Below are 99012 nucleotides of genomic sequence, written 5' to 3'. Positions count from 1 at the left end.
TGCCTGGCGGCCATAGCGCCGTGGAACCACCTGATCCCATGCCGAACTCAGAAGTGAAACGCGGTAGCGCCGATGGTAGTGTGGCATTCGCCATGCGAGAGTAGGACACTGCCAGGCACCCAATTAAACAGCGACGTGCACATCACGACGTTGGCCGAGAGGATGACACCTCAGTAAGCGGCAGAAGATTTAGCGAAAGCTAACCGAATGCGGAGCGGTAGTTCAGTCGGTTAGAATACCGGCCTGTCACGCCGGGGGTCGCGGGTTCGAGTCCCGTCCGCTCCGCCACTAATTTGAAAGGCCTTCCCTCACGGGAAGGCCTTTCTGCTTTTGCTCATTCGCGAAAGGACGAGAAAACAAGGGGCCACAGACAGGGCTGCGACTTGTCACTGGCAGCCCGGCCCCTGCTTGTTGTCCCTTGAGCTGGACTAGGTCCTCCCATCCGCTTCGACATTGCTTGAAAGCCCTGACCATCTGGTCGGGGCTCTCTCTTTGCGTGGGTTCGCAGGGACAATGAACGGCACCGCTGATGTGAAAGGCCTTTCCCGACGGGAAGGCCTCTTTGTTTTTTGGCATTAGCGAAACGCTCTGCCCCATGTCATTCCAGGCTTGCACCTGGCGGCTGGGGAGCATGAAATGGGGACTGGGGCCGTCCGGTCTGTTAATCACTGCAATGAGGAGGTTCGCCATGGCTACCCTGACCGAGTTTGAAAAATACGTGATCGAGCAGAAGGGGACCGAGCGTCCTTTCAGTGGCGAGTATTACCGCCATGATGCCCCCGGCCGCTACCTGTGCAAGAAGTGCGGTACTCCCCTCTATGCCTCTGAGCACAAGTTCAATGCCCACTGCGGCTGGCCGGCCTTTGATGACGAGCTGCCGGGGGCTGTGAAGCGCGTCCCCGATGCCGATGGCCGCAGGGTCGAGATTGTCTGCGCCCGTTGTGAGGGGCACCTTGGTCATGTGTTCGAGGGGGAGTACCTGACCGAGAAGAATCTGCGCCATTGCGTCAACTCTGTCTCCCTCATCTTCGAGGCGAGAGAGGAGGGCTTGCAGCCACAATCTCAGATGGCTCTGGCCACCCTGGGGGGCGGTTGCTTCTGGTGTGTCGAGGCAATATTCAGCTGCCTGAAAGGGGTGATCCGGGTCAGTCCGGGTTATGCGGGCGGGAGCGCCGCCGATGCCGACTACCGGCGAGTCTGCTCCGGTCAGACCGGCCATGCCGAGGTGGTGCAGATTGAATACGATCCCGTCATCATCGACTTCGCGACCCTGCTGGAGGCCTTCTTCGCCAGCCATGATCCCACCAGTCTCCATCGGCAGGGGCATGACGTGGGTCCCCAGTACCGCTCCGTGATCTTCGCCCATGATGATGAACAGGTGAGGGTGGCGAGCGCCATGATCCGGGCGCTGGATGAGGCCAAGGTATTCTCCGCGCCCCTAGTGACCGAGCTGACCGGATATGACGGTTTCTATCCTGCCGAAGCCCATCATCGGGATTATTTCGCCCAGCATGGGGAGCAGTCCTACTGCCAGGTGGTGATCCGCCCCAAGCTGGAGAAATTCAAGACGCTGTTTGCCGACTATCTCAAGGGCTGAGTCACCGCTCTGCCCAGGAGCTGTCGCACGCTGGCCCCGATGGGGGACGAGTCGGCTCGATGCCGGATGGCTCGTGATATAGTCGAGCCATCTATGCAGGAGAGTGAGTGAGCCATGAAGAAGATCCTCTATGCCATGCTGGGGTTGGCGGCAGCCTTGTTGATCGCGATAACGAGCCTGGTGACCCTGGTTGATCCCGAACAGTTCAAGCCCCTGCTGATGGAGCAGGTGAAGAAGAACATGGGGCGGGAGCTCGTCATCGACGGCCCCATCAGCTGGACCTTCTGGCCCAGTCTGGGACTCTCCCTCGAGCAGGCGGCGCTGCGCAATCCAGCCGGATTTGCCGAGCCGGATCTGGTGCGCTTCGAGCGCGGCCAGGCTTCGGTCGCCGTGCTGCCCCTGCTCTCCCGTCGTTTGCAGGTTGGCGAGGTGGCCCTGGCAGGCGCCCATCTCTTCATCCAGACCCGGGCCGATGGCAGCTCCAACCTGACGGGTCTGGCCCGCACCGGACAAGATGGCGGGGCCAGCACCAAGACGCCGGACCAGGGGGATGGCGGGCAAGCATCAGCTCCCGAGCCTTGGCAACTGGCCGTCGAGGGCCTCTCCCTGACCCAGGCCAGTGCCCTGGTGATCGACGATCGCGACGGCTCCCACCTCCAACTGACCCACCTCGATCTCTCCCTGGGTGAGCTCAAGCCCGATAGCTGGGTGCCCATGACCTTCTCTCTGAGCGGCGAGCATCAGGGGCTGACCCTGGCGGCCAAGGGGCAGACCCGGTTCAGGCTGGGTCGGGATCTGGCGAGCAGCGAACTGGAGGGGCTCGAGGTGGCAGGCGAATTGGTGCAAGGGGATACCCGGCTCGATCGCTTCACGCTGGGGGCGGATCGCCTCAAGTTGGGGCAGTGGAGCCAGCTTGGCCTGAGTGCCCAGGGCCGGCAGGGGGCACTTTCCTTCGATCTGACCACCAGCCTCAAGGGGCGGCTCAACGAGGCGCAGAGCCTGCTCGATCTGACGGATGTTACCCTGGATGGGGTGCTGAAGGGGCCGGCGCTGCCCAGACCCGAGATCAAGGTTTCGCTCGGTGCCGAGGGGCAATGGGCCATGGTGAGCAAGACGCTGTCCCTGTCCAAGGTGGCCCTGGGTGCCGATGAGCTGCGGTTGGCGGGCAGTGCCAGCATGATCATGAAGGCGATCCCCGGGATCCGCTTCGATCTGGCGGCCGAGCGGCTGGATCTGGACGCCTGGCGTCCCGCCGCCGCCAAGGCGACGCCGGTTGCCAAAGGGGCGGGCAGCGAGCCCGTGGCTGACGAGACGGCAGGCAAGGACGCTGGCAGCACAGGCGCGGCACCGGCCAGGGCGGCCGAGCCGGATCTCGGCTGGCTCAAGGGGTTGGATCTGGCGGGACGGCTCAAGGCGGACACCCTGATAGCCGATGGCGTCAAGGCCGAGCAGGTGGATCTGGCACTGGCGGCAGACGCCGGCCTGGTCACCATCAAGGGCTTCAGCGCCAGGCTGTTTGGCGGCTCTGCCCAGGGGGAGGGGGTGATAGATGCGCGCCAGCAGCCGGCGACGTTCAAGGTGCACAAGCAGATAGTCGGTGTCGATCTGCAACCCCTGCTGCAGACCCTGGCCCAGACCGATCTGCTGGCCGGGCGGGGCAGTGCCGACATCCGGCTCAGCGGGCGTGGCCTCTCCTCCCATGCACTGCGCAGCCAGCTGGCAGGCACCCTGGATCTCAAGGTGGAAGATGGCGCCCTCCATGGCATCAACTTGCCGCAGATGTTGCGGGAGGCCAGGGCGACCCTCAAGGGCGAGAAGGCGAGCGAGGCCAAGGAGGCGCGCAAGACCGACTTCAGCGCCCTGACCGCCCATTTTCGGATCGGGCAGGGTAAGGCAAGCAGTGATGACATCCGGCTGCTGGCGCCGGCGCTGCGGGTCGAAGGCAAGGGCAGCACGGCGCTGGTGCCCGAGACCCTGGATTTTCTGATGGCCACGACCGTGGTCGAGACCAGCAAGGGGCAGGGGGGCAAGGGGCTCGAGGATCTCAAGGGCATCACCATCCCGGTGATCATCGGCGGCCATTGGCGTCAGCCCAGCTATCGTCTCGACGTCAAGGGACTGCTGGCCGATAACCAGCTGCTGGAAGAGAAGGCCCGCAAGGAGGCCGAGCGGGGGCTCAAGAAGCTGCTCGGGGACAAGGCGGACGACGAGCAGATCAAGGGGGTGGCGGACCAGCTGCTCAAGGGATTGTTCAAGTAAGAGACGAGCAGCCAAACAGCCCCGCCGGGAGATCGGCGGGGCTGTTTCGTGTCCGCGAGTCAAGCGGCCAGACGGTCATGATTCAGAGGGGTGAGCATCACGCCAGCCGGTAGCCGCCGAGCAACCCGTCCGCCAGCCAACGTTGCCAATCCATCCAGAAGACCGCAGCGCGTCGCTTTTTCATTCAAATATTATTTTTTGGATTGCGCAGCCAGAGGCGGGCTCGCCATGGCCGGTCATCTCGTCCTGATCCCGTCTGGCACTCAGGGTCAACCCGGGAGGCTCGCCTTGGGGTCGTCTGGCTGTCATCATGGGGGTCACTGACAAGGAGGCATCAGATGATACGAGTGGTCTTTCACCTGTCCGAGCGGGAGCGCAGCCGGATGGCATTCAATAATATCAACAACTTGCTAGAGGATATGGCGGGAGAGCCGGGGGAGCTGGTGCTGCTGGTCAATGGCAATGGGGTGACCAGCCTGCTGACGGCCGGGGAGAGCGAGCCGCAGTGGCCCGCCCTGCTGGCACGGGGGGTCAGGCTGCTGGCCTGTGCCAACTCCCTGCGGGGCCAGCGGCTGGTTCCCGACCAGCTGCTCCCCGGGGTCGAGGTGGTCTCCACCGGCGTGCTGGCCCTGATCGAGCTGCAACAACAGGGATTTGCCTATATCAAGTCCTGAGCAGGCAGCTCCCCGTCATCATGGTCGGGCCATGGTGGTGGGGCCCTCTACTCCCCGAGCAGCTGTTGCCAGACCGCCAGCACATGACCCCGCTCGGTCAGCAACTGATCGTCCCCCACCTTGCGGGAGATCTCCGAGAGGTTGAGGCGATGGCCCTGGTTGCGGATCTCCAGATAGGCGTGTTTCAGCCCCTCCGCCTGCTCCAGGGTCAATACCCCCGCCATCACGCACTCGTCGAAGATGCGCACGTTGTCCGACCAGCGGGTCAGGGCCTCAGGCTCGCCACAGGCGTGGGCCAGCACCAGGTACTGGGCGATGAACTCTATGTCCACCATGCCGCCCGGGGACTGCTTGAGATCGAACTCCCCCTCGCCCGCCTTGAGCAGGTGATCCCGCATCTTGTGGCGCATCTCGCGCACCTCCTTGGCCAGGGTCGGCAGGTCGCGCTCCTTGGCCAGCACGGCGCGGCGGATGCGGGCAAAGTCGGCGATGACACCCTCGTCCCCATAGATGGGGCGGGCCCGCACCAGGGCCTGATGCTCCCAGGTCCAGGCTTCGCTCTGCTGGTACTGCTCATAGGCGGCGAGAGAGGAGACCAGCAGGCCGGCGTCGCCGGAGGGGCGCAGCCGCATGTCGATCTCGTAGAGGATCCCGGACGGGGTGCGGGTGCTGAACAGGTGCAGGATCCGCTGGGCCAGGCGCAGGTAGAACTGGCGGCTGTCGATGGGCTTGCGCCCGTCGGTGTAGCCGTTGGGGTCACCGCCGTGCAGGAACACCAGATCGAGATCCGAACCGTAACCGAGCTCGATGCCCCCGAGCTTGCCGTAGGCCACCACGGCGAAGCCGCGTCGGCCGCTCGCCGCCACCTCGGGCGGCACCCCGTAGCGTTCGCTCATCTGGGCCCAGGCCTGATTGACCACCTCCTCGATGATCGCCTCCGCCAGCCAGGTGAGGTGGTCACTCACCTTCATCAGCGGCAGGGCGCCGGCGATGTCGGCGGCGACGATGCGCAGCAGCTGCACCTGCTTGAACTGGCGCAGCGCCTCCATCTGCTGCTCCACGTCCTCTTCGGGGATGCGCAGCAGGAACTGGCGCAGCTGGGGCTTGTACTGATCGAGCGGGGTGGGGTGGTAGAGGTGCTGGGGATCGAGCAGCTCGTCCAGCAGTATGGGGTAGCGGGCCAGTTGCTCGCTCACCAGATGGCTGGCGTCGCACAGGCGCACCAGCTGGCGCAGGGCGGCGGGGTTCTCCGCCAGCAGTTGCAGGTAGGCGCTGCGGGTGAAGATGCGGGTCAGCAGGGTGCAGACCCGCTCGAACAGGCGGGCGGGCTCACGGCTCGCCACCACCAGTCGCAGCAGCTCAGGCATCAGCCAGTCCAGGGCGATGCGCCCCTGGGGCCCGACCTGGCGGCGCTTGTACTCCTCCTTGAAGCGCAGCAGGGCGGCGCAAAGCGGAGCCGGATCGCTAACTCCCTGTGTAGTGAGCAGTTTCTCCAGCTCGGCGGCATCGAGCTCGGTGCGCCAGAGATCGAGCCAGAGTTGCTCCAGGTGAGCGGGGGCTTCCTTCTCTTCCCCCACCACGGCGACGAACTCCTGATGGACTATGGCCATCTCCTGGTCGAGGTGCGTCATGAAGGCGTCCCAGTCGGCGAAGCCGGTGGCGGCGATCAGTCGCTGGCGATCCCGCTCCTCGGTGGGCAGGGTCTGGGTCTGCTGATCCCCTATCTCCTGCAATATGTTTTCGACCCGGCGCAGGACGCGATAAGCCTGGAGCAAGCGCGCGCAGCGCTCCTCATCGAGGGCGCCGCTTTGGGCTATGGCCGCCAGGGCTTCGGGCAGGTGGCGTACCCGCAGGGCGGGCTCGCGGCCGCCGCGAATGAGCTGCAGTGCCTGGGCGATGAACTCCACCTCGCGGATGCCGCCGGCCCCCAGCTTGATGTTGCCCTCCAGCCCCTTGCGGCGCACCTCGGCGGCGATCATCGCCTTCATCTGGCGCAGGCCGTCGATGACGCCAAAGTCGATGTAGCGGCGAAACACGAAGGGGCGCAGCAGCTCGGTGAGGGCCTGGGCGTGCTCGCACTGAGGGCCCAGCACCCGCGCCTTGACCATGGCGTAGCGCTCCCAGTTGCGGCCATGGTGCTGGTAGTAGTCCTCCATGGCGGCGAAGGAGATGGCGAGCGGTCCCGCCTCGCCGAAGGGGCGCAGCCGCATGTCGACCCGAAACACCTGGCCATCCTGGGTGGGCTGGTGCAGGGCGTTGATGAGGCGCTGGCCCAGCTTGATGAAGAACTGCTGGTTGGCGAGTTCGCGCCGCCCGCCGACGGTGTAGCCGTTGTCGGGGAAGGTGAAGATGAGGTCGATGTCCGAGGAAAAGTTCAGCTCGCCGCCGCCGAGCTTGCCCATGCCGAGGATGAGCAGGGGCTGGGGGTTGCCATCGCCATCCATAGGGGTGCCGAGCTCGCCGCACTGTTTGGCGTAGAGCCAGTCCCGGGCGCCGCAGATCAGCGCGTCGGCGAGCTTGGTGAGATGGACAAAGCTCTCCTCGACCTCGGCGCCCCTGAGCAGCTCGCGCCAGGCTATCACCAGCATGCGGCTGCGACGAAAACGGCGCAGGGTGCGCTTGAGCGCCTCCTCGTCCGTCAGCTCGGCCAGTTGGGCGGCGAGGTCGGGCCCATAGTCCTGCCAGCGGTTATCCGAGCGCAGCGCCTGGGAGCCGAGCAGCTCGGCCAGCAGGCTCGGCTCCTGGATCAGGGCCTCGGCGGCGAAGTCGGAGAGGGCAAACAGGGTCAGCAGTTCGTCTCTGTGGGCCTTGGCGAGTTCCCCGTAGTGGGGGGCCTGGTGCAGCAGGCGCTGCCAGTGGCGATCGGCCAGGGTCATGAGGGGGGCGGGGAGCGGCAAGGTTCTCTTCCTTACGTTGATGGCATGAGGGTCAATCTAACATCGCGCCCCCCCGCCTCCTAGCCGGGGGAGGGGGGCTCGCTCAGAAGCGTGAGCCGGATCCGGCCCGGGCGCGCCTGGCTGGCGGGGGCACCCAGGCACTTGCTCTGCCATCGCCATCTGGTCGATGCAGGCTGACGGGGCGTCGAGTTCAGCGGGTCAGCTGGTAGATATCCGGCTGATAGCGCTCCATCAGGCTGTCCGGATACGCCGGAGCCTGGAAGCCGAAGCCGGTATAGAGCCCCTGGGCATCCGAGGTGGCGAGGGAGAGGCGGCGCAGTCCCTGCAAGGCGGGATGGGCCAGGATGGCGGCCATCAGGGCCTTGCTGTGGCCGCGGCCGCGATGGGCGGGCAGCACGAACACATCGGAGAGATAGCCGAAGGTGGCTCTGTCTGTGATGACCCGGGCGAAGGCGACCTGCTGGCCGTCGACATAGCCGCCGAAGCACAGCGAATGGTTGATGGCCCGCTGCACGGTGGCGAGGGGTATGCCGAGGCACCAATAGGCCTCTTCGGATAGGAAACGGTGGATCAGCGGCACGTCGAGCCGTCCCTTGTCGTCACTGATCTCCAACTTGCTCGCCTGTTCGTTCTGGTACTGCATCCTGGCTCCTTGCCCTGGGTGATGGAAACGAGAGAGGAGCCCGGCGGCTCCTCTCTTGCTAAGGTGGCGACAAGGCCCGGGTTCGTCAAGCCTCGATGAGCGCCTTTTCGTCCCGGGCGTGCAGGATCTAGTCCAGCTTGAATGCCTGAATATGGCGGCTGAGGGTCTGGCTGTGGCCCTCCACCAGCACGGAGGCATCCTGCAGCTCGCGCAGCACCACCACGGAGCCTTCGACGATCTGCTTGACCTGTTCCAGGTTGCCGCTCATCTCCTGGGCGACCGCGCTCTGCTGCTCGGAGGCGGTGGCTATCTGGCGATTCATGTCCGCCACCGCCTGCACCCGGGCCACTATGGTGTCCAGCTGCTCACCGGCCTGGGTCACCTGCTGCACCCCGAGATCGGCCTGGGTCACGCTCTGCTCCATCAGGCCGGCGGCGGCGCGGGCACTGCCCTGCAACTGCTCTATCATCCGCTGGATCTCCACGGTGGCGGACTGGGCCCGATTGGCCAGACCGCGCACCTCGTCGGCGACCACGGCGAAGCCGCGTCCCGCCTCACCGGCACGGGCGGCCTCGATGGCGGCGTTGAGGGCCAGCAGGTTGGTCTGCTCCGAGATGCTGCGAATGGTATCCACCACAGAGCCTATCCGCTCGACCCCCTGCTCCACGTCATGGACCACGCCGGAGGATTGCTGGATGTTGCCGGAGAGGGTGTGGATGGTGCTGACGGTATCGGCGACGCAGCGGCTACCCTCCTGGGCCAGCTGGCTCGTCTCGCTGGTGGAGTGGGAGGCCTGCTCGGCGTGATGGGCCACCTCGCTGATGGCCCCCACCATCTGGGTCATGGCGCTGGCGAGCTGCTCTATCTGGTTGAACTCCTCACGGATGGCTTCGTTGGCCTCCTCCATGCACAGGGTCACCTGGGAGGCGATGTCGTTGAGCTCCTTGCAGGCGACCCGCTGCTCGCCGAACACCTGCTTGAGCTCCTCCTGGGAGTGGGCGACCGCCTTGGCGATGTCGCCGAACTCATCCTTTGAGGCCAGCTCGACCCTGTGGCTGAGATCCTTCTGGGAGAAACGATCCAGCAGGCTGACCAGGTAGCGCACCTGCTTGACCATGAGGCGGGATCCCCCCATCAGCAGCACCACGAACACCATCCCCATCAGGGCCGTCTCGACCAGGCCGGTCCAGATGAGGCGGGAGGCGATCTCGTTGGCCTTGACGGCGTCTATGCCCTCGCCGAGCAGGGTGCTCTCCAGGTTGCTGGCGTCAAACCAGAGCTTGGCCAGCAGCAACAGTGTGCTGAATACCATCAGCAGGATCACCTTGGGAACCAGGCGGATATCACTCAGCCGCTGCTCCAGCGGGTTGAACTGCATAGCATCTCTCCTTTCCTATGGGGGAATTTTGCCTTTCGCATCAGGGCTATCGGCATTATCTTCCGTTTTATGAGTTGGTTTCCCGCTTAAAGTTGGAATTTGCATGCGACATCACTTTACGCACCTGCGCACCCTGGATCTGCTGATGGCGATCCTCTCCCTGGTCTCGGTGGCGCTGGTCAGTGCCCGCTGGCTCGAGCTGGCGAGTCCCCAGACCCTCCAGCTGTTCTATGACATCGACAGCCTGATCTGCTACTTCTTCCTGACCCACTTCGCCTATGGCTGGTGGCGGGCGCCGGATCGCTGGGTCTTCCTCAAGGGGAACTGGTTCTATCTGCCGGGCAGCCTGCCCATGGTGGAGTCGCTGCGCTGGGCGCGGCTCATCCAGCTGTGGCGGGTCTATCAGCTGCTGCGAAACAGGCCGGATCTGCTGGCCATGTTTCGCCGCGAGCGCAACGAGACCCGGCTCTCCGGGATCCTGTTTCTGTTCTTCCTGCTGCTGGGGGTCGGGTCCGGCGCCATGTTCTGGGTCGAGTCCGGTCAGCCGGGCAGCCAGATAGAGACGCCCTATGACGCCTTCTGGTGGACCCTCGTGACCCTGTCTACCGTGGGTTACGGGGATCTGGTGCCCAAGACGGAGCAGGGGCGTTTTCTGGCCAGCCTGCTGATCCTGTTCGGCGTCGGCCTCTACGCCGCCGTCAGCGGTTTCATGGCCAGTTTGTTTCTGCAACCGGGGACCGGCCAGAAGGAGGAGGCGCTGCGCTACCAGCAGCTGAGGGAGCAGCAAGTCCAGATGCTGGCGCAATTGCAGCAATTGCGTGACGAAATCCGTCAGCTGAAGCGAGACCCCTGACAGGCGGTGGCCAGGGATGGCAAGCCGCGCCAGGGTGGGGCGGCACGGGGCCTGAGTCCGGTAACCTCCCCCCCCAGCCTTGAGGGGGAGGCCGTTTCTTTGCTTGTCCTTTGGCCGTCACGGGGCTTACCATTCCTGCCACTCCCTAACCCAATGAATGAGAGAATCGACAGACCATGCGCGCCCTTCTCGGGATACTGATCTGCCTGTGTGCCCAGTCAGCCCTGGCCGAAACCCGTTATGTTTCCGACAACATCTATATCTTCATGCACGGGGGACCGGGCACCCAGTACCGGATCCTGGGCAGCGTCAAGGCGGGCGAAGCCCTCGATGTGAAGGGGGGCCAGGCCGGCTTCACCCAGGTGGTGGATGAACGCGGTCGGGAGGGCTGGGTCAAGAACGACGAGCTGCAGCGCGAGCCCAGCCTCAAGGTGCGGGTGCCCCAGCTGGAGCAGGAGCTGCAAACCCTCAAGGATCGCCTGCAAAACCTCAATGGCGACAACGAGCAACGCTTCGCCGAGAAGGATGGCAAGATAGCCGAGCAGGAGGCGCAGCTCGCGACCCTCAAGGAGCAGCTCGACAGCCAGGGGGAGGAGCTCGCCAGCGTCAAGGCCGAGAATGCTGCCCTGACCAGCAGCATCGACAACCGCGAGCACGACATGCAGATGGACTGGTTCATCCGCGGTGGTGCCATGGTGGGTGGCGGCATCCTGCTCGGTATTCTGCTCCCCATGCTGCCGCGCCGTCGCAAGCAGAGCGAACGCTGGATGAATTGATCGCCCGGGCGGTCGAAAGAGAGGGTCGCCATGGCGGCCCTCTCTCGTTTGGGGCAATGTTCCTCGATGGCTGACACCCTGTCGGGGGTCGCCATCAGTCGTCCCCGGCCGTAAGATGAGCCGAACGATCCCGTGCCCGGCGCACCCTTCATCAACAAGAGTCTTCCGCTTATGTCATCAACCGAACAGGCCTTCTGGTTCGTGCTGGGGGGCGATCACCTCGTCCTGCTGGATGAACGGGGGCAGATCCCCCAGGGCCCCAAGGCCTGCCTGCCCGCCCACCTTCATCATGCCCATTTCGAGTCTTTCGACGAGTGGGACGGCCTGCCCTGCCAGCTGCTGGATCTGGGGGCAGAAGCCGATACCCAGGCCATGGCCCCGCTTCGTCAACTCATGGTGGCGGGGGAGGAGGAGGGCTTTCGCCTCGCCGGTCGCGCCTGGCAGCTCGCCACTTTTCGCCGCACCCACAGATTCTGCGGCGAGTGCGGCGCCCCCATGGCCCCCAAGGCAGGGGAGTGGGCCCAGGGCTGCCGCCATGGCCACCTGGTCTATCCGCGTATCTCCCCCTGCATCATAGTGGCGGTGCGCAAGGGATCGGCGCTGCTGCTGGCGGCCCATCGCCGCCACCATCAAGTGGACGATCCCATGTTCACCGTGCTGGCGGGCTTCGTGGAGGCGGGGGAGAACCTGGAGCAGTGCGTGGCGCGGGAGGTGTTCGAGGAGAGCGGCATCCGGGTGCGCAACGTGCGCTACGTGTCGAGCCAGCCCTGGCCCTTCCCCCACAGCCTGATGATGGGGTTCGTCGCCGAGTACGAGAGCGGCGAGATCCGGCTGCAGGAAGAGGAGCTGGTGGCCGCCGACTTCTTCGAGGCGGACAGGCTGCCGAGGCTCCCTCCCCACGGCACCATAGCGCGCCGGCTGATCGAGCTCTGCCTGGCAGACGACATCTGAGCAGCCGGCCCGGGAGAAATGAGAGCCCCTTGTTTGCGCCCCCTCACATCTTTGGGGTTGAGGGGGCGGGCGAGGCGCTCTCGCCGTCCCCTGGCGCAGACAAAGTGGTATCATATCCGCCATTTTATGCGTGACACGACTCAGGAACTGGGATGAAAGAGCTGAAAAACGATCGATACCTGCGCGCCCTGCTGCGCCAGGACGTGGACATGACCCCGGTATGGATGATGCGCCAGGCTGGCCGCTATCTACCGGAATACAAGGCGACCCGCGCCGTCGCGGGGGATTTCATGTCCCTGTGCCGCAACGCCGAGCTGGCCTGTGAGGTCACCCTGCAGCCCCTGCGCCGCTACCCCCTCGATGCCGCCATCCTCTTCTCCGACATCCTGACCGTGCCCGATGCCATGGGGCTGGGCCTCTACTTCGAGCACGGGGAAGGCCCCCGCTTCGAGCGCCCCATCCAGTCCATGGCCGACGTGCAGGCGCTGCCCATCCCAGATCCGGAAGATGAGCTGGGCTACGTGATGAATGCGGTGCGCACCATCCGCCGCGAGCTCAAGGGCGAGGTGCCGCTGATCGGTTTCTCCGGCAGCCCCTGGACCCTGGCCACCTACATGGTGGAGGGGGGCAGCTCCAAGGCCTTCACCAAGATCAAGCAGATGATGTGCGCAGAGCCCAAGACCCTGCACCTGCTGCTGGACAAGCTGGCGGACAGCGTGATTGCCTACCTCAATGCCCAGATCAAGGCAGGTGCCCAGTCCGTCATGGTGTTTGACACCTGGGGCGGCGTGCTGACCCCGCGGGATTACCGCGACTTCTCCCTGCAGTACATGCACAAGATCGTCGATGGCCTGATCCGTGAAAATGAGGGGCGCCGCGTGCCGGTCACCCTGTTCACCAAGAACGGCGGCCAGTGGCTGGAGCAGATCGCCGCCACCGGCTGCGATGCCATGGGGCTGGACTGGACCATCGACATCGCGGACGCCAAGCGCCGGGTCGGCGACAAGGTGGCGCTGCAGGGCAACATGGATCCCTCCATGCTCTACGCCGCGCCTGAGCGTATTCGCGAAGAGGTCGCCACCATTTTGGCGGGCTTTGGCAGCGGCAACGGCCACGTCTTCAACCTGGGCCACGGCATCCATCAGGATGTGGATCCCGAGCACGCCGGCGTGTTCGTCAACGCGGTGCACGAGCTGTCGGCGCGGTACCACGGCCGCTGAGCGCGGCAGACAGCACAATGAGAACGGGGCCTGCGGGCCCCGTTTTGCTACCCGGCCTCGCGGGGGCTGCATCCTGGTCACCGCTCGGGTTACACTGCACCACCATTGAACAGGGTCGCGGACAGGATGGGTGCGTGCGCCTCCCGACGACCGGAGGGTGGCGTTGAACATGGCAGGAGGCAGGATGGGCAAGGGTGAATGGGATTGGGGCATCGACCTTGGCGGGACCAAGTGCGAATGTGTGGTGCTCGACGGCGACGAGGTGCTGCTGCGCCATCGCATTCCCACCGAACGCCGTGGCGGTTACGAACACATTCTCGATCAGCTTGCCAAGCTGGTGAACGAGTGCGCCGAGCGGCTCGGCCAGCGCCCTGCGCTCATCGGCATGGGCACGCCGGGGGCGCGGGATCCCCAGACCGGGCTGATGAAGAACTGCAACACCACAGAGCTCAACGGCAAGCCGCTCAAGGAAGATCTGGCGCGCAGGCTGGGCGTACCCGTGCTCATCGCCAACGACGCCAACTGCTTCGCCCTGGCGGAGACTCACCTGGGGGCTGTGCGTCAGCACCATCCCGATGCGAAAGTGGTGTTCGGCATCATCATGGGCACCGGGGTTGGGGCTGGCATCGTCATCAACGGCCAGATCCTCAACGGCCATCACGGTATCGCCGGGGAGTGGGGCCACAACATGCTCTCCCCCGACGGTCCCGAGTGCTACTGCGGCAAACGGGGCTGCGTCGAAACCCTCATCAGCGGTCCGGCGCTGGAGGCCTGGTATGAAGCCAAGGCCAGGCGCCATCTGTCTCTGGCCCAGATAGCGGCGGCCAGCGCCCACGATCATGTGGCCAGGCTCACCCTGGACAGGTTGCACCTGCTGTTTGGCCAGGCCCTCGCCAACGTGGTCAACATTCTGGATCCGGACGTCATCGTCATCGGCGGCGGCGTGGGCAACGTGCAGAGCCTCTATCGCGCCGGGCGGGAGACCCTATTGCCCTTCCTGTTCAACCCCCGTTTCGCCACCCCCATGATAGCGCCGGCCCTGGGGGACAGCGCCGGGGTATTCGGCGCCGCGCTGCTGGCCCGTGGCACCTTCCGGGAGGCGCAGCTCTCATGATGCCTCCCCATCTTCTCTTCGTCGCAGGTAAGGACACTCAATTTCCATGATCAAGATTGCCATCAACGGCTATGGCCGCATCGGTCGAAACGTGCTGCGCGCCCTCTACGAGAGCGGCCGTGACAAGAGCATCAAGATAGTCGCCATCAACGAGCTGGCGGCCCCCGAGGCCATGGTGCACCTCACCCGCTTCGACACCAGCCATGGCCGCTTCGCCCATCCGGTACAGCTGGCGGGCAGCAGCATGCAGGTGGGGCAAGACCTGATCGCCCTGTTCGCCGAGCGGGATCCGGCCAATCTGCCCTGGCGGGCGCTGGGGGTGGACGTGGTGCTGGACTGCACCGGGGTATTCGGCTCCCGGGCCGATGCCGAGCGCCATCTGAATGCGGGGGCGGGCAAGGTGCTCTTCTCCCATCCGGCGGATGCGGATGTGGATGCCACCATCGTCTACGGGGTCAACCACCAGACCCTGACGGGACGGGAGCGGATCGTCTCCAATGCCTCCTGCACCACCAACTGCGTGGTCCCCGTCATCGAAACATTGCATCGAGAATTCGAGATAAATTGTGGTACTATTACGACAATTCATTCGGCCATGCACGACCAGCAAGTCATCGATGCCTACCACAGCGACTTGCGGCGAACCCGGGCCGCCAGCCAGTCCATCATCCCGGTGGATACCAAGCTGGCAAAGGGGCTGGAGCGGATCCTGCCCCACTTCGCCGGCAAGTTCGAGGCGATCGCGGTGCGGGTGCCGACCATCAACGTCACCGCCATGGATCTGAGCATTACTGTTCGTAAAAAAGTGACGGTTAGTGACGTAAATCAAGCCCTGCAACGGGCATCCAGAGGTACATTACAGGGTATCCTGGACTACACGGAAGAGCCGCTGGTCTCCGTAGACTTCAATCATGATGCACACTCCTGCATCATCGATGGTACCCAGACCCGGGTGAGCGATGCCAACCTCGTCAAGATGTTGATGTGGTGTGATAACGAATGGGGCTTCGCCAACCGCATGCTGGATACCACCCGGGCCATGATGGCCGCAGGCTGAGGGCCTGCACCGGGCGCAAGGTTACTGTTTTTTTAACATTACCTGAAAATATATAGAGGACTGAATATGTCTGTTATCAAGATGACCGACCTGGATCTGGCGGGTAAACGCGTTCTGATCCGTGCTGACCTGAACGTGCCGGTAAAAGATGGCAAGGTCACTTCCGACGCACGTATTGTGGCGACCCTGCCGACCATCAAGCTGGCTCTGGAAAAGGGCGCCAAGCTGATGATCACCTCCCACCTGGGTCGTCCGACCGAGGGTGAATACAACGAAGAATTCTCCCTGGCTCCGGTTGTCAACTATCTGAAAGACGCACTGTCCTGCCCGGTCCGCCTGGCCAAGGATTACCTGGATGGCGTAGAGGTTGCCGCCGGTGAGCTGGTCGTGCTGGAAAACTGCCGCTTCAACAAGGGCGAGAAGAAGAACACCGAAGAGCTGGCCAAGAAATACGCCGCCCTGTGTGACGTCTTTGTAATGGATGCATTCGGTACTGCTCACCGCGCCGAAGGCTCCACCTACGGTGTGGCCCAGTTCGCCCCTGTTGCCTGTGCAGGTCCTCTGCTGGCCGGTGAACTGGACGCCCTGGGCAAGGCCATGCTCAAGCCCGAGCGCCCCATGGTTGCCATCGTCGGCGGCTCCAAGGTCTCCACCAAGCTGACCGTGCTGGAGTCTCTGTCCAAGATTGCTGACCAGCTGGTGGTTGGTGGCGGCATCGCCAACACCTTCATCGCCGCTGCCGGCCACAACGTCGGCAAGTCCCTGTGCGAACACGATCTGATCGACACCGCCAAGAAGCTGGCTGCCGAGACCAACATTCCGGTGACCACAGACGTGGTCGTGGGTAGCGAGTTCTCCGAATCCACTCCGGCCACCATCAAGTCCGTGTCCGACGTGACCGACGGCGACATGATCTTCGACATCGGCCCTGACTCCGCCAAGGCCCTGGCCGACATCATCATGAACGCCAAGACCATACTGTGGAACGGCCCGGTCGGCGTGTTCGAGTTCGACCAGTTCGCTGAAGGCACCAAGGTGATCGCCGAAGCCATCGCCGCTTCTCCGGCCTTCTCCATCGCTGGCGGTGGTGACACCCTGGCCGCCATCGACAAGTTCGGCATCGCCGACAAGGTCTCCTACATCTCCACCGGCGGCGGCGCCTTCCTGGAGTTCGTAGAAGGCAAGGTACTGCCGGCCGTCGCCATGCTGGAACAGCGCGCCAAGGCCTAATTGACCCGGAACGGGGGGCAAAAGCCTCCCGTTTCGTTTATCATGTGGCCGCTGTGCCGGTTCATGATGAACCCCCCATTTTTTATTAACGGCATACGAGAACAGGACGATTAACATGTCTAAGAAAATTTTCGACTTCGTAAAACCCGGCGTGATCACTGGTGATGACGTTCAGAAAGTCTTCGCCATCGCCAAAGAGAACGGCTTCGCACTGCCGGCAGTCAACTGCGTCGGTACCGACTCCGTCAACGCCGTGCTGGAAGCAGCTGCCAAGGTGAAGGCTCCGGTCATCGTTCAGTTCTCCAACGGCGGTGCCGTGTTCACCGCCGGCAAGGGCCTGAAGCTGGAAGGCCAGCAAGCCGCCATCCTGGGTGCCATCTCCGGTGCCAAGCACGTGCACGCCGTGGCCGAAGCCTACGGTGTTCCGGTGATCCTGCACACCGACCACGCCGCCAAGAAGCTGCTGCCGTGGATCGACGGTCTGCTGGACGCGGGCGAGAAGCACTTCGCCGAAACCGGCAAGCCGCTGTTCTCCTCCCACATGCTGGACTTGTCCGAAGAGTCTCTGGAAGAGAACATCGACATCTGCTGTGAATACCTGACCCGCATGGCCAAGCTGAACATGACCCTGGAGCTGGAACTGGGTTGCACCGGCGGCGAAGAAGACGGCGTGGACAACAGCCACCTGGATCAATCTTCCCTGTACACCCAGCCGGAAGACGTGGCCTATGCTTACGAGCGTCTGTCCAAGATCAGCCCGCGCTTCACCATCGCTGCCTCCTTCGGCAACGTGCACGGTGTGTACAAGCCGGGTAACGTCAAGCTGACCCCGTCCATCCTGGACGCTTCCCAGAAGTACGTCTCCGAGAAGTTCGATCTGCCCGCCAAGTCCCTGGACTTCGTGTTCCACGGTGGCTCAGGTTCCACCCTGGAAGAGATCCGCGAATCCATCTCCTACGGCGTGGTGAAGATGAACATCGACACCGACACCCAGTGGGCGACCTGGGAAGGCGTGTTGGGCTTCTACAAGGCCAACGAAGCCTACCTGCAGGGTCAGCTGGGCAACCCGGAAGGTGCCGACAAGCCGAACAAGAAGTTCTACGATCCGCGTGTCTGGGTACGTGCCGGTCAGACTTCCATGATTGCTCGTCTGGAGAAAGCCTTCTCCGACCTGAACGCCATCGACGTACTGTAATTCACCGCAGCTCGATCGCATGAAAAGGCGCCCTTCGGGGCGCCTTTTGCGTTTCTGTGATCCACTCGGGTTGGCCTGCGGGGGGCTATCTGGGTATTATCGAAGCAAGTTTGCTTATTTTATTAAACGATTTGCAACCAAGGCAGGACGCTGAGCATGCAGGCAGGAAAGCAGAACGGACATCAGGAGCACGTGGCCTCCTATTACGCGGCCACCCGCAACGACACGCAGCAGTGGCCCGAGCTCAGCGGTGAGCTGGATGCCGACGTCTGCGTCATCGGTGGCGGTTTCACCGGTCTCAACACCGCCATCGACCTGGCCGAGGCCGGTTACAAGGTGGTGCTGCTGGAGGCCAACCGCATCGGCTGGGGGGCGTCCGGGCGCAACGGCGGCCAGCTTATTCGCGGCATCGGCCACGATACCAGCCAGTTCGCCCGTTACATCGGCGAGGAGGGGGTGAGGGAGCTGGACCGGATGGGGATCGAGGCGGTGCAGTTGGTGCGCGAGCGGGTCGAGCGCTTCGACATCGACTGCGATCTCACCTGGGGCTACTGCGATCTCGCCACCAAGGCGCGCCACCTGAAAGGGTTCGAGGAGGATGCACAGCACCTGGCGAGCCTGGGTTACCGGCACGAGCTGAAGCTGGTGGCGCGGGAGGATATCCATAGCGTGGTGGGGTCGGATCGCTACATCGGCGGGATGATCGACATGGGCTCCGGCCACCTTCACCCCCTCAACCTGGCCCTGGGGGAGGCGCGCGCGGCGGCCAGCCTCGGCGTCTCCCTGTTCGAGCACTCCAGAGTGAGCCGCATCGATCATGGCAGCAGGGTGAGCGTCACCACGGCCCATGGCCGGGTCAGTGCCGATTATCTGGTGATTGGCTGCAATGCCTACCTGGGCGACCTCCAACCCGATCTCGGGGGAAAAGTGCTGCCGGCCGGCTCCTACATCCTCGCCACCGAAGTGCTGGAGAAGCGGCTGCGTCAGCGCTTGCTGCCGCAGAACATGGCGGTGTGCGATCAGAACGTGGCGCTCGACTACTACCGGTTGTCGGCGGACGGTCGCCTGCTGTTTGGCGGCGCCTGCAACTATTCCGGCCGTGACCCTCACGATATAAAGGCCTTCATGTTGCCCAAGCTGCTGCGGGTCTTCCCCGAGCTTGCGGATACCGCCATCGAGTTCCAGTGGGGGGGCATGATAGGCATTGGCGCCAACCGGCTGCCCCAGATAGGCCGTCTGCCGGATCACGCCAATGTGTTCTATGCCCAGGCTTACTCGGGACACGGCCTCAATGCCACCCACATGGCGGGCAAGCTGGTGGCGGAGGCGATCAGGGGGGAGAGTCGGGGTTTCGATCTATTCAGCCGCGTGCCCCACATGAGCTTCCCCGGCGGCCCGGCGCTGCGCTCCCCGCTGCTGGCGCTGGGGATGCTGTGGCACAGGATGAAGGATCTGCTCTAGATCAGGGGATCAGGCGGCTGGACGCTGGCTGTCCTGGACGGGTTCGGCCAGGCGCCAGCCCTGCTCCGTCTTGACCATCCACACCTGGGCCTGCCGGGCCAGCACCTGACCGGCCTCGAACTCGCCATACTTGCGCTCCAGTTCCATCAGCCCCAGCTCCTGCTGGAAGGGGCCGGCTCTGTCATAGACCAGATCCTCGTCCTGCAGCACCCGGAGCTCTGCCAGTCCCTGCTTGAAATGGATCCGGTAGCTGACGCTGACGAGATAGACGCCTTCCTCTCGCTGCGCCTGGTCCAGCACCTGAAAATCACTGATATCAAACAGCTGGGCATCGGTGCTCCCGTGGAGCCTGGCCCTGATCTGGCCTTCGATCTCATCGACGGCGGGTCCTGCGCTACAGGCGACCAGCCAGAGGGTCAGCAGGGGGATGAACCACTTTTTCATCAAGACTCCGGACGATGCGGGACGGGAAAGGGCGAATTTTGCCACGCTGCCGGTCATATACAAGGGATTGTCAGAAAAATCAGTGGCTAGCCGCGAGTATGGCCCGGAGCAGTTAACTCCGGGCCAATGGCCTTCAGCGCAACTTGTCGAGCCGACCCAAAAACTTGGTGGGCCCCATAAAGCCGGTCACCCGCTGGCCACTCACCTCGTTGCCCTCGCGATCGAAAAAGATGAGGGTCGGTAGCCCCAGTACGTTGAGGCCGTTGAGCAGATCCACATCGGCATCGTCGTTGGCGGTGACGTCCGCCTGGAGCAGCATCATCTCGTCGAAGCGCGCCCGCACCTCGGGGTCGCTGAAGGTCTTGTGCTCGAACTCCTTGCAGGCCACGCACCAGTCGGCGTAGAGATCCAGCAGCACCGGCTTGCCGCGGGCGGCGGCCAGTTGCACCTTGAGATCGTCCAGGGTCTTGATGGGGATAAACCGGGGGGCCTGGATCTCGGCGCTAGCACCGGTCGGGGTCGGCAGCAGCAGCTCCTTGCCCGCGACCACGGCGCCCATCATGGCCAGCAGCAGCGCGAAGCCGCGAAGGCTCTTGCCAAGGCCATGTTCGGTCCCCTGATTGTGATGATAGAGGTAGCCACACAGCGCCAATCCCAAGCCGAGCCAGGCCAGGGTGGTGACCTGATCGCTCCACAGCCTGGAGAGCAGCAGGATGGGCACCGCCAGCAGGGCAAAACCAAACAGCTGCTTGACCACATCCATCCAGGCGCCCGCCCTGGGCAGCAGCTTGCCCCCTGAGGTGCCGAGCAGCAACAGGGGCAGCCCCATGCCCAGCGACAGGGCGTAGAGGGCCGCCGCGCCGAGCCAGAGATCGCCGCTCTGGGCCACGTAGATGAGGGCGCCGGAGAGGGGCGCCGTGGTGCAGGGGGAGCAAACCAGTCCCGAGATAGCACCCATGATGGCGACACCGGCCACGGAGCCGCCCTGCTGGCGGTTGGAGAAGCCCGAGAGACGGGTTTGCAGGCTGCTCGGCAGCTGCAGGTTGTAGAGGCCGAACATGGAGAGGGCGAGCAGCACGAACATGACGGAGAGGCCGATCAGCACATAGGGGTGCTGCAGCGCCGCCTGGAATTGCAGGCCAGCCGAGGCCACCACCAGTCCGAGCAGGGTGTAGGTGAGCGCCATCCCCTGCACATAGACGAAGGAGAGCAGGAAGGCGCGGCGGGTGGAGAGACGGCCGGCACCGGCGATGATGCCGGTCAGGATGGGATACATGGGGAAGACGCAGGGGGTGAAGGCGAGTCCCAGCCCCAGGGCGAAGAAGGCGGCGACGCTTAGCCAGAAGCCCTGGCTGCCGAGGGCGGCGGCCAGCCTGTCCTGCTGGCTGGCGGGGGCATCCTGCGTGGCGGCGCCGACTTGGGGATCGGGCTGGCGCGTCGGCTCGTTTGGGGCGGCGAGGGGGCTCAGGTCGATCACCTGGTCGGTGGGGGGATAGCAGAGCCCCTCGGTACAGCCCTGATAGCTGATGTGCAGCCGGCCCAGCTCATCGACCCGGGTGAGTTGCAGCGGGATCGCCACCTGCTGGTAGTAGACCTGGGTCTTGCCGAAGAAGTCATCCTCATGGTCCGTGCCCGGGGGCAGCGCCGGGGGGGCAAAGTCGGCGTTCTCCCCCTTGAAGGCGAAGCGGTGACGATAGAGGTAGTAACCCTCGGCAATCTGCAGGCGCACCGTCAGTTGGGCCCCCTCTTGCACGGCATCGAGCACGAAAGCCTGATCGACCTTGAGAAAGCGGGGGGCCTGCTGGCCCAGGCCGAGCAAGGCGAGGGGATCCACATTGGCCTTGGCGAGGGTGGGGGCCAGGGCGGTCAGCAGGGCGGTGAGCAGCAGGAGCGGGGAGAGGAGGCGGATCATGAGGTTTCCTGTGTCAGCCAGTCAAGATAGGGCCCATGGCCGCCCGTGACGGGCAGCGTGATCAGCTCTGGGGTGTCATAGGGATGCAGGGCCAGGATCGCCTGCTCGATGGCGGCAAACAGCGGCATGCGGGACTTGATGATGAGCTGGATCTCGCTGGCGCGCTCAATCTTCCCCTGCCAGCGGTAGAGGGAGCGAACCCCGGGCAGCTGGTTGATGCAGGCCGCGAGGCGGCGTTCGAGCAGCTGCTCGCTGATGAGGTCGGCGCTCGCCTGATCCGGGCAGGTACAGAGCAGCAAGATGGCATCCGTCATGGGGAAAGGGTCTCCGTGGGTCGTTCGACAGGACGTGCGGGCTCCTTTCACTATACCGAGATGCGCCCCAAAAAGCACAACAGGGCACACGCTGTCCGAGGGCAAATAAGAGTGCCGGGCGGGGATGGACGCTCTTGAGCGGACAGGGCAGAATGAGCGGGCCTGTTCCCCTAGACGTAAGGATATGTATGACCCAACAGAACGAGCAGCAGAAGACTCGCATGCTGAGCCTGCTACGCGATGGCGAGCGCCGGATGTTGACCCAGTTGTCGGGCCTGCTGCGCAGCTGTGCGGACGAGATCAATGCCGAACTGGGCAAGGAAGAGCTGCTGGAAACCCTGGAGCAGCCCATCACGGTCGAATACCTGAGCGGCGTGGTCCAGCATCATCTGTTCGAGCGCTTGCACAAGGGGGACATGGTGGCGGCCCAGCGCCTGCTGAGTCAGTACCAGCAGGAGATCGCCGCCGTTTCGGGCAAGGAAGCGAGTGCGCAGCAAGAAGAGGCTCCCCTCGCCACTGCCCAGGCCTGATCCCTCTCCCCGAGCCAGAGGCAGTCGCTGCCTCTGGCCGTACTTCCCCTCATCGGCGTTTGCCGAGCCCCTTCACCTTTGGCGCGCGTTTTCCTCTGCCCTCTTTTGCACAGCACCTGCCGAGCCCCTTCACCTTTGGCGCGCGTTTTCCTCTGCCCTCTTGTGCACAGCACCTGCCGAGCCCCTTCACCTTGGGCGCGTGTTTGACTCTGCCATCTTGTGCATGGCACCTGACTAATCCCCTTCACTTTTGGTGCGTGTTTGACTCAGCCATGTCTGGCGCGGCACTTATCCGGGGCTTGACGTCCATGGCGGCCATATCCCCTGCCTGGCTTTCTGCTTCGGGACCTTTATCTTGCCAGGTTGCTAGCAGGAGGCGTTATGGCAGCATATTGCACTGTCATACAGCCTGCCTGTTGGGCGTCCGGGATCCCGCCCCTGTCGGCGACACTTAATACCGTAATGCAGAACAAATTCAGCATATGCACCATGCTTTATTGGTGTTAAATCTTGTGTTGTATCTAATATTTCATCTTTTAAACAAATTTATAGGTTGGTGCGTTCATGGCTTTGTTTGAGTCAAAACTCTGTTTTTATGCCAGAAGTGGCGGTAAATGCTGAACATTTGATCCATGTCACAGGCTTTAATAGTGATATATACCATTTGTAGCAAAAATGTTTCTTGGGTGTAGAGTCTGCTTTCGTCGGATCACGGCAGTGATATTGACTACAAAAACAATACAAGACAGACAATCACACACAGGAGCAGTCCCATGGATAAGTCTCTCTCGTCCCGCATCTTCGTCGGCCTGTTTGCCGGCCTGGTGCTGGGCAGTGCCATCCAGTATCTCTTCCCCGGCCAGCCGTTGCTGGATACCTGGGTCGTCGGCAGCGCCAGCGGTATAGGGGGCATGTTCGTCTCCCTGATCAAGCTGATGGTCATCCCCCTGGTCTACATCTCCATCGTCTGCGGGGTGTGCGAGCTGAAGGACGTGGCGAGTTTCGGTCGCCTCGGCACCAAGACACTGCTGCTCTACATCGGCAACACTGTGCTGGCCATCACGGCCGCCCTGACGGTGGGCCTGCTGCTGCAACCCGGTCTGGGAGCCCATCTGCCCCTGGCCGCAGAGGCGGTGGACATAGGCAACACCAGCACTCCTGACATCGGCAAGATGATCATGAACATAGTGCCGAGCAACCCGATCCAGGCGTTCGCCTCCGGCGACATGCTGCAGATCATCTTCATGGCGATCCTGACCGGGCTGGCCATTCAGGCCCTGGACAAGCGCGGTGGCCCGGCGGTCAACGCGTTTCGCATCGCCAACGAGGTGATGATGAAGCTGGTGGGTCTGGTGATGAAGCTGGCACCGTACGGCGTGTTCGCCCTCATGGTGCAGCTGGGCGCCACCATGGCGGCCGATACCCTGATGTCGGTGGCCAGTTATGTGTTGCTGGTGGTGGCCATGCTGGTGGGCTGGATCTTCCTGATCTATCCGCTGCTGGTCTGGTTGCTGACCGGGATCAAGCCCTCCGAGTTTCGTCGCAAGACCCGCGAGCAGGTGCTCTTCTCCCTGTCCACCGCCAGCTCCAACGCCACCATTCCGGTGACCATGCGCACCCTGACCGAGAAGTTTGGGGTGAGCAAGTCCATCGCGGGCTTCGGCGTACCGCTCGGTGCCACCATGAACATGTCCGGTGTCTCCATCTACATCACCCTGGCGACCCTGTTCGTGGCCAACGCCACCGGGGTCAGCATCAACAGCGCGGATCTGCTCTCCATCGGCTTCACCGTGCTGATCCTCTCCATCGGCGCGGGGGGCGTGCCAGGCGGTGGCGTGGTCATGATAGGGGTGATGCTGATGCAGCTCGGCCTGCCCATGGAGGCGCTCGCCATCATCATGGCGGTGGATCGCATCAATGACATGTTCTGCACCTCCTCCAACGTGGTGGGGGATACCGCAGTCTGCGTGGTGGTGGCCAAGTCCGAGAATGGCATAGGGGTGGAAGAGGCTCAGCCCGGGCAGGCGGTCGCCTGATAGCGCGCCACTGGCCCTGCTGAACGGCTGGGCAAGGCCATCGAAAGGTCCACCTCGGGGTGGACCTTTTTGCATGGCGGCTATGGGGTCAGATGCCCTGCGCCGTCTGAACCGGGATGGGGAAGACCCTGTCGTAGAGCAGGTTGTAGACGAAGGCATAGATCAGATAGAAGAGTACGAACCCCAGATCCAGCACCAGGGCCTCCAGCAGGCTGATCTCCAGCCACCAGGCCATGGCGGGCAGGGCCACGGTCAGCAGGCCCCCTTCGAACCCGATGGCGTGCCAGACCCGCTGCCACAGGCTCTTGCTCGTGTGACCCTGGCGTTGTTGCAGCAAGCGGTCAAATCCGAGGTTGTAGACATAGTTCCAGAGGGTGGCCAGCACGGAGAAGAAGAGGGCCAGTGGCCCCATGTGGCTCAGTGCCACCCCGGTCAACCAGCTGGCGAGGGGGGCGGCGATCAGCAGGCCAATCAATTCAAAGCCGATGGCGTGGCGCAGGCGATCACGGACGGTACGCATCTCTATCTCTCTTTTCAGGTGTTGATATGGGCAGAAATCTATCGCTAAACTGCGATAGTTTCACGTTGTTATCCATCTGTTTTGTAGATACATCATGGCCTGATGCTGGGCCATCACTGGCAAGGAATCTCCCCATGAATCTCTCTTTGGAACAGCTCAAGGCCCTGCTGGCGGCGGCCGAGACGGGCTCTTTCTCCGCCGCGGCCCGCCGTCTCGGCAAGGCGCAATCCGTGGTGAGCAGCGCCATCGCCAATCTGGAGATAGATCTGGGGGTCGAACTGTTCGATCGCCGTGGCCGCTATCCGGTGCTGACGGCGGCCGGTGAGCGGCTGCTGGTGGAGGCCAGGGCCGTGCTCGCCAGCAGCGAGCAGTTGCAGGCGGTGGCCCACGAGCTCCATGGCGGGGTCGAGGCCAGGCTGACCCTGGCCATCGACGACGACTCCCAGCTGCCCTGGGTCGCCGAGGTGCTGGATCGCTTCGCCCAGACCTTCCCCGCCATCGAGCTGGAGCTGCTGTTCCCCATGCTCGAGGATCTGACCCATCTGCTGCGGGAGGGACGGGCCCAGCTCGGCATCAGTTACGAGCGGCTGCAAGCGAGCCGAGATCTGGAGTTTCATGCCCTGGGGCGCCTGCGCCTGCCTATCGTGGTGGCGCCGGATCACCCCCTGGCCCGGTTGGCGCGGGTCGGGCTCGGCGATCTCAAGGGGGAGCGTCAGCTGATGGTCACCGGCCAGCGGGGCGGCGGGGAGCGGGAGCGTTTTCGCTTCGCCCCGAGCGTCTGGTGGGTGGAGGGAGACTGGGGCGTGCTCGAGCTCATCAAGCGCGGCCTGGGCTGGGGTTCCGTGCCCGAATACCTGCTGCAAGGGCCCCTGGCCAGGGGGGAGGTGGTGCTGCTGCCGGTGGACTTTCTCGAGCAGCAGTGGAGCATGGGACTGGAGCTGCTGTGGCGGCGGGATCAGCCGCTGGGGCCGGCGGGCCGCTGGCTCAGGGAGGCGCTGGTGACCCATGCCCGCCAGGTGTTCAGGGGGTAAACGGCGTCGGTTTCAGCGCCGGGTGGGGCAGCAAAAAGGCCCTCGCGGGCCTTGGTTCGGGTGGGGCTGCTCAGTCGTCCAGCGCGTAGGGCAGGGGTTGCAGGTGCAGCCGTGACCCCTCCTCCTGCTTGAGGCGAAACAGGGCGTCGGCCTCGGTATCCTTGGGCAGCACGGCGGTGAGCCAGACTCGGCCATCCTGCTGCCAGGCATTGAGCACCAGGCCGCTGCGGCGCCAGTTCTCGCCGAGTTGCCGCTCCAGGGTATCGCCGCTGGCGACTGCGGTGCTCACCTCGCCGGCCAGCACGAACAGGGCGCGGTTGCTGGCGCCGCGATACTTGGCGCGGGCCACCGTCTCCTGGCCCATGTAGCAGCCCTTGGTGAAGCTGATGCCGCCGAGGGCCTGCAGGTTGATCATCTGGGGAATGTACTCCCCCTGATGGACCGCCTCCAGGTGGGGGATGCCGGCGGCTATGTCCAGAGCCCACCAGAGATCCTGGGGGGCACTCGGCAGGGCCAGGGCGGGATCCTGCTCGCTCACCAGCAACCAGCGGTCGGGGGCGACACGCACCGCCATGCCCTGAGTAATGAGGCCACTGTCGCTGAGGCCGAACTCGGCGGCGACCCAGGCATCTGTGCCCGTGCCCGCGATGGCCAGGCTGGTCCAGTCGCACGGCTGGATATCGACCCTGGCGAACACGGCAAATTTTTTGAGCTCCGGCAACTGGCGCGCCAGCAGGGAGGCCTTGGTCTGCAACAGCAGGCTCTCTTGCAGGCAGTAGAGGCGAAAATCACCCCACAGCTTGCCCTTGGCATCGCAATGGCCGCCCAGGGTGCTCTGGCCGGGGAGGAGGGCATTGACGTCGCAGGTGACCTGACCTTGCAGGTATTTGGCTCTCTCTTCGCCGGTGAGGCGGACCAGGGCCAGATCGGTCAGGGGGAATTGGGTAGGCTCGGCAGGGAAAACAGGGGCTTGCAGGCTCACGATCGCATTCCTGAGACAAAAGTATGTGACCTGCATGGTAAAGACGTAAGGAATGTTTGTCAGCCGGAAAATCCTGCTGTTACCATCCTCGGGTCTTTGTAAGGAGAGAGCCATGTTGAGCCCCATCGAGAAATCCCGCCTGAAGTGGGCCTGCCGCCGTGGCATGCTCGAGCTGGATGTGATCTTTATGCCCTTTTTCGAACACGAGTTCGACTCCCTGAGCGACGCCGAGCAGCAGACCTTCATCCGTCTGCTGGCGTGCGAAGATCCCGAGCTGTTTCGCTGGAGCATGGGCCACGGGGTGCCGGACGATCCCGATTTCGCCGCCATGATCCCCCTGATCCTGGCGCGCAATCAGGCCCGCCACGACGCCAAGTTGTAAGGTCGCCATGCAGATCCCCGTCATCGTCTCCCGGCGCCAGCAGCTCTGTCTGCTGGCGCTGTTCTTGGGGATGCTCTGGCCGGTGTCAGCCCTGATCCAGGGCGGCTTGTGGGGACTGTTTCTGCCGATCTGGGCCCTGGGCTTGGCCCTGGCCCTGCGCCAGTCGCGCCGGGTGAGCGCGCCACTGCTCTGGGAGCGGGAGTGGCTGAGCTGGCAGGGCGGGCGCTACCGGATCGGGCCGCGCAGCTGCATCCTGCCCGGCGCGCTCTGGCTCCAGTTGCTGGGGGAGCAGGGCGGACAAGCCAGGCTCTGGTTGTTCGCCGACACCCTGGCCCCTGAACACTATCGCGCCCTGGCCCGGGCCGTGCACCTCAATCCGGCCCGCACGGGGAACCGCTGACTGGCCAGAATGACAGACCCCGCACTCGGCGGGGTCTGTGGTGATGGCGCTGCGGGTCAATCCCTGTCCGGGGTCAACACGGTCGGCTTGGGGTTGGCCTGCATGTCCGGGAAGTCCAGGTTGTAGTGCAGGCCGCGAGACTCCTTGCGCTGCAGGGCGCAGTTGACGATGAGCTCGGCCACCTGCAACAGGTTGCGCAGCTCCAGCAGGTTGTTGGAGACCCGGAAGTTGGCGTAGTACTCCTGCACCTCCTGCTTGAGCAGATCGATGCGGCGCTTGGCCCGTTCGAGCCGCTTGTTGGTACGCACTATCCCCACATAGTCCCACATCATCAGCCGCAGCTCGTGCCAGTTGTGCTGGATAACGACCTGCTCGTCCGAATCGTCCACCAGGCTCTCGTCCCAGGCGGGCAGGGCGGGGGGCTCCACGCTCATGGGCAGCTTGGCCAGGATGTCGGCCCCCGCCTGGTGGGCATAGACCACGCATTCGAGCAGGGAGTTGGAGGCCATGCGGTTGGCGCCGTGCAGACCGGTATAGGTCACTTCGCCGATGGCATAGAGCCCGGGAATGACGGTCTGGCCGTTGTTGTCTATCATCACGCCGCCACAGGTGTAGTGGGCCGCCGGGACGATGGGCATCGCCTCCTTGGTGATGTCGATGCCGACCGCCATGCAGCGCTCATAAATGGTCGGGAAGTGCTTGATGATGAAATCGCTCGGCTTGTGGCTGATGTCCAGATACATGCAGTCGGCGCCCAGGCGTTTCATCTCGTGGTCGATGGCGCGGGCCACTATGTCCCGCGGCGCCAGCTCGGCCCGCTCGTCAAAATCTTCCATGAAACGGCTGCCATCCGGGCGGCGCAGATAGGCGCCCTCGCCACGCAGCGCCTCGGTCAGCAGGAAGTTGGGGTCGTCGGGGTGGAACAGGCTGGTGGGATGGAACTGGTTGAACTCCAGGTTCGCCACCCGGCAGCCGGCACGCCACGCCATGGCGATGCCATCCCCCGAGCTCACGTCCGGGTTGGAGGTGTACTGGTACACCTTGGAGGCGCCGCCGGTGGCCAGGGCCACGAAGCGGGCGCGGATCACCTCGACCTGTTCGGCGTTGCGGTTCCAGACATAGGCGCCCAGCACCCGGTTACCGGGCAGACCCAGCTTGCGGGTGGTGATGAGGTCGACCGCGTTGAAGCGTTCCATCAGCTGGATATTGGGGTGAGCGCGCACCTGATCGACCAGGGTGGTCTGCACCGCCTTGCCGGTGGCGTCCGCCGCGTGGAAGATGCGGCGATGGCTGTGGCCCCCTTCCCGGGTCAGGTGGTAGTGGGGCTCGCCGTGGTCGTCCTCCTCCTGATCGAAGGGGACCCCCTGCTGGATCAGCCACTGGATGGAGTCGCGGGCATGGCGGGCGGTGAACTCGACGACACCCGGGTCGCACAGGCCGGCGCCTGCGTTGAGGGTGTCACTGACGTGGGATTCGATGCTGTCGGTTTCGTCAAACACGGCAGCGATGCCTCCTTGCGCATAGAGAGTGGCCCCCTCACTGATGGGCCCCTTGCTCAGAACCAGGACTTTGGCCTGATCTGCCAATCGCAAGGCGAGGGACAGACCGGCGGCACCGCTGCCAATGATGAGCACGTCGCAAAGGTATTCAACACTTGCTTTCATAAGTATCATTGGCCTGGATAAAGAACTGGCACCATGGTAGCCCAAGCGAGGGTAACGATGCAGCCCACATCACCTTTTTTTAAACTAAAGCGAACTTTCTCTGATTTTCCCTGTCTGAACTTGTGCGCTTAGGAAAGGCCGGAAAAGAAGAACGATAACCTTAATGGGGGTCTTACGGCCTGATGAGCGACCAGAATTTACTGGACGAACAGCTGGTTGAGCGAGTCCAACGTGGCGATAAAAACGCGTTCAACCTGTTGGTAACGAAATACCAGCACAAGGTGGTCAACCTGGTGGCCAGGTATGTCAACAATCCCGGTGATGTGCCGGACGTGGCGCAAGAGGCCTTTATCAAAGCCTATCGGGCGCTGCCGACATTCCGTGGTGAGAGTGCTTTTTACACCTGGTTGTACCGAATTGCCGTCAATACGGCCAAGAATTACATCACCTCCCAGGGGCGCAGGCCGCCCAGCAGTGACGTGGAGGCTGACGAGGCAGAATACTACGGCGGTGGAGAGGCCCTGCAAGAGGTTGCCACCCCGGAGAATCTGGCACTGACCGACGAGATCAAGCGGACAGTGTTTGCCGCCATAGAGGCGCTGCCTGAGGACTTGAGGACAGCCATCACCCTTCGTGAACTGGAAGGGCTGAGTTATGAAGAGATTGCCGAAATCATGGATTGCCCTGTGGGTACGGTCAGATCCCGCATCTTCAGGGCGAGGGACGCAATCGACAAAAAGCTGAAACCTCTGACTGAGAATTAACTGGGGAAGACAGGTTAACTTATGGCGAACAAACAGCAAATCTCGGCCCTGATGGATGGTGACCTGAGTGATGTACAGGAACTCGATGCCCTGGCGATGGATGCCGAGGGGCGGGATACCTGGAGCCGTTACCATCTGATCGGTGATGCCATGCGGGGAGATCTGCCGCTCAATCTGCAGCTGGATCTCAGCGACAAGATAGCCATGGCCCTCGACGAGGAACCGACCATACTGGCTCCCGTGGCGGCGCCTGCCCCTCAGGCCGTGCCAGCGCGGCAGACGGCCCGTGTCCTTCCCTTTTTGCGCCGGGCGGGTCAACAGTTTGGCCAGTATGCCATCGCCGCCTCGGTCGCCGCCGCCGTCATCCTCGGAGTGCAGCAGTATCAGGGTCAGGACCCGGCACTGCAGAGCAACCCTGTGCTCAATACCATACCCATAGGGGGCAGCGCCTCGCCGGTGAGCGTGCATTACCCTCAGGATGCTGAGCGCAATGCCCGCCAGCAGGCCCTGAGCGAGCAACAGGTGAATGAGCAAAGAGCCAGGATCAATGCGTTCCTGCGCGATCACCAGTTGCAGCAGCGCCTGTTGCAAGACAAGCAGGTCCAGGAATAAGGGCCTGTCAGCCATCACTCTCTCAGGAATGTTATCGTGCGCCAGTTCAGTCGTATCCTGCTGGCCTCTGCCCTGTTGATTTGTGCCAAGGCCTCGGCCGACGAAGTGTCGGCCGAGGCCTTGTTGCAGCAGATGCAGAGAGCCGCCACCCAACAGAATTTCGAACTCGCCATGGTCAAGGCCAGACAGGGTCGGCTCGAGCCGATCCGGATCAGCCATGCCATCATCGACGGCAAGGAAGTTGCCCACCTCAGTTATCTGGATGGCAAGGCGGTGGAATATCTGCAGCGCCAGGATGAGTTCACCTTCTTCGAGAACACCCATGAGCCTTACACCCTCAAGGGGGGGCGCTTCCCCGGCATCTGGTCCACCCTGGTCAACATGCCGCTGGCGCGGGTGCTGGCCAGTTATGATCTGGTGGTGGCCGGCCGCAGCCGGGTGGCGGGTCGGGTCTCCCAGGTGATCCGCATGGTGCCCAAGGAGGCGGACAAGTACGGTTTCGTGCTCTGGCTCGATGAAGAGAGCCATTTGCTGCTCAGGACCGACATGATCGACAAGGAGGGCAATCTGGTGGAGCAGGTGCTTGGGGTGGATCTCGATCTGATGTCGGCGCCGTCCCCCTGGCTGGTCACCCTGGCCAACAGCAAGCTGCCCCATGCCCTGACGCTGGAAGATGCCTACCCCGCCCCCCAGCAGGTGCTCAACTGGCAGGTGACTTGGTTGCCGGAAGGCTTCAAGCTGCTCTCGCAAGACAAGCACCAGCTGGTGACCACCAGCACCCCGGTGGACTATATGATGCTCTCCGATGGCCTGGTGGATCTCTCCGTCTATGTGGCCAGGGTCGACCCAGAGCAGGCGGTGCGCCAGCAGTTGATCCGCCAGGGGGCCACCTCCCTGGTCAGCTTCGTCAACGATGTCGGGGTCGAAATCACCGTGGTGGGGGAGATCCCGGCCGACACCGCCAAGCGCATCGCCGAGTCGGTACGGCCGCTCTCTCGCAATGAGACGGTGCAGTAAGGACGCCCATGACGTATGGTGGGCGGGATCCTATGGCGCAGGAGTGACACCTTGGATGAAATGAGCGAAGAGCTGGCGACCGTGGTCGCCATCGACGATCGGCACGTCTGGGTCGAGTGTGAGCGGCGCTCCGCCTGCAGTGGCTGCCAGCAGCAATCCCATTGCGGCACCGGCACTGTGGCCAAGGCATTTCCCCATCATCATCAGCGGATCCGGGTTGCCCGCACCATGACGCTGGCGGTGGGCCAGCAGGTGCGCCTTGGCATTCCCCGGCAGAGTCTGCTGCGGGGGGCTGCCCTGGTCTATGTGCTGCCGCTGTTCTGCCTGCTGGGGGGTGCTCTGTTCGGCCAGCTCTGGCTGGCTCCTCTGCTCGGAGCGGGGGAGGGGGTCACCATCCTCAGTTGTCTGGGGGGCGGTGCCCTGGGATTCTTGCTGGTGCGTTTTTATTCGAACCGTCTCGATCGGGGGGCTTATGGCCCCCGTATTCTGGGAGCCGTGCTCACCACTCGCTCCCTTGTTTAACCATGTTGGCCCCCCTTGATTGACCCGCCGACTAAAGATTGGCCGTTTAGCGGGTTATCCAGTAAAATCCTGCCTCCATATCCGGCCCTAACCTAATTTGAGTGATCCCTGCTCGATGAAATACATTCGTAACTTTTCGATTATTGCGCACATTGACCACGGTAAATCGACCCTGTCGGACCGTCTGATCCAGACTTGTGGCGGCCTGTCCGACCGCGAGATGCAGGCTCAGGTGCTTGACTCCATGGATCTGGAGCGCGAGCGCGGCATTACCATCAAAGCGCAGAGTGTGACCCTGAACTACCAGGCCAAAGACGGTAACACCTACCAGCTGAACTTTATCGACACCCCGGGTCACGTGGACTTCTCCTATGAGGTATCCCGCTCGCTGGCTGCCTGTGAAGGGGCGCTGCTGGTGGTCGATGCCGGTCAGGGGGTTGAGGCACAGACTCTGGCCAACTGCTACACCGCCATGGAAATGGAGCTGGAAGTGGTGCCAGTGCTCAACAAGATCGACCTGCCTGCCGCCGAGCCCGAGCGGGTTGCCGAGGAGATCGAGGACATCGTCGGCATCGATGCGGTCGATGCGGTGCGTTGCTCCGCCAAGACCGGCCTGGGCGTTGACCTGGTGCTGGAAGAGATCGTCGCCAAGATCCCGGCCCCGGAAGGGGATCCCGATGCCCCGCTGCAGGCGCTGATCATCGACTCCTGGTTCGACTCCTACCTGGGGGTCGTCTCCCTGGTGCGGATCAAGAACGGTTCTCTCAAGAAGAACGACAAGATCAAGGTGATGAGTACCGGCCAGGTATGGGGAGTCGATCGCATCGGTATCTTCACCCCCAAGCAGGTGGATACCCAGGGGCTGGGCTGTGGCGAGGTAGGTTGGGTGGTCTGCGGCATCAAGGACATCCACGGCGCCCCAGTGGGCGATACCCTGACCCAGGCCAAGCACGGCGCCGACAAGGCCCTGGCCGGTTTCAAGAAGGTGAAGCCTCAGGTCTATGCGGGTCTGTTCCCCATCTCCAGCGATGACTACGAGTCCTTCCGTGACGCCCTGGACAAGCTCTCCCTCAACGATGCCTCCCTGTTCTTCGAGCCGGAGAGTTCCACCGCCCTGGGCTTTGGCTTCCGTTGCGGCTTCCTCGGCATGCTGCACATGGAGATCATCCAGGAGCGTCTGGAGCGGGAATACGATCTGGATCTCATCACCACGGCCCCGACCGTCGTGTATGAAATCGAACTCAACGACGGTTCGACCATCCACATCGACAGCCCGGCCGCCATGCCGCCTGTGAACAACATCAAGGAGATGCGCGAGCCCATCGCCGAGTGCAACATCCTGCTGCCGCAGGAGTACATGGGCAACGTCATCACCCTGTGCATCGAGAAGCGTGGCGTGCAGACCAACATGGTCTACCACGGCAAGCAGGTGGCTCTGACCTACGAGATCCCCATGGCGGAAGTGGTGCTCGACTTCTTCGATCGCCTCAAGTCCACCAGTCGCGGTTACGCCTCGCTGGATTACGGCTTCAAGCACTTCCAGACCTCCGACATGGTGCGTCTCGACATCATGATCAACGGCGAGCGGGTCGATGCCCTGGCCATCATCACCCACAAGGAGAACGCCCAGTTCCGCGGTCGCCAGGTGGTGGAGAAGATGCGCGAGCTGATCCCGCGCCAGATGTTCGACATCGCCATTCAGGCTTCTATCGGCAACCAGATCATCGCCCGCAGCACGGTCAAGGCCCTGCGCAAGGACGTGACCGCCAAGTGCTACGGCGGCGACGTGAGCCGCAAGAAGAAGCTGTTGAACAAGCAGAAAGAAGGCAAGAAGCGGATGAAGTCCCTGGGCCGTGTCGACGTGCCGCAGGAGGCCTTCCTCGCCATTCTCCATGTAGGAAAGGATTGATCTGATGGCAAGCACGTTTTCCCTGATCCTGGTCATCGTCTGTCTGGTGACCGGCGTCATCTGGTGTGTCGACAAACTGGTGTGGTCCAAGCAGCGGGCCGCCAAGATCGCCGTGGCCCGTGCCCATGGCGGTGCTGGCCTAGACGAGAAGACCCTGGCCAAGGTGGCGCCGGTTCCGGTATGGATAGAGCAGACGGCGGGGATCTTCCCCGTCATCACCCTGGTGCTGATCCTGCGCTCCTTCCTGTTCGAGCCGTTCCAGATCCCGTCGGGTTCCATGATGCCCACCCTGCTGGTGGGGGACTTCATCCTGGTGGAGAAGTTTGCCTATGGCCTCAAGGATCCCGTGACCAACACCAAGTTCCTCGAGACGGGTGAACCGTCACGGGGCGACGTGGTGGTGTTCAAGTATCCGCTGGATACCCGGGTCGACTACATCAAACGGGTGGTCGGCATGCCGGGGGACAGAGTCATCTATCGCAACAAGCAGATCATGATCCGGCCCAAGTGCGAGGAACAGGAAGGGAAAACCTGCCCGGGCTTCCAGAAGCTCGACGTCACCTTCGACCAGCGGGGTGAATTCAGCCAGATGGGGATCCCCCTGGATCGCTTCACCGAGCAGTTGGGTGCGGTGAGCCACGATACCCTGCGCAATCCCATGATGCCGGACCTGGTGGATCGCTACTATCGCCAGCCCGGTACCTACCCGGACGAGTGGGTGGTGCCGGAGGGGCACTACTTCGTGATGGGCGACAACCGCGACAACAGCACCGACAGCCGTTTCTGGGGCTTCGTGCCCGAACAGAACCTGGTGGGCAAGGCGGTCGCCATCTGGATCAGTTTCGAATTTGAGCGCGACGAGAGCTCCTGGCTGCCTGGCTGGGTGCCGACCGGCGTGCGCTTCAACCGCATTGGCGGAATCGAGTGATGATGAATATCAAGATGAACAGACTGCAGTCCCGTCTCGGGCATGTCTTTTCGGACAAGGATATGTTGACCCGGGCCCTGACGCATCGCAGCGCCGGGTCCCGCCACAACGAGCGACTGGAGTTCCTCGGGGACTCCATCCTCAGCCTGGTGATTGCCGATGACCTCTTCCACCGCTTCCCGCAGGCGGCGGAAGGGGATCTCAGCCGGATGCGCGCCACCCTGGTGCGTGAGAAGACGCTGGCGGAACTGGGCCGCGAATTCGAGCTCGGGGATCATCTGATCCTGGGCCCGGGGGAGCTCAAGAGCGGCGGCTATCGCCGCGAATCCATCCTGGCGGACACGGTCGAGGCGATGATCGGCGCCATCTATCTGGATACCGACCTTGAGACGGTGCGTGGATTGCTGCTCGGCTGGTACGCCAGCCGCCTGGAGGAGATCAAGCCGGGCATAGAGCAGAAGGATCCCAAGACCCGTCTACAAGAAATATTGCAGGGAAGCCGCAAATCCCTGCCGACCTATACCGTGACCAAGGTCAAGGGTGAGGCACACAACCAGGAGTTCACCGTCCAGTGCGACGTCGAAGGCCTGGCTGAGCCCCTCATAGGGGTCGGCACCAGCCGCCGCAAGGCCGAACAGGCCGCTGCGCAGCAAGCATTGGAAAGACTGTCATGACTGCTATTGATGCAAGAGGCCGCGGTCTTTCAACACAACAGGCATTGGAAAAACTGTCATGACAGATACGACGTATTGCGGCTTTGTCGCCATCGTGGGCCGCCCCAACGTGGGCAAGTCCACCCTGCTCAACAAGCTGCTCGGCCAGAAGGTCAGCATCACCTCGAAGAAGCCCCAGACCACCCGTCACCGAATTTTGGGCATCGACACCGAGGACAACCATCAGACCATCTATGTGGATACCCCGGGTCTGCACATCGAAGAGAAGCGGGCCATCAACCGCCTGATGAACCGCGCCGCCACCAGCTCCCTGGGGGACGTGGCCATGGTGGTGTTCGTGGTCGACGGTACCCACTGGACCAAGGATGACGAGATGGTGCTGGGCAAGCTGCGCCACCTCAAGTGCCCCGTGGTGCTGGCGGTCAACAAGATCGACAACGTCAAGGAGAAAGAAGATCTGCTGCCCCACCTGGAGTGGCTGGGCCAGCAGATGAACTTCGCCCACATCCTGCCCATCAGCGCCGAGAAGGGCACCAACGTCGCCAAGATCCGCGAATGGGCCAAGGATCTGCTGCCTGAGAATGTCCACTTCTTCCCGGAAGATTACGTGACCGACCGCTCCTCCCGCTTCATGGCTTCGGAGATCATTCGCGAGAAGCTGATGCGGTTCACCGGCGAGGAGCTGCCCTACTCGGTGACGGTGGAGATAGAGCGCTTCAAGGTGGAAGAGAGCGGCATCTATCACATCAATGCCCTGATCCTGGTGGAGCGGGATGGCCAGAAGAAGATGGTCATCGGCAACAAGGGAGAGCGGATCAAGACCATAGGCACAGAGGCGCGCCTGGACATGGAACGCCTGTTCCAGAACAAGGTGTTCCTCGAGCTCTGGGTCAAGGTCAAGGCGGGCTGGGCCGACGATGAGCGGGCCCTGCGCAGCCTGGGTTATGGTGACGACTGATTGCTGAGCCCAGCCTTCGTCATCCACAGTCGGCCCTATCGGGAGACCAGCCAGCTGGTCGAGGTGTTTACCCAGGATAGTGGCCGATTCACCCTGGTGGCTCGCGGTTCCCGCGGGCCACGCTCCCCGCTCAAGGGGCTGCTGCAACCCTTCTCCCTGCTCACCCTCAGCTGGCGCGGCAAGGGGGATCTCAAGAATCTCGTCCAGGTCGAATGCCCGGATCACTCCCTGCGCCTCGGCGGCGATCTGCTGTTCTACGGCCTCTATCTGAACGAGCTGGTCTACTACCTGCTCGAGGCCAATACCCCCTTCCCCGAGGTGTTCGACGCCTATGCCCATGCGCTGATGGCACTCACCGACGGTGAAACCCCGGAGCAGCCCCTGCGCCGCTTCGAGTTTCTGCTGCTGCAGGCCTTGGGCTATGCGGTGGACTTCGAATACGCCGCCGACGACGACACCCCGATCCAGCCCGCCCTGCTCTATGGCTTCGAGCGGGAGCTCGGCTTCGTCGCTTGCGAGCGGGCGCCGGATCCCCGTACCCTGTTTCTCGGTGCCCACCTGCTGGCCTTCGCCGAGGGGCGGTTCGATACCCCACCCTTGTTGCAGGCGGCCAAGCGTTTCAGCCGGCTGGCGCTGCAACCTTATCTGGGTAAACGCCAGTTGAAGAGTAGGGAGCTGTTTTTGAAACGGAAAGGCTAATGCCGATTGGCGCTGCAACCCCTCATATTTCAGTAAACGCCAGTTGAAGAGCAGGGAGCTGTTTTTGAAGCGAAAAGGCTAACGCCGATTGGCGCTGCAACTTCTCATATTGCAGCAAGCGTCAGTGGAAGAGCAGGGCGCTGTTTTTGACGCACCCCGCAATGAGACAGGCAGGCCCCTGGCGCCGAGTCGCCGGCCGCTAGACCTGCAACGGATTTCAACACGGACTTTCAAGGAGTTATCAATGAGCGAAATCTATCTGGGTGTGAACATCGATCACATCGCCACCCTGCGCAATGCCCGTGGCACCCAGTACCCGGATCCGGTACAGGCCGCCTTCGTGGCCGAGCAGGCCGGAGCCGATGGCATTACCGTCCACCTGCGGGAAGATCGTCGCCACATCACCGACCGCGACGTCGAGATCCTGCGTCAGACCATCCAGACCAGGATGAACCTGGAGATGGCGGTGACCGAGGAGATGATCGCCATCGCCTGTCGTATCAAGCCTCACTTCGTCTGCCTGGTGCCGGAGAAGCGCACCGAGGTGACCACAGAGGGGGGCCTGGACGTGGCCGGTCAGCTGGACAAGGTGAGCGATGCCGTGCGCCGCCTGAGCGAGGTGGGCGCCAAGGTGTCGCTCTTCATCGATGCCGACCCCATCCAGATCGATGCGGCAGTCGAGAGCGGTGCCCCCTTCATCGAGATCCACACCGGCCGCTATGCTGATGCCACCACGGATGCCGAGCGCAACGCCGAGTTCAAGCGGATCGCCGCCGGCGCCTCCTATGCCGCCGACAAGGGGCTCAAGGTCAATGCCGGCCACGGCCTGCACTACCACAACGTGCAGGCGATCGCCGCCATCCCCGAGATCTATGAGCTCAATATCGGTCACGCCATCATAGGTCGCGCCGCCTTCGACGGCCTGGCCAAGGCGGTCAGCGACATGCGCGCCCTGATGCAGGAAGCCCGCAGCAACCTCTGATCCCGTCAGGGCGAGGAGGTCCAGCAAGAAGCCGCCGGCAGGGAGACTGCCGGCGGCTTCTCTTTTGGAGTCTGGCAAGGGTGGGGGCTGATGGCGTGCAGGGCGTGAAACAGGGCTCAGGGCGCCGGAGAGTACTTTTCCAGCAGGGCGGTGAGGATGGCCTGACTCTCGAGGTCGGGCTCGCTGTCGACCCTCTCCTGGCGAAAGTGGAGCTGGAAGGCGCGCAGGGCATCCCGGCTCGGCGCATCCCATTGGCCCGTGGCGGGCAGATCATAGCCGTAGCGGGCGAGGGCCTGCTGCCAGCGGCCGGCATCCCAGCGGGCGGACGGGGAGCGCGCCAGCTCGGCGCGCAGGGCGGCAACCCGGGACTCATCGGGCCAGGCGCCGACGCCGTATTCGAAGTGGAGCCGTCGCCAGGGGAAGCGGGGACCCGGATCCAGCTTGCGGGTCGGCGCCACGTCGCTGTGGGCCAGCACCTGGGTCGGTGCTATCCGGTAGCGGGCGGCTAGGTCTCGCACCAGCTCGCCCACGGCGGCGATCTGGGGCTCGGTGAATGGCTGCCAGTGACGGCGATCGATGGCCAGGTGCGTTTCCCTGGCATCGTAGCCCAGGTTGACTATCTCTATGCCCAGGGAGCTGGCATTGAGCCCGGCCTGGTGATGCCAGCGGCTGCGCCCCGCATGCCAGGCGCGCTGGCTGTCCGGCACCAGCTGATAGACGGGCAGGGGAGTGCGGGCCGGCTCACGGGGCACCAGATAGTGGGCGCTCACCTTGTGGCGGGCGCGGGTCAGCAGGCGCAGGGAGTTGGCGTCATCCTCGTCCGTGTAATGGAGGATGATGAAGGCGATGCGATCATCCTGGCTGGCACTGTGATGGCGGTGATCGAGGCGGTAACTGGCGGGCTGGCAGCCTTGGAGGGCGAGGCTGGCCAGCAGGAGCAGGGCCCAGCCAAGGGAGGGGCGCCGCGCCGCGCTCCCCTCTCGGCCGGGGGGCCGATGCAGGGGGAGGTGCGACGGCGCGGCCATGGCTCAGCCGCGCAGTTGTGCGGTCAGGCCGAGCAGGAAGTTGCGCAGGATCTGATCCCCGCAATCCTGGTAGTGCTTGTGATCCTTGGCGCGAAACAGGGCGCTCAGCTCGGACTTGGAGAGCTTGAAGTCGGCGGCTTTGAGGGTGGCCAGCATATCCTCTTCCTTGAAGTTCAAGGCGATGCGCAGCTTTCTCAAGATGAGATTGTTGTTGATCCGGTTGGGGATCTGCTGGGGCGGCGCGTCTTCCTTCACGCCGCGGCGCACGGCGATCATGCCGTCGAGAAACTGGCTGAGGGCCGAGTCCGGGCAGGCGGCAAAGCCCGCTTCCTGCGCTTCTCCTTCTTCGGCTTCTTTCATCAGCCAGCTGTGCAGCTGGGCGTGGCTGACCGGCAGATTGCCTTTGGCAAACATCTCGACCATCTGGTCGTTGCTGATGTTGAGGGCGTAGCGCAGGCGACGCAGTATATCGTTGTTGGTCATGGTGACTCCTGTAAAAGCGGGCAACTGTATCACTTGGCGGGGGTGGCGTCAGAAAAAGCGCCGCCCGGCAGCATCTTGGCTAAAGGTAGCGGGGCGCCTCGGCCCGCACCTGTTCGATGGCGTCCTGCAGCTCCAGCAGTTCGGGCTCGAGCTCGGCGACGGCGACGCCATCGCGCAGCTGCTGCTCCAGCTGGGAGAGCAGCCGCTGCAGGCCGGGCACCCCTGAGTAGGCGCAGCCGCCGTTGAGGCGGTGCAGCTGATCCAGTACCTCCTGGGAGGGGGCCTCGCCCCGGATGGCGGCCTCGAGCAGGGGGTCCACCTCGTCGAAGCTGATGAGCAGCATGGTCAGCATCTCCTGGGCCAGCTCCGGCTTGCTGGCGGCCTGGCGCACCGCCAGGGTCCAGTCTATCTGCTGGGGGCCGCTGCTCTGGTGGCGGCGATGGGCGAAGTCCTTGATGAGCTGGGCCAGCATGGCCTCGTCGATGGGCTTGGCCAGGTAGTCGTCCATGCCCTGGCGGATCAGCCGCTCCCGCTCGCCCGGGATGGCATGGGCGGTAACCGCGACTATGGGGGTCTCGGTATTGAGAGACTGGCTGCGAATGGCCTGGGTGGCGCTGATGCCATCCATGATGGGCATCTGTATGTCCATGAAGATGATGTCAAAGCCCTGACTCTGGGCCTGATGGACCGCCTCCTTGCCGTTCTTGCACACCACCACCTGGCTCACCATCTCCTTGAGCATGGCGGCGATGAGCTTGAGGTTGGCGGCATTGTCGTCCACCGCCAGCACCCGTATGTCTTCGATATGGCGCGGCTGGGGGGCGGGCAGCAGCTCGTTCTTGGTCGCCTCGGGGGAGAGCAGGGCGTGCAGCAGTTTGCGGTGATTGATGGGCTTGGAGAGACAATGCAGGGCCCCATGTTGGTGCATCTCCTCATACAGGGCCGGCTCGTGACTGCTGAGCAGCACGATGCGGTTCTGCCGTCCCTTGAGGCCATCGAGCCGAGCCAGCACGGATTCGGGGCCGTGGCGCTGGCTGCTGCCGATCAGCACCATGTCCTGGTCGGCGATGGCGGGCCAGGGGGCATCGGGCTCGACCAGGCTGACATCCAGCCGCCACTCCTCCAGCAGGGCGCAGAGGGCGGCCCGGGTGAAGGGATCGGGCTCCAGCAGCCAGACCCGGCGGCCCCGGATGCGATCCAGCGGCAGCTGATCCGCCTGGGGCAGCAGGGAGACCTCGAGATCCAGGCTGAAGGTGAACACGGATCCCTGGCCGAGTTCGGACTCGAAGCGGATGAGGCCGCCCATCTGCTGCACCAGCTTCTGGGTGATGACCAGGCCGAGCCCTGTGCCGCCGTAGCGGCGGGAGATGGAGGAGTCCGCCTGGTTGAAGGCCTGGAACAGCTGGCGCTGCTGATCTGGCGAGATGCCGATGCCGGTGTCGCGGATCTGCACATTGAGGCGGCACTTGCCCTGGTGCAGGGGGCCGCTCTGGCTGATGTGGACGTCCACGTTGCCCTGTTCGGTGAACTTGATGGCGTTGCCGGCCAGATTGGTGATCACCTGCTGCAGGCGCATGGGATCGCCGGTGAGGTGGTCCGGCACCTCGGCATCGACCCGCAATGAGAGCTCCAGCTGCTTGTCGTGGGCGCTCGGTCCCAGCAGGTGCATGGTCTCGTTGAGGGTGTCGCGCAGGCTGAAGGGGATGTGCTCCAGTTGCAGCTTGCCCGCCTCCAGCTTGGAGAAGTCGAGGATGTCGTTGATGATGCTGAGCAGGTTGCGGGCCGACTTCTCTATGGTCTGCATGTAGTCGGTCTGGCTCGGGGTCAGCGCCGTCTTGAGTAGCTGACGGGTGAAACCGATGACACCGTTGAGGGGGGTGCGCAGCTCGTGGGACATGTTGGCCAGGAACTCCGATTTGACCCGCGCCGCCTCCTGGGCCCGCTTCTTGGCCATGTCGAGCTCGACGTTCTGGATCTCTATTTGTTCGAGGGTCTCCCTCAGATCCGAGGTGGCCTGATCGATGTTCTGCTGCATCTCCTCGTGGTATTCGGAGAGCGCCTTGGCCATGGCGTTGATGCCGTTTTTCAGCATGTCCAGCTCGCCGGTGAGCTGGCCGCTGACCCGGGTATCGAGGCGCCCTTCCCTGATCTTGTGCACCGCCTTCACCATGTCGGTGATGGGCTGGGTCACGCTCTTGACCAGGCGAAAGCCGAACAGGGCGCTGACGGCGATGCCGATCAGCACCATGATCACCGCGAAGAAGGTGTCGCGGTACTGCAGTATCATGGCCCTGTCCATGGTCATCTGCATCGAGATGTAGCCGATGACGGGGGGATCGAGATCGCTGGGCAGGGGGAAGCCGTCCAGGCTGGTTTCGGCCTGGATCGGGGTACGCAATATGATGTCGTCGCCATAGCGGCTGACGCTGGTCAGCTCTGGGATGGGGCGGCCATCCGGCAGCCGCAGCCGGGTGAAGTCGCGATGGTAGTTGGACGTCACGAACAGCTGGTTGTCCTGGGTGAAGACTGCGATGGACTTGATGAGCGGCGAGTTCTTGCGGTGGGTCAGGCCGATCAGCCGCTTGAGCGACTCGCGGCTGTGCTGGGTCATGCCGTATTCGCTGGCGATCGCCAGGGGCTCTATGATGTTGATCCCCTGATCGATGAGGTTGTTTTCCAGCTGCTGATAACGGTGGAAGGTGAAATAACCGGCCATCAGGCCGCCGATGATCAGGGTGGGCAATATGGTGAAGGCGAGCACCCGTGCCCGCAGGCCGTATTTGGTCATTGGAGAGCCCCCCCGATGAACAGGGTTGGCAAGGGGGTCAACGGACGGGCGCGTGCCTGCAGGTGGTATCGGGTCATGCGAAAGATCCCACGATGAACAGGGCTGGCAAGGGGGTCAACGAACGAGCGCGTGCCCGCAGGTGGTATCGGGTCATGGGAGAGCCCCCACGATGAACAGGGCTGGCAAGGGGGTCAACGGACGGGCGCATGCCTGCAGGCTGCCTTGGGTCATGGGAGAGATCCCCCGGTGAGCAGGGTGGACAATAGGGTAAATGAGCGGGGGCGGGCTCTCAGGCCGTATTTGGTCATACTATTATTCTTGTGGGACAATAGCCTGCTGCAGATTCCACAATCATGACATAGCCACCTATAGGCACCAAGTTTTATGGCCCAGTTTTTCAAGCCCCAAAAGAAATCCACCCAGCCCCAACGCATTGAATTTACGGTAGACAGTCTGGACCATCACTGCGTCGGTATCGGCCGCCATCAGGGCAAGGCCATCTTCGTCGAAGGGGCGCTGCCCGGCGAGCGGGTCAAGGCTCGCCTCGTCGATGACAAGAAGCACTATGGCCACGGCGCCCTGCAGCAGGTGGTGCTGCCGGCCGACAACCGCATCCCTCCGTTCTGCGCCCATTACCGCGAATGTGGTGGCTGCAATGCCCAGCACATGTCCCAGGCCGATCAGCAAGCGGCCAAGCAGGCTGGACTGGTCAGCCTGTTCGAGCGCCTGGGCAACATCCAGGCGCCGGCCCTCGCCCCCGTGCTGACCGGGGGATCCCGCGCCTATCGCCGGGTCTGCCGGCTGGCCATCAAGTTTGACAAGAACGGCCGCTGCACTCGGGTCGGCTTTCGCCGTCGCCAATCCAGCGACCTGGTGGAGATAGGGGCTTGCCCCGTGCTGGTCGATCCGCTCTCGGCCCTGATCACGCCGCTGCGCGAGTGTCTCAACCGCCTCAAGAGCCAGCGTGAGCTGGGTCATGTGGAGCTCATCCAGGCCGAGCAGGGGATCCTGATGCTGCTGCGCCATACCGGTCGCCCCAACGAGGCGGATCGCGCCCTGCTGGTGGCGTTTGCGCAGGCTCAGGGGATAGACCTCTATCTGCAGGCGGCCGATGAGCGTATCGAGCCCCTGAGCCAGCAGTTTGAGCCCGCTTACTCGTTGGATGGCCTGACTCTTGCATTTGCTCCCGCTGATTTCATCCAGATCAATGGCGGCATCAACCAGGCCATGGTGGCCCAGGCCATCGACTGGCTTGGGGTCGGCGTCGGGGACAAGGTGCTGGATCTGTTCTGCGGCATCGGCAACTTCACCCTGCCCCTGGCGCGCAAGGCCAGGGAGGTGGTCGGGGTGGAAGGGGATCTGGCCATGGTGGCCCGGGCCAGCCAGAACGCAAAGCGCAATGGCATCGACAATGCCCGCTTCTACAAGGCGGATTTGAGCGGCGACATCGCCGGCATGTCCTGGGCCCGGGAAGGGTTCGATCTGGTGCTGCTGGACCCCGCGCGCCCCGGTGCGCTGGAGGTGATGAGCCATGTGGTGAAACTTTCCCCCAGGCGGGTGGTCTACGTCTCCTGCAATCCGGTCACCCTGGCCCGGGACAGCAAGGTGCTGGTGGAGGGGGGCTACAAGCTGACTCGTCTGGGCATGCTGGACATGTTCCCCCATACCGGTCATCTCGAATCCATGGCGTTGTTCGAGCTGGGGTGATTGCAGTAATCTGATGCCTCGCCGGGGAGAACAACCGAGATCGGCCGCTACGCCGGCTTGAAATTGGATTGTTGCGTCCCCATTTGAGGCGAGTCTCATCAAAGTGCGGGGTCGGGTTCGCCCGGGTCCCAACAATTAAGGATTGATACCATGGTTGCGGTTCGCGATATTCACTTGAAAGACAACTTCACCCTGGATGAGTGGGTCAGTTCCCTCTCCCTCGGTGAGGCTGAAAAGGATCAGCTGCGAACCGCATACCAATATTGCGTGAGCCAGGGGGAGGAGGCGCTCACCTCCCGCCTGCTGGTGCGCGGTGTGGAGATGGTGGGCATCCTGATGATGCTCAACATGGATGTCGCCACCCTCAAGGCGGCCATCCTCTACCCCTTCGTCGAGGCGGGCCTGATCCCGGCCGCCCGCATGGAGGAGGACTTTGGCTCCAAGATCGCCAAGCTGGTGGAAGGGGTGCTGGAGATGGAGGCCATCCGCTCCCTGCAGACCCTGCATCGCAGCGAGACCTCCCCGGAGCAGGTGGACAATGTGCGGCGCATGCTGCTCGCCATGGTGGAAGATGTGCGCGCCGTGGTGATCAAGCTGGCGGAGCGGATCGCCTGCCTGCGCGAGGCCAAGCTGGCGGATGAGGAGACCCGGGTGTTGATGGCCCAGGAGATCACCAACATCTATGCGCCCCTGGCCAACCGGCTCGGCATAGGTCAGCTCAAGTGGGAGCTCGAGGATCTCGCCTTTCGCTACCTGCACCCGGAGACCTACAAGCAGATCGCCAAACAGCTCGACGAGAAGCGACTCGATCGGGAGCGCTATATCCGCGAGTTCGTGCAGTCCCTGCGCGATGCCCTGGCCGAGGCCGGGGTCGAGGCTGAAGTCTACGGCCGCCCGAAACACATCTACAGCATCTGGCGCAAGATGCAGAAGAAGCACCTGGAATTCAACGAACTGTTCGACGTGCGCGCGGTGCGGGTCATCACCAAGCGGCTGCAGGACTGCTATGCGGCGCTCGGCATAGTTCACACCCATTTCCACCACATTCCCCGCGAGTTTGACGACTATGTCGCCAACCCCAAGCCCAATGGTTATCAATCCATCCATACCGTGGTGGTGGGCAACGAGGGCAAGGCGGTGGAGATCCAGATCCGTACCGACCAGATGCACCAGGATGCCGAGCTCGGTGTCGCCGCGCACTGGCGCTACAAGGAAGGGGCCCAGGCCAGCAAGACCACCAACTTCGAAGACAAGATAGAGTGGCTGCGCAAGCTGCTCGCCTGGCAGGAAGATCTCTCCGAGAGCGGCTCCCTGCTCGAGGATCTGCGCAGTCAGGTGTTCGAGGAGCGGGTCTATGTCTTCACGCCGAAAGGCGACGTCATCGACCTGCCGGCGGGGGCCACCCCGCTCGATTTTGCCTATCACGTCCACAGCATGATCGGCCACCGCTGCATCGGCACCAAGATAGATGGTCGCATCGTGCCCTTCACCTACACGCTGCAGACCGGCGATCAGGTGGAGGTGATCACTCAGAAGGAGCCGAACCCGAGCCGCGACTGGATGAACCCGAACGCCGGCTTCCTGCGCTCCAGCCGGGCCCGGGCCAAGGTCGCCACCTGGTTTCGCAAGCTGGATCGGGACAAGAATGTCGCCGCCGGCAAGGAGCTGCTCGACAAGGAGCTGGACAGACACAATCTGACCCTCTCCAAGGTGGACAAGGTGGTGCTGGAGCGATTCAATGCCGAGGAGCTCGACGATCTGCTGGCGGGGATCGGCAGCGGCGACATCCGCATCAACCAGCTGCTCAACTACCTTGACACCCGCTACAACAAGCCGACGGCGGAGGAGGAAGATCGCCGCCTGCTGGCGAAGCTGGAGCAGAAGGCCAATACGCCGTTCCGTCCCAAACCCAAGGATCACATAGTGGTGGAGGGGGTGGGCAATCTGATGACCCACATCGCCCGCTGCTGCCAGCCGATCCCGGGGGATGCCATCCAGGGCTTCATCACCATGGGGCGCGGCGTCTCCATCCACAGGGACGACTGCGAACAGCTCAAAGAGCTGTCGCGCCGCAATCCGGAGCGCCTGATCGATGCGGTCTGGGGGGAGAACTACTCCGGCGGCTATGGCCTGACCATCCGCATCCTCTCCAATGACAGATCCGGCCTGCTGCGAGACATCACCACTGTGCTCGCCAACGAGAAGATCAACGTCATGGGGGTGCGCTCGCGCTCCAACGTCAAGGATCAGACCGCCGAGATCGACATGGAGCTGGAGATCTACAACATCAACGCCTTCAACCGAGCCTTGGCCAAGCTCAGCCAGCTCGACGACGTGATCAGCGCCAAGCGCCTCTGATCGCCGATTAAAAGTGACCGGCCCCTGTGGCCGGTTGTTCTTCATGACCCTTCTTGAACGAATCGAAAGCGAAGATCCCATGTCCCAACGTTACGACCTCTCACAACTGCTCGATATCATGGCTCGCCTGCGGGATCCCCAGGGGGGGTGCCCCTGGGATCTCAAGCAGAGCTTCCAGACCATAGTGCCCCACACCCTGGAAGAGGCCTATGAAGTGGCCGACGCCATCGAAACCCAGGATTGGCAGGGGCTGAAGGGGGAGCTCGGGGATTTGCTGTTCCAGGTGGTGTTCTATGCCCAGCTCGGCAAGGAGCGGGGCTTGTTCGATTTCGCCGCCATCCCCACGTGTTTGCCGATGCGGAGCTCGGCGACGAGCAGGCGGTGAAGGTGAACTGGGAGGCAGAGAAAGCCAAGGAGCGGGCTGCGCTCGACCAAGAGAGCGTGCTGGACGACATCCCCCTTTCGCTGCCGGCCCTGACCCGGGCCGCCAAGATCCAGAAGCGCTGTGCCAGCGTCGGTTTCGACTGGAAGACGCTCGGCCCCGTGGTGGACAAGATCCATGAGGAGCTGGACGAGGTGATGGAAGAGGCGCTGATGGCGGACGTGGACGAGGCGCGGGTGAGCGACGAGCTCGGCGATCTGCTGTTTGCCACCGTCAACCTGGTGCGCCATCTGGGCAAGGATCCGGAGCAGGTGCTGCGGGGCGCCAATGCCAAGTTCGAGCGCCGCTTTCGTCAGGTTGAGCAGTTTATCGCCGCCGAAGGGCTCAAGATGACCGATTGTTCCCTGGAAAAACTCGATGGGGCCTGGGACAGAGCCAAGCAAACCGAGCAAAGTTGATTTGGCGCAAGGCGCCTGGCGTGCGGGCCTGATAGATTTTTGTTCATTGTTTGGGAGAGGGGGTTTTGGTATACTGTTTCCCCGTCCTGCTTCATCCCCGAAGCACCCCTTAAAAATCCCTAAACTTCTTTCAGGTTCAGCATGACGACAAAATATATTTTTGTAACTGGTGGCGTTGTTTCATCCCTCGGCAAAGGCATTGCCGCAGCTTCTCTGGCAGCCATTCTGGAAGCCCGTGGTCTGGATGTGACCATCATGAAACTGGACCCCTATATCAACGTGGATCCGGGCACCATGAGCCCGACCCAGCACGGTGAAGTATTCGTAACCGAGGACGGGGCCGAGACCGATCTGGACTTGGGCCACTACGAGCGCTTCATCCGCACCAAGATGACCCGCCGCAACAACTTCACCACAGGCCGCATCTATGCCGACGTGCTGCGCAAGGAGCGTCGTGGTGACTACCTGGGTGCCACCATCCAGGTGATCCCGCACATCACCAACGCCATCAAGGAGCGGGTGATTGCCGGTGCCGAGGGCCATCAGGTGGCCATCGTCGAAGTGGGCGGTACCGTGGGCGACATCGAGTCCCTGCCGTTCCTCGAGGCCCTGCGCCAGCTGGCCGCGGAAGTGGGTCGCAACAACGCCATGTTCATGCACCTGACCCTGGTTCCCTACCTGGCCGCCGCCGGCGAGGTGAAGACCAAGCCGACCCAGCACTCCGTCAAGGAGCTGCTCTCCATCGGTATCCAGCCGGATGTGCTGATCTGCCGCTCCGACCGCGCCATCCCGGCCGTTGAGCGCGCCAAGATCGCCCTGTTCTGCAACGTGCCCGAGCGCGCCGTCATCTCCATGAAGGACGTCGACTCCATCTACAAGATCCCGGCCCTGCTCAAGTCCCAGAATCTGGACACCTACTTCATCGAGCGCTTCGGTCTGGAGTGCAAGGAAGCAGACTTGTCCGAGTGGGAACAGGTCATCTATGAAGAGGCCAACCCGACTGCGGAAGTGACCATCGGCATGGTGGGCAAGTATGTCTCCCTGCCGGATGCTTACAAGTCCGTCAACGAGGCGCTCAAGCACGGCGGCCTGAAGAATCGACTCTCCGTTCACATCAAGTACATCGACTCCCAGGACATCGAGACCCGCGGCGAAGAGCTGCTGGAAGGTCTGGATGCCATCCTGGTACCGGGTGGCTTTGGCGAGCGCGGCGTGGAAGGCAAGATCCTGGCGGCCCGTTATGCCCGTGAGAACAAGATCCCCTACCTCGGCATCTGCCTCGGCATGCAGGTCGCACTGATCGAGTTTGCCCGCAACGTGGCGGGTCTGGAAGGGGCTCACTCCTCCGAATTCAAGAAAGATTGCGCCTATCCCGTGGTGGGCCTCATCACCGAATGGGTGGATGAAGAAGGCAACGTCGAGACCCGTACCGAGAAGTCCGATCTGGGCGGCACCATGCGTCTGGGCTCCCAGCTCTGCCACCTGGTGGACGATTCCAAGGTGCGTCAGATGTACGGCAGCCCGACCATTTACGAGCGTCACCGTCATCGCTATGAAGTGAACAACAAGCTGCTGCCGCAGATCGAGGCAGCAGGTCTGAAGGTGACCGGTCTCTCCGCCGACAAGAAATTGGTGGAAATTATCGAGATCCCGGATCACCCTTGGTTTGTGGCGGCGCAGTTCCACCCGGAGTTCACCTCGACTCCCCGTGATGGCCACGCCCTGTTCGCCGGTTTTGTGAAGGCGGCAGGCGAGTATCAGAAGCGTAATTTGAAGTAATTGAAAATAAATGCGGTTGAGGCTCTGGGCCCCAGCCGCTTTTTTTGGCATATTTTTGTTGTTTTTTTACGAAACCTGAGGAAATACACATGTCCAAGATCGTTAAAGTGATCGGTCGTGAAATCATCGACTCCCGTGGTAACCCGACCGTTGAGGCCGAAGTTCACCTGGAAGGTGGTTTTGTTGGTATGGCAGCCGCTCCGTCTGGCGCGTCCACCGGTTCCCGCGAAGCGCTGGAACTGCGTGACGGCGACAAGAGCCGTTTCCTGGGTAAAGGCGTGCTCAAAGCGCTTGAAGCCGTCAACGGCCCGATCGCTCAGGCGCTGCTGGGTAAAGATGCCAAGGACCAGGCCGCTATCGACCAGATCATGATCGACCTCGACGGCACCGAGAACAAATCCAAGTTTGGCGCCAACGCCATCCTGGCCGTTTCCCTGGCCAACGCCAAAGCCGCCGCTGCTGCCAAGGGCCTGCCGCTCTACGCCCACATCGCCGAGCTGAACGGTACCCCGGGTGTCTACTCCATGCCGCTGCCCATGATGAACATCATCAACGGTGGTGAGCACGCCGACAACAACGTCGACATCCAGGAGTTCATGATCCAGCCGGTTGGCGCCAAGACCCTGAAAGAAGCCGTCCGCATGGGCGCCGAAGTGTTCCACAACCTGGCCAAGGTGCTGAAGTCCAAGGGCTACAACACTGCCGTCGGTGACGAGGGTGGCTTCGCTCCCAACCTGAAATCCAACGCCGAAGCGCTGGAAGTGATCGCCGAGGCCGTTGCCGCTGCCGGTTACAAGCTGGGCACCGACATCACCCTGGCCATGGACTGCGCCGCGTCCGAGTTCTACGACGCAGAGAAGAAAGAGTACAACCTGAAAGGCGAAGGTCGCATCTTCACCTCCAACGGTTTCACCGACTTCCTGGCCGACCTGACCACCAAGTTCCCGATCGTCTCCATCGAAGATGGCCTGGACGAATCTGACTGGGAAGGCTTCGCCTACCAGACTGCCGAGCTGGGCAAGAAGATCCAGATCGTGGGTGACGACCTGTTCGTAACCAACACCAAGATCCTCAAGCGCGGCATCGACAACGGCATCGCCAACTCCATCCTGATCAAGTTCAACCAGATCGGCTCCCTGACCGAAACCCTGGCTGCCATCAAGATGGCCAAGGACGCCGGCTACACCGCCGTCATCTCCCACCGCTCCGGTGAGACCGAAGACGCGACCATCGCCGACCTGGCCGTGGGTACCGCTGCTGGCCAGATCAAGACCGGTTCCATGAGCCGTTCTGACCGTGTTGCCAAGTACAACCAGCTGATCCGTATCGAAGAAGCCCTGGGTGCCAAGGCTCCGTTCAACGGTCTGAAAGAAGTGAAAGGCCAGGCGTAATTCCCGCCTTCCTTCCACCGCTCAAAACCCCGCCACCTCGGCGGGGTTTTTTCATTCCCGGGGACGCGGCACGGCTTTTCTATGCCGGTCGGCGCGCGGATGTGTCTGCTTTCTTTTGTCTTTCCCGCGAATATGGGAAACTAAGCCGCTTGATGGAGACCTAGTGCATGCGGCTATTCACCCTGATCCTGTTCCTCCTGCTGGGAGGCCTGCAATACCATCTCTGGCTGGGGAAAAACGGCCTGTCCGATTACCAAGAGAGATCCGATGCCATCGCTCGGCAAGAGCAGGACAATCAGGCGCTCAAGGAACGTAACAATTTGATTTACCGCGAGATAGACGATCTGACATCCGGCCTTGAGGCGATCGAGGAGCTGGCGCGCAACGATCTCGGTTATATCAAGCAGGGGGAGACCTTCTACCGGATCATCCCGAACAAGCAGGATGAGCCTGCCGACGGTGACATGGATGAGTGAAGGCGCTTCCCTTGGCCTGACGGCCGTGGTGCCTGCCGCCGGCATCGGCAGTCGGATGGGGGCCTCCTGCCCCAAGCAGTATCTGCCGCTGGCAGGCAAGACGATTCTGGAACACACGCTGGGCGTTCTCCTGACCCACCCTGCCATCGCCCAGGTCATAGTCGCACTGGCGCCTCATGATACCTGGTTCGAGACCCTGTCCGTGGCGAGGGATCCGCGCATCCTGCGGGTCCAGGGCGGCGCGGAGCGGGCTTACTCTGTGCTCAATGCCCTCCATGTGGCGACGGGGCCTTGGGTGCTGGTGCACGATGCGGCGCGCCCCTGCCTGACCTATGGCGATCTCGATGAGCTGATCGCCGCCGCCATGGCGAGCGGCGGCGCCATTCTCGGCAGCCGGGTGCGCGACACCATGAAACGCACCGACGGGGCAGGCAACATAGTGGCGACCGTCGATCGCGACGGCTTGTGGCATGCCCTGACGCCGCAGATGTTTTCCACCGGCACCCTGAAGCGGGCGCTGGAAGAGGGGCTGGCGCTGGGCGCCACCATCACGGACGAGGCCTCCGCCATGGAGCGTGCCGGGTTCCCGGTGCGGATGGTGGAGGGACGCGCCGACAACATCAAGGTGACCCGACCGGAAGATCTCTCCCTGGCCGAGCTCTTTTTACAACAACAGAGTGCGCGCCAGCTGGCGCGACCCGATTGACCCGCAGAGGGGCATGCATGATCCGCATTGGACATGGTTTTGATGAAACAGATTTCTGTGTATTGAGGGGGGATCAGGCATGATGCGAATTGGACATGGTTTTGACGTGCACAAGTTTGGCGGGGTTGGCCCCTGCATGCTGGGCGGGGTCGCCGTTCCCTATGAGCAGGGGCTGCTGGCCCACTCAGATGGAGATGTGGTGCTGCACGCGGTGAGCGACGCTCTGCTCGGGGCCATCGGCGCCGGTGACATCGGCCGTCATTTCCCCGATACTGCCGCGCAATTCAAGGATATCGACAGCCGGATCCTGCTGCGGGACGTGTTTGCCCGAGTACAAGAGGCGGGCTATGCCATCGGCAACCTGGACGTGACCATCATCGCCCAGGCCCCCAAGATGGCGCCCCATATCGACGCCATGTGCGCGGTACTGGCCGCCGATCTGCAATGTGATTTGAACCGGGTGAACGTCAAGGCGACCACCACAGAACAACTCGGGTTTACGGGGCGCAAGGAAGGCATTGCCACCGAAGCCGTCGTCTTATTGGTAAGAACATAATGCTGCAACAACTCGCATATCTGCACGGCGCCCCCACCGCCCGTGGCATCCTCAAGGCCGAGGCCGCTGACTTCATGGTGGTCGAGGATCTGGGCTTCGAACCCTGCGGCGAGGGGGAGCATATCTTCGTCCGGGTGCGAAAAACCGGCGAGAATACCGCCTGGGTCGCCGGCCTGCTGGCCGATGCGGCCGGGGTCAACCGCAATGCGGTGACCTGGGCGGGGCTCAAAGATCGCCACGCGGTGACCGAGCAGTGGTTCGGCATCCATCTGCCGGGCAAGGGGGAGCCGGATCTGTCGGTCATCGAGAGCGACAGCATCCAGATCCTGCAGGCCAAGCGTCACAACAAGAAGCTGCGGGTCGGTTACCTCAAGGGCAACCACTTCACCCTGCGCCTCACCGGCCTGGAGCAGGCAGACACACTGACAGCCCGGCTGCAGGCGATCGCTGCTCAGGGGGTGCCCAATTACTATGGCGAGCAGCGGTTTGGTCGTGGCGGCAACAACCTGGAGGCGGCCAAGGCGATGTTCGCTGGCAAGCGCATCAAGGATCGCAACAAGCGTTCCCTCTATCTCTCCGCCGCCCGCAGCATGCTGTTCAACGCCATCGTCAGCGCTCGCATCGAGCAGGGGCTGGCCAATCGGCTGCTGGCCGGCGATTGCCTGATGCTCAAGGGCAGCCACTCCATCTTCAGCGAAGAGAGCGTGACTCCCGAGTTGGAGGCGCGGCTCGCCTCCGGCGACGTGCAGCTCACCGCCCCCCAGTGGGGCCGCGGCCGACTGGCGAGCCAGGGCGCCGCCGCCGAGTTCGAGCAAGGGGTGCTGGCCTCTTACGGCGAGTGGTGTGAAGGGCTGGAGAAGGCCGGGCTGGATCAGGACAGGCGTCCGCTGCTGCTCAAGCCGGAGCAGATGAGCTGGCAGCTGGATGACGCGGTGCTGACCCTGTCGTTCTTCCTGCCGGCCGGGGCGTTTGCCACCAGCCTGGTGCGTGAGCTGATGCTGGCAGAAGAGGCTGACCATGGCTTCAAGGGCCAGGCGGATGGCAATGATGTGCAACCTGCTCAGTCATGATGATGCGGCAGGAAGCCTTGTTTATGGTTTCAGGAAGGGCATAGATGCGCATTCTGGTGAGTAATGATGACGGCGTGCATGCCGAGGGGATCCACGCCTTGAGCGAGGCGCTGCGCGCCTGTGGCGAGGTGACTGTGGTGGCGCCGGATCGCAACCGCAGCGGGGCGAGCCACTCCCTGACCCTGGAGGTGCCGCTGCGGGTCAGCCGCATCCCGCAGACCGGCTATCACTCGGTCAAGGGCACGCCGACCGACTGCGTGCACCTGGCGGTCAACGAGCTGCTGAGCCCTGAGCCCGACATGGTGGTGGCGGGGATCAATCATGGCGCCAACTTGGGGGATGATGTCATCTATTCGGGCACGGTCGCCGCGGCGACCGAGGGGCGCCATCTGGGCTACCCTTCCCTGGCCATCTCCCTGGTGGGCAAGACCCATTTCGCCTCGGCGGCCCATTACGCGGTGCAGTTGGTGAAGGGCCTGATGCAGTTTCCCCTGCCGGCCAACCAGATCCTCAACGTCAATGTGCCCGACTTGCCCCTTGGCGAGATCAAGGGGATCAAGGTCACCCGGCTCGGCAACCGTCATCGGGCCGAGGCGGTGATCCGCAGCGAGGATCCCCGGGGTCAGCCCATCTACTGGATAGGACCGCCCGGATCCCAGCAGGATGCGGGAGAAGGCACGGATTTCGCTGCCATCGAGCAGGGATATGTCTCCATTACCCCTCTGACCATAGATATGACTGCCTACGACAGTCTGGCGGGTCTGGGGGCATGGCTGGATCTGCAGGGATGAAGGTGTGATAGTGCAACGCCTTTTAAATCAACTCATCGCCCAGGGGATCAGCGATTTTCGCGTGCTCGCGGCCCTTGCCAAGGTGCCGCGTCAGCTGTTCGTGGATGAGGCCATGGCCCACAAGGCCTGGGACAATACCGCCCTGCCCATCGGCCAGGGGCAGACCATTTCCCAGCCCTACATAGTGGCGCGGATGACAGAGCTGCTGATGCAAAACGATCCCGCCCATGTGCTGGAGATCGGGACGGGATCCGGCTATCAGACCGCCGTGCTCGCCAATCTGGTGGAGCGGGTCTATACGGTGGAGCGGATAAAATCGCTGCAATTTCAGGCCAGACGCAGGCTCAGGCAGCTGGACCTGCACAATGTATCGGCCAAGCATGGCAACGGCTGGCTCGGCTGGCCCAGCAAGGGCCCCTTCGATGCCATCCTGGTCACGGCGGCGGCAAGCGAAGTGCCGACCGCACTGACGGATCAACTGGCCGATGGCGGCCGCATGATATTACCGGTAGGGGACAGTCATCAGACCCTGCAACTCATCGAGCGCAATGGCTCCCAGCTGACCAGTCGAGTCCTGGAGCCGGTGCGTTTTGTACCCCTTGTCGACGGAGATGTTGAGTGAAGCTGTTTTCTCGCCTGTATGTGTTGGTGATGCAATGGGCCCGCCATAAATATGCCCCCTATTACCTCTCGATCACCGCCTTCATCGAATCGGTATTCTGGCCCATTCCGGTCGATGTCATGCTGGCGCCCATGGCGCTGGCCAAGCCGGAGAAGGCATGGCGTTATGCCACCCTGGCGACCCTGTTCTCCGTGCTGGGGGCCGTGGTCGGTTATGGCCTGGGCTATGCGCTCTGGGAGCCGGTGGTGCAACCCATGGTGGTCTCCGTCGGTTATGAGGACAAGATAGCCCTGGCCCAGCACTGGTTCGAGCAGTGGGGCATCTGGGTGATTTTCATTGCCAGCTTCACCCCCATCCCTTACAAGGTCTTTACCGTCACGGCAGGTCTGCTCCATATGGCGCTCCTCCCCTTCATCGTGACCTCCATCATAGGGCGGGGCATGCGCTTCTTCCTGGTGGCGGGCCTGATGCGTTGGGGAGGGGAGAAGATGGAGCGCAAGCTGATGCACTATGTGGATGTGCTCGGCTGGATCTGCATCGCCCTGGCCGTGGCGGCCTATTTCTGGTTTAGTCGTTGAGGATGTCTCTATGAATGGGCATATATGGCGCGGGTGCGCCGCCACCCTCTTATCCGGTTTGCTGGCGGCCTGTTCCTCCAGCACGACGCCGGCCCCGGTGCAGGGCCTGTCCAATGATGGTTTCGTCCGTGGCGTGCCGAGTCGGCAGGCTGGTGCGAGCAAGCCGAATATCCAGGGGCGAAGCTACACGGTCAAGCGCGGCGATACCCTCTACTCCATCGCGTTCAACTCGGGCAACGACGTTCCCTCCCTGGCCAGGCTCAACGGCATCAGCCCCCCCTACGGGATCTATCCTGGTCAGGTGCTGCGCCTGGATGGAGGCGCCGCCCTGGCGCCGATCAGCGCCGGCAGCATGAGCAGCGGTACCGCTCGTACCTATCAGGTCCGCCGTGGCGATACCCTGAGCAGCATTGGCCGCCAGTTTGGCGTCTCCAATCAGACCCTGGCACAGCGCAACAACCTGAGCGCCCCCTACAACCTGAATGTGGGCCAGACCCTCAATGTGGGCGGGACGGCCGCGACCAGCATGCCTGTGGTGACGGCGTCGACCAGTCGTCCTCTGACCACGGCCAGTTCAGGTACGACCAGTGCATTCGTCACCAATAAAAGCGTTGCCCAGCCTGCGTCAAAAGCATACGCTGGCACGGCAGTACAAAATAACAACAGTGTCACGCAGAACAATAACAGTGCCTCCTCATCGCACCTCGCCTGGCATTGGCCCGCCAAGGGCCGCATTGTGGAAGGCTTCTCTGTTGCGGAGCAGGGGAACAAGGGCATAGACATAGCTGGTACGAAGGGGCAACCCGTCTACGCGGCCAGCGGCGGTAAAGTGGTCTATGCCGGAAGTGCCTTGAGAGGCTATGGCAAGCTCGTCATCCTCAAACATGACGACGACTACCTCTCGGCCTATGCGCACAACGATGCGTTGCGGGTCCGGGAAGGGGATGTGGTCAAGGGTGGCGCTGTCATCGCCGATATGGGAAGCACGGATGCGCCGGATGTGCGCTTGCACTTTGAAATCCGGTACCGAGGCAAGTCGATCAACCCCATGGGGTACTTGCCAAAGCGTTAACCCCAGAGCGTAGTGCTGACTCTGGTTCAGGTCAGGGAGACACACCATGAGCCAAGAACAATTGGTTATGCAGGATGCAGAGTTCGATGAGGAACTGGAGGTTGAAGAGGCGGAGGTAGTCGAGGCGGTCGCAGCCGAGCCCGAGGAGGTCATCTCCGAGGAGCTGTTGGCACCGGATCTGCACAAGGTGATGGATGCGACCCAGCTCTACCTGGGAGAGATAGGATTCTCTCCCTTGCTCACCGCCGAGGAAGAGGTCTATTACGCCCGTCGCGCCCTGCGCGGCGACAAGGCGGCCCGCAAGCGCATGATTGAGTCCAACCTGCGCCTCGTGGTCAAGATTGCCAGACGCTACAACAATCGTGGTCTGGTGCTGCTCGATTTGATTGAAGAGGGTAACCTCGGCCTCATCCGCGCCGTGGAAAAGTTCGACCCGGAACGAGGGTTTCGCTTCTCGACCTATGCGACCTGGTGGATCCGCCAGACCATAGAGCGAGCCATCATGAATCAGACTCGTACCATTCGTCTGCCCATTCACGTGGTCAAGGAACTCAACGTTTACCTGCGTACCGCCCGTGAATTGTCCCATCGCCTCGACCATGAGCCGACCGCCGAAGACATCGCCTTCGCGCTGGATCGTTCGGTCGATGACGTCAACCGCATGCTCAAGCTCAACGAGAAGATCACCTCGGTCGACACGCCGATCGGTGGCGATCGCGACAAGGCCCTGCTGGATGTGCTCTCAGACGAGCGCGGCATGGGCCCCGAGCTGGAGTCTCAGGAAGATGACATGCGCAGCAGCATTGTCCATTGGCTGGAGGAGCTCAATCCCAAGCAACGGGAGGTGCTGGCACGTCGTTTCGGCTTGCTTGGCTACGAGCCCGCCACCCTGGAGGATGTCGGGGCTGAGATAGGCCTGACCCGGGAGCGAGTGCGCCAGATCCAGGTCGAGGGACTGCGTCGGCTGCGGGAAATCATGGTGGGCCAGGGGCTCTCCATCGAGGCCCTGTTTCGCAGTAATTGAGGCTCGAACCGGGGCCGGCAGATGCTGTCCCGTCGCCATCGTCAGATGGGTGGATGCAAGAAGGGGCCCTCGGGCCCCTTCTTCATGATGCTGCTCAAACGGGAGCAAGGGTATCCAGCGGCCAGCGCGGCACCGCCTTGACCTCCAGCGGTTCGAATACCCCCGCCTTGAGGCGCTGCATGCCGGCATAGGCGATCATGGCGCCATTGTCGGTGCAATACTCGGTGCGCGGATAGAACACCTCGCCCTTGAGGCTCTCCATCAGTTCGGCCAACTGGGCGCGCAGATGGCGGTTGGCACTGACGCCGCCGGCCACCACCAGGCGGTTCAGCCCGGTCTCTTTCAGGGCCCGGCGGCACTTGATGGCCAGGGTATCGACCACCGCATCTTCAAAGGCGCGGGCGATGTCGGCGCGAGTCTGCTCATCGTCACCGTTGGCGGCTATGGTGTTGGCGGCAAAGGTCTTGAGACCGGAGAAGCTCATGTCGAGACCTGGCCTGTCGGTCATGGGGCGGGGGAAGTGGAAACGCCCCGTGGTGCCTTTCTCGGCCAGACGGGAGAGCAGGGGACCGCCAGGATAGTCCAGACCCATCAGCTTGGCGGTCTTGTCGAACGCCTCGCCGGCGGCATCGTCGATGGATTCACCCAGCAGCTGATAGCGGCCGATGCCGTCTACCCGCACCAGCATGGAGTGGCCGCCGGAGACCAGCAGCGCCACGAAGGGGAACTCGGGGGCCTGCTCTTCCAGCATGGGGGCCAGCAGATGGCCTTCCATATGATGCACCGCCACGGCAGGCTTGCCCCATGCCATGGCCAGGGAACGCCCTATGGTGGCGCCCACCAGGATGGCCCCCACCAGACCCGGTCCAGCAGTGTAGGCGATGCCGTCTATGTCATCCTTGCCCAGACCTGCCTCTAGCAATGCGGCCTGGATCAAGGGGATCGTCTTGCGGACATGATCCCGGCTGGCGAGCTCGGGGACGACGCCACCGTAGTCCGCATGCAGCTTGACCTGGCTGTATAACTGATGGGAAAGGATCCCTTTTTGATCATCGAAGATCGCGATCCCGGTTTCGTCACAGGATGTCTCTATGCCCAATACACGCATTGCTAAAAATTTTCACTGCTAAAATGAGACGGCTATGGTAACCTTCGCGGGTTTTTTAAACCAGAGCGATCTCTGCGGGTTTACTTTCATTCCCTGTCCAGAGTATAATTTCGCACCATTTTAAGACATGCTGATCGAATGATGATCAGCTAACAATTTATCACTGAGGTGAAAGGCACATGCCAGTAATCAAAGTCCGTGAAAATGAGCCGTTTGACGTTGCTCTGCGTCGCTTCAAGCGTTCTTGCGAAAAGGCCGGTATCCTGTCTGAAGTTCGTAGCCGTGAGTTCTACGAGAAGCCGACTACCATCCGTAAGCGCGCCAAAGCGTCTGCCGTCAAGCGTCACGCCAAGAAGCTGTCTCGCGAAAACGCTCGTCGTATCCGCCTGTACTAATTAGAGTTTCAGCCGTGTCTCTGAAAGATCAGCTCAAGGATCAACAAAAGCTCGCCATGCTGGCCAAGAACAAGGCCCGCCTGGGGACGATCCGTTTGTTGATGGCCGAGATCAAGCAGCGTGAAATTGATTCCCGTATTGAGCTCAATGATGAGGATATCCTCGCTGTCGTGACCAAGATGGTCAAACAGCGCCGTGATTCCATCAGCCAATATGAGGCCGCTGGTCGCCAAGATCTCGCCGATGTCGAAGCCGCCGAGATCCAGGTGCTGCAGGAGTTCCTGCCGCAACAGCTGACCACTGCCGAAATTGATGCCCTGATAGAGCAAGCCATCGCCCAGAGCGGTGCTGCCGTCATGGCCGATATGGGCAAAGTCATGGCTGTCTTGAAGCCAAACATTCAGGGGCGTGCCGATGTCGGCGCCGTCAGCGCATTGGTGAAAACCCGCCTGGCGTAACAGGCTGTGCTCTCGTTGGTCGAAGAAGCCGTGCTTCCCTGGGAATGCGCGGCTTTTTTATTTTTCTCCTTATGAATCAGGATGGTTATGGCAGGCAGGATCCCGCAATCCTTCATCGATGATCTGCTCGCTCGTACCGATATCGTCGAGCTGGTCGACTCACGGGTGCGATTGAAAAAGGCCGGCAAGAATTATCAGGCCTGCTGCCCCTTCCATAACGAAAAGAGTCCCTCCTTCACCGTCAGTCAGGAGAAGCAGTTCTATCACTGCTTCGGCTGTGGCGCCCACGGCAATGCCATCGGCTTTGTCATGGAGTATGACGGCCTCGAATTCCCCGATGCCATCGAAGAGCTCGCCAGTATGCAAGGTATGCAGGTGCCTCGCGAGCAGAGTCAGGGCGGCTCTGGCAATTCCCAACCGGCCGTCAGCAAGGATCTATATGAGCTGATGAACCAGATCGCCCGTTTCTACGAGAGCCACCTCAAGAGCGCCACCCACGCGGTGGAGTATCTCAAGGGGCGTGGCCTCACCGGCGAAGTGGTCAAGCGTTTCAACATAGGCTATGCCCCGGGGGATTGGGATCAGGTGCGGCGCCGCTTTGGCACCAGCCGGGAGCACGAGCAGCTGCTCATCACCGGCGGCATGTTGATCCCCCGCGACAGCGGCCCCGGCAGCTATGACCGTTTTCGCGATCGCATCATGTTCCCCATCCGCGACAAGCGAGGCCGGGTCATCGGCTTCGGTGGCCGAGTGCTGGGTGATGGGACACCCAAGTATCTGAACTCCCCGGAAACCCCCATCTTCCACAAGGGACGCGAACTGTTCGGCCTCTTTGAGGTGAAGCAGGCGCACAAGGATCCTCGCCGGATCCTGGTGGTGGAGGGCTACATGGATGTGGTGGCGCTCGGTCAGTACGAGATCGACTATGCGGTGGCGGCGCTGGGCACGGCCACTACCAGCGACCATATCCATACCCTGTTTCGCACCACCGCCGAGGTGGTCTGCTGCTACGACGGTGACAACGCCGGTCGGGAAGCGGCATGGCGGGCGCTGGACAATGCCCTACCTCACTTGCAGGATGGCCGCGAGCTCAAGTTCGTGTTCCTGCCCGATGGCGAGGATCCCGATTCTCTGGTGCGTCAGATTGGCAAGGAGGGCTTCGAACAATTGTTGGACGAGGCGCAGCCCTTCGCCGATTTCATGTTCGAGCGTCTCGCACGGGATGCGGCCCTGACCGGCGAGGCGGGCAAGTTCGAGGTGGCCAACAAGGCTGCCGAGCTGATCCGCCGGGTGCCGGAAGGCTTCACCCGGGAGGGATTGATCACCCGGCTCTCCAGCATGATGCGCTGGGGCGAGAACCAGCAGCGTATTACCGAGCTGTTTGCCCGTCATAGCCAGCCCAAGGTGGAGCAGGCCAAGCCGCAGCGAGGCAAACTGACCCCTCTGCGCCGGGCGCTGGCGCTCATGGTGCAGTATCCCGGGGTGACCGCCGAACTGCCCGCCATGCCGGAACTGGCCGGGCTCAAGTTGCAGGGAATTGGGTTTCTGCTCAAACTGCACCAGCAGATCCTGGCCCAGCCCGGCATCACCACGGGGATATTGCTCGAACACTGGCGTGGTACCAAAGAGGGAGAGATCCTGGCTCAGTTGGCCATGCACGACTTGTTCGAGATCCAGCTCGAGCGTGAACCGGATATCTTGGGCGAGTTGCAAGACACCTTCGTCGGCTTCATCAACCAGTTCTTGAAGCAGCGCATCGAAGAGTTGCAGACCAAGGTGGCCCAGCAAGGACTGAGCGCCGAGGAAACCAAGGAGCTGATGATGTTGATCCGGGAAGTACAGAATGAGAAAAGAAATGACATTGGGGCTTGATATCTGAGTGGTTAGTCCCAATATAAACAGGGTTGCCCGAATCGACGGGAATTAGATGCAAAAACCTATAACCACCTGGCCCCGACAAACAAAGCGGGCAGGGGTTTCTCAGACCGACGCCGCAACCAGACATAGCATGTCTGGCGGTTTTCTATTAGAATTGGCTATTTGCGCACCAGCGCATCGCTCGCGCAACCTAGCAACACCAACCGGATGAGTTCTATGGAGCAAACCCCGCAGTCTCAGCTTAAACTCCTCGTTGCCAAAGGTAAAGAACAGGGCTACCTGACTTATGCCGAGGTGAACGATCACCTCCCTCAAGAGATCGTTGACTCTGATCAGATCGAAGACATCATTCAGATGATCAACGACATGGGTATCCAGGTAGTGGAAAACGCACCGGATGCCGATGACCTTATCATGGCCGAAGGCGGTACCGCCGACGAAGATGCCGCCGAAGCGGCGGCACAAGCATTGGCCTCTGTTGAATCTGAAATTGGTCGCACCACGGACCCGGTCCGCATGTACATGCGGGAGATGGGCACCGTCGAACTGCTGACCCGTGAAGGCGAAATCGATATCGCCAAGCGTATCGAAGACGGCATCAACCAGGTGCAGAGCTCGGTGGCCGAGTACCCGGAAGCCATCACTTATCTGCTTGAACAGTACGATAAATTTGAAGCCGAACAGCTGCGTCTGTCCGACATCATCTCGGGTTTCATCGATCCCAACGAGGCCGATGATGTGGCGCCGACGGCGACCCATATCGGTTCCGAGCTCAGCGAAGACGACCTCGCCGACGAAGATGAGGACGAAGACGAAGACGAAGATGAAGACGGCGACAGCTCGGATGACGACGGGGACGGTGGTCCGGATCCCGAAGTCGCTCGCGAGAAGTTTGGTGAACTGCGTGCCCAGTACGAAGTCACCCGCCTCTCCATCCAGAACAACGGTCGTGCCCACGACGAAACCCAGGCCGCCATCGCCCAGCTGGCCGACGTGTTCCGTCAGTTCCGTCTGATGCCCAAGCAGTTTGACCGTCTGGTCAACAACATGCGCGAGATGATGGAGCGTGTGCGGGTACAGGAAAGGATCATTCTCAAGCTCTGCGTTGAGCAGGCCAAGATGCCGAAGAAGACCTTCGTCGCTGCCTTCACCAACAACGAGTGCGAAACTGCCTGGTTCGAATACCAGAAGCAGGCTGGCAAGTCCTGGTCTCCCCGTCTGGTCGAGATGGACGAAGACGTGCTGCGTGCCATCGGCAAGCTGCAGCAGATCGAGGAAGAGACGGGCCTGTCGATTGCCCAGATCAAGGACATCAACCGTCGCATGAGCATAGGTGAGGCCAAGGCCCGCCGTGCCAAGAAAGAGATGGTCGAGGCGAACCTGCGTCTGGTTATCTCCATCGCCAAGAAGTACACCAACCGTGGTCTGCAGTTCCTGGATCTGATCCAGGAGGGCAACATAGGTCTGATGAAGGCGGTGGACAAGTTTGAATACCGTCGTGGCTACAAGTTCTCGACCTATGCCACCTGGTGGATCCGTCAGGCCATTACCCGCTCCATCGCGGATCAGGCCCGTACCATCCGTATCCCGGTGCACATGATCGAGACCATCAACAAGCTCAACCGTATCTCCCGTCAGATGCTGCAGGAGATGGGTCGTGAACCGAACCCGGAAGAGCTGGCCATGCGCATGGGCATGCCGGAAGACAAGATCCGCAAGGTATTGAAGATCGCCAAGGAGCCCATCTCCATGGAGACGCCCATCGGTGATGATGAAGATTCCCACCTGGGCGACTTCATCGAAGATACCACGCTGGCCCTGCCGGCGGATGCGGCCACCAGCGAGAGCCTGCGCAATGCCACCCGCGAAGTGCTGGCCGGTCTGACCGCCCGCGAAGCCAAGGTGCTGCGCATGCGCTTCGGTATTGACATGAACACGGACCACACCCTGGAAGAAGTGGGCAAGCAGTTTGACGTCACCCGTGAGCGTATTCGTCAGATCGAAGCCAAGGCCCTGCGCAAGCTGCGCCACCCGAGCCGCTCGGAAGTGCTGCGTAGCTTCCTGGACGAGTAGTCCTGTGGCATTGCCCCCGGCTATCCTCCCCAAAGCCCCGCCACGCGGGGCTTTGTTTTATTTATGTCAGGGGGATCACGCACTTGGGGATCGAATGGACAAAATGTCGCCAAGTGATTGATATGGCTATGGACTAGGGCTTTTCCATCCCCTATAATCCACGCCGCAAACCAACACATATGGCCCCTTAGCTCAGTTGGTTAGAGCAGTCGACTCATAATCGATTGGTCGCCCGTTCAAGTCGGGCAGGGGCCACCACATTCAGACAAGGCCGCTCATCATGAGCGGCCTTGTCGCTTCTGGCGTATTCACCAGTGCCTGTCTGGATCCTCTACGTGGAGAGCCATGGCGCACGCACGGGATGAGCGCAGGATCCTGAGGGGTTTGCACCAGCAGAGCGAGCGGCGCCTCGCACGCCTCCTTGTGGCGACCCAGATTGTCATGGACCAGGGCGCGAAAGACGCGCCCCCTGCCTGTGGCAACCGCGCCAACCCTTGCTCCAGGGCCTCCCTGGCTAGGGCAGAAGCTGCCCAGCCTCAGCCCCAGCAAGACACCGCGTAGTGTATCCCCGGTCAGCCCCAGGGCGATCAGCTCGTGATAGAGGGGAATGGCTTCCCGCTCGCGGCCGAGTCGATCGTGCAGGCTTGCCACCTCGTCATGGCCGGCATCCTGCGGCGTTCGCCCCAGCGGCGACAGATCATGCTGACGGGCCTCCTCGATGCGCCCCTCCGCTTTGAGGGCCATCCGTTCTCTCATCCGCTCTCCTTGCGCCCGATGTCATGAGTCATGGCGCGAGCCTGCCAGGCTGTTCGGACGAACCCAAGTCGTTGAACCTGATGTGGGTGGTGAGGGACGAGGCGCGAGCCGAGCCCCAATGCAAAAGACCCGCCTTGGGGGGTGGGTCTGTTGTGGGACATCACAGCGGGTCTGACCACGCCTTGTCTGGCTGGCAAGGGGACTCAGTGCTCCTTGCCCGGCAGCATGCGCCGCAGCAGATTGCTGCGCTGGCGCCAGGAGGTGAACACCAGGGCCGTCAGGTGCAGGGCGATCAGCCCTTGCAGCCCCCAGGTACACCAGGTGTGCCAGTCATAGGCTTCCAGCTCGAAACCGAGTTCAGTGTTCTGAAACCAGCCGGTGAAGCCGGTAGCGAGCACGGTCAGCCAGATGGCCCAGACCGCCAGCTTGCCGCTGCCGTGATGGCCGGGGGAGGCGGGCAGCCGCTCGCGCATCTCCCGCGCCTGCTGGTGAAAGTCCTCTCGGCTGGGGAGCAGGGCGCCCAGGCGGGCATCGCCTTTGGCCAGGGTCAGCCCCCACAGCAGGCGCAGACCGATGAGGGACATGGCAAGGTAGCCCAGCCACTCGTGCCACTGCTCCCCCGACTCATTGAGCCAGAGGTTGGCGATACAGGCGATGGCCAGCCCCCAGTGCGTCAGACGCACCAGGGGATCCCAGCGAAAGGGGTCAGCCTTTCTGCTTGGCATATTTGTGGTACTCCTTCTTCAGATCATTCACCTTGGCCAGGTGCTCACGGGCCTTGGCCTCGTCACCCGCCTTGAGGGCCGCCAGGCTGGCATCCAGCTCGCTCTGCACCTCGGTGAGGCCCTCCAGGAACTTCTCCTTCTTGGCCGTCGGCATCTGGCGTGTCTTGGCTTCGTCGATCTCGGCGCGCATCTGGTTGATGTGCTTCTCCATGGTGGCCGGATCGCTCGCCTTGGTGGCCTGCTTGTAGTTGAAGCCCATCTTCTTCATCGGCTGCTCCAGATCACCTGCCAGGGCGGGCAGGGTGAAGAGGCCGAACATCAGCGGCAGCAGCAGGGGGCGAACGGTATTAAACATGGGATCTCCTTATTCGATAACGACATGAGTGGGCTGCAATTGAACCCTTTACTAGGTTCTTACCTTGCATGATGCCACGAGGTACCGTGAACCGTTTGTGAATAGTTGGTTTTTTTGTGACAAAGGGTGACAGAGGGTTGACGGGGCGACACGAGTTGCCGGCCGTGGAGTTCATCCTGGTGTGCGCCTCCCGCGACCAGTGGCGGGGACTGCGATCCCGGGGGGCGAGCAGGAAGAAGGGCCCCGCGGGGCCCTTGGTCATGGTCGTATATGGGGGGGCTGCGCCCTGTTACTGGGGGAGCAGGCTGTAGGCGAGGCTCTGGTCGTTGAAGCGCACCAGATGAGGTCCCCTTGCCTGGGTGCCTATGTCTGCGCCGCCCGGCTCGGCGATGCCGTCCCCATTGCTGTCCCCATAGCCTTGGGTCCAGTCGCCCTTGACGTCAAACTTGAAGCGCTGAGCGCCATTGGCATCGCCGGTGCCGGTAAAGTCGACGCTGGCCTGCCACAGGTGATCGCCGACCAGGGTCATGGTCGTGTTGCCCCAGCCGTTGAGGGTGCCGCGCAGATTGAGCGTGGGGAAGGTGCTGGCGAAGCCGCCGATCGGGCTCAGGCTGTAGTGCAGGGTCAGATCGTTGAAACGCACCAGATAGGTGCCTGTCACCTGGGTGGTGATGTCGGCCCCTGCCTGCTCAGCCACGCCATCCTGATGGCTGTCGCCATAGTTCTGGCTCCAGTCCCCCTTGACGTCGAACTTGAAGCGTTGGTTGGTCTGGCCGTCGAAGGTGACCTGGGCCTGCCACTGATTGTCGGCGACCAGGGTCATGGCAAGGGATCCCCAGCCATTGGGGGTACCGCGAAAGTGCAGGCTCGGCAGCGCGCTGGCGTAGCTGCCATTGTCGTCGGCGACGGTCACGGTGGCGCTGGCACTGGCGGTCAGTCCCTCGGCGTCGGTGACCGTCACGGTGACGGTGTGAGTGCCAGGGGTGTCGAACTGGACCGTCTCGCTGGCGTCGGTACCGCCACTGGACCAGAGGTAGCTCACCACGCCGCCATCGTCGCTGGAGGCGGAGGCATCGAACACCACGCTCTCACCCGCCTTGACGCTGAGTGTCCTGGGGGAGAGGGCGGCGACCGGCGCCTGATTGCTGCCGAGGGCCGTGATCGAATAGCTGAGATCGCTCTCCTTCAGGGCGACGCGGTAGCTGCCCGTGCCGCTGAACAGGATGTCCTGGGCGCTGCCCTTGTCGGCGATGCCATCCCCCTCGTTGTCGCCATAGCTCTCGGTCCAGTTGCCGAAGACGTCGAACTTGAAGCGCTGGGCACCGGTGGCGTCACCCGCGCCGCTGAAGTTGACGATGGCGGACCAGACGCGCTGCTCGTCCACCGTCATCTGGCTGGTACCCCAGCCGTTGTGGGTGCCGCGCAGGGTCATGCTGCCGAACTTGCTGCCCGGCAGGACAGCACCACCGCAGGGGCTGGTCTTGGTGCAGCCCGAGACCATGGCGGCGGCCTTCATGGCGGGGACGTTCAGGCTGGCCTTGCCGCTGCCGTCGACCTGGATGTAGGCGCCGCTGCAGTAGTCGTTGCCATTGAGGATGTTGCAATACTCGCCGGCCGGCAGGCCGGTCTGCACCGAGGCTACCAGGCTGCCGTTCTCGTTGTTGATGGCGACGAAGCCTTTGTCTCCCCGACCGAAGGCTATCTGGTTGTTGCCGTTGTCCCACCAGTGGCTGACTGGCTGGCCTTGGGTGCTGTTGTGGAACAGGGCCATGTTCATGATCTGGGGGCGGCGCTGTTCACAGTTCCACTGACCATCGCTGCACGGTGTGCTGGCGGGCGCCCCCTTGTCGGTCTCGTACTTGCCCATGTCCTCGAAGCGATAGCCGGACATCACCTGCTTCCAGCCATAGGGCCAGGCCATCATGAAGGTGTTGGCCAGCTCGTAGCGGGCGCCGCTCATGAAGGTGAGCATGCCGCCGCCACCGTGGCCCCGCTCGCGGTCGTGGTTGACCACGAAGACGAAGGCCTTGCCGGAGGGGAGCAGGCCCCAGCTCTCGCCCAGGGTCTTGAGCTGCTTGATCTGGCCGTTGAAGTTGGCGGCGAGATCCGTGCCGTACTTGAACTCGGTGACGGTGTCGACATAGGTGTAACGGCCTGGCTGGATGTCGGGGGACTCGCCGCCTGCGCCTATCACCTCCAGGTAGGCCCTGGGGCTGCCCGCCTTGTCGAGGATCGCCTTCACATCGGCGGGGGGCATGTGCTTGGCCGCATCGATGCGAAAGCCTGCCACGCCCCAGCCGAGCAGGGTCTTCATGTAGTCGGCTATCTGATCCTGCACATAGGGGGACTCCGTCTTCAGATCCGGCATGCCGTAGAGGGCGCCGTTCCAGACGTTGTTGCTGTCGCCGTAGTTGCTGATGTCACCGTTGTGGTGAAAGTCGTTGTAACCGAACTGGGGATACTGGAACTGGCCCGAGTGGTAGCTGCCGCCGCCGGTGGCGGTGCCCGAGCCCGATGCCAGCTGGTTGAAGACGGCGTCGGCGTAGACCTTGACCCCGGCCGCGTTGCAGCGGGCTACCATGCTCCTGAGCTCTGCCTCGCTGCCGCCCAAGCTGTTGAAGTTGTTGAAGCTGACCGGCTGATAGACGGTCCACCAGTACTCGCTGCCCTGCTTGTGCTGCGCCGGCGGGGTGATCTGCACCGAGCCAAATCCCTTGGGACCCAGTACCTGTTCGCACTCGTTGGCGATGTCGTTGAACTTCCATTGGAACAGATGAACCATGACCCCTTCTGCCGTGGCAGCCTGGCTCAATGAGCCCAGTGCCGCGGCGAGGATGGCGGTTCGAAACAGTGTGGTGTGCATGACGATTTTCCCTTCGATCTTGTTATTGGCTGTCACAGTCGCTTTTTCGAACGGACATCGAACAATCCTCGTTCGGTTGATCAGCATTGATGAAATAGCGGTGCGTGAAAATAGAAGGGCGGGGATAAGTTGAGAAGTGTGAGTGAAAATGCTTTCAACGGCAGAGAACGTCAGCGATCCGACGACAAAGGCTGAAAGCGGTTTCTTGAGGGGCGAAGGTAGGAAAAATGGAAGGGCCCGCAGCGGCGGGCCCTTCGAGGATGGGCGCTTACTCGCCCTGCTCGCGCGCGATGGCGCGCCAGCCGATGTCCCGGCGGCAGAAGACGCCCTGCCACTGCACCTGGTCGGCCAACTGGTAGGCGCGGGCCTGGGCCTGGGCCACCGTCTCCCCGAGGGCGGTAGCGCACAGGACGCGCCCGCCGCTGGTGACGACGGTGTCGCCCTCGAAGCGGGTGCCGGCATGGAACAGTTTCTCGCCCGGCACCTCTTCTTCTGGCAGGCCGCTGATGGGCAAGTCCTTGGCGTAATCACCGGGATAGCCGCCGGCCGCCAGCACCACACCGATGGCGGCGCGGGGATCATAGACGGCCTCCTGGCCTTCCAGCTCGCCGGCGCAGGCCGCGAGGCAGAGTGCCACCAGATCGGACTGCATCCGCAGCATGATGGGCTGGGTCTCGGGGTCGCCGAAGCGGCAGTTGAACTCGATCACCTTGGGGTTGCCTTCGGCATCGATCATCAGGCCGGCGTAGAGGAAGCCGGAATAGCGATTGCCTTCCGCGGCCATGCCGCGCACCGTCGGCATGATCACCTGCTCCATGGCGCGCTGGTGCACCAGGTCGGTCACCACGGGCGCGGGGGAGTAGGCCCCCATGCCACCGGTGTTGAGACCGGTATCGCCATCGCCGACCCGCTTGTGATCCTGGCTGGTGGCCATGGGCAGCACCTGCTCGCCGTCCACCATGACGATGAAGCTGGCTTCCTCGCCGGTGAGGAACTCCTCGATCACCACCCGGGCACCGGCATCGCCGAAGGCGTTGCCGGAGAGCATGTCACGCACCGCCTCTTCCGCCTCTTCGAGGGTCATGGCGACGATCACCCCTTTACCGGCCGCCAGGCCGTCGGCCTTGATGACGATGGGGGCACCCTGCTGGCGCAGATAGGCCAGGGCCGGCTCCACCTCGGTGAAGTTCTGGTAGGCGGCGGTGGGGATGGCGTGGCGCGCCAGGAAGTCCTTGGTGAAGGCCTTGGAGCCCTCCAGCTGGGCGGCGGCGGCGGTGGGGCCGAAGATGGTCTGCCCCTCGGCGCGAAACGCATCCACCACCCCTTTCACCAGGGGGGCTTCCGGGCCGACTATGGTCAGCCCTATCTGCTGCTCCTTGGCGAAGGCCAGCAGGGCCGGGATGTCGGTGGCCTCGATGGCGACGTTCTCGACGCCCGGCTCGAGCCGGGTGCCCGCATTGCCGGGGGCCACGAACACCTGGCTCACCAGGGGGGACTGTTTGGCCTTCCAGGCCAGGGCGTGTTCGCGACCGCCATTACCAATTACCAATACTTTCATGTCTGGGCTCTCGAATAGGGATCAGGGTCGGATCCGAGAGGGCTGCCTGGGCAGCCCTCTTCTGATGATCAGTGGCGGAAGTGGCGCATGCCGGTGAACACCATGCACATGCCGTGTTCGTCGGCGGCGTCGATCACCTCGCTGTCGCGCATGGAGCCACCGGGCTGGATGACGCAGGAGATGCCCGCGGCGGCGGCGGCATCGATGCCGTCGCGGAACGGGAAGAAGGCGTCGGAGGCCATGACGGAACCCGCCACGGTCAGCCCCTCATCGGCCGCCTTGATGCCGGCTATCTTGGCCGAGTAGACTCGGCTCATCTGGCCGGCGCCGACGCCTATGGTCTGGCCGTCTTTGGCGTAGACGATGGCGTTGGACTTGACGAACTTGGCCACCTTCCAGCAGAACAGCAGGTCTTTGAGCTCCGCTTCGGTCGGCTGGCGCTTGCTGACCACGGTCAGATCCCCCAGGGTGACCATGCCGTGATCCCGCTCCTGCACCAGCAGGCCGCCGTTGACGCGCTTGAGGTCAAACCCTTGCGCCGGCGCCGTCCACTGGCCGCATTCCAGCAGGCGAACGTTCTGCTTGGCGGCCACGGCGTCGCGGGCGGCCTGGCTGATGCTGGGGGCGATGATCACCTCCACGAACTGACGGGCGACGATGGCGGCGGCGGTGGCGCCATCCAGTTCGCGGTTGAAGGCGATGATGCCGCCAAAGGCCGAGGTGGGGTCGGTCTGGTAGGCGCGGTCATAGGCACCCAGCAGATCGTCGCCGATGGCGACGCCGCAGGGGTTGGCGTGCTTGACGATGACGCAGGCCGGCTCACTGAACTCCTTCACGCACTCCAGCGCCGCGTCTGTGTCGGCGATGTTGTTGTAGGAGAGCGCCTTGCCCTGCAGCTGGATGGCGCTGGCCACCGAGCCCGGTGCGGCCTGCTCTTCGGCGTAGAAGGCGGCAGCCTGGTGGCTGTTCTCGCCGTAGCGCATGTCCTGCTTCTTGATGAACTGGGCGTTGAAGGTGCGCGGGAAGCGGGACTCCTCGTCGCCCTCCTTGTTGTCGCCGTATGAGGGCACCAGGGTGCCGAAGTAGTTGGCGATCATGCCGTCGTAGGCGGCGGTGTGCTCGAAGGCGGCGATGGCCAGATCGAAGCGGGTGGCCAAGGTCAGGCTGTTGCCGTTGCCGTCCATCTCGGCGATGACGCGCGCGTAATCGGCCGCCTTGACGACTATGGTGACGTCCTTGTGGTTCTTGGCGGCGGAGCGCACCATGGTCGGGCCGCCGATGTCGATGTTCTCGACGGCGTCAGCCAGGGTGCAACCAGGCTTGGCCACGGTGGCGGCGAAGGGATAGAGGTTGACGACGACCATGTCGATGGGGGAGATAGCGTGCTGGGCCATGATGGCGTCATCCTGGTCGCGACGGCCGAGGATGCCACCGTGAACCTTGGGATGCAGGGTCTTGACCCGGCCGTCCATCATCTCGGGGAAACCCGTGTAGTCGGAGACCTCGGTCACCGGCAGGCCGGCGTCGGCCAGCAGCTTGGCGGTGCCGCCCGTCGAGAGCAGAGCCACGCCGCGCTCGTTGAGTGCCTTGGCAAATTCCAGTATGCCGGTCTTGTCAGAAACACTCAGCAGTGCACGGCGAATGGGCCTGGCTTGTTCCATCACTCTATCGTCCTCAGGGTGCGGGGACTTCCATGCAGGCTGTGTAAGCACCATGACACAGAGAGTCCCCAAATAAATGGATGTGGGGGTATTTCGCAAACCACTCTGGGGCCCGGGAGGGCAAGAGTGGTTTAGGAAATGCCCGCTTGGTGCGGCGCTCTCTTGTGGGCGCGTATTCTACACAAAAAATGTGAGCCGTGGTGGATTTTTTGTCGCGGCAACCCCTTGTGCCACAAGGGGCTAAACGTTTTTCTTGGGTTGATTGGTAAACGTTTTTATTTTTAGTGAGTTAGGGGTAAAGGCGAGGCGGTCAGGGGGATCCCGTGTTGTTTCCGGCCCTTGGCTGGCAATTTGGTGGCAAAGGCGGGATAGTGACAAGGTTTGGCTTCAAATGAATTTTTTTGACAGCCTGGGTTCATAACGGTGGCCCATGGAGGCCGGGTTGAGGGGCAGACATGTACCGGATTGGAGAGCTGGCCAAGGCGTGCGGGGTCAAGGCCGACACCCTGAGGTTTTACGAAAAGAGCGGGCTGATCGCCCCCAGCATCCGCAACGAGTCCGGTTATCGGCTCTATGGCGAGCAGGACAGGCGGCGGCTCGAATTCATCATCCGCGCCAAGTCGGTGGGCTTCTCCCTGATGGACATAGGCGAGCTGCTCGCCCTCGATACCAACAAGGCCAGTGTGACCTGCCAGGAGGTGAAGGCGGTGGCCGATGCCAAGCTGGTACAGGTGGAGCAGAAGATAATGGAGCTGACCCGCTTTCGCGAGAACCTGAGGGCGCTGTCCGACATCTGCTGCGGCGGCCCCCGCTCGGCGCAGCACTGCGCCATCCTGGAGACCCTGGAGTCCGGCGCCCCGTCCCGCCACGAGCATCATGATCATCGCCATGAATAGGGTCTGGGGAACGGGGGGCGACCCCCTTGCCCCGGCGGTGATTCAATGACAGAATCGCCGGGTTTTTGACCGGTTCGGGTTGTCGGGCGGGCCTGCCGAGGCTGCCTCAACCCCTGAATGAAGAGCGTGACAATGAGGAGCCATCATGGCCAAGAAGAGGAAGGATGACGTCAGCATGGCGTCTGTGATGACAACCCAGGAGCCGGGTTATGCCCATCGACGGGGCGAGATCAAGGATAACCACCTGCAGGCGCTGCTGACGGATCCGCTGTTTTGCAGCCGGGTCGAGCCGAGCAGGAAGGGCAAGGGGAGTTACCAGCGCAAGGCCAAGCATGGCAAGCGGTGGGAGCCCGGCCAACAGCGGATGATCCACGTCTGCTGCTGAGCGGGTTTCTGCCGGCCAGGCTGGCCAGATGACAAAGGGGCGCCATCGGCACCCCTTTGTCGATACGATAACGCAGTGACTATTGGTGCTCAGTTCAGGAATTAGAAGGCAATCAGATAGAAACCACCCATCTTCTGCTGAATGCCGCACCAATCGAGGCTGGACTGCTTGCCGTTGATAATCAGTTCGTTCTTGCCGTCATCGCGCAGGTAAAAATGGTGGGTTTCACCACGGCGGTCCATTGCCTGAAAGTAGTAATCGCTCTGCCAGCCGAGCTGTTCGTTACGCCACAACAGGGATTCGCCTTGCTCATACGTAACCGTTACCGATTTGGCTTTGATGATGGCTGGACAGAGCTGAGCCAGGTGGCCCACCTTCTCTTTGACGACTGAAGTGCGGTCGATTCCATCATGATTACCGCGCAGACTGATATTAACCTGCTGCTTGGTAGGCATTGCCAGATAAGCTACGCCACTACCAACCAGTGCAATCACTCCCAATACAGCCCAACCAAAACTGTTTATCTTTGCCATCTAAACTCTTCTTTTTCTGTTACTCGTTCACCGACTTGCAGAACTCCAGATAGTCGAGCGATCACTCGTCCATAAAGAGCTCGAGCAGTACGTTGAGGTAACGATGGCCCAGGGCCGTCAGTTGCCAGTGATCCCCGTGATCGTCGATCAGCTCCTTGCTGTGGGCGATGTCGAGCATGGTCTCGACCCGCTCCAGGGGCAGGCCGGTATAGGCTTCGAACTCCCACTTGGGCACGGGTTCGAACAGGCGGAAGCGGTTCATGAAGTACTCCAGCGGCAGATCCGCCGCCGCCACCTGCCACTGGCTGTCGAGGTAGTCCCGCACCGGATCCAGATAGCCCTTGGGGTGTTTGACCTTGGCGCTGCGCAGCACCTGTTGTCCCGCCAGATCCGTCACCTTGCCGTGGGCGCCGCAGCCGATGCCCAGATAGTCGCCAAAGCGCCAGTAGTTGAGGTTGTGGTGGCACTGGTAACCCTCCTTGGCGTAGGCGGAGATCTCGTACTGACGATAGCCCCGGGCGGTGAGCAGGGCATGGCCCCGCTCATAGATGTCCCAGAGGATGTCGTCATCGGGCAGGGTGGGCGGCTTGGAGGCAAACGCCGTGTTCGGCTCTATGGTGAGCTGATACCAGGAGAGATGGGGCGGCGCGCAGTCGATGGCCTGCTGCAGGTCGTAAAGCGCATCGTCCAGGCTCTGATCCGGCAGGCCGTGCATCAGATCCAGGTTGAAGGTGGGAAGCTTGATGGCGTGGGCCAGGGCGGCGGCCTTGCGCGCCTCCTCTGGGCCGTGGATGCGGCCGAGCCGGGTCAATTTGTCTTGCTGGAAGCTCTGCACCCCGATGGAGATGCGGTTGATGCCGGCGTGCTGGAAGCCGGCGAACTTGTCCGCCTCCACCGTGCCCGGATTGGCCTCCATGGTGATCTCGCAGTTCGTCATCAGAGGAATGCGCGAGCGCACCCCGTCCAGCAGCGCCTGCATCGCCTCCACGGAGAGCAGACTCGGCGTGCCACCGCCGATAAAGATGGAGGAGAGGGCCCGACCCTGAGCCCACTTGAGATCCTGGCTCAGATCCTCCAGCAGGGCGGCCACATATTCCATGTGCGGCAGCTCCCCCTTCTGGGCATGGGAGTTGAAGTCGCAGTAGGGGCACTTCTGGACACACCAGGGCACATGAATATAGAGGGAGAAGGGCGGCAGTTGCAGCATGGGGCTTCCAATGATCAAACAGGGGCCGATGGATTGGCCCTGGTAGCAGATGAGGATACGGGCTCGTCGAACCAAGGCTCAGCGAACAAACGGGGGCTGATGGCCCCCATTGTAGATGACAACGGTAGATGACAACGCAAACCTGGGTCTGTCGCTGTGCCTGAACTCAGTGCATCGCCGCCAGTGCGGCCTTGAGCTTGGCCAGGGCCTGGCCGCGGTGGCTGAGGCGGTTCTTGAGCTCGCTCGGCATCTGGGCGGCGCTGCAATCCTCGTCGGGCACGAAGAAGACGGGGTCATAGCCAAAGCCCTGTTCACCGCGGGGCGCATCCAGGATGAGGCCCTCCCAGCTCGCCTGACAGATGATGGGGGTGGGATCGTCGGCGTGGCGCATATAGACCAGCACGCACCAGAAGCGGGCGCTCTTGAGGTAGTCGGGGGCGCCGTTGAGCTCGGTCAGCAGCTTGTCGATGTTCTCCCTGTCGCTGGCCTGATCCCCGGCGAAGCGAGCGGAATAGACCCCGGGGCGACCATGGAGCAGATCCACTTCCAGACCAGAGTCGTCGGCCACGGCGGGCAGGCCGGTGAGGCGGGCGGCGTGGCGCGCTTTGATGATGGCGTTCTCGACGAAAGTGGTGCCCGTTTCGTCGGCATCGGGCACGGCAAACTCGCTCTGGGGGATCACCTGGATCTTCATGTCGGCCAACATGGCGGCCAATTCCTTGACCTTCTTCTGGTTTCCTGTTGCCAGGACAAGCTTGTTCATCGTGCACCTCCGCAAAAATAACCTGCGCATTCTACGGGCAGGCCCGCGTCAATCAAAGGGGCAATTGTCGAGTTTGTGGCACCCGGGGACGGGCGATGGGCCGACGTGCGCCAAGCAGGCTCACAGGGTGAGGCGGTCTGGCTCGAGCAGGGTGAGCGCGCCGCCATAGACGGCCCCCGTGTCTATCCAGCAGAGGTTGCCGTGGCGCCACCAGCCAGTGCGCAGCGGGGTGTGGCCCATCACCACCAGATCGACATGGGCGATCCGCGTCTGGGGCAGGGCGGGGTCTTGCAGCAGGCGCAGCAGGCGGCCGCGCTCCCACAGGAGAGCCTCCCTGTGCCTGGCCAGAAAGGCCGGGGTGAGCGCATGCCAATCGTCCGCCACCGGATCGGCATGCACCAGGCCGATGCGCCGACCCAGGGCCGTCTGCAGGGTGAGGGCCAGGGGCAAGCGGGCCAGCTGGGGCAGCCGCGCCCGGATCCTGGTCTGCTCCCGGGGGCTGAGGGCATCAAACCATGCGCCCCCGTTGCGACGCCAATGCGCCCTGGCCTGGGGATCGGCGCAGCTCAGGGCGCTGTGCAGCATGGCTTCGTGGTTGCCGAGCACCGCATGAAACCAGGGCTGGTCGAGCAGGGCCAGGCAGCCCGGGCTCTCTTCGCCCCGGTCGATGAGATCCCCCACCGAGCAGAGCCTGTCCCCGGCCGCCGGATCAAAGTCGAGGCGCGCCAGGGCCTGGTTGAGCTGGGCCAGGCAGCCGTGCAGATCCCCGACGATCAGGGTGCGGCCGGGGATGGAGATGACAGGGGGCATGGGACCTCCGGGTGTCCGCCAGCCAGGCGATGATCGGGTGTCGTGGGGGAGTGATTTCTCATATGGAATAACATTGGTGAGTAAATACCATTTCTGTTCATTTCACTGAGCCAGTAGACTGCCGCCCCACTCCAGTAAGCTTAGGCCTCCCCAGGCCCGTATGAGGTAAGTCATGCCCCTGATCCTGTTACTCGTGCTCTTGGTGCTGTTCAGCCCACTGGCCATCGACATCTATCTGCCGGCCATCCCGCAGATGGCCGAGCAACTGGGGGCCGACGTGACCCTGATGCAGGGCACCATCACCTGGTTTTTGTTCAGCATGGGACTGGGGCAGCTGCTGGTGGGGCCGCTTGCCGATCGCTACGGCCGCAAGCCGATCGCCCTGTGCGGCGTGCTGCTCTATGGCCTGAGCGCCCTGGGGGCCGGCTTCGCCGCCAGCCTGGGGGAGCTGATGCTGGCCCGGGTGCTGCAAGGCTTCGGCGCGTGCGCCACCTCGGTCGCCGCCTTCTCCGTGGTGCGTGACAGCTATGGCCCCAAGAAGAGCGGCCAGATGATCTCCTATCTCAACGGCGCCATCTGCTTCATCCCGGCGCTGGCCCCCCTGCTCGGTGGCTGGTTGACCGCCCAGGCGGGCTGGTCCGCAAACTTCTGGTTCATGGCGGGTTATGCCGCCCTGGTCGGTTGCTGGCTGGTGTGGCGCATGCCGGAGACCCGCCCCGAGGAGACCCGCAGCGAGGGGGCCCTGATCAGCTGGGAGCGTTACAGCCCTGTGCTGCGCTCCCCCAGCTTCCTGTTCAATGCCAGCCTCTGCATGCTGGCGATGGCGGTGATCCTGGCCTATGTCACGGCGGCGCCGGTGCAGCTGATGGTCAAGCTGGGACTGGACATGAACGGCTTCAGCCACTGGTTCACCGCCAATGCCGTCCTCAATATTGCCACCTGCTTCCTGGCACCGCGCTTCATCGCCAGGGTCGGCCCCAGGCGCACCCTGCGTCTCGGCTTGCTGGTGATCTGCCTGTCGGCCCTGATGCTGACCCTGGTGCAGCCTATTCCCCATCCCCTGGCCATGATGGGTCCTGTGTTCCTCTCCAGTATCGGGTTCGCCATGGTGCTGGGGGCCGCCGCCGGCATGGCGCTGGCCCCCTTCGGGCACTGCGCCGGCACCGCCGCCGCCCTGCTGGGCCTGTTCCAGATGAGCGGGGCCGGCGCCCTGGTCGGGATCACGGGGGCCCTGATGCCGGACCCCCTCAATCAGCTTGCCCTGCACATGTGGCTGCTGCTGCCGCCCCTGCTGGTGCTGCTGACCCGCCGTGGTCGCAGCCTCTGCGTCAATGGCTGAGGGATGTAGAAGAAGACGGGGGCCCAGGCTCCCGTCGTTCAACTTGTCCTGCCCATGTGGCTGCTGCTGCCGCCCCTGCTGGTGCTGCTGACCCGGCGTGGTCGCAGCCTCTGCGTCAATGGCTGAGGGAAGTAGAAAAGAAGACTGGGGCCCAGGCCCCCGTCGTTCAACTAGCCCTGCCCATGTGGCTGCTGCTGCCGCCCCTGCCGGTGTTGCTGACCCGCCGTGGCCGCAGCCTCTGCGTCAATGGCTGATGGAAAGAGGGGAGAAGACGGGGGCCCAGGCCCCCGTCTTTGTTTTTGCCCCTGGTGCCGCCCATCCGGTCAGAAGCTGTCTGAGCCCAGGCCTCTGCGGGGCCTGACCCTCGATGGCGACAAGAGGGAGAAGTTGGCCTGAACAGTGAGCAAGTTGTGCGTAAAATCGTTCATTGTTGATTCTTTGTGTCAATAAAGCGCGTTATTTCGGGTTTATTTATCCAATGGGTGAGAAAATATCATTGTGATACGCGTTTCTATTGTCCGGGGTTGGGGTTATATTCTGCGCGCCTCTTGGCTCCCTTTCATTGCTGATCGAAGAGGGGGCAAGATGCCTGTGATGGCAACGATGCCATCTCTCCAATTTCTTGAGGGTATGCACATGAACAAAGTACTGGTAGCCGGTATCCTGGGTCTGATGTTGACCGCCTGTGGTCAGAAAGAAGAAGCGGCGACCCCTGCCGCTGACGTTGCTGCCAAAGTAGAACAAGCCGCCAGCGAAGCCGGCGCCACCGTCGAGCAGGCCGCTGACAAGGCTGGTGAAGCCGCCGCCGATGCTGGTGCTGCCGTTGAGCAGGCCGCCAGCGACGCCGCCGACAAGGTTGAAGCCGCCGTGAGCGATGCCAAGGCCAACTAAGCCGGCTCTGCCTTGAGAGACGGGCCCGGGGATTTCCCCGGGCCCGTTTTCATTGCTGCCCCCGCTCAGGGGCGCGCCAGTCGGGATTGAGCAGGGCGGTCAGCACATGATCCTCCCAGCGGCCATTGATCATCAGGTAGTCGCGGGCATACCCCTCCCGCTCGAAGCCGAGCCGGGCCAGCAGGGCTGCGCTGCGCAGATTGGCCGGCATGTGGCTGGCCATGATGCGGTGCAGCCCCAGCTCGCCGAACAGGTAGTCGATTCCCCCCTGCACCACCTCCTGCATCAGCCCCTGGCCCTGGTGGGCCTCATCGATCGAGTAGCCCAGGTGACAGGCCTGGAACATGCCATGGACTATGTTGGTGAAGTTGCAGGTAGCGATCACCCGCTCCCCGCTGCCGTCGAGGGCCACCAGGTTGACCGCCTGGCCTGCGAAGAACTGGGCATAGCTCTCCCGCAGACGGGTGAACCAGCAGGCCAGGGTGTAGAACTCGGGGTCGCGTCTGGGCTCCCAGGGGGCCAGGTGCCGGCGGTTGCGCAGGTAGTAGTCGAGCATCAGATCCGCCCGCTCGGGGGGCAGCACGGTGAGCCGGGTGCGCGCCGTCGTCAGGTGAGGCAGGGCCATCAGGCATCCCTCTGCTGCAGCCATTCGTCCCGCAGCAGGCCGTAGAGGGCGTGATCCAGCACCCTGTCCCCCAGCCGCTCGGCCCGGCGCACGACCCCCTCCTGACGCATGCCGAGCCGCTCGCACAGGGCTCGGCTCGGTTCGTTGTCGAGGGCGGCACTGATCTCCACCTTCTCCATGGCCATCTCCTCGAAGGCATGATGGATGAGGGCGCGGCAGGCGCGCGTGACGATGCCGTTGCCCTGCCAGCGCTCCGCCAGCCAGTATCCCAGGGTCACCTTGCCCAGGCTGTGGTCGATCCGGTTGTAGCTGATGATGCCGACCAGATCCCCCTGATATTCGATGGCGGTGGTGAGGGACTCGCCCCGGGCGAACCCCTCGATGGCATGACGGATGAAGGTGGCCGTGTCGTCGTGGCGCTGGATGAGGGGAGGCCAGGGCAGCCACTGGGCGAGGTAATCCCGGTTCTGTCGACAGAGGGCGTACAGTTCGGTCGCCATGTCGGGCTGCAAGAAGATCAGCGCCAGTTCGTCATCCAGCTGCCAGGTGAACATAGGGTCTCTCCATCCATGCCATCGCGTTGTGTGGTGCCAATGTAGCCAATCGGCCCGTGGAGTGCCATGGGGTCGTCATCGTCTGCCGGTGTGCGAACCGGTACGGCGAAGCATATGGGGGACCCCTGTGACAGATATGCCGAATATGGGGGGGCATTTGGCCCCGGACTCCCCACCATTGACACAAGATGCTGAGCCGGTCGCCTTCAGGGCCCACCAGGGGGCGCATCAGCAGATCCTGCTACCCCTTTGTGCTGACTTGTCAGTTTTGACAGGGCGCAATCTGGCGGGCGCTCGCTAGCTTAGAGGCGCCGGGAGTGGCCCGGCATATCATCGATTTTAAGGAAAGCTGAGATGAACAGAGTCTATGTGGCCGTCGCGCTGGCCTGCTGGGGCGGCATTGCCCTGGCGGCCGAGCAGGTAACCATCACCCAGGTCGCGGGCATGCAAGGGGCGCCGAGTGGCGCGGCCGGAGTGAGCGCACTGGCAGGGGAGGGGGAGTATCGCCAGGTGCGGGCCGTCACCCTGCCCAATGGTCAACAGCGGGTCCGCTATGAGCAGACCTGGCACGGGATCCCGGTCTGGGGTCAGGTGCTGGTGGCCGAGCAGTCTCTCGGCGGCCAGGTCAGCAAGCTGTCCGGTCAGATGCTGCGCCAGATCGAGGGCGATCTCGCCAGCCCGAAAGCCAGCCTCTCCCCCGCCGACGCGGCGGCCAAGGCCCGCGCCGGGGCCAAGGGCAGCAACGAGCGGGTCAAGCTGTTCGTGGTGCAGGATGAGGCGGGCCAGGCCCGGCTGGTCTACCTGGTCTCCTGGCTGGCGGCGAGCGAAGTGCCGAGTCGCCCCTTCGTGATGGTGGATGCCAACAGCGGCGCCGAGCTCAAGCGCTGGGAGGGGATCAACCACCAGAACGCCGGTGGACCCGGGGGCAACATCAAGACAGGGAAGTACTTCTATGGCGCCGATTTCGGCCCCCTGGTGGTCGATGCCAACTGCCGCATGAGCAGCACCCATGTCGATACCATCAACATGAACCATGGTACCTCGGGGGGATCCATCCACCAGTTCACCTGCCCGGAGAACACGGTCAAGGAGATCAACGGCGCCTACTCTCCCCTCAACGACGCCCATTACTTCGGCAACGTGGTGTTCGACATGTACCGCAACTGGTACAACACGGCGCCGCTGAGCTTCAAGCTGAAGATGCGGGTGCACTACAGCCGCAACTACGAGAACGCCTTCTGGGACGGCAGCCAGATGACCTTCGGTGACGGCGCCACCACCTTCCATCCCCTGGTGAGCCTGGACGTGGCCGCCCACGAGGTGAGCCACGGTTTCACCGAGCAGAACTCGGGGCTGGTCTACTCGGGCCAGTCCGGCGGCATCAACGAGGCCTTCTCGGACATGGCGGGCGAGGCGGCGGAAAACTACATGAAGGGCAGCAACGACTGGCTGGTGGGGGCCCAGATCTTCAAGGGCAACGGCTCCCTGCGCTACTTCGAGGATCCGACCCGGGACGGCAGCTCCATCGGCCATGCCAGCGACTATCGCAACGGCATGGACGTACACCACAGCTCCGGGGTCTACAACCGCGCCTTCTACCTGCTGGCCAATACCAGCGGCTGGAACACCCGCAAGGCGTTCGAGGTGTTCGTGCTGGCCAACCGCCTCTACTGGGGCCCCAACACCAGCTTCGATCAGGGGGCCTGCGGCGTGACCAAGGCCGCCACGGATCTTGGCTACGGCCTCGGTGACGTGGCGGCCGCCTTCAGCGCAGTCGGGGTCAATGCCGGCTGTGGCACCACCCCGCCCCCGCCGGGCAGCGTGCTGCAAAACGGGGTGCCGATGAGCAACCTCGCCGCCGCCAAGGGGGGCAAACTGAATTTCACCGTCGAGGTGCCCGCCGGTCGCAGCCAGCTGGTGGTCGCCAGCAGTGGCGGCAGCGGTGATGCGGATCTCTACGTGAAGTTCGGCGCGGCGCCCACGGCGACCAGCTATGACTGCCGTCCCTACCAGAGCGGCAACACCGAGACCTGCACCCTCAATGCCCCCAGGGCGGGGATCTGGCATGTGCAGCTGAGCGGTTACAGCGCCTTCTCCGGCGTGACCCTCAAGGCCAGCTACTGAGCCTGAACGGCATAAAGAAGAGCGCCGGCCTGGTCCGGCGCTTTTTTATGTGAGGTCCCCCGCCCAGCGCCGGGCCAGGGTGCGGGCGGCCTCGAGCACCCGCTCCTTCTCCGGGTTGGGGCGCTTGCCGCCGCGCCAGGCCATCATGACGTCCCAGTGATCCGGCGGCAGATCCGTCACATCCAGCTGCACCAGGCGACCGAACTCCAGATCCCGGGCGATGGCCAGGGCGGGCATCAGGGTGATGAAGCCGTGCTCCAGGGCCAGCTCCCGGGCGGCGCTGGCGGGCTGGATGGCATGGAGGGGCCGGGTCACCTGGCGCAGCAGCCTCAGCTGGATCAGCAGCTCATCGCAGCCCGTGCCCCACTGCTGGGGGGCGAGGCGCTCGTTGGCGATGTCTTGCAGGGTCAACCCCTGGCGACCGGCCAGGGGATGGGTGGCACAGGCCACCGCTATGATGGGGGAGCGGTAGAGCAGCTCGAGCTGGATGCCGGCGATGGCGGGGCACTTGAGGATGAAGCCGACATCCGTCTCCCCGGTCAGCAGCTCCTGCATGATGATACCGGAGTGATCCGTGCTGCAGCGGATCTCGAAGCTCTCGTCCACCAGGGCCAGCAACAGGGGGCCGAACACCACAGTAGTGAGGGAGGGGAGGCAGGAGAGGCGGATGCGTGGCAGCAGGGGTGTGCCCTGCAGGGCGAGCTGGCCGGCCGCCAGGGTGGCGAGGGCGGTATTGACCGCCGGTAGAAACTGTTCGCAGGCCGTGGTGGGGGTGGCTCCGCGGCGATGGCGGCGAAACAGCGGCTGGCCGAGGGCCTGCTCCAGCACGGCGATGCGCTGGCTCACCATGGGTTGCGACCAGCCCCTCACCGCGGCCGCCTTGCTGAAGCTGCCCCGGTTGACCACATCCAGCAGCAGTTGCAGATCATCGAGCGTCATAGCCATAAAATTTTCCAATATGAAATATAGCCAGTTGTCGGCTACCACTATATCTCTGCCCCTCGCAGAATAGCAGCATCAATTGGGGACAGAGGTGGCTATGGTGGAGCGGGCGCGGCGGCTGGGACGCTGGTTCTTGGCATTGGATTCCTTGCTGGTGATCCTGGGGTTCTTCGTGGTGATGCCCATGATCAGCCTGAGGTTCGTCGATCAGCTTGGCTGGGCGGCTGGGGTGGTGGGGCTGGCCCTGGGCCTACGTCAGCTGAGCCAGCAGGGGCTCGGCATCTTCGGCGGGTCGCTCGCCGATCGCTTCGGGGCGCGGCCGCTCATCGTTGGCGGCATGCTGCTGCGGGCCCTGGGATTCGCCAGTCTGGCCTATGCCGAGAGCGGCCTGGCCCTGATCCTCTCCTGCGTGGTCTCAGGCCTCGGGGGCTGCCTGTTCGATCCGCCACGGGCGGCCCTGGTCATCAAGTTCACCCGTCCCCATCAGCGCGGGCGTTACATCTCGCTGTTGATGATGCTGGAGAGCGCCGGGGCCGTGCTCGGCGCCCTGCTCGGCAGCTGGCTGCTCAACTTCGACTTCGAATATGTCTGCCTGTTGGGGGCTGGGCTCTTCGTCTGCGCCGCCCTGTGCAACTGGCTGATCCTGCCCGCCTACAGGATCTCCCTGCGTCCCACGCCGATCAAGGCCGGGCTCGGCCGGGTGTTGGCGGACAAGGGCTTCTGCCGGGTGGTGCTGATCTTGAGCGGCTACTATGCGCTCTGGGTGCAGGTGATGCTGATCTTCCCCATTCTGGTCAAGCAGATGGCGGGCAGCAGCACGGCGGTGGGCTGGATGTACAGCCTGGAGGCGGCCCTCTCCCTGGCGCTGCTCTATCCCCTGGCCCGCTACGGCGAGCGCCACTTCCGGCTGGAGACCCGGTTGCTGGCGGGCATCTTGCTGATGACCACCGGCATAGGCCTGGTGGCGTTTGCCACCAGCCTGGAGGCAATCTTCGTGCTGCTGGCCTGCTTCTATCTCGGCATCATCATAGTTGAGCCGGCCCGGGAGACCCTGATGACCCGGCTGGCCCACCCCAGCGCGCGGGGCAGTTACATGGGCTTCAGCCGGCTCGGCCTGGCCCTGGGGGGCATGACGGGGTACGTGGGCGGCGGCGCGCTCCATGACTACGCCATGGCCCAGGGACAGCCCTGGCTGCCCTGGCTGGTGCTCGGCACCGTCGGCGTGGTGACCCTGTTGCTGCTGGCGCGCTGCTTCGCCCACCGCCCGGAGCTGGCCCAGCTCCGGGCGTGAGCGCGAGACAAGAAGAGACCGGCCGCTGATGCGGCCGGTGTCGTTGCAGGGGGTCTTGCCTGAGCGGCGGCCATGAAAAAGCGGCCCGCAGGCCGCTTTTTCAGAGCAGGGCGTGTCGGGGTCAGAGCATGAGACCGCCGAAGAAGAAGCCCAGGGTCACGGCCATGGCGATGGTGGCGACACCCGGTACGAAGAAGGGGTGATTGAACACCGCCTTGCCGATACGGGTGGAGCCGGTGTCGTCCATTTCCACCGCGGCCAGCAGGGTCGGGTAGGTGGGCAGCACGAACAGGGCGCTCACGGCGGCGAAGGAGGCAATCGCGGTCAGCGGGCTGACCCCCAGTGCCAGGGCGGCCGGCATCAGAGCCTTTGTGGTGGCACCCTGGGAGTAGAGCAGCATGGAGGAGAAGAACAAGACCACCGCCAGCAGCCAGCTGTAGTTGTTGAGCAGATCGCCGGCCACCATCTGGATGGTGTCCATGTTGCCCTTCACGAATACGTTGCCGAGCCAGGCCACCCCCAGCACGCAGATACAGGCGGACATGCCGGACTTGAAGGTGGGCATGTTGGTGACCTGGGTGGCGTCCAGCTTGCATACCAGGGTCATGATGGTGGCGGCGGCGAGCATGATGCCCATGATGGCGCCATCGCGGGGGATGGGCGGGTGGGCAATCAGACCCACGTTGCCTGAGATGGCGGTGGCATAGGCCATGACGGCGACGATGGCGGCGACGAAGATGCCGACGGACAGCTTGGCATAGGGCTTGAGCTCGACCTGGCTGGTACCGCGCAGCTTGATCAGACCTTTCGCCTTGCGCTCCAGATAGACCTCATCTTGCTCCAGCGGCTTGCCCATCAGGTTCGCCACGAAGGCGCCCAGGATACAGGCCAGGAAGCTGGAGGGGATGCAGATGGCCAGCAGGGTCAGGTAGTCGACGCCAAAGGGTTCCAGCATGCCGGAGAAGGCCACTACGGCCGCCGAGATGGGGGAGGCGGTGATGGCGATCTGGGAGGCAATCACGGCGATGGAGAGCGGGCGGGAGGGGCGAATGCCCTGCTCCTTGGCCACCTCGGCGATCACCGGCAGGGTGGAGAAGGCGGTGTGACCCGTCCCGGCCAGCATGGTCATCAGGTAGGTGACCACGGGGGCGGCGAAGGTGATGTGCTTGGGATTCTTGCGCAGGGCCTTCTCGGCCAGGGAGACCAGGTAGTCCATGCCGCCGGCCAGCTGCATGCAGGCGATGGCGCAGATGACGGACGCGATGATCATGATCACGTCCCAGGGGATGTAACTGACCAGCTGATCACCCGGGATCTGCATGCCCAGCCCCCAGGTCAGCACCAGCACCCCCAGGCCACCGGCGAAGCCGATGCCTATGCTGCCTATTCTGGCCCCCAGATAGATAGCGCCGAGCACGACGGCCAACTCGATTCCAATCATAGTGAACACTCCGTTATTTTTTAGTTTTGAAAATGAGCTCTGGCATAAAGCCATTTCCCGATGGGCCGGGTGAACCTGCGCGTCGGGAAATGGCTTTCAGGGCCGGGAGTGTCCCGGCCCTGACTCGCTTATACGGTGGCGCCGCGCTGGAAGCGTTTGGCCTTGTACTGCGGGTTCATCAGGTTGTCGATGGAGAGGATCTCGTCGAGCTGTTCCGGGGTCAGCAGGCCGCGCTCGAGCACGACTTCACGGACGTTCTTGCCGGTCTGGGCACAGATCTTGCCGACGATATCCCCTTCGTGGTGACCGATGAAGGGGTTGAGGTAGGTGACGATACCGATGGAGTTGAGCACGTGGTTCATGCAGATCTCCGGGTTGGCGGTGATGCCTTCCACGCACTTCTCGCGCAGGGAGATGCAGGCATTCTTCATCAGGCTCAGGGATTCGAACATGGCCTGACCAATCACCGGCTCCATCACGTTCAGCTGCAGCTGACCCGCCTCGGCGGCGAAGGTAATGGTGACGTCGTTGCCGAACACCTTGAAGCAGGCCTGGTTGACCACTTCCGGGATGACCGGGTTGACCTTGGCCGGCATGATGGAGGAGCCAGCCTGCATCTCCGGCAGGTTGATCTCTTTGAGCGCGGTGCGCGGGCCGGAGGAGAGCAGACGCAGGTCGTTGCAGATCTTGGAGAGCTTCATGGCCAGACGCTTGACGGCGCCGTGCAGCATGACGTAGGCGCCGCAGTCGGAGGTCGCCTCGATCAGATCCTCGGCGGGCACATAGGCGCGGCCGGTGATCTCGGCCAGGCGCTGGATGGCCAGGGCGGAGTACTCGGGCGGGGTGTTGAGGCCGGTCCCGATGGCGGTGGCCCCCAGGTTCACCTCCAGCAGCAGCTCCTGGCAACGCTTGATGGACTTGATCTCTTCACGCAGGGTGACGGCGAAGGCGTGGAACTCCTGACCCAGGGTCATGGGCACGGCGTCTTGCAGCTGGGTGCGGCCCATCTTGAGCACGCCGCTGAACTCCTTGGCCTTGGCATCAAAGGCGGTGATCAGATCTTCCAGGGCATCCAGGGTGGTGTCCGTGCTGTTGACCACGGCGACGCGGAAACCGGTCGGGTAGGCATCGTTGGTGGACTGGCACTTGTTGACGTGGTCGTTCGGGTTGATGACGTCGTAGTGACCCTTCTCCAGCCCCATGATTTCGAGGGCGATGTTGGCCAGCACTTCGTTGGTGTTCATGTTGACCGAGGTACCGGCGCCGCCTTGGTAGACGTCGATCGGGAACTGGTCGAAACACTTGCCGGTGTTGAGCATGAGGTCGCAGGCTTCGACTATCTTGTCGGCGATTTCCGGACGAATGGTGCCCAGCTCGCCGTTGGCGAGGGCGGCGGCCTTCTTGGTCAGCACCATGCCACGGACAAACTCGGGAACGTCAGAAATTTTCTGAGTGCTCAGCTTGAAGTTTTCGACCGCCCGCAGGGTATGGACGCCGTAGTAGAGTTCATTGGACACTTCTTTGGTGCCCAGCAGATCTTCTTCGATGCGGACGTTGTTGATGTCGCTCATTGTCATGCCTCAGAAATCAGATAAATGGAAAATGATCCTCACCGAGTGGTCGCGAGTTCCTTGCGCACGGCTCATCCTGAAGCACCACACATCGAGTGGGGCGGTAGGGGAATGGCTCCCCAATTACTGTCGGCAACTTTACCCCAATGGGGGTAATCCTAACTAGACGCAGATCACTAAATTTGAGAGATTTTCAAATTTATTGCGGCTATTCAACAGATGTTGCAATTGACCCATTTACTGTGACAGAACAGGGCAGTGACGCCCAGCCATGTCAGCAGAATTTTTCCCTGAAATCACGAGTGGATCGCGCTTTGACTTGAAGATGCAGGCATCCCCCCCCATCTAATGGACAGGAATGCCGTTTCTTTGACCCGAACAGGGTGGAGAAGGCGAGTGCCAGCCAGGACTGGCCTATCTCTATCAAGCCGCACCGAGGTCAACATGGGTAAGTTGTTTCTGCTGTTTATCGGTCTCTCCCTGCTGGAGCTGACCGTCATGATCCAGGTGGGGACCGTGATCGGCGCCCTGCCGACCGTGGTACTCATAGTGCTGACCGCCATGGTGGGCAGCGCCCTGGTGAGGCGGCAGGGGCTCAAGACCCTGCTCGAGGCCCAGCAACGGATGCAACTGGGCGAGATGCCGGCCCGCGAACTGCTGGGGGGCATGCTGCTCGCCCTGGCGGGCTTGCTGCTGATCGTGCCGGGATTTGTCACCGACCTGCTGGGGCTGCTGCTGTTGCTGCCGCCGCTGCGGGGTCGATTGGCCGACAAGCTGGTCAAGGGGGTCAGGGTGCAGGGGGCCATGGGGGGCTTCCCATCCCAGGAGGGTTTTGGAACCTCCCCTGAGTCCAGGCTGCACGATCGTCCCGGCACCACCATAGAGGGGGAGTTCGAGCGCAAGGAGTGATCCTCGCGCCGACGGGGACTTTGCCCCGGCTGGGACAGGATGAGACGCAACGGGGCCGCAACAGCGGCCCCGTTTGTCATATGGCTTCGCGGCCCCCGCCTTAGCGGCGGCAGAGCCGCTCGAAGTGGTGGTGGGCATAAAACCAGGCCAGAGACCCTGCCACCAGATTGGCGATCAGTATGCCCAGATAGACTCCCTCCTCCCCGCCCAGCCGGGCGCCGAGCCAGGCCCCGGGCAGCAACAGGCAGAACAGCCTCATACCATTGAACAGGAAAGAGATGCTGGAGGCCCGCACCCCATTGAGGGAGGAGGCCAGCAGCATCACCATGCCCTGAAAACCGTAGCCGATGGGCACCAGATGCAGGTAGAGGACGATGAGGCGCACCACCTGGGGGTGGTCGCTGAACAGGGTGGCTATCAGGGGGGCGAGCAGCCAGGTCAGGCCATAGATGGCGAGCTGGAACAGCAGGGCGAAGCGCATGCAGAGCAGCAGCGCCGCCTTGGCCCTGGCCGGATTGCTCGCGCCGCAGTTCTGGGACACGAAGGGCGCCAGCACCGAGGAGAGCGCCATCATCACGATCAGCAGCAAAGCCTCGACCCGGGATGCCGCCCCGTAGGCGGCCACCACTTCGGTGCCCAGCCCGGCGAAGATGGTCATCAGCACGGCGTTGGCCAGGGGGTTGAGCATGTTGGTAAACGATGCGGGCACGGCCACCTGGAGCAGGGCGCGCCAGTGAGCCAGCAGGGCGTGACGGGGCGAGAGGCGCCAGCGCAGCAGGCCTTCCCGGTGACGCAATATGTAGAGGCTGACCAGCATGGCCATCAGCCAGGAGAGGGAGGTGGCGATGGCCGCCCCGCGAATGCCCCACTCGGGGAAGGGGCCTATGCCGAAGATGAGCAGGGGATCCAGCACCCCGTTGACCAGGCCGGCCACCGCCATCACCAGGCTGGGGGTCTTGGTGTCCCCGCTGGCGCGAATGGCGGCATTGCCCACCATGGGCAGCGCCAGCATGGGCACCGTCAGGTACCAGATCAACATGTAGTCGTGGATGAGGGCGATCAGCGCCTCCCCTGCCCCCAGCAGACGAAACAGGGGGTTGATGGTGAGGGCGCCCAGCAGGGCGAGGGCACAGACCAGGACCACGGCGAGGAACAGGCTGTCCGTGGTGAGGTGGGCCGCCTCCTCGTGCTTGCCCTGGCCCAGGGTATGGCCGATCACGGCGCTGAGCCCGGCCCCCAGTCCCATGGCCAGGGAGGTGATCACGAAGGTGACCGGGAAGGTGAAGCTGATGGCCGCCAGTGCCTGGGTGCCCAGCATGCCGATGAAGAAGGTGTCGATCAGGTTGAAGGCCAGGATGGCGACGATGCCGAGGATCATGGGACCTGTCATGCGCAGCAGAACGGCGGGCATGGGGGCGGTCAGCATGGGATTGGGTCGGGTCAAGGGCTCGTCTCTTCACGGCTGGGGACTGAGGTCTGGTTTGCGCTGGGGCAAACCCGGGTCCATGACGGGGCACGGCTATCCATCGAAGGCGTTCATAGTACGTGAAAAAATTTTTTTTGTATCCGCCCTTGAAGGGGCGGAATAAGTGCCCCACATCTGGGACATATGCAATTTGGCCAGGAATGGCCATTCCTCAAGTAACAAAGTGACTCATTTTGGGAGAGTTATCGATGAAAATTCGTCCACTGCACGACCGCGTCATCATCAAGCGCATCGAGGCTGAAGCCAAATCCGCTGGCGGTATCGTCCTGACTGGTACTGCGGCTCAGAAGTCCACCCGTGGTGAAGTTCTGGCCGTGGGGACTGGTCGAATTCTGGATAATGGCGAAGTGAAAGCCCTCGCAGTCAAGGTCGGTGACCAGGTGATCTTCAACGAAGGTTACGGCGTCAAGACCGAGAAGCTGGACGGCCAGGACGTGCTGATCCTGTCCGAGACCGACATCCTGGCGATCGTCGAAGCGTAATTTTTCCTTCCCCCGAATTGATTAAAGGATTCAACAATCATGGCAGCTAAAGAAGTTAAGTTTGGCAACGAAGCCCGCATCAAAATGCTGGAAGGCGTCAACATCCTGGCCGATGCCGTCAAGGTGACCCTGGGCCCGAAAGGCCGCAACGTGGTACTGGACAAGTCCTTCGGTGCCCCGACCATCACCAAGGATGGCGTCTCCGTCGCCCGTGAAATCGAACTGGAAGACAAGTTCCAGAACATGGGCGCTCAGATGGTCAAGGAAGTCGCTTCCAAGGCCAACGACGCCGCCGGTGACGGCACCACCACCGCCACCGTGCTGGCTCAGGCCATCGTCAACGAAGGCCTGAAGGCCGTTGCCGCCGGCATGAACCCCATGGATCTGAAGCGTGGTATCGACAAGGCCGTGGTGGCCGCCGTTGCCGAGCTGCAGACCCTGTCACAGCCCTGCGCCGACAGCAATGCCATCGCCCAGGTCGGCACCATCTCCGCCAACTCCGACGAGAAAGTGGGCAAGCTGATTGCCGAAGCCATGGACAAGGTCGGCCGTGATGGCGTCATCACAGTCGAAGATGGCCAGGGCCTGGAAGACGAGCTGGCCGTGGTGGAAGGCATGCAGTTCGACCGTGGCTACCTCTCCCCCTATTTCGTCAACAAGCCGGAAACCGGCGCCGTCGAGCTGGATGACCCCTTCATCCTGCTGGTGGACAAGAAAGTCTCCAACATCCGCGAAATGCTGCCGGTGCTGGAAGGCGTGGCCAAGGCGGGCAAACCCCTGCTGATCGTCGCCGAAGACGTGGAAGGCGAAGCCCTGGCGACCCTGGTGGTCAACACCATGCGTGGCATCGTCAAGGTGGCTGCTGTCAAGGCCCCTGGCTTCGGTGACCGTCGCAAGGCCATGCTGCAAGATATCGCCATCCTGACCGGCGGTACCGTCATCTCCGAAGAGGTGGGCATGGAGCTGGAGAAGGCGGCACTGGAAGATCTGGGCCGCGCCAAGCGCATCGTCATCACCAAAGAGAACACCACCATCATCGATGGCGTGGGTGATGCTGCCCTGATCGAGAGCCGTGTGGCTCAGATCCGTCAGCAGATCGAAGAGACCTCCTCCGATTACGATCGCGAGAAGCTGCAAGAGCGCGTGGCCAAGCTGGCCGGCGGTGTTGCCGTGATCAAGGTGGGCGCTGCCACCGAAGTCGAGATGAAAGAGAAGAAAGCCCGCGTCGACGATGCCCTGCACGCCACTCGCGCTGCCGTGGAAGAAGGCGTGGTGGCCGGTGGTGGTGTCGCCCTGGTGCGCGTGGCCGCCAAGCTGACTGGCCTGCGTGGCGACAACGAAGATCAGAACGTGGGTATCAAGGTCGCCCTGCGCGCCATGGAAGCCCCGCTGCGTCAGATCGTCATCAACGCCGGTGAAGAGGCCTCCGTCATCGCCAATGCCGTGAAGAACGGTGAAGGCAACTACGGCTACAACGCTTACTCCGAACAGTATGGCGACATGCTGGCCATGGGGATCCTGGATCCGACCAAGGTCACCCGCTCCGCGCTGCAGTTCGCCTCTTCCATCGCCGGTCTGATGATCACCACAGAGTGCATGGTCACCGAACTGCCGAAGAAAGATGCCCCTGCCATGCCGGATATGGGCGGCATGGGTGGCATGGGCGGCATGATGTAATCGCACCTTGCCATCAAACGGCCCGCATTGGCGGGCCGTTTTTTTTACTGCGGTTAAACTGGTTATATTGATAATGAAATCATTGGTGTATCTATGATGAAACTCGCTGTTTTCGCCCTGCTTGCCGGTCTCATGAGCCCGGTCATGGCCATGGAGGCGCCCAGGGGACCCGTCATCCTGACCGTGACCGGCAACGTCCAGGCCGAGCACGCGCAAGATGGCCGGGTCGCGCTGGATCTTGCCCTCATCCAGTCCCTGCCCCAGCACGAGATAGTCACCAGCAATCCCTGGGTCGACAAACCCCATCACTACAAGGGACCCAAGGTGGCGGATCTGCTGGCGGCGCTCGATGCCAGGGGCAAGACCCTGACCCTGACCGCCCTCAACAGTTTTCAGATCAAGGTCGATTGGGAGAAGGTGCAGCAATACGAGCCCATACTGGCCTGGCAGGACGACGGCATCACCATGCGGGTACGTGACAAGGGACCGCTTTGGTTTATCCTACCCTTGGACCAATATCCGGAACTCAAGCAGTCTGTCTTCACCGACATGATGATCTGGCAACTGAGTGCCATCGATATCCAGCACTGACGAGGGGGGAGGGCGGGTGAAAAGAAAGAGTTGGCCGATATTGCTCATTCTCTACCTCTCCATACTCTCATTCACCGGGAGTACCCTCTACTGCCTGGTGCAGATCCAGAATGCGACCCGGGTCATGGAGAAGTACACCTATGACGTCTCCTGGGCCTTGATGCAGTTGCAACTGGAGCTGGGACGCTTTCTCAATTCGGTCGAGCTCTACCATTATGGCGGCATCGACCATGACACCCTGATGCTGCGCTACGACATCCTGTGGAGCCGCACCCCTGTGCTGCTGAGCGGCCAGCTGCGCGAGAGCCTGCACGACAAGCAGAAGGCCCTGCGTCTGGTGCAGCTGATCGAGAGCACCATCCGCGAGCTCGAGCCCCGTATCATGGCTCTCAATAGCGGCAATGGTGACTATCAACAGGTGATGATGCGGCTCTCTCCCTTGCAAGAGCCACTCTCCTACTCCCTCGCCTCCGTGATGCAACAGAACATCAAGGTCTACACGGGCAATGACCAGCGTTTTGGCTCTTTGCGCAACTCCTTGCTGTTCATGGTGAGCGGTCTGCTGCTGTCTGTGGTCATGCTCAGCATCCTGCTGATCCGTGAGGGACGCCGTCACTATCGGGAGGCTCGCCTCGATCCGTTGACCGGTCTCTCCAATCGCCTCGCCCTGCTGGAGCAGATGGAGGAGTGCGTCACCCGGGAGCAGCCCTTTGGGCTGGTGCTGATAGACATCAACGAGTTTCGCGATATCAACAGCAAGTTTGGCTACAACATCGGCGATCTCTTGCTGCAAGAGCTGGCACGCCGGCTGACCTCACTGTGCAACGAGAGTGAATGGGCCGCGCGGCTGGTGGGGGATCAATTCGCCATCATCCAGCGCGGCAGCAGCGACCTCAAGCAGGTGCGCGAGCTGGTCTCCCGTCTGCTCCATCTGATCAAGCAGGACATACTGCTGGATCACTACCCGTTTCGCCTGGAGGTGGGGATCGGTATCGCCTTCTTCCCGATGGACAGCGAGGAGACTCAGGAGCTGCTGAGCCGGGCCGAGCAGGCGCTTTTCCACAGTCGCAAGACCCATGTGCCCTATGTCATCTACGACAAGTCCCTGCAAAACGAGACGGCAAGGCGCAAGCACCTGGCCTCCGACATGGTGGTGGCTCTCGAGCGCAATGCCCTCGAACTCTACTACCAGCCCATCATCAATCTGGAGACGGGACGCTGCGAAGCCGTCGAGGCCTTGCTGCGCTGGCGCCACCCCGAGCTTGGCTTCATTCCTCCCAATGAGGTGATCCAGGTGGCCGAGGAGTTTCAGCTGGCCGAGAAGCTGGGCAGCTGGGTGTTGAATACGGCCTGTGAGCAGCTCTATCAATGGCAGCAACTGGGATTGGTCGATCTGCAGATGTGCGTCAACATCTCCCCCGGCATGTACCAGCGCAGCCTGCTGAAACTGGTCGCCAAGGCCTTGATGGATCATCATATTCCCGCCACCCACCTGGTGCTGGAGGTGACGGAGGACACGACGATGCACGAGGTGAAAAATTCGCTGCAACTGATGCAGGACCTGGATCAGCAGGGGGTGCAGCTGGCCCTTGATGATTTTGGTACCGGCTACTCCTCCCTCAGCTATCTGCAGAAACTGCCGGTGAGCAAGGTGAAGATCGACCGCTCCTTCATCCAGGGGATCGACAGTTCCGTCGAGGCCGCGGAGCTGGTCGCCAACATCTGCCGACTCGGCTCCATGCTGGGCAAGACGCTGGTGTGCGAGGGAATTGAGACCCAGGCCCAGCTCGATGTGCTGCGCAGCCTCACCGATATTCATCTCTATGGTCAGGGCTACCTGTTCAGCCGTCCGGCCCAGGCCGAGGCCGCCTATCAGACTCTGCTGGAGATGGAAGAGCGTTGGCTGGGGGGCAAAGAATCCGGCAAGGCATGCAACAGTTGAACGATCGTGGCTCATGGTTCTGCTCCCCTGGCCGATAGCCTGAAGGCAGGAGGAATGCAAATGGAAATATCTGGTTCTACATCTGCATCTTATGGAAGTGCCATGATGGTCGCCAGCCTGGCGAAGAAGCAACAGGTGCAGGAGGGGCAAACCGCCCTGGCCCTGTTGCAGGGCGCAGCGCAGTCCGCTCCCGCGCCCAAGAGCACGGCAGGCAGCACCCTGGGTGGCAACATCAACATCCACGTATGATGCCAAGCAACAAAAAGCCTCGGTCTCTCGACCGAGGCTTTTCTTTATTTGGGAGTCTGTATAGGGAGCCTTAGCAGGAGAAGGGAGCCGGGGCCTCAAAGGTCATCCGCTCGCCGCTGCGGGGGTGGCTGATGGTCAGACTGGCCGCATGGAGATAGAGATGGGGAGCCGCCGCCAGGGCCTGTGGGTGGGCATAGAGGTTGTCCCCGAGGATGGGGTGCCCAAGTTCTAGCATATGGACCCGCAGCTGGTGCGAGCGACCCGTGATGGGGGTCAGCTTGATCAGGCTGTTGCCGTTTTCCACCTTCAGCGTCTGCCACAGGGTCAGGGCATGGCGCCCCTCCTCGAAATCCACCTTCTGTTTGGGCCGGTTCGGCCAGTCCACGCACAGAGGCAGGTCAATCTCGCCGGACTGCGCCGCCGGCTCGCCCCAGACCCAGGCGAGATAGTGCTTCTCCGTCTCCCGCTCGCGAAATTGCCGGCTCAGCTCCCGGTGGGCATTGGGGTTGAGCGGGATCACCAGCACCCCGGTGGTGGACATGTCTAGGCGATGGGCCGCCGCCGCCTTGGGGTGCTGCTGCTTCACCCTGTGCAGGACGCTGTCTTCATTCTCGGGGCCGCGCCCGGGGACGCTCAGCAGGCCGGTGGGCTTGTTGACCACCATGATGTCCTTGTCCTTGAACAGGATATCGAGCCAGGGTTCCAGAGGCGGTGAGTATTCAAACATAAAGGTCTCGCATCAGAAGGTGGGGGCAAGCCCCCATCGGTTATGGGTAACCACAATCATAAAGGGCATGAGATCCCGCGTGGGCCGGATCATGGCTCTTCACTGCTTTGTCAGTTATGGGTGACCACGATAAAGAGTGCATGGCATCCAGCCTGATCAGGTCATGGCTCTTTAGTACCGCGTCAGTTATGGGTGGCCACGATAAAAAGGGCATGGCATCCAGCCTGATCAGGTCATGCCTCTTTAGTACCGCGTCAGTTATGGCTGACCACGATAAAAAGGGCATGGCATCCAGCCTGATCAGGTCATGCCTCTTTAGTATCAAGTCAGTTATGGGTGACCACGATAAAGCGGATGGCATCCAGCTTGAGTTGGGTCTGATCGATCAGGTGGTGCAGCTCCGCTTGCAGGTCGCGCAGATAGTCGATCTCGCTGTCACGCACGTTCGGGTTGACGGCCTTGAGGGCTTCCAGCCGGTCCAGATCCTGTTGCAGCGTCTGCGCCATCTGACCACGGGCCTCATCGACGATGGCGACCTTCAGGGTGTCGGCAATGACCTGACCCTTGCCGATCAGCCCATGGATCACCGGCTGGGACGCAGTCACCAACTTGCTGCCCAGGTGACGATTGACCGGGGTCAGCTGGCGGTTGAAGGCATCGAACGCCACTTTTTCGCCCAGGTTCTGGCCGTTCTTGTCCATCAGCAGACGGATCGGAGTTGGCGGCATGAAACGGTAAAGCTGAGGGTGGGCCGCCGACTCGGCCACGAAGATCAGCTCCAGCAGGATGGAGCCCACCGGCAGCGCCTTGTTCTTGAGCAGGGCAACCGAGGTGGCCCCAATCTCGGAACCCAGGATCAGATCTATGCCGCCGCGCATGATGGGGTGATCCCAGGAGAGGAAGAACATATCGTCCCGGGAGAGGGCGGTATCCCTGTCGAAGGTGACCGTCATGCCGTCCTGGGGCAGGCCCGGGAAGCTGGAGACCAGCATGTGATCCCCCGGGGTCAGCACCAGGGCGTTTTCGCCCCTGTCATCCTGATTGACGCCGATCTCGTCGAACATCTTGAGGGCAAACGAGATCATGGCTGTGTCGTCATCTTCGGCGGCCAGCTTCTCGACCAGCTGTCTGGCGGCATCGCCCCCGCTGGAGTGGATCTCCAGCAGGCGATCGCGCCCCTGCTCGAGGCGCGCCTTGAGCGGTTCGTGCAACTCGCGGGTTCGGTCGAGCAAGGCGTCGAGTTCGTCGGTGTCACCGCTGTTGGCGGCCAGCAGCTCGAACAGCTGATCCTGCACGGCCTCGAATACCGGGCGGGCCGTGGGGCAGGTCTGCTCGAAGGCATCCAGGCCATCATGGTACCAGCGCAGGAGCGCAGGCTGGGCACTGCCCGCCAGGTAGGGGACGTGGATCTCGACCGTGTTCTGCTGGCCAATCCGGTCCAGACGACCGATGCGCTGCTCCAGCAGATCCGGGTTGAGGGGCAGGTCGAACAACACCAGGTGGCTGGCAAACTGGAAGTTGCGACCCTCGGAGCCGATCTCGGAGCAGAGCAGCACCTGGGCGCCGCCCTCGGCCTGCGCGAAATAGGCGGACGCCTGATCCCGCTCCAGGATGGACATGCCTTCGTGGAAGACGGTGGCGCGGATCCCCTCGCGGGTGCGCAGTGCCTCTTCCAGAGCCAGGGCGGTGGCCGCCTCCGAGCAGATTACCAGCACCTTCTGCTGGCGCGCGCCGAGCAGCAGCTCCAGCAGCCAGTCGATGCGGGGGTCGAACTGGGTCCAGCTGGCGCTATCGCCCTCGAACTGCTGGTAGATCTTCTCCGGATAGAGGTAGCGCAGGGCGCGAGCCTGCAGGTCGCCCCCATTGCCCCCCATCATGCTCATCACCTTGATGGCGGTCTTGTACTGCTCCGGCAGCGGCATGGGGTAGACATTGAGGTGACGCTCGGGGAAGCCCTGGATATTGGCGCGGCTGTTGCGAAACAGCACCCGGCCGGTGCCGTGCTGGTCCAGCAGCTTGGCGACCGCCTGCTGACGGGCGGCAGCATCGCGCAGATCCAGCCCTTCCAGCTGGCTGGCGAGGATCTGCTTGGCCTCCTCGTTCAGGGTCTCGCCATCGAGCAGCTCCTGGGCTGCCGTGGCCACCTGGCCATAGGCCTGTTCCTCGGCGAGGAAGGCATCGTAGTCGTAGAAGCGCTCGGGATCGAGCAGACGCAGGCGGGCAAAGTGGCTCTGGTGGCCCAGCTGATCCGGGGTGGCGGTCAGCAGCAGCACGCCCGGCACCTGTTCGGCCAGGGCTTCCACCATCTCATAGGCGCGGCTCGGCGCCTCCACGCTCCACTCCAGGTGATGGGCCTCGTCGACCACCAGCAGATCCCATTCGGCTTCCAGCACCTGTTCGAAGCGGCGGCGCTTCTTGCGCAGGAAGTCGAGGCTGCAGATCACCAGCTGTTCGGTCTCGAAGGGGTTCTCCGCATCGGCGAAGGCTTCGATGCAGCGCTCCTCGTCAAACAGGGAGAAGTGCAGGTTGAAGCGGCGCAGCATCTCGACCAGCCACTGATGCTGCAGGGTCTCGGGCAGTAGGATGAGCACCCGCTGGGCGCGACCGGAGAGCAGCTGCTGGTGGATGATCATGCCCGCTTCTATGGTCTTGCCCAGACCCACTTCATCGGCCAGCAGGACACGGGGGGCATAGCGATGACCCACCTCATGGGCGATATAGAGCTGATGGGGGATCAGGCTGACCCGGCCACCGGCCAGACCGCGGGTCGGGTTACGACGGCGCTTGTGCTGATTGACCAGGGCTTCGTAGCGCAGGGTAAAGCGGGACATCCGATCGATCTGACCGGCGAACAGGCGCTCCTGCGGCTTGTTGAACTTGATGAAATTGTTGAGAAACACTTCCTTGAGCGCCACGGGTTCACCGTTGTCGGTGCGTGTGCCTACATATATAAGGAGGCCATCCTTTTCCTGCACTTCGTCGACGGTCAGGGTCCAGTCCTCATGGCTGGCAATCTGATCCCCCACATTGAAGCTGACCCGGGTGACCGGCGCCTCTTCTTTGGCATACATGCGGTTTTCACCGGTCGCCGGAAACAGCAGGGTCACCATGCGCCCTTCGACGGCCACAACTGTTCCCAACCCCAGATCCGTTTCCGTATCACTAATCCAACGCTGGCCAAGTGCAAAAGGCATTAAACTCTCCAAAGCCCAACAAGAGTGTGTGAATCACAAAGGGGCGCTATGTTACCCGAAGGCGTGAACGCGATCATCATGGATATGGTTGGCAGCAAAGATAGCCACTCCTCCCTATGTGTCATGGAGCCCCATTGCCCCTGACCGGCTTGTCCGTTGGGTTAAGCGCTCAATAAATGAGTGTTTTGCTGCATTTACCAGCGAACGCACTCTTTCTGTCATCTTTTTGTCATTCTTCCCTTGCCAGCGGGCGCGCCATCCCTATAATGCGCCCCTACCAGCACGGCGGAACACGCCAACCTGATGAGCCAGCTTCCTTGTGAAGCAGGCGCCGAAAGAAAAGCGAAAACAACCGCTTGACTTTCGAAGTGAGGAGCGTAAGATGCGCCTCCTCAACGCGATAAGCGTGACGCTCTTTAACAATTTGAATCAAGCAATCTGTGTGGGCACTCACAGCATCGAGCATCAAAATTAATTTTTGATTTTCAATGTCTGGTGAAGTGACCAAGACGACTTGTTAGCAATAACAAGCCGAACAGTTTATTTCAGCAATTCATTGAGCCGCTTTTCGAAGCAACCAAACTTAAATTGAAGAGTTTGATCATGGCTCAGATTGAACGCTGGCGGCAGGCCTAACACATGCAAGTCGAGCGGCAGCGGGAAAGTAGCTTGCTACTTTTGCCGGCGAGCGGCGGACGGGTG

Annotated in this window: 87 protein-coding genes, 2 tRNA genes, 2 rRNA genes and 1 pseudogene; 61 read left to right on the top strand and 31 right to left on the bottom strand. The window is 62.6% G+C overall.

Going from position 1 to position 99012, the window contains the following annotated elements; genetic code table 11:
- The first annotated feature begins 2 nt into the window (after window positions 1-2).
- From rrf to ACLHZ1_RS11605, 5 genes are all read left to right on the top strand, one after another.
- Window positions 3-117 (top strand): 5S ribosomal RNA (gene rrf / locus ACLHZ1_RS11625).
- A gap of 94 nt (window positions 118-211) precedes the next feature.
- Window positions 212-288, top strand: a tRNA-Asp gene (locus tag ACLHZ1_RS11620).
- 400 nt (window positions 289-688) lie between these two features.
- Window positions 689-1597: a bifunctional methionine sulfoxide reductase B/A protein gene (locus tag ACLHZ1_RS11615; protein ID WP_427262214.1), complete on the top strand. Its 909-nt coding sequence runs from the start codon at window positions 689-691 to the stop codon at window positions 1595-1597.
- Between the two features lie 114 nt (window positions 1598-1711).
- On the top strand, window positions 1712-3856 hold the full coding sequence (locus ACLHZ1_RS11610) for an AsmA family protein (RefSeq protein WP_427262213.1): 2145 nt from the start codon (window positions 1712-1714) through the stop codon (window positions 3854-3856).
- A 338-nt stretch (window positions 3857-4194) separates the two neighbouring features.
- Entirely contained in the window at window positions 4195-4530 is a 336-nt protein-coding gene (locus ACLHZ1_RS11605; RefSeq protein ID WP_427262212.1) for a DsrE family protein, read from the top strand.
- Between the two features lie 47 nt (window positions 4531-4577).
- Here ACLHZ1_RS11605 and glnE read toward each other — a convergent pair whose 3' ends face one another.
- From glnE to ACLHZ1_RS11590, 3 genes are all read right to left on the bottom strand, one after another.
- Entirely contained in the window at window positions 4578-7406 is a 2829-nt protein-coding gene (gene glnE / locus ACLHZ1_RS11600; RefSeq protein ID WP_427262221.1) for a bifunctional [glutamate--ammonia ligase]-adenylyl-L-tyrosine phosphorylase/[glutamate--ammonia-ligase] adenylyltransferase, read from the bottom strand.
- Between the two features lie 211 nt (window positions 7407-7617).
- A complete protein-coding gene (locus ACLHZ1_RS11595; protein WP_427262211.1) occupies window positions 7618-8070 on the bottom strand; it encodes a GNAT family N-acetyltransferase in 453 nt (150 codons plus the stop codon).
- Window positions 8071-8197: 127 nt separating this feature from the next.
- The gene (locus ACLHZ1_RS11590; protein WP_427262210.1) at window positions 8198-9448 is read right to left on the bottom strand and encodes a methyl-accepting chemotaxis protein; all 1251 of its coding nucleotides are present in this window, start codon (window positions 9446-9448) and stop codon (window positions 8198-8200) included.
- A 103-nt stretch (window positions 9449-9551) separates the two neighbouring features.
- On the opposite strand from ACLHZ1_RS11590, the gene ACLHZ1_RS11585 reads away from it, so the two are divergent.
- The 9 genes from ACLHZ1_RS11585 (at window position 9552) to ACLHZ1_RS11545 (ending at window position 19305) form a co-directional block, all read left to right on the top strand.
- Complete coding sequence (locus ACLHZ1_RS11585) at window positions 9552-10301, top strand: potassium channel family protein (protein WP_427262209.1); 750 nt, start codon at window positions 9552-9554, stop codon at window positions 10299-10301.
- A 176-nt stretch (window positions 10302-10477) separates the two neighbouring features.
- On the top strand, window positions 10478-11077 hold the full coding sequence (locus tag ACLHZ1_RS11580) for a TIGR04211 family SH3 domain-containing protein (protein ID WP_408796672.1): 600 nt from the start codon (window positions 10478-10480) through the stop codon (window positions 11075-11077).
- Window positions 11078-11248: 171 nt separating this feature from the next.
- Window positions 11249-12028 (top strand): NAD(+) diphosphatase, encoded by a 780-nt coding sequence (gene nudC, locus ACLHZ1_RS11575; protein WP_427262208.1) that lies wholly within the window; start codon window positions 11249-11251, stop codon window positions 12026-12028.
- Window positions 12029-12180: 152 nt separating this feature from the next.
- Entirely contained in the window at window positions 12181-13248 is a 1068-nt protein-coding gene (gene hemE, locus ACLHZ1_RS11570) for a uroporphyrinogen decarboxylase (RefSeq protein WP_427262207.1), read from the top strand.
- Window positions 13249-13432: 184 nt separating this feature from the next.
- Window positions 13433-14362: an ROK family protein gene (locus tag ACLHZ1_RS11565; RefSeq protein ID WP_427262206.1), complete on the top strand. Its 930-nt coding sequence runs from the start codon at window positions 13433-13435 to the stop codon at window positions 14360-14362.
- Window positions 14363-14408: 46 nt separating this feature from the next.
- On the top strand, window positions 14409-15419 hold the full coding sequence (epd, locus tag ACLHZ1_RS11560; protein ID WP_427262205.1) for an erythrose-4-phosphate dehydrogenase: 1011 nt from the start codon (window positions 14409-14411) through the stop codon (window positions 15417-15419).
- 66 nt (window positions 15420-15485) lie between these two features.
- Window positions 15486-16649: a phosphoglycerate kinase gene (locus tag ACLHZ1_RS11555; protein WP_427262204.1), complete on the top strand. Its 1164-nt coding sequence runs from the start codon at window positions 15486-15488 to the stop codon at window positions 16647-16649.
- 115 nt (window positions 16650-16764) lie between these two features.
- Window positions 16765-17844, top strand: a complete 1080-nt coding sequence (fbaA, locus tag ACLHZ1_RS11550; protein ID WP_427262203.1) for a class II fructose-bisphosphate aldolase — start codon at window positions 16765-16767, stop codon at window positions 17842-17844.
- A gap of 156 nt (window positions 17845-18000) precedes the next feature.
- On the top strand, window positions 18001-19305 hold the full coding sequence (locus ACLHZ1_RS11545; RefSeq protein ID WP_427262202.1) for an NAD(P)/FAD-dependent oxidoreductase: 1305 nt from the start codon (window positions 18001-18003) through the stop codon (window positions 19303-19305).
- 9 nt (window positions 19306-19314) lie between these two features.
- On the opposite strand, the gene ACLHZ1_RS11540 is transcribed toward ACLHZ1_RS11545, so the two are convergent.
- From ACLHZ1_RS11540 to cutA, 3 genes are all read right to left on the bottom strand, one after another.
- Complete coding sequence (locus ACLHZ1_RS11540; protein ID WP_427262201.1) at window positions 19315-19749, bottom strand: hypothetical protein; 435 nt, start codon at window positions 19747-19749, stop codon at window positions 19315-19317.
- Between the two features lie 133 nt (window positions 19750-19882).
- On the bottom strand, window positions 19883-21661 hold the full coding sequence (locus ACLHZ1_RS11535; protein ID WP_427262200.1) for a protein-disulfide reductase DsbD: 1779 nt from the start codon (window positions 21659-21661) through the stop codon (window positions 19883-19885).
- Window positions 21658-21975 carry a divalent-cation tolerance protein CutA gene (gene cutA, locus ACLHZ1_RS11530; RefSeq protein ID WP_427262199.1) on the bottom strand — a complete coding sequence of 106 codons (318 nt, stop codon included), beginning with the start codon at window positions 21973-21975 and terminating at the stop codon, window positions 21658-21660. Before cutA ends, ACLHZ1_RS11535 begins: the two co-directional genes overlap by 4 nt.
- A gap of 188 nt (window positions 21976-22163) precedes the next feature.
- Between cutA and ACLHZ1_RS11525 the strand changes: the two genes are divergently transcribed.
- Both ACLHZ1_RS11525 and ACLHZ1_RS11520 read left to right on the top strand, forming a co-directional pair.
- Window positions 22164-22505, top strand: a complete 342-nt coding sequence (locus tag ACLHZ1_RS11525; RefSeq protein WP_427262198.1) for a hypothetical protein — start codon at window positions 22164-22166, stop codon at window positions 22503-22505.
- A 773-nt stretch (window positions 22506-23278) separates the two neighbouring features.
- Window positions 23279-24541, top strand: coding sequence for a dicarboxylate/amino acid:cation symporter (locus ACLHZ1_RS11520; RefSeq protein WP_427262197.1), 1263 nt, complete (start codon window positions 23279-23281; stop codon window positions 24539-24541).
- An 88-nt stretch (window positions 24542-24629) separates the two neighbouring features.
- Here the strand turns inward: ACLHZ1_RS11520 and ACLHZ1_RS11515 are convergent, their stop codons facing one another.
- Window positions 24630-25061 carry a PACE efflux transporter gene (locus tag ACLHZ1_RS11515; protein WP_427262196.1) on the bottom strand — a complete coding sequence of 144 codons (432 nt, stop codon included), beginning with the start codon at window positions 25059-25061 and terminating at the stop codon, window positions 24630-24632.
- A 134-nt stretch (window positions 25062-25195) separates the two neighbouring features.
- Here ACLHZ1_RS11515 and ACLHZ1_RS11510 point away from each other — a divergent pair, with 134 nt between their 5' ends.
- Complete coding sequence (locus tag ACLHZ1_RS11510; RefSeq protein ID WP_427262195.1) at window positions 25196-26092, top strand: LysR family transcriptional regulator; 897 nt, start codon at window positions 25196-25198, stop codon at window positions 26090-26092.
- Between the two features lie 70 nt (window positions 26093-26162).
- Here the strand turns inward: ACLHZ1_RS11510 and ygfZ are convergent, their stop codons facing one another.
- Window positions 26163-27068 carry a tRNA-modifying protein YgfZ gene (gene ygfZ, locus ACLHZ1_RS11505; RefSeq protein WP_427262220.1) on the bottom strand — a complete coding sequence of 302 codons (906 nt, stop codon included), beginning with the start codon at window positions 27066-27068 and terminating at the stop codon, window positions 26163-26165.
- 118 nt (window positions 27069-27186) lie between these two features.
- Between ygfZ and ACLHZ1_RS11500 the strand changes: the two genes are divergently transcribed.
- A complete protein-coding gene (locus ACLHZ1_RS11500) occupies window positions 27187-27456 on the top strand; it encodes a succinate dehydrogenase assembly factor 2 (protein WP_427262194.1) in 270 nt (89 codons plus the stop codon).
- Window positions 27457-27463: 7 nt separating this feature from the next.
- Entirely contained in the window at window positions 27464-27856 is a 393-nt protein-coding gene (locus ACLHZ1_RS11495) for a protein YgfX (RefSeq protein WP_427262193.1), read from the top strand.
- A 56-nt stretch (window positions 27857-27912) separates the two neighbouring features.
- On the opposite strand, the gene nadB is transcribed toward ACLHZ1_RS11495, so the two are convergent.
- On the bottom strand, window positions 27913-29520 hold the full coding sequence (gene nadB / locus ACLHZ1_RS11490; RefSeq protein WP_427262192.1) for an L-aspartate oxidase: 1608 nt from the start codon (window positions 29518-29520) through the stop codon (window positions 27913-27915).
- Window positions 29521-29702: 182 nt separating this feature from the next.
- Between nadB and rpoE the strand changes: the two genes are divergently transcribed.
- From rpoE to pdxJ, 10 genes are all read left to right on the top strand, one after another.
- A complete protein-coding gene (gene rpoE / locus ACLHZ1_RS11485; protein WP_041995312.1) occupies window positions 29703-30284 on the top strand; it encodes an RNA polymerase sigma factor RpoE in 582 nt (193 codons plus the stop codon).
- Between the two features lie 21 nt (window positions 30285-30305).
- A complete protein-coding gene (locus ACLHZ1_RS11480; RefSeq protein ID WP_427262191.1) occupies window positions 30306-30896 on the top strand; it encodes a sigma-E factor negative regulatory protein in 591 nt (196 codons plus the stop codon).
- Window positions 30897-30932: 36 nt separating this feature from the next.
- On the top strand, window positions 30933-31913 hold the full coding sequence (locus ACLHZ1_RS11475) for a MucB/RseB C-terminal domain-containing protein (RefSeq protein WP_408796690.1): 981 nt from the start codon (window positions 30933-30935) through the stop codon (window positions 31911-31913).
- A gap of 60 nt (window positions 31914-31973) precedes the next feature.
- Window positions 31974-32435, top strand: a complete 462-nt coding sequence (locus tag ACLHZ1_RS11470) for a SoxR reducing system RseC family protein (RefSeq protein ID WP_427262219.1) — start codon at window positions 31974-31976, stop codon at window positions 32433-32435.
- 115 nt (window positions 32436-32550) lie between these two features.
- Window positions 32551-34344, top strand: a complete 1794-nt coding sequence (gene lepA, locus ACLHZ1_RS11465; RefSeq protein ID WP_041995320.1) for a translation elongation factor 4 — start codon at window positions 32551-32553, stop codon at window positions 34342-34344.
- A 4-nt stretch (window positions 34345-34348) separates the two neighbouring features.
- Complete coding sequence (gene lepB / locus ACLHZ1_RS11460; RefSeq protein ID WP_427262190.1) at window positions 34349-35272, top strand: signal peptidase I; 924 nt, start codon at window positions 34349-34351, stop codon at window positions 35270-35272.
- Between the two features lie 2 nt (window positions 35273-35274).
- Window positions 35275-35946: a ribonuclease III gene (gene rnc, locus ACLHZ1_RS11455; RefSeq protein ID WP_041995324.1), complete on the top strand. Its 672-nt coding sequence runs from the start codon at window positions 35275-35277 to the stop codon at window positions 35944-35946.
- Window positions 35947-36004: 58 nt separating this feature from the next.
- Window positions 36005-36904 (top strand): GTPase Era, encoded by a 900-nt coding sequence (era, locus tag ACLHZ1_RS11450; RefSeq protein WP_408796692.1) that lies wholly within the window; start codon window positions 36005-36007, stop codon window positions 36902-36904.
- On the top strand, window positions 36905-37603 hold the full coding sequence (gene recO / locus ACLHZ1_RS11445; protein ID WP_427262189.1) for a DNA repair protein RecO: 699 nt from the start codon (window positions 36905-36907) through the stop codon (window positions 37601-37603).
- A 244-nt stretch (window positions 37604-37847) separates the two neighbouring features.
- The gene (gene pdxJ / locus ACLHZ1_RS11440; RefSeq protein WP_427262188.1) at window positions 37848-38585 is read left to right on the top strand and encodes a pyridoxine 5'-phosphate synthase; all 738 of its coding nucleotides are present in this window, start codon (window positions 37848-37850) and stop codon (window positions 38583-38585) included.
- A gap of 116 nt (window positions 38586-38701) precedes the next feature.
- On the opposite strand, the gene ACLHZ1_RS11435 is transcribed toward pdxJ, so the two are convergent.
- The 3 genes from ACLHZ1_RS11435 to barA form a co-directional block, all read right to left on the bottom strand.
- Window positions 38702-39610 carry an N-acetylmuramoyl-L-alanine amidase gene (locus tag ACLHZ1_RS11435; protein ID WP_427262187.1) on the bottom strand — a complete coding sequence of 303 codons (909 nt, stop codon included), beginning with the start codon at window positions 39608-39610 and terminating at the stop codon, window positions 38702-38704.
- 3 nt (window positions 39611-39613) lie between these two features.
- Entirely contained in the window at window positions 39614-40093 is a 480-nt protein-coding gene (locus tag ACLHZ1_RS11430; protein ID WP_427262186.1) for a DUF1456 family protein, read from the bottom strand.
- Window positions 40094-40172: 79 nt separating this feature from the next.
- Window positions 40173-42881, bottom strand: coding sequence for a two-component sensor histidine kinase BarA (gene barA / locus ACLHZ1_RS11425; protein WP_408796697.1), 2709 nt, complete (start codon window positions 42879-42881; stop codon window positions 40173-40175).
- Window positions 42882-43265: 384 nt separating this feature from the next.
- Here barA and rlmD point away from each other — a divergent pair, with 384 nt between their 5' ends.
- The 14 genes and pseudogenes from rlmD (at window position 43266) to rpoS (ending at window position 57851) form a co-directional block, all read left to right on the top strand.
- Window positions 43266-44588 carry a 23S rRNA (uracil(1939)-C(5))-methyltransferase RlmD gene (gene rlmD, locus ACLHZ1_RS11420; RefSeq protein ID WP_427262185.1) on the top strand — a complete coding sequence of 441 codons (1323 nt, stop codon included), beginning with the start codon at window positions 43266-43268 and terminating at the stop codon, window positions 44586-44588.
- A gap of 150 nt (window positions 44589-44738) precedes the next feature.
- Entirely contained in the window at window positions 44739-46946 is a 2208-nt protein-coding gene (gene relA / locus ACLHZ1_RS11415) for a GTP diphosphokinase (protein ID WP_427262184.1), read from the top strand.
- A 79-nt stretch (window positions 46947-47025) separates the two neighbouring features.
- A pseudogene (mazG, locus tag ACLHZ1_RS11410) lies at window positions 47026-47786 on the top strand (nucleoside triphosphate pyrophosphohydrolase).
- Window positions 47787-47927: 141 nt separating this feature from the next.
- Complete coding sequence (pyrG, locus tag ACLHZ1_RS11405) at window positions 47928-49565, top strand: glutamine hydrolyzing CTP synthase (protein WP_408796700.1); 1638 nt, start codon at window positions 47928-47930, stop codon at window positions 49563-49565.
- Window positions 49566-49654: 89 nt separating this feature from the next.
- A complete protein-coding gene (gene eno / locus ACLHZ1_RS11400) occupies window positions 49655-50956 on the top strand; it encodes a phosphopyruvate hydratase (RefSeq protein WP_041995345.1) in 1302 nt (433 codons plus the stop codon).
- A 167-nt stretch (window positions 50957-51123) separates the two neighbouring features.
- Window positions 51124-51432, top strand: coding sequence for a cell division protein FtsB (gene ftsB / locus ACLHZ1_RS11395; protein ID WP_427262183.1), 309 nt, complete (start codon window positions 51124-51126; stop codon window positions 51430-51432).
- A complete protein-coding gene (gene ispD, locus ACLHZ1_RS11390) occupies window positions 51425-52138 on the top strand; it encodes a 2-C-methyl-D-erythritol 4-phosphate cytidylyltransferase (protein ID WP_427262182.1) in 714 nt (237 codons plus the stop codon). The genes ftsB and ispD overlap by 8 nt, the downstream gene beginning before the upstream one ends.
- A 79-nt stretch (window positions 52139-52217) precedes the next feature.
- Complete coding sequence (ispF, locus tag ACLHZ1_RS11385; RefSeq protein WP_427262181.1) at window positions 52218-52694, top strand: 2-C-methyl-D-erythritol 2,4-cyclodiphosphate synthase; 477 nt, start codon at window positions 52218-52220, stop codon at window positions 52692-52694.
- Window positions 52694-53764: a tRNA pseudouridine(13) synthase TruD gene (gene truD, locus ACLHZ1_RS11380; RefSeq protein WP_427262180.1), complete on the top strand. Its 1071-nt coding sequence runs from the start codon at window positions 52694-52696 to the stop codon at window positions 53762-53764. Before ispF ends, truD begins: the two co-directional genes overlap by 1 nt.
- A gap of 44 nt (window positions 53765-53808) precedes the next feature.
- Window positions 53809-54555 carry a 5'/3'-nucleotidase SurE gene (gene surE, locus ACLHZ1_RS11375; RefSeq protein ID WP_427262179.1) on the top strand — a complete coding sequence of 249 codons (747 nt, stop codon included), beginning with the start codon at window positions 53809-53811 and terminating at the stop codon, window positions 54553-54555.
- Window positions 54556-54559: 4 nt separating this feature from the next.
- The gene (locus tag ACLHZ1_RS11370; RefSeq protein WP_408796706.1) at window positions 54560-55177 is read left to right on the top strand and encodes a protein-L-isoaspartate(D-aspartate) O-methyltransferase; all 618 of its coding nucleotides are present in this window, start codon (window positions 54560-54562) and stop codon (window positions 55175-55177) included.
- A complete protein-coding gene (locus ACLHZ1_RS11365; RefSeq protein WP_427262178.1) occupies window positions 55174-55755 on the top strand; it encodes a YqaA family protein in 582 nt (193 codons plus the stop codon). Before ACLHZ1_RS11370 ends, ACLHZ1_RS11365 begins: the two co-directional genes overlap by 4 nt.
- Before the next feature lie 10 nt (window positions 55756-55765).
- Window positions 55766-56827, top strand: a complete 1062-nt coding sequence (locus ACLHZ1_RS11360) for a LysM peptidoglycan-binding domain-containing protein (protein ID WP_427262177.1) — start codon at window positions 55766-55768, stop codon at window positions 56825-56827.
- Between the two features lie 46 nt (window positions 56828-56873).
- Window positions 56874-57851, top strand: a complete 978-nt coding sequence (gene rpoS / locus ACLHZ1_RS11355) for an RNA polymerase sigma factor RpoS (RefSeq protein WP_427262176.1) — start codon at window positions 56874-56876, stop codon at window positions 57849-57851.
- A gap of 94 nt (window positions 57852-57945) precedes the next feature.
- Here rpoS and tsaD read toward each other — a convergent pair whose 3' ends face one another.
- Window positions 57946-58959 carry a tRNA (adenosine(37)-N6)-threonylcarbamoyltransferase complex transferase subunit TsaD gene (gene tsaD / locus ACLHZ1_RS11350; RefSeq protein ID WP_427262175.1) on the bottom strand — a complete coding sequence of 338 codons (1014 nt, stop codon included), beginning with the start codon at window positions 58957-58959 and terminating at the stop codon, window positions 57946-57948.
- A gap of 179 nt (window positions 58960-59138) precedes the next feature.
- On the opposite strand from tsaD, the gene rpsU reads away from it, so the two are divergent.
- The 5 genes from rpsU to ACLHZ1_RS11325 all read left to right on the top strand — a co-directional run bounded on the left by rpsU (window position 59139) and on the right by ACLHZ1_RS11325 (window position 64021).
- On the top strand, window positions 59139-59354 hold the full coding sequence (gene rpsU / locus ACLHZ1_RS11345; RefSeq protein WP_005309452.1) for a 30S ribosomal protein S21: 216 nt from the start codon (window positions 59139-59141) through the stop codon (window positions 59352-59354).
- 14 nt (window positions 59355-59368) lie between these two features.
- Window positions 59369-59812, top strand: coding sequence for a GatB/YqeY domain-containing protein (locus ACLHZ1_RS11340; protein ID WP_427262174.1), 444 nt, complete (start codon window positions 59369-59371; stop codon window positions 59810-59812).
- Window positions 59813-59899: 87 nt separating this feature from the next.
- A complete protein-coding gene (gene dnaG / locus ACLHZ1_RS11335; protein WP_427262173.1) occupies window positions 59900-61684 on the top strand; it encodes a DNA primase in 1785 nt (594 codons plus the stop codon).
- 168 nt (window positions 61685-61852) lie between these two features.
- Complete coding sequence (rpoD, locus tag ACLHZ1_RS11330; protein WP_258955577.1) at window positions 61853-63763, top strand: RNA polymerase sigma factor RpoD; 1911 nt, start codon at window positions 61853-61855, stop codon at window positions 63761-63763.
- Window positions 63764-63944: 181 nt separating this feature from the next.
- Window positions 63945-64021, top strand: a tRNA-Ile gene (locus ACLHZ1_RS11325).
- 3 nt (window positions 64022-64024) lie between these two features.
- On the opposite strand, the gene ACLHZ1_RS11320 is transcribed toward ACLHZ1_RS11325, so the two are convergent.
- From ACLHZ1_RS11320 to purH, 6 genes are all read right to left on the bottom strand, one after another.
- Window positions 64025-64519: a tetratricopeptide repeat protein gene (locus ACLHZ1_RS11320; RefSeq protein ID WP_427262172.1), complete on the bottom strand. Its 495-nt coding sequence runs from the start codon at window positions 64517-64519 to the stop codon at window positions 64025-64027.
- A gap of 203 nt (window positions 64520-64722) precedes the next feature.
- A complete protein-coding gene (locus ACLHZ1_RS11315) occupies window positions 64723-65244 on the bottom strand; it encodes a cytochrome b/b6 domain-containing protein (RefSeq protein ID WP_427262171.1) in 522 nt (173 codons plus the stop codon).
- Window positions 65225-65599 (bottom strand): cytochrome b562, encoded by a 375-nt coding sequence (locus ACLHZ1_RS11310; RefSeq protein ID WP_427262170.1) that lies wholly within the window; start codon window positions 65597-65599, stop codon window positions 65225-65227. The genes ACLHZ1_RS11315 and ACLHZ1_RS11310 overlap by 20 nt, the downstream gene beginning before the upstream one ends.
- 289 nt (window positions 65600-65888) lie before the next feature.
- Window positions 65889-68462 (bottom strand): alpha amylase C-terminal domain-containing protein, encoded by a 2574-nt coding sequence (locus ACLHZ1_RS11305; protein ID WP_427262169.1) that lies wholly within the window; start codon window positions 68460-68462, stop codon window positions 65889-65891.
- Window positions 68463-68730: 268 nt separating this feature from the next.
- The gene (gene purD / locus ACLHZ1_RS11300) at window positions 68731-70020 is read right to left on the bottom strand and encodes a phosphoribosylamine--glycine ligase (RefSeq protein WP_427262168.1); all 1290 of its coding nucleotides are present in this window, start codon (window positions 70018-70020) and stop codon (window positions 68731-68733) included.
- 68 nt (window positions 70021-70088) lie between these two features.
- Window positions 70089-71681 carry a bifunctional phosphoribosylaminoimidazolecarboxamide formyltransferase/IMP cyclohydrolase gene (gene purH, locus ACLHZ1_RS11295; RefSeq protein WP_427262218.1) on the bottom strand — a complete coding sequence of 531 codons (1593 nt, stop codon included), beginning with the start codon at window positions 71679-71681 and terminating at the stop codon, window positions 70089-70091.
- A 455-nt stretch (window positions 71682-72136) separates the two neighbouring features.
- Between purH and zntR the strand changes: the two genes are divergently transcribed.
- Window positions 72137-72577 (top strand): Zn(2+)-responsive transcriptional regulator, encoded by a 441-nt coding sequence (gene zntR / locus ACLHZ1_RS11290; RefSeq protein ID WP_427262167.1) that lies wholly within the window; start codon window positions 72137-72139, stop codon window positions 72575-72577.
- 145 nt (window positions 72578-72722) lie between these two features.
- Entirely contained in the window at window positions 72723-72962 is a 240-nt protein-coding gene (locus ACLHZ1_RS11285) for an alternative ribosome-rescue factor A (RefSeq protein ID WP_427262166.1), read from the top strand.
- Window positions 72963-73063: 101 nt separating this feature from the next.
- Here ACLHZ1_RS11285 and ACLHZ1_RS11280 read toward each other — a convergent pair whose 3' ends face one another.
- From ACLHZ1_RS11280 to ACLHZ1_RS11265, 4 genes are all read right to left on the bottom strand, one after another.
- On the bottom strand, window positions 73064-73495 hold the full coding sequence (locus ACLHZ1_RS11280) for a hypothetical protein (protein WP_427262165.1): 432 nt from the start codon (window positions 73493-73495) through the stop codon (window positions 73064-73066).
- A 61-nt stretch (window positions 73496-73556) separates the two neighbouring features.
- Window positions 73557-74702, bottom strand: a complete 1146-nt coding sequence (gene hemW / locus ACLHZ1_RS11275) for a radical SAM family heme chaperone HemW (RefSeq protein WP_427262164.1) — start codon at window positions 74700-74702, stop codon at window positions 73557-73559.
- Between the two features lie 166 nt (window positions 74703-74868).
- Window positions 74869-75465: an RdgB/HAM1 family non-canonical purine NTP pyrophosphatase gene (gene rdgB / locus ACLHZ1_RS11270; protein WP_427262163.1), complete on the bottom strand. Its 597-nt coding sequence runs from the start codon at window positions 75463-75465 to the stop codon at window positions 74869-74871.
- Window positions 75466-75585: 120 nt separating this feature from the next.
- A complete protein-coding gene (locus ACLHZ1_RS11265; protein ID WP_427262162.1) occupies window positions 75586-76275 on the bottom strand; it encodes a metallophosphoesterase in 690 nt (229 codons plus the stop codon).
- Window positions 76276-76447: 172 nt separating this feature from the next.
- Here ACLHZ1_RS11265 and ACLHZ1_RS11260 point away from each other — a divergent pair, with 172 nt between their 5' ends.
- Together ACLHZ1_RS11260 and ACLHZ1_RS11255 are read left to right on the top strand one after the other, a co-directional pair.
- Window positions 76448-77614, top strand: coding sequence for a multidrug effflux MFS transporter (locus tag ACLHZ1_RS11260; protein WP_427262161.1), 1167 nt, complete (start codon window positions 76448-76450; stop codon window positions 77612-77614).
- Between the two features lie 636 nt (window positions 77615-78250).
- Window positions 78251-78505, top strand: a complete 255-nt coding sequence (locus ACLHZ1_RS11255; protein ID WP_427262160.1) for a hypothetical protein — start codon at window positions 78251-78253, stop codon at window positions 78503-78505.
- Between the two features lie 49 nt (window positions 78506-78554).
- Here the strand turns inward: ACLHZ1_RS11255 and ACLHZ1_RS11250 are convergent, their stop codons facing one another.
- Both ACLHZ1_RS11250 and ACLHZ1_RS11245 read right to left on the bottom strand, forming a co-directional pair.
- The gene (locus tag ACLHZ1_RS11250) at window positions 78555-79130 is read right to left on the bottom strand and encodes a GNAT family N-acetyltransferase (protein WP_427262159.1); all 576 of its coding nucleotides are present in this window, start codon (window positions 79128-79130) and stop codon (window positions 78555-78557) included.
- Window positions 79130-79684: a GNAT family N-acetyltransferase gene (locus tag ACLHZ1_RS11245; RefSeq protein ID WP_427262158.1), complete on the bottom strand. Its 555-nt coding sequence runs from the start codon at window positions 79682-79684 to the stop codon at window positions 79130-79132. The genes ACLHZ1_RS11250 and ACLHZ1_RS11245 overlap by 1 nt, the downstream gene beginning before the upstream one ends.
- A 354-nt stretch (window positions 79685-80038) precedes the next feature.
- Here ACLHZ1_RS11245 and ACLHZ1_RS11240 point away from each other — a divergent pair, with 354 nt between their 5' ends.
- On the top strand, window positions 80039-81808 hold the full coding sequence (locus ACLHZ1_RS11240) for a M4 family metallopeptidase (RefSeq protein ID WP_427262157.1): 1770 nt from the start codon (window positions 80039-80041) through the stop codon (window positions 81806-81808).
- A gap of 45 nt (window positions 81809-81853) precedes the next feature.
- On the opposite strand, the gene ACLHZ1_RS11235 is transcribed toward ACLHZ1_RS11240, so the two are convergent.
- Window positions 81854-82753 carry a LysR family transcriptional regulator gene (locus ACLHZ1_RS11235; protein WP_408801196.1) on the bottom strand — a complete coding sequence of 300 codons (900 nt, stop codon included), beginning with the start codon at window positions 82751-82753 and terminating at the stop codon, window positions 81854-81856.
- 94 nt (window positions 82754-82847) lie between these two features.
- On the opposite strand from ACLHZ1_RS11235, the gene mdtH reads away from it, so the two are divergent.
- Window positions 82848-84041 (top strand): multidrug efflux MFS transporter MdtH, encoded by a 1194-nt coding sequence (gene mdtH, locus ACLHZ1_RS11230; protein WP_427262217.1) that lies wholly within the window; start codon window positions 82848-82850, stop codon window positions 84039-84041.
- A 121-nt stretch (window positions 84042-84162) separates the two neighbouring features.
- On the opposite strand, the gene ACLHZ1_RS11225 is transcribed toward mdtH, so the two are convergent.
- Together ACLHZ1_RS11225 and aspA are read right to left on the bottom strand one after the other, a co-directional pair.
- On the bottom strand, window positions 84163-85482 hold the full coding sequence (locus ACLHZ1_RS11225; RefSeq protein ID WP_427262156.1) for an anaerobic C4-dicarboxylate transporter: 1320 nt from the start codon (window positions 85480-85482) through the stop codon (window positions 84163-84165).
- A gap of 128 nt (window positions 85483-85610) precedes the next feature.
- Window positions 85611-87053 carry an aspartate ammonia-lyase gene (gene aspA / locus ACLHZ1_RS11220; RefSeq protein WP_427262155.1) on the bottom strand — a complete coding sequence of 481 codons (1443 nt, stop codon included), beginning with the start codon at window positions 87051-87053 and terminating at the stop codon, window positions 85611-85613.
- A 444-nt stretch (window positions 87054-87497) separates the two neighbouring features.
- Here aspA and ACLHZ1_RS11215 point away from each other — a divergent pair, with 444 nt between their 5' ends.
- The gene (locus tag ACLHZ1_RS11215) at window positions 87498-87962 is read left to right on the top strand and encodes an FxsA family protein (protein WP_427262154.1); all 465 of its coding nucleotides are present in this window, start codon (window positions 87498-87500) and stop codon (window positions 87960-87962) included.
- A 100-nt stretch (window positions 87963-88062) separates the two neighbouring features.
- Here ACLHZ1_RS11215 and ACLHZ1_RS11210 read toward each other — a convergent pair whose 3' ends face one another.
- The gene (locus tag ACLHZ1_RS11210; RefSeq protein WP_427262216.1) at window positions 88063-89388 is read right to left on the bottom strand and encodes an MATE family efflux transporter; all 1326 of its coding nucleotides are present in this window, start codon (window positions 89386-89388) and stop codon (window positions 88063-88065) included.
- Between the two features lie 248 nt (window positions 89389-89636).
- Between ACLHZ1_RS11210 and ACLHZ1_RS11205 the strand changes: the two genes are divergently transcribed.
- From ACLHZ1_RS11205 to ACLHZ1_RS11185, 5 genes are all read left to right on the top strand, one after another.
- A complete protein-coding gene (locus ACLHZ1_RS11205; protein WP_041995438.1) occupies window positions 89637-89930 on the top strand; it encodes a co-chaperone GroES in 294 nt (97 codons plus the stop codon).
- Window positions 89931-89969: 39 nt separating this feature from the next.
- The gene (gene groL / locus ACLHZ1_RS11200) at window positions 89970-91607 is read left to right on the top strand and encodes a chaperonin GroEL (protein WP_427262153.1); all 1638 of its coding nucleotides are present in this window, start codon (window positions 89970-89972) and stop codon (window positions 91605-91607) included.
- 93 nt (window positions 91608-91700) lie between these two features.
- Complete coding sequence (locus ACLHZ1_RS11195; RefSeq protein WP_427262152.1) at window positions 91701-92198, top strand: molybdopterin-binding oxidoreductase; 498 nt, start codon at window positions 91701-91703, stop codon at window positions 92196-92198.
- A 124-nt stretch (window positions 92199-92322) separates the two neighbouring features.
- On the top strand, window positions 92323-94140 hold the full coding sequence (locus tag ACLHZ1_RS11190; RefSeq protein ID WP_427262215.1) for a putative bifunctional diguanylate cyclase/phosphodiesterase: 1818 nt from the start codon (window positions 92323-92325) through the stop codon (window positions 94138-94140).
- 102 nt (window positions 94141-94242) lie between these two features.
- A complete protein-coding gene (locus ACLHZ1_RS11185; RefSeq protein ID WP_244911325.1) occupies window positions 94243-94389 on the top strand; it encodes a hypothetical protein in 147 nt (48 codons plus the stop codon).
- A 70-nt stretch (window positions 94390-94459) separates the two neighbouring features.
- Here ACLHZ1_RS11185 and rluA read toward each other — a convergent pair whose 3' ends face one another.
- Window positions 94460-95116 (bottom strand): bifunctional tRNA pseudouridine(32) synthase/23S rRNA pseudouridine(746) synthase RluA, encoded by a 657-nt coding sequence (gene rluA / locus ACLHZ1_RS11180; RefSeq protein WP_408775853.1) that lies wholly within the window; start codon window positions 95114-95116, stop codon window positions 94460-94462.
- 326 nt (window positions 95117-95442) lie between these two features.
- Window positions 95443-98310, bottom strand: coding sequence for an RNA polymerase-associated protein RapA (rapA, locus tag ACLHZ1_RS11175; protein ID WP_427262151.1), 2868 nt, complete (start codon window positions 98308-98310; stop codon window positions 95443-95445).
- Window positions 98311-98895: 585 nt separating this feature from the next.
- On the opposite strand from rapA, the gene ACLHZ1_RS11170 reads away from it, so the two are divergent.
- Window positions 98896-99012: ribosomal RNA gene (locus ACLHZ1_RS11170) — 16S ribosomal RNA — on the top strand; the annotation flags it as partial.

This window comes from Aeromonas sobria (assembly GCF_050266975.1).
GTDB classification, from domain to species: Bacteria; Pseudomonadota; Gammaproteobacteria; order Enterobacterales; family Aeromonadaceae; genus Aeromonas; species Aeromonas sobria_B.
Note: the sequence above shows the minus strand (reverse complement) of the source record. Positions and strands in the feature narration are given on the sequence as shown.

Bases quoted from the DNA above. Each gene is read 5' to 3' on its own strand.
- ACLHZ1_RS11615 (WP_427262214.1), top strand. From the start codon at position 689: ATGGCTACCCTGACCGAGTTTGAAAAATACGTGATCGAGCAGAAGGGG.
- ACLHZ1_RS11610 (WP_427262213.1), top strand. From the start codon at position 1,712: ATGAAGAAGATCCTCTATGCCATGCTGGGGTTGGCGGCAGCCTTGTTG.
- ACLHZ1_RS11605 (WP_427262212.1), top strand. From the start codon at position 4,195: ATGATACGAGTGGTCTTTCACCTGTCCGAGCGGGAGCGCAGCCGGATG.
- glnE (WP_427262221.1), bottom strand. From the start codon at position 7,406: ATGACCCTGGCCGATCGCCACTGGCAGCGCCTGCTGCACCAGGCCCCC.
- ACLHZ1_RS11595 (WP_427262211.1), bottom strand. From the start codon at position 8,070: ATGCAGTACCAGAACGAACAGGCGAGCAAGTTGGAGATCAGTGACGAC.
- ACLHZ1_RS11590 (WP_427262210.1), bottom strand. From the start codon at position 9,448: ATGCAGTTCAACCCGCTGGAGCAGCGGCTGAGTGATATCCGCCTGGTT.
- ACLHZ1_RS11585 (WP_427262209.1), top strand. From the start codon at position 9,552: ATGCGACATCACTTTACGCACCTGCGCACCCTGGATCTGCTGATGGCG.
- ACLHZ1_RS11580 (WP_408796672.1), top strand. From the start codon at position 10,478: ATGCGCGCCCTTCTCGGGATACTGATCTGCCTGTGTGCCCAGTCAGCC.
- nudC (WP_427262208.1), top strand. From the start codon at position 11,249: ATGTCATCAACCGAACAGGCCTTCTGGTTCGTGCTGGGGGGCGATCAC.
- hemE (WP_427262207.1), top strand. From the start codon at position 12,181: ATGAAAGAGCTGAAAAACGATCGATACCTGCGCGCCCTGCTGCGCCAG.
- ACLHZ1_RS11565 (WP_427262206.1), top strand. From the start codon at position 13,433: ATGGGCAAGGGTGAATGGGATTGGGGCATCGACCTTGGCGGGACCAAG.
- epd (WP_427262205.1), top strand. From the start codon at position 14,409: ATGATCAAGATTGCCATCAACGGCTATGGCCGCATCGGTCGAAACGTG.
- ACLHZ1_RS11555 (WP_427262204.1), top strand. From the start codon at position 15,486: ATGTCTGTTATCAAGATGACCGACCTGGATCTGGCGGGTAAACGCGTT.
- fbaA (WP_427262203.1), top strand. From the start codon at position 16,765: ATGTCTAAGAAAATTTTCGACTTCGTAAAACCCGGCGTGATCACTGGT.
- ACLHZ1_RS11545 (WP_427262202.1), top strand. From the start codon at position 18,001: ATGCAGGCAGGAAAGCAGAACGGACATCAGGAGCACGTGGCCTCCTAT.
- ACLHZ1_RS11540 (WP_427262201.1), bottom strand. From the start codon at position 19,749: ATGAAAAAGTGGTTCATCCCCCTGCTGACCCTCTGGCTGGTCGCCTGT.
- ACLHZ1_RS11535 (WP_427262200.1), bottom strand. From the start codon at position 21,661: ATGATCCGCCTCCTCTCCCCGCTCCTGCTGCTCACCGCCCTGCTGACC.
- cutA (WP_427262199.1), bottom strand. From the start codon at position 21,975: ATGACGGATGCCATCTTGCTGCTCTGTACCTGCCCGGATCAGGCGAGC.
- ACLHZ1_RS11525 (WP_427262198.1), top strand. From the start codon at position 22,164: ATGACCCAACAGAACGAGCAGCAGAAGACTCGCATGCTGAGCCTGCTA.
- ACLHZ1_RS11520 (WP_427262197.1), top strand. From the start codon at position 23,279: ATGGATAAGTCTCTCTCGTCCCGCATCTTCGTCGGCCTGTTTGCCGGC.
- ACLHZ1_RS11515 (WP_427262196.1), bottom strand. From the start codon at position 25,061: ATGCGTACCGTCCGTGATCGCCTGCGCCACGCCATCGGCTTTGAATTG.
- ACLHZ1_RS11510 (WP_427262195.1), top strand. From the start codon at position 25,196: ATGAATCTCTCTTTGGAACAGCTCAAGGCCCTGCTGGCGGCGGCCGAG.
- ACLHZ1_RS11500 (WP_427262194.1), top strand. From the start codon at position 27,187: ATGTTGAGCCCCATCGAGAAATCCCGCCTGAAGTGGGCCTGCCGCCGT.
- ACLHZ1_RS11495 (WP_427262193.1), top strand. From the start codon at position 27,464: ATGCAGATCCCCGTCATCGTCTCCCGGCGCCAGCAGCTCTGTCTGCTG.
- nadB (WP_427262192.1), bottom strand. From the start codon at position 29,520: ATGAAAGCAAGTGTTGAATACCTTTGCGACGTGCTCATCATTGGCAGC.
- rpoE (WP_041995312.1), top strand. From the start codon at position 29,703: ATGAGCGACCAGAATTTACTGGACGAACAGCTGGTTGAGCGAGTCCAA.
- ACLHZ1_RS11480 (WP_427262191.1), top strand. From the start codon at position 30,306: ATGGCGAACAAACAGCAAATCTCGGCCCTGATGGATGGTGACCTGAGT.
- ACLHZ1_RS11470 (WP_427262219.1), top strand. From the start codon at position 31,974: ATGAGCGAAGAGCTGGCGACCGTGGTCGCCATCGACGATCGGCACGTC.
- lepA (WP_041995320.1), top strand. From the start codon at position 32,551: ATGAAATACATTCGTAACTTTTCGATTATTGCGCACATTGACCACGGT.
- lepB (WP_427262190.1), top strand. From the start codon at position 34,349: ATGGCAAGCACGTTTTCCCTGATCCTGGTCATCGTCTGTCTGGTGACC.
- rnc (WP_041995324.1), top strand. From the start codon at position 35,275: ATGAATATCAAGATGAACAGACTGCAGTCCCGTCTCGGGCATGTCTTT.
- era (WP_408796692.1), top strand. From the start codon at position 36,005: ATGACAGATACGACGTATTGCGGCTTTGTCGCCATCGTGGGCCGCCCC.
- pdxJ (WP_427262188.1), top strand. From the start codon at position 37,848: ATGAGCGAAATCTATCTGGGTGTGAACATCGATCACATCGCCACCCTG.
- ACLHZ1_RS11435 (WP_427262187.1), bottom strand. From the start codon at position 39,610: ATGGCCGCGCCGTCGCACCTCCCCCTGCATCGGCCCCCCGGCCGAGAG.
- ACLHZ1_RS11430 (WP_427262186.1), bottom strand. From the start codon at position 40,093: ATGACCAACAACGATATACTGCGTCGCCTGCGCTACGCCCTCAACATC.
- barA (WP_408796697.1), bottom strand. From the start codon at position 42,881: ATGACCAAATACGGCCTGCGGGCACGGGTGCTCGCCTTCACCATATTG.
- rlmD (WP_427262185.1), top strand. From the start codon at position 43,266: ATGGCCCAGTTTTTCAAGCCCCAAAAGAAATCCACCCAGCCCCAACGC.
- relA (WP_427262184.1), top strand. From the start codon at position 44,739: ATGGTTGCGGTTCGCGATATTCACTTGAAAGACAACTTCACCCTGGAT.
- pyrG (WP_408796700.1), top strand. From the start codon at position 47,928: ATGACGACAAAATATATTTTTGTAACTGGTGGCGTTGTTTCATCCCTC.
- eno (WP_041995345.1), top strand. From the start codon at position 49,655: ATGTCCAAGATCGTTAAAGTGATCGGTCGTGAAATCATCGACTCCCGT.
- ftsB (WP_427262183.1), top strand. From the start codon at position 51,124: ATGCGGCTATTCACCCTGATCCTGTTCCTCCTGCTGGGAGGCCTGCAA.
- ispD (WP_427262182.1), top strand. From the start codon at position 51,425: ATGAGTGAAGGCGCTTCCCTTGGCCTGACGGCCGTGGTGCCTGCCGCC.
- ispF (WP_427262181.1), top strand. From the start codon at position 52,218: ATGATGCGAATTGGACATGGTTTTGACGTGCACAAGTTTGGCGGGGTT.
- truD (WP_427262180.1), top strand. From the start codon at position 52,694: ATGCTGCAACAACTCGCATATCTGCACGGCGCCCCCACCGCCCGTGGC.
- surE (WP_427262179.1), top strand. From the start codon at position 53,809: ATGCGCATTCTGGTGAGTAATGATGACGGCGTGCATGCCGAGGGGATC.
- ACLHZ1_RS11360 (WP_427262177.1), top strand. From the start codon at position 55,766: ATGAATGGGCATATATGGCGCGGGTGCGCCGCCACCCTCTTATCCGGT.
- rpoS (WP_427262176.1), top strand. From the start codon at position 56,874: ATGAGCCAAGAACAATTGGTTATGCAGGATGCAGAGTTCGATGAGGAA.
- tsaD (WP_427262175.1), bottom strand. From the start codon at position 58,959: ATGCGTGTATTGGGCATAGAGACATCCTGTGACGAAACCGGGATCGCG.
- rpsU (WP_005309452.1), top strand. From the start codon at position 59,139: ATGCCAGTAATCAAAGTCCGTGAAAATGAGCCGTTTGACGTTGCTCTG.
- dnaG (WP_427262173.1), top strand. From the start codon at position 59,900: ATGGCAGGCAGGATCCCGCAATCCTTCATCGATGATCTGCTCGCTCGT.
- ACLHZ1_RS11320 (WP_427262172.1), bottom strand. From the start codon at position 64,519: ATGAGAGAACGGATGGCCCTCAAAGCGGAGGGGCGCATCGAGGAGGCC.
- ACLHZ1_RS11315 (WP_427262171.1), bottom strand. From the start codon at position 65,244: ATGCCAAGCAGAAAGGCTGACCCCTTTCGCTGGGATCCCCTGGTGCGT.
- ACLHZ1_RS11310 (WP_427262170.1), bottom strand. From the start codon at position 65,599: ATGTTTAATACCGTTCGCCCCCTGCTGCTGCCGCTGATGTTCGGCCTC.
- ACLHZ1_RS11305 (WP_427262169.1), bottom strand. From the start codon at position 68,462: ATGCACACCACACTGTTTCGAACCGCCATCCTCGCCGCGGCACTGGGC.
- purD (WP_427262168.1), bottom strand. From the start codon at position 70,020: ATGAAAGTATTGGTAATTGGTAATGGCGGTCGCGAACACGCCCTGGCC.
- purH (WP_427262218.1), bottom strand. From the start codon at position 71,681: ATGGAACAAGCCAGGCCCATTCGCCGTGCACTGCTGAGTGTTTCTGAC.
- zntR (WP_427262167.1), top strand. From the start codon at position 72,137: ATGTACCGGATTGGAGAGCTGGCCAAGGCGTGCGGGGTCAAGGCCGAC.
- ACLHZ1_RS11285 (WP_427262166.1), top strand. From the start codon at position 72,723: ATGGCCAAGAAGAGGAAGGATGACGTCAGCATGGCGTCTGTGATGACA.
- ACLHZ1_RS11280 (WP_427262165.1), bottom strand. From the start codon at position 73,495: ATGGCAAAGATAAACAGTTTTGGTTGGGCTGTATTGGGAGTGATTGCA.
- hemW (WP_427262164.1), bottom strand. From the start codon at position 74,702: ATGCTGCAACTGCCGCCCTTCTCCCTCTATATTCATGTGCCCTGGTGT.
- rdgB (WP_427262163.1), bottom strand. From the start codon at position 75,465: ATGAACAAGCTTGTCCTGGCAACAGGAAACCAGAAGAAGGTCAAGGAA.
- ACLHZ1_RS11265 (WP_427262162.1), bottom strand. From the start codon at position 76,275: ATGCCCCCTGTCATCTCCATCCCCGGCCGCACCCTGATCGTCGGGGAT.
- ACLHZ1_RS11260 (WP_427262161.1), top strand. From the start codon at position 76,448: ATGCCCCTGATCCTGTTACTCGTGCTCTTGGTGCTGTTCAGCCCACTG.
- ACLHZ1_RS11255 (WP_427262160.1), top strand. From the start codon at position 78,251: ATGAACAAAGTACTGGTAGCCGGTATCCTGGGTCTGATGTTGACCGCC.
- ACLHZ1_RS11250 (WP_427262159.1), bottom strand. From the start codon at position 79,130: ATGGCCCTGCCTCACCTGACGACGGCGCGCACCCGGCTCACCGTGCTG.
- ACLHZ1_RS11245 (WP_427262158.1), bottom strand. From the start codon at position 79,684: ATGTTCACCTGGCAGCTGGATGACGAACTGGCGCTGATCTTCTTGCAG.
- ACLHZ1_RS11240 (WP_427262157.1), top strand. From the start codon at position 80,039: ATGAACAGAGTCTATGTGGCCGTCGCGCTGGCCTGCTGGGGCGGCATT.
- ACLHZ1_RS11235 (WP_408801196.1), bottom strand. From the start codon at position 82,753: ATGGCTATGACGCTCGATGATCTGCAACTGCTGCTGGATGTGGTCAAC.
- mdtH (WP_427262217.1), top strand. From the start codon at position 82,848: ATGGTGGAGCGGGCGCGGCGGCTGGGACGCTGGTTCTTGGCATTGGAT.
- ACLHZ1_RS11225 (WP_427262156.1), bottom strand. From the start codon at position 85,482: ATGATTGGAATCGAGTTGGCCGTCGTGCTCGGCGCTATCTATCTGGGG.
- aspA (WP_427262155.1), bottom strand. From the start codon at position 87,053: ATGAGCGACATCAACAACGTCCGCATCGAAGAAGATCTGCTGGGCACC.
- ACLHZ1_RS11215 (WP_427262154.1), top strand. From the start codon at position 87,498: ATGGGTAAGTTGTTTCTGCTGTTTATCGGTCTCTCCCTGCTGGAGCTG.
- ACLHZ1_RS11210 (WP_427262216.1), bottom strand. From the start codon at position 89,388: ATGCTGACCGCCCCCATGCCCGCCGTTCTGCTGCGCATGACAGGTCCC.
- ACLHZ1_RS11205 (WP_041995438.1), top strand. From the start codon at position 89,637: ATGAAAATTCGTCCACTGCACGACCGCGTCATCATCAAGCGCATCGAG.
- groL (WP_427262153.1), top strand. From the start codon at position 89,970: ATGGCAGCTAAAGAAGTTAAGTTTGGCAACGAAGCCCGCATCAAAATG.
- ACLHZ1_RS11195 (WP_427262152.1), top strand. From the start codon at position 91,701: ATGATGAAACTCGCTGTTTTCGCCCTGCTTGCCGGTCTCATGAGCCCG.
- ACLHZ1_RS11190 (WP_427262215.1), top strand. From the start codon at position 92,323: ATGGAGAAGTACACCTATGACGTCTCCTGGGCCTTGATGCAGTTGCAA.
- ACLHZ1_RS11185 (WP_244911325.1), top strand. From the start codon at position 94,243: ATGATGGTCGCCAGCCTGGCGAAGAAGCAACAGGTGCAGGAGGGGCAA.
- rluA (WP_408775853.1), bottom strand. From the start codon at position 95,116: ATGTTTGAATACTCACCGCCTCTGGAACCCTGGCTCGATATCCTGTTC.
- rapA (WP_427262151.1), bottom strand. From the start codon at position 98,310: ATGCCTTTTGCACTTGGCCAGCGTTGGATTAGTGATACGGAAACGGAT.